96 protein-coding genes and 2 rRNA genes (2 of these 98 only partly in view) are annotated in these 112,601 nt (G+C 37.1%); 68 read left to right on the top strand and 30 right to left on the bottom strand.

Features of this window, described 5'->3' with window-relative positions:
- Positions 1-3,132: ribosomal RNA gene (locus AACL18_RS04195) — 23S ribosomal RNA — on the top strand; it begins 81 nt to the left of the window's first position.
- Positions 3,133-3,444: 312 nt separating this feature from the next.
- Positions 3,445-3,560: ribosomal RNA gene (gene rrf / locus AACL18_RS04190) — 5S ribosomal RNA — on the top strand.
- 130 nt (positions 3,561-3,690) lie between these two features.
- On the opposite strand, the gene AACL18_RS04185 is transcribed toward rrf, so the two are convergent.
- Positions 3,691-5,166 (bottom strand): hypothetical protein, encoded by a 1,476-nt coding sequence (locus tag AACL18_RS04185; RefSeq protein WP_339049515.1) that lies wholly within the window; start codon positions 5,164-5,166, stop codon positions 3,691-3,693.
- A 269-nt stretch (positions 5,167-5,435) separates the two neighbouring features.
- Between AACL18_RS04185 and AACL18_RS04180 the strand changes: the two genes are divergently transcribed.
- A complete protein-coding gene (locus AACL18_RS04180) occupies positions 5,436-6,536 on the top strand; it encodes a D-alanine--D-alanine ligase family protein (protein WP_339049514.1) in 1,101 nt (366 codons plus the stop codon).
- Positions 6,537-6,569: 33 nt separating this feature from the next.
- Here AACL18_RS04180 and AACL18_RS04175 read toward each other — a convergent pair whose 3' ends face one another.
- Both AACL18_RS04175 and AACL18_RS04170 read right to left on the bottom strand, forming a co-directional pair.
- On the bottom strand, positions 6,570-7,310 hold the full coding sequence (locus AACL18_RS04175; RefSeq protein WP_339049513.1) for a hypothetical protein: 741 nt from the start codon (positions 7,308-7,310) through the stop codon (positions 6,570-6,572).
- Positions 7,311-7,416: 106 nt separating this feature from the next.
- Positions 7,417-8,085 carry a hypothetical protein gene (locus tag AACL18_RS04170; protein ID WP_339049512.1) on the bottom strand — a complete coding sequence of 223 codons (669 nt, stop codon included), beginning with the start codon at positions 8,083-8,085 and terminating at the stop codon, positions 7,417-7,419.
- Positions 8,086-8,664: 579 nt separating this feature from the next.
- Between AACL18_RS04170 and AACL18_RS04165 the strand changes: the two genes are divergently transcribed.
- The 9 genes from AACL18_RS04165 (at position 8,665) to nuoI (ending at position 17,232) form a co-directional block, all read left to right on the top strand.
- Positions 8,665-9,021, top strand: coding sequence for an NADH-quinone oxidoreductase subunit A (locus tag AACL18_RS04165; RefSeq protein ID WP_339049511.1), 357 nt, complete (start codon positions 8,665-8,667; stop codon positions 9,019-9,021).
- Positions 9,012-9,494 carry a NuoB/complex I 20 kDa subunit family protein gene (locus tag AACL18_RS04160; RefSeq protein WP_422395876.1) on the top strand — a complete coding sequence of 161 codons (483 nt, stop codon included), beginning with the start codon at positions 9,012-9,014 and terminating at the stop codon, positions 9,492-9,494. The genes AACL18_RS04165 and AACL18_RS04160 overlap by 10 nt, the downstream gene beginning before the upstream one ends.
- Before the next feature lie 3 nt (positions 9,495-9,497).
- Positions 9,498-10,190 (top strand): NADH-quinone oxidoreductase subunit C, encoded by a 693-nt coding sequence (locus AACL18_RS04155; RefSeq protein WP_339049509.1) that lies wholly within the window; start codon positions 9,498-9,500, stop codon positions 10,188-10,190.
- A gap of 7 nt (positions 10,191-10,197) precedes the next feature.
- Entirely contained in the window at positions 10,198-11,451 is a 1,254-nt protein-coding gene (locus AACL18_RS04150; protein ID WP_339049507.1) for an NADH-quinone oxidoreductase subunit D, read from the top strand.
- Positions 11,448-11,954, top strand: a complete 507-nt coding sequence (gene nuoE / locus AACL18_RS04145; RefSeq protein WP_339049506.1) for an NAD(P)H-dependent oxidoreductase subunit E — start codon at positions 11,448-11,450, stop codon at positions 11,952-11,954. The genes AACL18_RS04150 and nuoE overlap by 4 nt, the downstream gene beginning before the upstream one ends.
- Positions 11,944-13,227: an NADH-quinone oxidoreductase subunit NuoF gene (gene nuoF, locus AACL18_RS04140; RefSeq protein WP_339049505.1), complete on the top strand. Its 1,284-nt coding sequence runs from the start codon at positions 11,944-11,946 to the stop codon at positions 13,225-13,227. The genes nuoE and nuoF overlap by 11 nt, the downstream gene beginning before the upstream one ends.
- Before the next feature lie 105 nt (positions 13,228-13,332).
- Entirely contained in the window at positions 13,333-15,720 is a 2,388-nt protein-coding gene (nuoG, locus tag AACL18_RS04135) for an NADH-quinone oxidoreductase subunit NuoG (RefSeq protein ID WP_339049504.1), read from the top strand.
- Positions 15,710-16,738, top strand: coding sequence for an NADH-quinone oxidoreductase subunit NuoH (gene nuoH, locus AACL18_RS04130; protein WP_339049502.1), 1,029 nt, complete (start codon positions 15,710-15,712; stop codon positions 16,736-16,738). Before nuoG ends, nuoH begins: the two co-directional genes overlap by 11 nt.
- Positions 16,735-17,232 carry an NADH-quinone oxidoreductase subunit NuoI gene (gene nuoI, locus AACL18_RS04125; protein ID WP_339049501.1) on the top strand — a complete coding sequence of 166 codons (498 nt, stop codon included), beginning with the start codon at positions 16,735-16,737 and terminating at the stop codon, positions 17,230-17,232. Before nuoH ends, nuoI begins: the two co-directional genes overlap by 4 nt.
- Positions 17,233-17,309: 77 nt before the next feature.
- Here nuoI and AACL18_RS04120 read toward each other — a convergent pair whose 3' ends face one another.
- Positions 17,310-18,581, bottom strand: coding sequence for a hypothetical protein (locus tag AACL18_RS04120; RefSeq protein WP_339049500.1), 1,272 nt, complete (start codon positions 18,579-18,581; stop codon positions 17,310-17,312).
- A 522-nt stretch (positions 18,582-19,103) separates the two neighbouring features.
- On the opposite strand from AACL18_RS04120, the gene AACL18_RS04115 reads away from it, so the two are divergent.
- From AACL18_RS04115 to lysS, 9 genes are all read left to right on the top strand, one after another.
- Positions 19,104-19,697 carry an NADH-quinone oxidoreductase subunit J gene (locus AACL18_RS04115; RefSeq protein WP_339049499.1) on the top strand — a complete coding sequence of 198 codons (594 nt, stop codon included), beginning with the start codon at positions 19,104-19,106 and terminating at the stop codon, positions 19,695-19,697.
- Entirely contained in the window at positions 19,694-19,999 is a 306-nt protein-coding gene (gene nuoK / locus AACL18_RS04110) for an NADH-quinone oxidoreductase subunit NuoK (protein ID WP_339049498.1), read from the top strand. Before AACL18_RS04115 ends, nuoK begins: the two co-directional genes overlap by 4 nt.
- 6 nt (positions 20,000-20,005) lie before the next feature.
- Positions 20,006-21,916, top strand: a complete 1,911-nt coding sequence (gene nuoL, locus AACL18_RS04105) for an NADH-quinone oxidoreductase subunit L (RefSeq protein ID WP_339049496.1) — start codon at positions 20,006-20,008, stop codon at positions 21,914-21,916.
- Between the two features lie 18 nt (positions 21,917-21,934).
- Positions 21,935-23,488 (top strand): NADH-quinone oxidoreductase subunit M, encoded by a 1,554-nt coding sequence (locus tag AACL18_RS04100; protein ID WP_339049495.1) that lies wholly within the window; start codon positions 21,935-21,937, stop codon positions 23,486-23,488.
- Complete coding sequence (gene nuoN / locus AACL18_RS04095; RefSeq protein ID WP_339049494.1) at positions 23,485-24,945, top strand: NADH-quinone oxidoreductase subunit NuoN; 1,461 nt, start codon at positions 23,485-23,487, stop codon at positions 24,943-24,945. Before AACL18_RS04100 ends, nuoN begins: the two co-directional genes overlap by 4 nt.
- Before the next feature lie 14 nt (positions 24,946-24,959).
- Positions 24,960-25,532 (top strand): BON domain-containing protein, encoded by a 573-nt coding sequence (locus AACL18_RS04090; protein ID WP_339049493.1) that lies wholly within the window; start codon positions 24,960-24,962, stop codon positions 25,530-25,532.
- A gap of 191 nt (positions 25,533-25,723) precedes the next feature.
- The gene (locus tag AACL18_RS04085) at positions 25,724-26,905 is read left to right on the top strand and encodes a DesA family fatty acid desaturase (protein WP_339051607.1); all 1,182 of its coding nucleotides are present in this window, start codon (positions 25,724-25,726) and stop codon (positions 26,903-26,905) included.
- Positions 26,906-27,086: 181 nt separating this feature from the next.
- Positions 27,087-28,185, top strand: a protein-coding gene (gene prfB, locus AACL18_RS04080; RefSeq protein ID WP_339049492.1) for a peptide chain release factor 2 whose coding sequence is annotated in 2 segments (ribosomal slippage) — positions 27,087-27,161 and positions 27,163-28,185 — 1,098 coding nt in all. Because the reading frame shifts where the segments join, the coding sequence is not laid out codon by codon here.
- Positions 28,186-28,384: 199 nt separating this feature from the next.
- On the top strand, positions 28,385-29,899 hold the full coding sequence (gene lysS, locus AACL18_RS04075) for a lysine--tRNA ligase (RefSeq protein ID WP_339049491.1): 1,515 nt from the start codon (positions 28,385-28,387) through the stop codon (positions 29,897-29,899).
- A gap of 84 nt (positions 29,900-29,983) precedes the next feature.
- Here lysS and rpmG read toward each other — a convergent pair whose 3' ends face one another.
- The 5 genes from rpmG to AACL18_RS04050 all read right to left on the bottom strand — a co-directional run bounded on the left by rpmG (position 29,984) and on the right by AACL18_RS04050 (position 33,652).
- Positions 29,984-30,136, bottom strand: coding sequence for a 50S ribosomal protein L33 (rpmG, locus tag AACL18_RS04070; protein WP_339049490.1), 153 nt, complete (start codon positions 30,134-30,136; stop codon positions 29,984-29,986).
- A gap of 17 nt (positions 30,137-30,153) precedes the next feature.
- The gene (rpmB, locus tag AACL18_RS04065; protein ID WP_339049489.1) at positions 30,154-30,390 is read right to left on the bottom strand and encodes a 50S ribosomal protein L28; all 237 of its coding nucleotides are present in this window, start codon (positions 30,388-30,390) and stop codon (positions 30,154-30,156) included.
- A gap of 77 nt (positions 30,391-30,467) precedes the next feature.
- Positions 30,468-31,142, bottom strand: coding sequence for a RadC family protein (radC, locus tag AACL18_RS04060; protein ID WP_339049487.1), 675 nt, complete (start codon positions 31,140-31,142; stop codon positions 30,468-30,470).
- Positions 31,143-31,405: 263 nt separating this feature from the next.
- A complete protein-coding gene (locus tag AACL18_RS04055) occupies positions 31,406-31,870 on the bottom strand; it encodes an EVE domain-containing protein (protein ID WP_339049486.1) in 465 nt (154 codons plus the stop codon).
- 60 nt (positions 31,871-31,930) lie between these two features.
- Complete coding sequence (locus tag AACL18_RS04050; RefSeq protein WP_339049485.1) at positions 31,931-33,652, bottom strand: proline--tRNA ligase; 1,722 nt, start codon at positions 33,650-33,652, stop codon at positions 31,931-31,933.
- 197 nt (positions 33,653-33,849) lie between these two features.
- On the opposite strand from AACL18_RS04050, the gene AACL18_RS04045 reads away from it, so the two are divergent.
- From AACL18_RS04045 to aspS, 4 genes are all read left to right on the top strand, one after another.
- The gene (locus tag AACL18_RS04045; RefSeq protein ID WP_339049484.1) at positions 33,850-34,809 is read left to right on the top strand and encodes a hypothetical protein; all 960 of its coding nucleotides are present in this window, start codon (positions 33,850-33,852) and stop codon (positions 34,807-34,809) included.
- A gap of 379 nt (positions 34,810-35,188) precedes the next feature.
- Positions 35,189-35,731: a hypothetical protein gene (locus AACL18_RS04040; RefSeq protein ID WP_339049483.1), complete on the top strand. Its 543-nt coding sequence runs from the start codon at positions 35,189-35,191 to the stop codon at positions 35,729-35,731.
- A 171-nt stretch (positions 35,732-35,902) separates the two neighbouring features.
- On the top strand, positions 35,903-36,256 hold the full coding sequence (locus AACL18_RS04035; RefSeq protein WP_339049482.1) for a zinc ribbon domain-containing protein: 354 nt from the start codon (positions 35,903-35,905) through the stop codon (positions 36,254-36,256).
- Positions 36,257-36,268: 12 nt separating this feature from the next.
- A complete protein-coding gene (gene aspS, locus AACL18_RS04030; RefSeq protein ID WP_339051574.1) occupies positions 36,269-38,044 on the top strand; it encodes an aspartate--tRNA ligase in 1,776 nt (591 codons plus the stop codon).
- A 132-nt stretch (positions 38,045-38,176) separates the two neighbouring features.
- Here aspS and AACL18_RS04025 read toward each other — a convergent pair whose 3' ends face one another.
- The gene (locus tag AACL18_RS04025; protein WP_339051573.1) at positions 38,177-38,470 is read right to left on the bottom strand and encodes a hypothetical protein; all 294 of its coding nucleotides are present in this window, start codon (positions 38,468-38,470) and stop codon (positions 38,177-38,179) included.
- 583 nt (positions 38,471-39,053) lie between these two features.
- Between AACL18_RS04025 and AACL18_RS04020 the strand changes: the two genes are divergently transcribed.
- From AACL18_RS04020 to AACL18_RS03990, 7 genes are all read left to right on the top strand, one after another.
- The gene (locus AACL18_RS04020) at positions 39,054-39,878 is read left to right on the top strand and encodes a hypothetical protein (RefSeq protein ID WP_339051572.1); all 825 of its coding nucleotides are present in this window, start codon (positions 39,054-39,056) and stop codon (positions 39,876-39,878) included.
- A 48-nt stretch (positions 39,879-39,926) separates the two neighbouring features.
- On the top strand, positions 39,927-40,643 hold the full coding sequence (locus AACL18_RS04015) for a YebC/PmpR family DNA-binding transcriptional regulator (RefSeq protein ID WP_339051570.1): 717 nt from the start codon (positions 39,927-39,929) through the stop codon (positions 40,641-40,643).
- Complete coding sequence (ruvC, locus tag AACL18_RS04010) at positions 40,643-41,191, top strand: crossover junction endodeoxyribonuclease RuvC (protein ID WP_339051568.1); 549 nt, start codon at positions 40,643-40,645, stop codon at positions 41,189-41,191. The genes AACL18_RS04015 and ruvC overlap by 1 nt, the downstream gene beginning before the upstream one ends.
- Positions 41,188-41,787, top strand: coding sequence for a Holliday junction branch migration protein RuvA (gene ruvA, locus AACL18_RS04005; RefSeq protein ID WP_339051567.1), 600 nt, complete (start codon positions 41,188-41,190; stop codon positions 41,785-41,787). The genes ruvC and ruvA overlap by 4 nt, the downstream gene beginning before the upstream one ends.
- Positions 41,788-42,170: 383 nt before the next feature.
- Entirely contained in the window at positions 42,171-43,085 is a 915-nt protein-coding gene (locus AACL18_RS04000) for a hypothetical protein (protein ID WP_339051566.1), read from the top strand.
- A 16-nt stretch (positions 43,086-43,101) separates the two neighbouring features.
- Positions 43,102-44,493 carry an HBL/NHE enterotoxin family protein gene (locus AACL18_RS03995; protein WP_339051565.1) on the top strand — a complete coding sequence of 464 codons (1,392 nt, stop codon included), beginning with the start codon at positions 43,102-43,104 and terminating at the stop codon, positions 44,491-44,493.
- A gap of 949 nt (positions 44,494-45,442) precedes the next feature.
- Positions 45,443-45,580 carry a hypothetical protein gene (locus AACL18_RS03990; protein WP_339051563.1) on the top strand — a complete coding sequence of 46 codons (138 nt, stop codon included), beginning with the start codon at positions 45,443-45,445 and terminating at the stop codon, positions 45,578-45,580.
- A 413-nt stretch (positions 45,581-45,993) separates the two neighbouring features.
- On the opposite strand, the gene AACL18_RS03985 is transcribed toward AACL18_RS03990, so the two are convergent.
- Both AACL18_RS03985 and AACL18_RS03980 read right to left on the bottom strand, forming a co-directional pair.
- The gene (locus AACL18_RS03985; RefSeq protein WP_339051562.1) at positions 45,994-46,596 is read right to left on the bottom strand and encodes an exopolysaccharide biosynthesis protein; all 603 of its coding nucleotides are present in this window, start codon (positions 46,594-46,596) and stop codon (positions 45,994-45,996) included.
- 290 nt (positions 46,597-46,886) lie between these two features.
- Entirely contained in the window at positions 46,887-47,582 is a 696-nt protein-coding gene (locus AACL18_RS03980; protein WP_339051561.1) for a hypothetical protein, read from the bottom strand.
- 230 nt (positions 47,583-47,812) lie between these two features.
- Between AACL18_RS03980 and ruvB the strand changes: the two genes are divergently transcribed.
- The 5 genes from ruvB (at position 47,813) to AACL18_RS03955 (ending at position 52,728) form a co-directional block, all read left to right on the top strand.
- A complete protein-coding gene (gene ruvB / locus AACL18_RS03975; RefSeq protein WP_339051560.1) occupies positions 47,813-48,868 on the top strand; it encodes a Holliday junction branch migration DNA helicase RuvB in 1,056 nt (351 codons plus the stop codon).
- 150 nt (positions 48,869-49,018) lie between these two features.
- Complete coding sequence (tolQ, locus tag AACL18_RS03970; RefSeq protein WP_339051559.1) at positions 49,019-49,720, top strand: protein TolQ; 702 nt, start codon at positions 49,019-49,021, stop codon at positions 49,718-49,720.
- Complete coding sequence (gene tolR, locus AACL18_RS03965) at positions 49,710-50,165, top strand: protein TolR (RefSeq protein ID WP_339051558.1); 456 nt, start codon at positions 49,710-49,712, stop codon at positions 50,163-50,165. The genes tolQ and tolR overlap by 11 nt, the downstream gene beginning before the upstream one ends.
- 49 nt (positions 50,166-50,214) lie before the next feature.
- On the top strand, positions 50,215-51,060 hold the full coding sequence (gene tolA, locus AACL18_RS03960; protein WP_339051556.1) for a cell envelope integrity protein TolA: 846 nt from the start codon (positions 50,215-50,217) through the stop codon (positions 51,058-51,060).
- A 120-nt stretch (positions 51,061-51,180) separates the two neighbouring features.
- On the top strand, positions 51,181-52,728 hold the full coding sequence (locus AACL18_RS03955; RefSeq protein ID WP_339051555.1) for a hypothetical protein: 1,548 nt from the start codon (positions 51,181-51,183) through the stop codon (positions 52,726-52,728).
- Positions 52,729-52,823: 95 nt separating this feature from the next.
- Here the strand turns inward: AACL18_RS03955 and AACL18_RS03950 are convergent, their stop codons facing one another.
- Together AACL18_RS03950 and AACL18_RS03945 are read right to left on the bottom strand one after the other, a co-directional pair.
- Positions 52,824-53,759 carry a hypothetical protein gene (locus tag AACL18_RS03950; RefSeq protein ID WP_339051553.1) on the bottom strand — a complete coding sequence of 312 codons (936 nt, stop codon included), beginning with the start codon at positions 53,757-53,759 and terminating at the stop codon, positions 52,824-52,826.
- 315 nt (positions 53,760-54,074) lie between these two features.
- Positions 54,075-55,226 carry a serine hydrolase gene (locus AACL18_RS03945; RefSeq protein ID WP_339051552.1) on the bottom strand — a complete coding sequence of 384 codons (1,152 nt, stop codon included), beginning with the start codon at positions 55,224-55,226 and terminating at the stop codon, positions 54,075-54,077.
- 324 nt (positions 55,227-55,550) lie between these two features.
- On the opposite strand from AACL18_RS03945, the gene AACL18_RS03940 reads away from it, so the two are divergent.
- Positions 55,551-56,831 (top strand): MFS transporter, encoded by a 1,281-nt coding sequence (locus AACL18_RS03940; RefSeq protein ID WP_339051550.1) that lies wholly within the window; start codon positions 55,551-55,553, stop codon positions 56,829-56,831.
- A gap of 78 nt (positions 56,832-56,909) precedes the next feature.
- On the opposite strand, the gene AACL18_RS03935 is transcribed toward AACL18_RS03940, so the two are convergent.
- The gene (locus AACL18_RS03935; protein WP_339051549.1) at positions 56,910-57,650 is read right to left on the bottom strand and encodes a DUF5662 family protein; all 741 of its coding nucleotides are present in this window, start codon (positions 57,648-57,650) and stop codon (positions 56,910-56,912) included.
- 252 nt (positions 57,651-57,902) lie between these two features.
- A complete protein-coding gene (locus AACL18_RS03930; protein ID WP_339051547.1) occupies positions 57,903-58,847 on the bottom strand; it encodes a hypothetical protein in 945 nt (314 codons plus the stop codon).
- Positions 58,848-59,147: 300 nt separating this feature from the next.
- Here AACL18_RS03930 and AACL18_RS03925 point away from each other — a divergent pair, with 300 nt between their 5' ends.
- The 12 genes from AACL18_RS03925 (at position 59,148) to AACL18_RS03870 (ending at position 71,166) form a co-directional block, all read left to right on the top strand.
- Positions 59,148-59,690: a cytochrome b gene (locus AACL18_RS03925; protein WP_339051546.1), complete on the top strand. Its 543-nt coding sequence runs from the start codon at positions 59,148-59,150 to the stop codon at positions 59,688-59,690.
- 39 nt (positions 59,691-59,729) lie between these two features.
- Positions 59,730-61,034: a Tol-Pal system beta propeller repeat protein TolB gene (gene tolB / locus AACL18_RS03920; RefSeq protein WP_339051544.1), complete on the top strand. Its 1,305-nt coding sequence runs from the start codon at positions 59,730-59,732 to the stop codon at positions 61,032-61,034.
- 22 nt (positions 61,035-61,056) lie between these two features.
- Positions 61,057-61,602 (top strand): peptidoglycan-associated lipoprotein Pal, encoded by a 546-nt coding sequence (pal, locus tag AACL18_RS03915; protein WP_339051543.1) that lies wholly within the window; start codon positions 61,057-61,059, stop codon positions 61,600-61,602.
- 15 nt (positions 61,603-61,617) lie between these two features.
- Positions 61,618-62,652 (top strand): tol-pal system protein YbgF, encoded by a 1,035-nt coding sequence (gene ybgF / locus AACL18_RS03910; RefSeq protein ID WP_339051542.1) that lies wholly within the window; start codon positions 61,618-61,620, stop codon positions 62,650-62,652.
- A 189-nt stretch (positions 62,653-62,841) separates the two neighbouring features.
- Positions 62,842-63,624 carry a tRNA pseudouridine(38-40) synthase TruA gene (truA, locus tag AACL18_RS03905; RefSeq protein ID WP_339051541.1) on the top strand — a complete coding sequence of 261 codons (783 nt, stop codon included), beginning with the start codon at positions 62,842-62,844 and terminating at the stop codon, positions 63,622-63,624.
- A 150-nt stretch (positions 63,625-63,774) separates the two neighbouring features.
- On the top strand, positions 63,775-64,872 hold the full coding sequence (potA, locus tag AACL18_RS03900) for a spermidine/putrescine ABC transporter ATP-binding protein PotA (protein ID WP_339051540.1): 1,098 nt from the start codon (positions 63,775-63,777) through the stop codon (positions 64,870-64,872).
- Entirely contained in the window at positions 64,862-65,728 is an 867-nt protein-coding gene (gene potB, locus AACL18_RS03895) for a spermidine/putrescine ABC transporter permease PotB (RefSeq protein WP_339051538.1), read from the top strand. Before potA ends, potB begins: the two co-directional genes overlap by 11 nt.
- Entirely contained in the window at positions 65,706-66,479 is a 774-nt protein-coding gene (gene potC, locus AACL18_RS03890; protein WP_339051537.1) for a spermidine/putrescine ABC transporter permease PotC, read from the top strand. The genes potB and potC overlap by 23 nt, the downstream gene beginning before the upstream one ends.
- A 2-nt stretch (positions 66,480-66,481) precedes the next feature.
- Positions 66,482-67,516: a spermidine/putrescine ABC transporter substrate-binding protein gene (locus AACL18_RS03885; RefSeq protein WP_339051536.1), complete on the top strand. Its 1,035-nt coding sequence runs from the start codon at positions 66,482-66,484 to the stop codon at positions 67,514-67,516.
- A gap of 84 nt (positions 67,517-67,600) precedes the next feature.
- Positions 67,601-68,494: an acetyl-CoA carboxylase, carboxyltransferase subunit beta gene (gene accD, locus AACL18_RS03880; RefSeq protein WP_339051534.1), complete on the top strand. Its 894-nt coding sequence runs from the start codon at positions 67,601-67,603 to the stop codon at positions 68,492-68,494.
- Positions 68,481-69,761, top strand: coding sequence for a bifunctional tetrahydrofolate synthase/dihydrofolate synthase (gene folC / locus AACL18_RS03875; protein ID WP_339051533.1), 1,281 nt, complete (start codon positions 68,481-68,483; stop codon positions 69,759-69,761). Before accD ends, folC begins: the two co-directional genes overlap by 14 nt.
- A gap of 64 nt (positions 69,762-69,825) precedes the next feature.
- Complete coding sequence (locus AACL18_RS03870) at positions 69,826-71,166, top strand: NCS2 family permease (protein ID WP_339051532.1); 1,341 nt, start codon at positions 69,826-69,828, stop codon at positions 71,164-71,166.
- Between the two features lie 92 nt (positions 71,167-71,258).
- Here AACL18_RS03870 and AACL18_RS03865 read toward each other — a convergent pair whose 3' ends face one another.
- Positions 71,259-72,482 (bottom strand): HBL/NHE enterotoxin family protein, encoded by a 1,224-nt coding sequence (locus tag AACL18_RS03865; RefSeq protein ID WP_339051531.1) that lies wholly within the window; start codon positions 72,480-72,482, stop codon positions 71,259-71,261.
- Between the two features lie 249 nt (positions 72,483-72,731).
- Positions 72,732-73,958: an HBL/NHE enterotoxin family protein gene (locus tag AACL18_RS03860; RefSeq protein WP_339051530.1), complete on the bottom strand. Its 1,227-nt coding sequence runs from the start codon at positions 73,956-73,958 to the stop codon at positions 72,732-72,734.
- 284 nt (positions 73,959-74,242) lie between these two features.
- Between AACL18_RS03860 and AACL18_RS03855 the strand changes: the two genes are divergently transcribed.
- The 10 genes from AACL18_RS03855 (at position 74,243) to cmk (ending at position 83,161) form a co-directional block, all read left to right on the top strand.
- On the top strand, positions 74,243-74,923 hold the full coding sequence (locus AACL18_RS03855; protein ID WP_339051529.1) for a hypothetical protein: 681 nt from the start codon (positions 74,243-74,245) through the stop codon (positions 74,921-74,923).
- 584 nt (positions 74,924-75,507) lie between these two features.
- Entirely contained in the window at positions 75,508-76,284 is a 777-nt protein-coding gene (locus tag AACL18_RS03850; protein WP_339051605.1) for an SbmA/BacA-like family transporter, read from the top strand.
- Complete coding sequence (locus AACL18_RS03845; RefSeq protein ID WP_339051603.1) at positions 76,251-76,463, top strand: SbmA/BacA-like family transporter; 213 nt, start codon at positions 76,251-76,253, stop codon at positions 76,461-76,463. The genes AACL18_RS03850 and AACL18_RS03845 overlap by 34 nt, the downstream gene beginning before the upstream one ends.
- A 34-nt stretch (positions 76,464-76,497) precedes the next feature.
- A complete protein-coding gene (locus tag AACL18_RS03840; RefSeq protein WP_339051528.1) occupies positions 76,498-77,127 on the top strand; it encodes an ATP-binding cassette domain-containing protein in 630 nt (209 codons plus the stop codon).
- A 123-nt stretch (positions 77,128-77,250) separates the two neighbouring features.
- Complete coding sequence (locus AACL18_RS03835) at positions 77,251-79,614, top strand: multicopper oxidase domain-containing protein (RefSeq protein ID WP_339051526.1); 2,364 nt, start codon at positions 77,251-77,253, stop codon at positions 79,612-79,614.
- 38 nt (positions 79,615-79,652) lie between these two features.
- A complete protein-coding gene (locus AACL18_RS03830; protein WP_339051525.1) occupies positions 79,653-80,087 on the top strand; it encodes a MerR family DNA-binding transcriptional regulator in 435 nt (144 codons plus the stop codon).
- Positions 80,088-80,381: 294 nt separating this feature from the next.
- Positions 80,382-81,029, top strand: a complete 648-nt coding sequence (locus tag AACL18_RS03825) for a lytic polysaccharide monooxygenase auxiliary activity family 9 protein (protein WP_339051524.1) — start codon at positions 80,382-80,384, stop codon at positions 81,027-81,029.
- A gap of 183 nt (positions 81,030-81,212) precedes the next feature.
- Positions 81,213-81,680, top strand: coding sequence for an SPOR domain-containing protein (locus AACL18_RS03820; RefSeq protein WP_339051523.1), 468 nt, complete (start codon positions 81,213-81,215; stop codon positions 81,678-81,680).
- A complete protein-coding gene (gene pyrF / locus AACL18_RS03815; protein WP_339051522.1) occupies positions 81,681-82,466 on the top strand; it encodes an orotidine-5'-phosphate decarboxylase in 786 nt (261 codons plus the stop codon). It begins immediately after the preceding gene.
- Entirely contained in the window at positions 82,457-83,161 is a 705-nt protein-coding gene (cmk, locus tag AACL18_RS03810) for a (d)CMP kinase (protein ID WP_339051521.1), read from the top strand. Before pyrF ends, cmk begins: the two co-directional genes overlap by 10 nt.
- A gap of 31 nt (positions 83,162-83,192) precedes the next feature.
- On the opposite strand, the gene AACL18_RS03805 is transcribed toward cmk, so the two are convergent.
- Positions 83,193-83,321, bottom strand: coding sequence for a hypothetical protein (locus AACL18_RS03805; protein ID WP_339051519.1), 129 nt, complete (start codon positions 83,319-83,321; stop codon positions 83,193-83,195).
- A 91-nt stretch (positions 83,322-83,412) separates the two neighbouring features.
- On the opposite strand from AACL18_RS03805, the gene rpsA reads away from it, so the two are divergent.
- From rpsA to lapB, 3 genes are all read left to right on the top strand, one after another.
- Entirely contained in the window at positions 83,413-84,984 is a 1,572-nt protein-coding gene (gene rpsA / locus AACL18_RS03800) for a 30S ribosomal protein S1 (protein WP_339051518.1), read from the top strand.
- 144 nt (positions 84,985-85,128) lie between these two features.
- Positions 85,129-85,419: a LapA family protein gene (locus tag AACL18_RS03795; RefSeq protein WP_339051517.1), complete on the top strand. Its 291-nt coding sequence runs from the start codon at positions 85,129-85,131 to the stop codon at positions 85,417-85,419.
- Between the two features lie 38 nt (positions 85,420-85,457).
- Complete coding sequence (lapB, locus tag AACL18_RS03790; RefSeq protein WP_339051516.1) at positions 85,458-86,618, top strand: lipopolysaccharide assembly protein LapB; 1,161 nt, start codon at positions 85,458-85,460, stop codon at positions 86,616-86,618.
- Between the two features lie 53 nt (positions 86,619-86,671).
- Here lapB and AACL18_RS03785 read toward each other — a convergent pair whose 3' ends face one another.
- A complete protein-coding gene (locus tag AACL18_RS03785; protein WP_339051515.1) occupies positions 86,672-88,252 on the bottom strand; it encodes an ABC-F family ATP-binding cassette domain-containing protein in 1,581 nt (526 codons plus the stop codon).
- Between the two features lie 483 nt (positions 88,253-88,735).
- Between AACL18_RS03785 and AACL18_RS03780 the strand changes: the two genes are divergently transcribed.
- Entirely contained in the window at positions 88,736-90,877 is a 2,142-nt protein-coding gene (locus tag AACL18_RS03780) for a hypothetical protein (RefSeq protein WP_339051514.1), read from the top strand.
- 622 nt (positions 90,878-91,499) lie between these two features.
- Positions 91,500-94,595: a M66 family metalloprotease gene (locus AACL18_RS03775; protein ID WP_339051513.1), complete on the top strand. Its 3,096-nt coding sequence runs from the start codon at positions 91,500-91,502 to the stop codon at positions 94,593-94,595.
- Positions 94,596-94,876: 281 nt separating this feature from the next.
- On the opposite strand, the gene AACL18_RS03770 is transcribed toward AACL18_RS03775, so the two are convergent.
- Together AACL18_RS03770 and AACL18_RS03765 are read right to left on the bottom strand one after the other, a co-directional pair.
- Positions 94,877-96,358: an aldehyde dehydrogenase family protein gene (locus tag AACL18_RS03770; protein ID WP_339051512.1), complete on the bottom strand. Its 1,482-nt coding sequence runs from the start codon at positions 96,356-96,358 to the stop codon at positions 94,877-94,879.
- 190 nt (positions 96,359-96,548) lie between these two features.
- Complete coding sequence (locus tag AACL18_RS03765) at positions 96,549-103,733, bottom strand: NB-ARC domain-containing protein (protein WP_339051511.1); 7,185 nt, start codon at positions 103,731-103,733, stop codon at positions 96,549-96,551.
- Positions 103,734-104,004: 271 nt separating this feature from the next.
- On the opposite strand from AACL18_RS03765, the gene AACL18_RS03760 reads away from it, so the two are divergent.
- Positions 104,005-104,271, top strand: a complete 267-nt coding sequence (locus AACL18_RS03760; protein ID WP_339051510.1) for a hypothetical protein — start codon at positions 104,005-104,007, stop codon at positions 104,269-104,271.
- Positions 104,272-104,380: 109 nt separating this feature from the next.
- On the opposite strand, the gene AACL18_RS03755 is transcribed toward AACL18_RS03760, so the two are convergent.
- On the bottom strand, positions 104,381-104,800 hold the full coding sequence (locus AACL18_RS03755; RefSeq protein ID WP_339051508.1) for a hypothetical protein: 420 nt from the start codon (positions 104,798-104,800) through the stop codon (positions 104,381-104,383).
- Positions 104,801-105,096: 296 nt separating this feature from the next.
- Here AACL18_RS03755 and mutM point away from each other — a divergent pair, with 296 nt between their 5' ends.
- Positions 105,097-105,912, top strand: a complete 816-nt coding sequence (mutM, locus tag AACL18_RS03750; RefSeq protein ID WP_339051507.1) for a bifunctional DNA-formamidopyrimidine glycosylase/DNA-(apurinic or apyrimidinic site) lyase — start codon at positions 105,097-105,099, stop codon at positions 105,910-105,912.
- Between the two features lie 12 nt (positions 105,913-105,924).
- Here the strand turns inward: mutM and AACL18_RS03745 are convergent, their stop codons facing one another.
- The 7 genes from AACL18_RS03745 to AACL18_RS03715 form a co-directional block, all read right to left on the bottom strand.
- Positions 105,925-106,098 carry a hypothetical protein gene (locus tag AACL18_RS03745; protein ID WP_339051506.1) on the bottom strand — a complete coding sequence of 58 codons (174 nt, stop codon included), beginning with the start codon at positions 106,096-106,098 and terminating at the stop codon, positions 105,925-105,927.
- 43 nt (positions 106,099-106,141) lie between these two features.
- Positions 106,142-106,282 (bottom strand): hypothetical protein, encoded by a 141-nt coding sequence (locus AACL18_RS03740; protein WP_339051505.1) that lies wholly within the window; start codon positions 106,280-106,282, stop codon positions 106,142-106,144.
- A gap of 64 nt (positions 106,283-106,346) precedes the next feature.
- Positions 106,347-106,787, bottom strand: a complete 441-nt coding sequence (locus AACL18_RS03735) for a hypothetical protein (RefSeq protein ID WP_339051503.1) — start codon at positions 106,785-106,787, stop codon at positions 106,347-106,349.
- A 61-nt stretch (positions 106,788-106,848) separates the two neighbouring features.
- Complete coding sequence (locus AACL18_RS03730; protein WP_339051501.1) at positions 106,849-108,867, bottom strand: hypothetical protein; 2,019 nt, start codon at positions 108,865-108,867, stop codon at positions 106,849-106,851.
- Between the two features lie 194 nt (positions 108,868-109,061).
- A complete protein-coding gene (locus AACL18_RS03725) occupies positions 109,062-109,217 on the bottom strand; it encodes a hypothetical protein (RefSeq protein WP_339051500.1) in 156 nt (51 codons plus the stop codon).
- A 567-nt stretch (positions 109,218-109,784) separates the two neighbouring features.
- Positions 109,785-110,624 carry a DNA replication terminus site-binding protein gene (locus AACL18_RS03720; protein WP_339051498.1) on the bottom strand — a complete coding sequence of 280 codons (840 nt, stop codon included), beginning with the start codon at positions 110,622-110,624 and terminating at the stop codon, positions 109,785-109,787.
- Between the two features lie 199 nt (positions 110,625-110,823).
- Positions 110,824-111,246, bottom strand: coding sequence for a response regulator (locus AACL18_RS03715; protein ID WP_339051497.1), 423 nt, complete (start codon positions 111,244-111,246; stop codon positions 110,824-110,826).
- A 491-nt stretch (positions 111,247-111,737) separates the two neighbouring features.
- Here AACL18_RS03715 and AACL18_RS03710 point away from each other — a divergent pair, with 491 nt between their 5' ends.
- Positions 111,738-112,601 carry the 5' portion of a methionine ABC transporter ATP-binding protein gene (locus tag AACL18_RS03710; protein ID WP_339051496.1) on the top strand. The gene runs 183 nt beyond the window's last position, so the window shows 864 of its 1,047 coding nt (coding positions 1-864); the start codon lies at positions 111,738-111,740; its stop codon lies beyond the right edge, outside the window.

Below are 112,601 nucleotides of genomic sequence, written 5' to 3'. Positions count from 1 at the left end.
GGAGCTGGCAAACAAGCTTTGATCCGGAGATATCTGAATGGGGAAACCCGATCTATTTTAGATAGGTCATTGTTAACTGAATACATAGGTTAACAAAGCGAACCGAGGGAACTGAAACATCTAAGTACCTCGAGGAAAAGAAATCAAATGAGATTCTGCAAGTAGCGGCGAGCGAACGTGGAAGAGCCTTCACGAGCTAGTTAATAGGTTAGCCAAAAGGTCTGGAAAGGCCTGCCATAGAGGGTGATAGCCCCGTCGGCGAAAATCTGTTAATGAGACTAAGCGTGAAACCAAGTAGGGCGGGACACGAGAAATCCTGTTTGAAGATGGGGGGACCATCCTCCAAGGCTAAATACTCTCGACTGACCGATAGTGAACCAGTACCGTGAGGGAAAGGCGAAAAGAACCCCGGTGAGGGGAGTGAAATAGAACCTGAAACCGTCTGCGTACAAGCAGTAGGAGCTCCGCACTTAAATTACTTTGTAGAGCAGTTTAATCAAACTGAAAAATAAAGAAGACTATTAAAATTAGTTAAGCTCACAGCCATAGAATTTTTGACAAGGCGCCGTGAAGATGAGCAACCGGAGTGTATAGTTATACATGAGGATTGCGAGTTGAGCGGTAACGTAGACAAAAATTCAAGTGCGAAGAGTGTTATTTAGATAGTACACAGAGTAATTAAAGTGCGGAGTGACTGCGTACCTTTTGTATAATGGGTCAGCGAGTGACTTTTAGTGGCAAGCTTAACCGAATAGGGTAGGCGAAGGGAAACCGAGTCTGATAAGGGCGTTTGAGTCGCTAGGAGTCGACCCGAAACCGAGCGAGCTAGCCATGTCCAGGGTGAAGCTTGGGTAACACTAAGTGGAGGCCCGAACCCACATCTGTTGCAAAAGATGGGGATGAGGTGTGGCTAGGAGTGAAAGGCTAAACAAGCTCGGAGATAGCTGGTTCTCCTCGAAAGCTATTGAGGTAGCGCCTCGTGTTAACGACTAGGGGGTAGAGCACTGTTTCGGTAAGGGGGTCATCCCGACTTACTGAGCCGATGCAAACTTCGAATACCTAGGACGTGATGCACGGGAGACACACGGCGGGTGCTAACGTCCGTCGTGAAAAGGGAAACAACCCAGATCACCTGCTAAAGTCCCAAAAGTTAGGTTAAGTGTGAAACGTAGTGGAAAGGTTTAAACAGCCAGGAGGTTGGCTTAGAAGCAGCCATCCTTTAAAGAAAGCGTAATAGCTCACTGGTCGAATCGGTCTGCGCGGAAGAATGAACGGGGCTCAAACCTAATACTGAAGCAGTGAATGTCATTGGTTTACGAATCAATGATGTGGTAGAGGAGCGTTCGGTAAGCCGTTGAAGGTGACCTGTAAAGGTTGCTGGAGGTATCCGAAGTGCGAATGCTGACATGAGTAACGATAAGGCGAGTGAAAACCTCGCCCGCCGAAAGTCCCAGGATTCCTGCGCAACGGTAATCGACGCAGGGTGAGTCGGCCCCTAAGGCGAGGCGGAAACGCGTAGTCGATGGGAAACAGGTTAAAATTCCTGTACTTTTATAGGCTGTGATGGGAGGACGAAGAAGGCTAGATTAGCCGGAGACTGGTAGTTCCGGTTTAAACGTGTAGAGAGAATCTCTAGGAAAATCCGGAGGTTCGTTAATCTCGAGACGTGACGACGAGTTGTTAACTTCGGTTAACGACGAAGTAATTGATGCCCTGCTTCCAGGAAAACTCTCTAAACTTCAGGTCTATAGGAACCGTACCGCAAACCGACACAGGTGGACAGGTAGAGAATACTAAGGCGATGAGACAACTTGGGTGAAGGAACTAGGCAAATTGGCACCGTAACTTCGGGAGAAGGTGCACCTTTTTTGGTGAGTGGGTTTACCCCATAAGCTGAGGGAGGTTGAAATAATCAGGTGGTTGCGACTGTTTACCAAAAACACAGCACTCTGCAAACTCGAAAGAGGAAGTATAGGGTGTGACGCCTGCCCGGTGCCGGAAGGTTAATTGAAGTGGTTAACTTGCGCTGAGATGGCTTTTGACAATGAATTAGAGAGAAGAATAATTCGAAGAGAAAGATCAAAAGTCATGTCAGCGCAGGTGAAGCTGCGGATCGAAGCCCCGGTAAACGGCGGCCGTAACTATAACGGTCCTAAGGTAGCGAAATTCCTTGTCGGGTAAGTTCCGACCTGCACGAATGGCGTAACGACAGCCACACTGTCTCCACCCAAGGCTCAGTGAAATTGAAATCGCTGTGAAGATGCAGCGTACCCGCGGCAAGACGGAAAGACCCCGTGCACCTTTACTACAGCTTTACACTGGACTTTGAATTTAACTGTGTAGAATAGGTGGGAGGCGTTGAAGCGAGTTCGCTAGAATTCGTGGAGCCGACCGGTGAAATACCACCCTGTTAAAGTTGAAGTTCTAACCTAGGGCCCTGAACGGGCTTGGGGACAGTGTATGGTGGGTAGTTTGACTGGGGCGGTCTCCTCCTAAAGAGTAACGGAGGAGCACGAAGGTACCCTCAGCGCGGTCGGACATCGCGCATTGCGTGTAATGGCACAAGGGTGCTTGACTGCGAGACAAACACGTCGAGCAGGTGCGAAAGCAGGTCATAGTGATCCGGTGGTTCCGAATGGAAGGGCCATCGCTTAACGAATAAAAGGTACGCCGGGGATAACAGGCTGATACCGCCCAAGAGTTCATATCGACGGCGGTGTTTGGCACCTCGATGTCGGCTCATCACATCCTGGGGCTGAAGCAGGTCCCAAGGGTATGGCTGTTCGCCATTTAAAGTGGTACGCGAGCTGGGTTCAGAACGTCGTGAGACAGTTCGGTCCCTATCTGCCGTGGGCGCTGGAGATTTGAGAGGAGCTACGCCTAGTACGAGAGGACCGGCGTGGAGGTACCGCTGGTGGTCCGGTTGTTTCGCCAGAAGCATAGCCGGGTAGCTACGTACCGACAGGATAACCGCTGAAAGCATCTAAGCGGGAAGCCTCCCTCAAGATAAGATCTCCCGAGGATTTATTCCTCCTAAAGGTCCGTTGAAGACGACGACGTAGATAGGTGGGGTGTGTAAGTGCAGCAATGTATTGAGCTAACCCATACTAATTGACCGTGTGGCTTGATTTGAGAATCCTACTGGTTATTCTTTAGTGAATACTAGATAGGCTGAATAAAGCATATCCACATAAACACTTTTTACAGATTTTTTGTTTTGATATTTAAAGTAAATTTACTTTAATAAAGGTTTTGCTAAGTTTTAAAGAGATTTAGCGAAAGTAAAATAGGATTCGCGCTGTTGATAAGGAGCGATGAATTTTATTTGAGATCAAGGCGGGTTAACTTTGAGTAGCGGAGTGTACTGGAAAGTACATGAGCACCGAAAAGTTAAGCCAACGAAGAGATCGAATAAAAGACAAGCGACTTAGCGCAAAATGAATGCCTGGCGACCTTAGCGAATAGGCACCACCTGATCCCATTCCGAACTCAGACGTGAAACTATTCTGCGCCAATGATACTTTGGGGTTCCCCCATGGGAAAGTAGGGCATCGCCAGGCTACTGTTACACATAAAAACCCGCTTTTCGCGGGTTTTTTCTTTTAATCGGCCGGCTTTTGCTTTATTTCTTTGTTAAATCGTTTTTTTCCGATGCTCATGTGCTCATTTGAATTAAAATTTTAAACAGGGTTAGTTATAATGTAGCTTTCCCAGATTTTTTTCAGTTTTTATTGTTTCATTATCATATAAATGAGTTAGGGTAAACGCATTGGCTTCGTTTTCAGCCAATCGAATTCCATACGGACGTTGACAATAAAATAATGGATACCAGTTTTTAGGATGCGCCAACTCAACGCGTTTATTATAAATAGCCTGCGTTAAGGATACCATTACAAGTGACTGTTGGGTTTTGCAAATATCAGAAATTTCGCGTTGATTAGCATGTGATTTTTCCATGATATATTCTAGATATACCTCTCTTGCAGCTTTGATTTCGCTAGCTGTAATCGATGTAAATCGCGGTATTTTTTTAATGAGCGCATGCCAATGGCTTACAATTTCATTAATTTTAGGATCGCTAGTTTGATCGAATTGAGGATAGGCCTTCATGAAAAAATTGGATTTTGAAGCAAGGAAGCTGCTGCTATCGGCAAAAAATTTGTAATCCATTATCTGAGCTAAATCTAAAAAGTCTTGTACTGTTTTCTTATCGCCAATATAGCAGGAAGGTACGCCTAATTCATGGGCTATAGTGGGCGCATGAGCTAATCCTACTAACAATAGAAATTTAGGATGTTTTTTCTGAAATTGTAGTGCCTCGATGCTTCTTATCATACAAGCATTTCCTACATTGAGCCGATGGTTTTCATCTAATATCGGTTCGGATTGATTGATAAAATTTAACGAATTAACATCACAAGCTTGAAGTTTAATCTGCTGCTCTCTTGCCGCTATTAACAATTTTCCAAATTTATTCAGAAAAGATTTATCTTGATAAAGCTTACTCGCTCCTTTTTTTAATTCACGGATGATAAGTCTATGATCAGATTTTTTCTTATTAAAATCTTCAAATAAAGGTGAAAAAATAAGGTAAGGTAGCTCTAGATAAAGAATTTTTATTTCTTGAGATTTACAGGTGGGAAGCAAACTAATGAGCTTAGCATAAGAGGAGGTATCATTATGGGCATGTCCGAGTACCAAGCCCGAATTACACATTAAAATTTGTTGCATCGCAAAGTTTGAGCTTACAGTGCCATTGAATGAAGGAAGATTTTTACTATTTTTACTTTTATAAATCCTTGAGCTTTGGGAGAATAAAAGTCCATTATCACTTAACATCAACGCTTCTGCTGCAGAGCTAGCAAATTTTAAATTTTTAAAAAAATCAATACAAAGCTGATCAAGACCAATTCTTTTGCCAATTGTTACCAAAGCAGCTTGACAGTGTTTAACACATTCTGTTTCCAATAACCGCGTGCTTTCATTATAATGAAAAAATAATTTTTCTTGTTGGCAAATTTTTTCATTAGTATTATCGATAAAGATAGTTTTTGATTTTTTTTGATTGGCTTTTAAGTAGATACACAATTGTTTAAATAAAATGCAAGTTAATTTTTTTTCTTGTGATGGTGTTAGACCTTCTAAAAAAGCAGAATAATATTTCATAAATTATCTCCTGATCATGAAATATTTCATCAACATGATCGTTAATCCGACTATGAATAACAGGCTCAAAAAATATGACCTATTTTGTTATTTTAAACAATTGTTAAGATTATTTTATTTATTGTATAAATGGTTTTTTTTGCAAATAATAGAAATTAGACTTATTTTTGGATGTGATCGTTATAAGGGTAAGCGTCAACATTTGCGGATGACTTTAATTACCGTTTATTAGGCTCTATAATCAACTTTTTATTATCGCGTACGCTTTTATGAACTTAAAAGAAAATTCGAAGATTAAAGTGGCGGTTCTGTATGGCGGTCGATCGGCCGAACATGAAGTTTCGCTATTATCTGCGGCTTCAGTGATTAAAAATTTAGATAAAAATAAATTTACAGTTATTCCTATCGGTATTGATAAACAAGGACGTTGTTTTATCAATGAGTTGCAGCATTTGTATGTTAATGATGAGATAGTACTAAAGACTAAAAATGCCAAATGTTTGCAAAGCTTAGCTGAGTTAAACCAAGCGACTCAACAGGGTCCTGATGTCGTTTTTCCCGTGTTACATGGTAGCTTTGGCGAAGATGGCACGATACAAGGTTTATTAGAAATTTTAGATTTGGCTTATGTTGGGGCCGATGTATTAGGTTCGGCTGTTGGTATGGACAAAGAGCTGGCTAAACGTTTAGCCGCTGCTGCTGAGATTCCCGTCGTGCCTTTTTTAAGCGTAAACTCAGGTCGCTGGTCTACTAAGAAAGATGAACTTATGCAAAGCATTGAGCGAAAGATAGGCTATCCGCTTTTTGTTAAACCGGCGAACGCAGGCTCAAGTTTGGGCGTAACTAAAGTAAAAAAATTAGATGAGTTGGCAGATGCCATTGAATTGGCTTTTACTTATAGTACTAAGATATTGCTTGAGCAAGCATTTGAAGTCCGTGAAATTGAAATGGCAGTATTGGAAAATCTGCAATGGGGTGCTGATCCTTTGGTAAGCGGCGTCGGTGAAATTATACCTAGTCATGAATTTTATTCATATGAAGCTAAATATTTGGACCCAAAAGGCGCTGAATTAATTATTCCGGCTAGCTTACAAGAAGGGCAATTGCAACAATTAAAACATCTAGGCAAAAAAATATTTAACTGCTTAGATTGTTCAGGTATGGCTAGAATTGACTTTTTTATCGAAAAACAATCGCAAAAAATCTATTTTAATGAGCTAAATACCATTCCTGGATTCACCTCCAAGATTAGTATGTATCCTAAATTATGGGAGGTCTCCGGTCTTGCCTATCAACAGTTGTTAACGCAGCTTATTGAATTAGCTTTAGTGCGTTATCAGCGTCTTTCTTTACTAAAACGATCGATTTAAGGTTTAAAAATTTATATTCAATTCACAGCTTGCTTAAGCAGCATAGGATTCTAATTTTATTTGCTGAAAAAATTGTGGTATTTGTTGTTGCAGCAACTTATCGATCATTAATGCTCGAGGTTGATATAGGCTAGGTCGGCGTGGATAGATTCTATCGTTAACCCAATTCAATGACCAATCGCTAGTGGTGTTGACACACGCAGCAGCAAAGTTTTTTAAATGATATTTTTCTTCAATCTCAAAACAGCCCGCTAAAAAAATATCGACGTAAGATTCGACAATCGGATACCGAGCAGAGGGTGGAGCGAGTAAATCGGGTTTCAATTCATAGATCCAAAACTGCCCTAGTGGTAATTTTTTCCCAGTTAATAAGTGAATATCATGCGGCGTAACCAAGACACGACAATAATATTTTTCTCGCGCGTCGTAATTTTTGAATGAATTTGCTGGTAAATTAAAAATTGTGCCATTAAAGCGAGCATGTTTACTTTTAATCACACCAAGATAAGTGGTACTAAATCCATCGGATAAACCTTTAGAGAACCAACCGCGTTGATAATGGTCTACCCAAACGGGTTTATTGATGCCGCTATGAGGATCGGTTGCATTTTTTGATGTAGTTTCTATGAGCGATCCATAACCTATTATGTACTGTTGACTATGTGGATTGACGAAAGGATGACATGCACAATCATCATTAGCGAATGCCGATTGAAATACAATTAAGAATAAAAATAAGATCAAACTTAAGCTAGCGATCCATTTCTGCAGCATGTCATTACCCAATTTTTTCATAGTTAAGAAATAAGATTGAACTTTATTTTAAGCTATCTTTATTGATTGTAAAGAGCATGTTTATTAATATAAAAAATATTTTCTTTTATAAAGTATTAGAAAGCAAATGGCTGGAATCGTTAGATTCAATTAAACTTTCATAGGAGTTTTCATCGATAGGAGACAAACGATTTTCATCATTATTTAATGAATTTTTATCTGTATTTTGTGTGAATTCAGCATTTTGTGGAATCTTTCGAGCGGGAAATAGACATGGAGTAGAGGTAGGGCAAGAAATTTGTTGTCGTAGGTTAGTTGAGCTTAACGTAAAAAATTTTGAGTTTAATTTCTTCTGGTAATGTGAGTTGCATTTTTGCAGCTCGTCCTTAACGATTTTTTGTTCGTATCCCTCCATCTGCTTATATAAGGTAAAAAAGTTAACCGAAAATAATATCAACGATTCAAAGCAAATTAAGCTAATAGTGAGAATACTCACAGGCGTGATTACCAGCAAAAAAATTATTGAAGCAAGCAAGCTCGTTAGTATACATATGAGTAAAAAGTGTCGGATATTTTCACTGGCTAAAAAAACATTATTACATTCTTCGAAATAGCTTTTAAGGGCCAGTTTTATTTGTATTAACTCTGCAGGAGGATTTGACTGTCCATCAATAATGAGATTTAAAGCGTTTTCAAATGACTCGATATCGAAATCTTCTAGGAAGGGTTGGATAATGAGAGGATCACCATAGTAAAAATCCATTTCAGGGCACATTTTATTTTCCTTTAAAATTTTTTAATATTTTTTATCCTAGCATTTATTAAATCACAGCTCAATCTTTAAGAACTTTTTGAAAATTTAATGAAAAGATTTATATACGCTCTCAAAATAGGTTTTTATGTAGCGAGCCCACCAATTTGTTTGCATCATGAGATTATCGTTACGCCAAGCTTCCTGATTCCGCACATTCACTCTTCAAAGGGAAGAATGTGCGGAAGATCATTATGACGCGATGAATTTTCAGCATCTTAAATTTTTGGACAAGAAAATAAAATTATAGGAATAAAATCAACGAATTAAAAAGTATTTTAGGTGAAAGTTTTATGTGGGGCAAGGCCCGATTTTTTTACCTAAAAGAGGTCCCTTATCTTAAGCAAGAAATTAATTTCCAACTAGTGAAAGCAAAAGGAAGTCAAGCATTTAAACTCCTAAAATGTGTCTAAGCTTCCAGGCATTATTCAGAACTGAGGATGTCAATTTAGATTCAATTGAGTAGAAATAATATGCATGTAGAATTTTAGTCACCGAAGGTTGTATACTAGCGACAAATTTGCTCGGGGTAACGAAAAAACCATGCTACAGAATTATTTTCCCATACTCATTTTTATTGCTTTTGGCTTATTTATTGGTGTGGCGGCCTTATCCATCGGGCGCTTAACGGGCTTGCAACGTCCGGATCCAGCAAAGTTATCTTCCTATGAATGCGGTTTTCCAGGTATTAGCGATGCTCGTTTGCCTTTCGATATTCGTTATTATCTCGTAGCGATTTTATTCATTATTTTTGATTTAGAGACCGCTTTCTTATTTCCCTGGGCGGTTTCTTTAAGACGCATCGGCTTTCCTGGGTTACTAGCGATGGGGATCTTTTTGGGTTTATTATTGATAGGTTTTATCTACGAGTGGAAAAAAGGGGCCTTACAATGGGAATAGAACCATTATTACAACAACAAGGGTTTGTCACTACATCCTTAGATAAGCTGCTCGGCTGGGCGCGCAGTGGATCTTTATGGCCGATGTCGTTTGGTTTAGCGTGTTGTGCAGTAGAAATGATGCATTCGGCCGCAGCACGCTATGATCTGGATAGATTTGGCGTGGTATTTCGACCCAGTCCCCGACAATCCGATGTAATGATTGTAGCAGGGACCTTATGTAACAAAATGGCTCCTGCTTTACGTAAGGTTTACGATCAAATGGCAGAACCTAGATGGGTGATATCGATGGGATCCTGTGCAAATGGTGGAGGTTATTACCATTACTCCTATTCGGTAGTACGCGGTTGCGATAGAATTGTACCGGTGGATGTGTATGTGCCGGGTTGTCCGCCAACCGCAGAAGCATTAGTGTATGGTGTTATACAATTGCAAAATAAAATAAAAAAAACTCACTTTATTGAGCGTACGTAAACTATGTCAGACGTTGTTCTGCAACTGCAAAAAATAAACCAACGCTTTGATTCTGTTATTCGAGAAATAACCGTTGAGCGTGATGAAATCAGTTTAGAGATTTCTGCTGAGGAGTTACATGCCGTTTGTTTAGCATTACGTGATGAAGCGGATTTTAGATTTGAATTATTAGTGGATATTTGTGTCGTGGACTATGCTGAGTATGGCATCAGCGAATGGACGACTGAACGTTCCACGCTAACTGGTTTTGAACGTGGCGTTGATAATACCGGTGATCTACACCCCGTCGCTTGGACAAAGCCACGGTTTGCAGTGGTCTATCATTTTTTATCTCTCACGCACAATCAGCGTTTACGTTTGCGTGTTTTTGCTAGCGGCGAACCACCGCAAGTGCCGTCTGTCATTAAACTATGGCCAGCTGCAGATTGGTATGAAAGAGAAGCGTTTGATTTGTATGGTGTTTTTTTTAACGGACATCCAGATTTGCGACGTTTGTTAACCGATTATGGTTTTGTTGGCCATCCTTTTCGTAAAGATTTTCCGTTAACGGGACATGTTGAGGTCCGTTATGATGCAACCGAGGGACGAGTTATTTATCAACCGGTCACGGTGACGCCACGTACTTTAGTGCCAAAAACCATTCGCAAAACAACGAATGAAGATATCCTAACCTGTTTCCATCAAAAACCAGAGTGAATGTTGCATGCCTGAAATTCGTAATTACACATTAAACTTTGGTCCACAACATCCTGCTGCACATGGCGTATTGCGCTTGATCTTAGAACTAGATGGAGAGGTTATCCAATCGGCGGATGCACACATTGGTTTATTGCATCGGGCGACCGAAAAATTAGCTGAATCTAAACCCTATAATCAAAGTATTGGTTATATGGATCGCTTAGATTATGTTTCGATGATGTGTAATGAGCATGCGTATGTGTTGGCGATAGAAAAATTGTTAGGCGTGACGCCTCCGAAACGCGCTCAATATATTCGCGTTATGTTTGATGAAATTACACGAATTTTGAATCATTTATTGTGGTTAGGTGCACATGCCTTAGATATCGGTGCGATGACGGTTTTTTTATATTGCTTTCGAGAACGCGAAGATTTAATCGACTGCTATGAGGCGGTGTCAGGTTCGCGTATGCACGCAACTTATTATAGACCGGGTGGTGTATATCGTGACTTACCGGATAAAATGCCACAGTATAAACCCTCACAATGGCATAATGAAAAAGAAACACGTGAGATGAATGCCAATCGAGAGGGTAGTTTATTAGATTTTATTGAAAGTTTTATTACACGGTTTCCTAAATTAATTGACGATTATGAAACGTTGTTGACCGATAATCGCATATGGAAACAACGAACCGTAGGCATTGGTGTTTTAACGGCGGAACGTGCTTTACAATTAGGGTGTACCGGTCCAATTTTACGCGCTTCAGGTGTTGCTTGGGATCTACGTAAGAAGCAACCGTATGAAGTGTATGATGAATTAGATTTTGATATACCGATAGGCAGCAAAGGCGATTGTTATGATCGTTATCTGGTGCGCGTCGAAGAAATGCGCCAATCAAACGCATTAATAAAACAATGTGTGAGTTGGTTACGCGCTAATCCAGGCCCTGTCACATTGACCGAGCATAAAGTGGTGCCGCCGACGCGTTTGCAAATGAAAGAGGATATGGAATCACTTATTCATCATTTTAAATTATTTAGTGAGGGTTATTGCGTACCGCCCGGTGAAGCGTATGCCGCGATAGAACATCCTAAAGGTGAATTTGGAATTTATATGGTTTCGGATGGCGCAAATAAGCCTTATCGGGTTAAAATACGCGCAGCTGGGTTTCCGCACTTGGCGGCTTTAAATGAATTGGTTTCCGGGCATATGATTGCTGATTTAGTCGCCATACTGTCCAGCCTTGATATCGTATTTGGTGAAATCGATCGATGAAGAAAGTGACGAATAACAACAGCGTACTGTCTGAAGATTTAAAAATTGCTATTGAGAAATGGGCCAAGAAATATCCGCCGCATCGTAGGCAATCGGCCGTGTTACCTGGCTTGATGCTGGCGCAGGAGTATAATGGTGGTTATTTATCCCAAGATTTAATTGATGCAGTGGCCGATTATTTAGAAATGTCACGTGTGACTGCTTATGAAGTAGCCACGTTCTATACGCTGTATGAGCTCAAACCGATAGGTCGACATAAGATTGGGGTTTGTACCAATGTATCTTGTATGCTGAGCGGTTGCGATAAAATCGTCGCGCATTTGCAAAATCGTTTGCAAATTAAATTCGGTGAAACCACAGCGGATGAAAAGTTTACCCTACGTGAAGTCGAATGCTTAGGTGCCTGTGCAAACGCCCCAGTAGTCCATATCGGACATCGTTATTATGAAGATTTAACACCCGAAAAATTAGATAAAATCTTGGATAACTTAGATGGCGAATGAAATTTGTTTCCGTACTTTACAGTTTGACCAGCCATGGAGCCTAGCAAATTATCGGCGTGTGGGTGGTTATCAAGTTTGGGAAAAGATCCTAAAGGAAAAAACCCCGCCAGAACAAATTATTGCTGAATTGAAACTCTCGTGTTTACGCGGACGTGGCGGCGCAGGATTTCCCACTGGCTTAAAGTGGAGCTTTATTACGCGCGGTGCTCCGGGTCAAAAATATGTTCTTTGTAATTCCGATGAAGGGGAACCTGGAACCTGCAAAGATCGAGATATTTTACGTTTTAATCCGCATCAATTGATTGAAGGGATGGCGATTGCTGCTTATGTGATGGGCGCTAGTGTGGGTTATAATTACATACGCGGTGAATATTATGAGCCTTTTGAGCGTTGTGAAACCGCTATCGCAGAGGCTATTGCTGCAGGCTATTTGGGCACAAATATTTTAGATTCCGGATTTGATTTTCAACTGTATAACCATTTGGGCGCTGGTGCTTATATTTGTGGTGAAGAAACCGCTTTAATGGAATCCTTAGAAGGAAAAAAAGGTTTTCCACGTTTTAAACCCCCTTTTCCTGCGAATTATGGTTTATATGGCCGTCCCACAACGATAAACAATACTGAAACCTTAGCTTCCGTTCCGGTGATCTTGCAAAAAGGTGGGAAGTGGTTTTTAGAATTAGGAAAACCGAACAATGGAGGTTGTAAATTATTTAGTGTGACTGGGCATGTTAATAAACCGGGTAATTTTGAAGTGCCTTTAGGTATTTCATTTAAAGAATTATTAGCACTTGCCGGTGGAATGAAAGAAGGCAGGAACTTGAAAGCAGTGATTCCAGGTGGATCATCTATGCCGGTGCTAACAGCAGAAGCAATGTGGAATACGACGATGGACTATGATTCGATTGCTAAAGCGGGTTCGATGTTAGGTTCAGGAGCAGTGATCATCATGGACGAAACGACTTGCATGGTAAAAATTTTAACGCGTATTGCGCATTTTTATAAAGAAGAATCCTGTGGTCAATGTACTCCCTGTCGTGAAGGAACCGGCTGGATGTGGCGTGTGTTGCACCGTATAGAACACGGGCAAGGGCGGATGAGTGATCTGGATTTATTAGATAGTGTGGCAGGGAAGATTATGGGGCATACCATTTGTGCCTTAGGCGATGCGGCGGCGATGCCGGTACAAAGTTTCATTAAACATTTTCGGAATGATTTTATTGAGCATATTGAACATAAGCGTTGTCCGGTAGGTGATGCCCATGAGAATTAGTTTTCTTTCAAACACAGAAATTTGTTTGTGTTCGCGGCGAACGACTGGCGAGGACCGGAGCCAGGTGTTCAACAATGAAATCAAGCAAATTTGTCGAGAAGAAATATGATAGATATTGAAATAGATGGTCGTACACTACACGTCGAACAAAATGCAACCATAATAGAAGCGGCTGATAAAGCCGGCATTTATATTCCACGTTTTTGCTATCATAAAAAACTTTCTATCGTTGCTAATTGTCGTATGTGTTTGGTCGAAGTTGAAAAATCTGGAAAACCCTTACCCGCTTGTGCGACTCCAGTAACAGCGGGGATGAAAGTTTATACTACCTCAGCAAAAACTAAAGAAGCGCAACGTTCGGTGATGGAATTTTTATTGATTAACCATCCTTTGGATTGTCCTATTTGTGATCAAGGTGGCGAATGCGAACTGCAAGATCTTTCTTTAGGATATGGTGCCTCGCTATCACGTTTTACTGAAGGTAAACGTTCTGTCAAAGATGACAATTTAGGACCTTTAATCTCCACTGAAATGACACGTTGCATACAATGTACGCGCTGTGTGCGTTTTGGTCAGGAGATTGCTGGAATTAAAGAATTAGGTACACTCAATCGCGGCGAAGATTTACAAATCAGTACCTACATCAAACATAGTTTGGAATCCGAATTATCGGGAAATATTATTGATCTTTGTCCGGTGGGTGCGCTGACGTCGAAACCGTTTCGTTTTACCGCGCGTGCTTGGGAATTACAACAATCCGCTTCGATAGCACCACATGATTGTTTGGGTTCGAATATTTATTTACATACTCGTCGCGAACAAGTGATGCGCGCAGTACCACGAGAAAATGAAGCGATCAATGAAACCTGGTTATCGGACCGGGATCGATATAGTTATCTCGGTATTCATAGTAAAGAACGCTTGACCAAACCGCATATTAAAGAAAATGGACAATGGTTTATTGTCGATTGGGAAACTGCACTAGAGAAAGTGATGCTGGAATTTAAAAAAATTCTGAAACAACAGGGTGCGCAAGCCATTGGGGGCTTAGCTTCACCTTCGAATACCACCGAAGAATTTTATTTTTTCCAAAAATTATTGCGTAGTTTGGGTACTCAGCATATTGATCATCGCTTACATCAAACCGATGTATCGGATCAAATGCAAGCACCACTATGTCCGCCTGGTTTAACTTTGTCAGCATTAGAAAAAGCATCTTTCGTTTGGTTGGTTGGCTCCAATATTCGGCGCGAACAACCGATTGCAGCACAGCGTTTACGTAAAGCGAATTTAGTCGGTACAAAAATTGCTAGCCTACATTGTGTGGATATGCATGTTCCTTTTGCATTGCATGAAAATCGATGTGTGAGTCCGGAAGAATTCGTACCAACTTTATTAGGTATTGCTAAAGCCTTGGATGACAATCAATCTTTGGCAGCATTTGCAGAGATTACATCCAACACTCGTCAAAGTGATTTAGTTGCACAATTAAAAGCTTCAGAAAATACAGTGATTGTTTTAGGTGCCTTAGCGCAGAATCATCCACAAGCCAGTTTAATTAGAACATTAACAGATTTTATAGCGCGTCAAACTGGCGCGCGCTGTGTGACTTTTACCGAAGGTGCGAATAGTGTGGGTGCTTGGTTAGCCGGTGCTATACCACATCGTGCTCCGTGCGGTGTATCCGTCGCTGAACCCGGTTTATCCGCAGCTGAGATGATCAATGCGGATTTACGTGCGTTTATTTTACTGAATGTCGAACCAACTCTAGATTGCGCTAATCCGCAGGGTGTTAGTAAGGCATTAAAGCAAGCCGATTTTGTACTGGCTTTATCAGCTTTTAAAGCGCAATCCCTACTCGATCATGCGCACGTTATTTTACCGATGGCAACATTTGCTGAAATTCAAGGTAGTTTTATCAATACGGCGGGTTGTTGGCAAACCTTCTCAGCAGCAATACCGCCGCTAGGCTTAGCACGTTCTGCATGGGAAATCTTACAGACATTAGGTAATAGTTTGGAACTAGCCGATTTTAATCGCTCGGATCATGCTTTTATTCGTGAAGAATTAGAACCGGTATTATTAGAATATCTCGCAGTGCCTAATGTAGTTCAGCTGGATAAACAAGTAACACAAAAACACATGTCCTGTGGGCAACAGGGTAGAAATAAAAGTCACTCCAGTGCGAAAAATCTAACGCGTATCAGTGAATGGCCTATCTATAGTGTTGATAGTTTGGTACGTCGGTCTTTAGCATTACAACATTCAGCCAGCAACGCGCCGGTTACTGTTGCCATGAATGCCGCATTAGCCAATGAATTAAATTTTATTTCCGGTCAACTCATTCGTATTGAACAAGGAGCAGGGCAGGCTTTATTACCTTTATCGATACAAGCGGGTATTCCTGATAATTGCGTTTATATTGCCGCAGGTTGTGAAGAAACCACTGCCTTGGGTGAATCATTTGGAGTAGTTAATCTCTATGCTGAATGATTTACTCTTATTAATTTGGATCCTAATTAAAATTATTGTCATTACTATTCCTTTATTACTGATGGTTGCGTATTTAACCTTTATTGAACGTAAAGGGATTGGTTATATGCAAACCCGTATTGGACCGAATCGGGTGGGACCCTTAGGGTTTTTACAACCGATTGCCGATGTTATTAAGTTAATTACCAAAGAAATTATTGTTCCAACTGCTTCGAATCGTTATCTATTTATTTTAGCTCCCATTATTACCATCGCGCCGGCGTTAGCCGCCTGGGCTGTTATACCGTTTGGCGAAGGTCTTGCGTTAACGCAAATTAATGCGGGTGTGCTGTATTTGTTTGCGATTACTTCGTTGGGTGTGTATGGGATTTTAATCGCCGGTTGGGCAACGAATTCGAAATACGCTTTATTAGGCTCATTACGTGCGGCTGCGCAAACAATCTCTTATGAAATTGCCATGGGTTTTGCGTTTGTGGGCGTTTTATTAGCGGCGGGCAGCATGAATCTACATGATATTGTGTTGCGTCAACAAGGGGGAGTTTTACATTGGTTTTGGCTACCTTTATTACCGCTGTTTGTCTGTTATTGGATTTCCGGAATTGCTGAAACCAATCGCGCACCTTTTGATTTAGCTGAAGGCGAATCTGAGATCGTGGCAGGTTTCCATGTTGAATATTCAGGCGTTAGTTTTGCTTTATTCTTTCTCGCTGAATATATGAATATGATTTTAATCTCAGCGATTGCCAGCTTATTATTTTTAGGTGGTTGGTTATCACCTTTTCAAGGTATTGCGGTGTTAAACCAGGCATTGATTTGGGTTCCTAGTATTATTTGGTTTTTTATAAAAATGGCTGGTTTTTTAGGACTTTTTATTTGGTCGCGAGCGACCTTTCCTCGATATCGCTATGACCAATTGATGCGTTTGGGTTGGAAAGTGTTAATTCCAGTTACTTTAGTTTGGATAGGGGTTGTTGCTGTCGCCGTACAATTTAAATGGGGTCCTTGGTTTAGCGCATGAACTTGTTAAGAAAAATAGTACAACTCATTAAAACTTTTACACTCTGGGAACTTTTTAAAGGACTAGGTGTGACTGGCCGACATTTTTTTAAGAAAAAGGTCACCATACAATTTCCCGAAGAAGAAACACCCCGTTCAGTGCGGTTTCGCGGGTTACATGCTTTACGTCGTTATCCTAATGGCGAGGAACGCTGTATCGCCTGTAAATTATGTGAAGCCGTTTGTCCCGCGTTGGCGATTACCATCGAAGCAGAGCCACGCGATGATGGTTCACGACGTACGACCTTATATGAGATCGATTTGTTTAAATGTATCTATTGTGGATTTTGTGAAGAATCCTGTCCAGTCGATGCTATCGTCGAGACCAATATTCCACATTATCATTTTGAAAATCGTGGCGAGGAAATTATGACCAAAGAAAAATTGTTGGCTATTGGTGATAAGTATGAGAAGCAGATAGCGGAAGAAAGGAAAGAAGATGCTCCTTATCGGTAAGAAGGCTGATTAGTTTTTAGAGATTATTTTCAACGATGTTTTTACATGTGCATCCTTGCACACTCTGATGTTAAAAATTACCTGGCCTTAAAACTTACTGTAGTTGTCTTATCATCATTTGGCTTCGGATTGTTGTCTGCCTTTGCGTCATGAGAAGGGCCAGCAGGATAAGTGGCATCGATGTTACCTATTACTTTACCTTGCAGATATTTGGAGTTGAACTTTGGTCGTTGTTGAGATAAAGAATTGTCGACAGAGACAACTTCTGTCTTTTTACAAACTTTATATAAACCTAAGCTGCTAATCCCAAGTACAGGGATTAACGCTAATACAATAAAAGGAGAGAATAAAACAGTCGCGGCGGCAATGAAAGCGCCAATGAGACCGGCAGTGACAAGAATACTGACCACAATCAAAGCTTTTTTGAATAATTGGATATTGTTTTCCCTGTGATTTCTTGTCAGAGTATTTTGATTTTTAATTAAGGAATCATGAGGATTCTGGTTTTGTATAGCCAAGCTTTGTGGGTTCATCAATGCAATTAAACTATCACAGGCAGTTAGGTAATTATCATCTCCTTGGTAAATACAGTAAAATTTTTCTTTATAAAAATAATAAATCATTCCTTTTTGTATGTCGTTTTTATTAAATATCTCGCAAGCGGAATTGAATACTTTTAATTCATCATAGGTTTTACAAAATTTTCGTTTTCTAAACTGTTTTTGCGGTTCTTTATTTGGTTGAGAATTAATTTTATCGTGTAGGTTTTGCAATAGGTCTTCTGTTTCAGTTTTCAAATTTTTTTTGAACGTTTTTCCTGCTTGTTCTAAATGTATTCCTACTTTATCAACTGACTTTTCTGCAATAAAGAGCGCCCATTTTGTTTTTAATTTATTAAGTTCTTCTTTTAAGTCATTGAATTCTTCTTTAATTTCATTTTCAATCTCTGTAAACTCAGTTAAAAGAGCATAATAAAAATTTTCTTTGGATTGTTTTATTTTATCAATAAAATCTTCCATTTTATCAGTATAATCTTCTTTATAATTGATCAAGCATACAGAATGATCTTGCAAATCTTTTAATTCAACATTTGCACCTTTTTTGGAGCAAGTCTTTTTAAAAAACTTTCTCTTTGGGTTTATAAAATATTTATTTAACCTTTTTTTATCACTACATATGACTCTAAGATGATGATTATCGTCTTTAACAGAAGGCGTTAAAAAGTGAACTGTATTTCCTACTTTATAAGGAATACACATAGGCTGATTTTTTATTTTACTGGTTAACTTCTTAGCTTCCTCCTCGTTTAGGGGAAAAATTTCTTGAATATTAGGTTTTAAATTAGGCATAAAGTTTTTTACTTATGTATTAGATTATTGTTGTAATACTAACAGTTTTTTTATTAAATTTTGCTTATCTAACATTGCAGAATGTAAGCTAGGCAACAGGTAAAAAGTTAAAAAAAACCTAAGCCAGCATTAAAATAGACAAAATGATCCTATTCTAATGACGCTGAAGTGTACGTATTATTGAAGCTCGGATAATAGCTTTTTTGGCGAGAGGACAGAGCGGGCTTAGTTTCAGCGAGCGTCGATGGCTTTGAAGTCAAAATTTTTAATAGGAAGTTGCTATGCATAGAGTGGTCATTTAGAATGCTAGCATTTAACCTATGACTCGCAGAGTTAGGTTTGCAGAAATAGGATAGGTAAGGCAATGCCTCACGCTAGGAGCCCTAAAACTGCCATTTTGCAAGTGAAGTATCTCTAAAGTAGGTGACAGCCTAAAACGGGGAGGGCTAAGCCTTATGAGAATAGTCAGCCGGAACCACGAGTTTCGGAAGAATTATAAAATGTAAAAAATATAGGGTAATAATGCTTCTACAACAATTTGCTTTTTTTGGTTTTGCTATATTGCTTATTGCTGCTGCATTGATGACGATCATTTCTCGTAATCCGGTGCGCTGCGCGTTATTTTTGGTATTGGCCTTTTTTTCTGCTGCTGCTTTATGGATATTATTAGAAGCTGAATTTTTAGGTTTAATCTTGGTTTTAGTGTATGTCGGAGCGGTCATGACGCTATTTTTATTTGTCATTATGACCTTGAATATTGATAACGCTGAAAAACAATACGGATTCGTGCGTTACTGGTTCCCTGCTGTAGTCAGTGTGCTGATTTTATTGGCATTACTTATTTATGCGGTATATCCACTTTCCGGCTCAACAGGACTCGTAGCGTTGTCTGCACAAGCAAGTAATACACAAGCTTTAGGCGATATACTCTATACGCAATATGCTTATCCGTTTGAAATTACCGGGGTTTTATTACTGGTGGGAATTATTGCCACGATTGCATTAAGTTTCCGAGAAAAACGTTTGAATAAAGCGATCGCACCTGAATTGCAATTGAAGGTTAAAGCTTCGGATCGATTACAAATTATAAAAATGCCAGCCGAGAAAAAAAAATGATTCCATTAAATTATTACTTAATACTCGCCGCTACGGTATTTAGCTTGGGTTTACTAGGCGTGATGATCAATCGGAAAAATATTATTATTTTACTGATGTGTGTCGAGTTACTATTATTAGCCGTGAATATGAATTTTATCGCCTTTTCACATTTTTTTGCTGATTTATCCGGTCAAGTGTTTGTCTTTTTTGTGTTGGCAGTAGCGGCCGTGGAAGCGGCGATCGGTTTAGCCATCCTGATTGTATTATTCCGTACCCGACATAGCATTCAAGTCGATGATTTAAATCGTTTAAAGGGGTAGTTGGTAATGAGTCATTATCAGTTAATCAACCTTGCATTAGTCTTATTCCCTTTAGCAGGCGCATTAATTGCTGGCTTAGGTGGTCGACGTATCAGTAATCGCTTAGCGCATACGGTGACCATTTTAGGCGTAGCCATATCGTTGATTTTATCGCTGTATTTTGCCTATCAACTCTTTTTTCAACACGGCGGCGCTTATGACGGAAATCTTTATTTATGGGACTTAACGGGAAAGTTTCGCTTTAATATCGGTTTTTTAATTGATCCATTAACGGTGGTGATGTTTCTCATCGTAACGTTTATCTCTTTGATCGTGCATATTTATAGCGTCACTTACATGGCAGGCGATCCGGGTTATAAGCGTTTTTTTAGCTATATGTCGGCATTTACCTTTGCAATGCTCATGTTAGTGAGTGCGAATAATTTTCTGCAATTATTTTTTGGCTGGGAAGCAGTAGGATTAGTTTCTTATTTGTTGATTGGTTTTTGGTTTAAACGCGAAGCGGCGAGTGTGGGAAGTCTAAAAGCATTTTTGGTTAATCGCGTCGGTGACTTCGGTTTCTTTTTAGGTATTGCCTTATTATTTAATTATTTTGGTAGTTTAGATTATTACCAAGTTTTCCATGCCGCGCCTGCACTCAAAAACGCCACTATCAGTATTTTTCCACATACTTCGTATTCGTTGATCGCTGTTATTTGTTTCCTGTTATTTATTGGCGCGATGGGGAAATCTGCACAGATACCTTTACATGTTTGGCTACCCGAATCTATGGAAGGTCCTACACCTATTTCAGCGTTAATTCATGCGGCAACGATGGTCACAGCGGGTGTTTATTTAGTGGCACGGCTTTCACCTTTATATGAATACGCACCGAGTGTGTTAAATCTTATTTTAATTTTAGGTGCGACTACAGCTTTATTTATGGGCTTTGTTGCGATCGTTCAGAATGATATTAAGCGCATTATCGCTTATTCTACGCTTTCGCAACTGGGCTATATGATGGTCGGCTTAGGCGCTTCAGCGTATGCGGCAGGTATTTTTCACTTAGTGACGCATGCTTTTTTCAAAGCTTTATTATTTTTAGCCGCAGGTTCAGTCATCTTAACTATGCATCATGAGCAAGATATTCGTAAAATGGGTGGCTTAGCAAAAGTCATGCCGATGACGTATGCTTGTTTTTTAGTCGGTGCATTAGCCTTGGCTGCTTTACCGCCTTTTTCAGGTTTTTATTCAAAAGATGCCATTATTGATGCCGTTCATGTATCCACTTTACCCGCAGCATCTTATGCGTATTATTGTGTGTTAATCGGTGCAATGGTGACGGCTTTTTATATTTTCCGTGCTTTTTTCTTAGTGTTTCATACCCAAGCACGCCAGCCGGTAAAACATTATCAAAAAACTACGACGATCGTTAAATTGAGCTTAATTGTGTTAGCTATCCCGTCTGCTATTGCAGGAATTCTTTTAGTACCGTCTTTTTTAAATGTTCCGGGTTTACTCGCGAGTAGTCTTAGTGTGCTACCCCACCATAAACTAATGGCCACTGAGCATTTGTTAAGTACAGCGACTATTTTTTCGGGTATTGGTATTGTATTGGCATGGTTTTGTTATCTACAATTTCCTGCTATTCCAGCTTGGGCGCAAAAACATTTTTCGTGTCTGTATCAAATTTTAATGAACAAATATGGCTTTGACGCTTTTAATCAAGCGGTATTTGCGAATGGAGGTCGACGTTTGGCGAAATTATTTTTTAATCTGGATGCGAAGGTACTCGACGAGAAATTGATTGATGGCTCAGGAAGACGTATCAGTTGGCTTTCCAATGTATTGCGTCGTTTACAGTCTGGGTATATTTACCAGTATGCATTCATTATGGTGCTTGGAATCATTATTTTTTTATTGGCTTATTCCCTATAAACTCATTGTAATATAAGAATGTTGTTAACTTTAGGCTCTCAATTCGGTTCGTTCCTACACAGCCATTTATTAAGTTTACTTATTTGGTTGCCAGTGCTTGGCGGTGTGTTGGCGATTGCATTTAATGGTGATCGTTATCCGCAACGTGCGCGCGTTATTGCTTTAATGACTTCACTGATTACTCTGCTGTTGTGCATACCGCTGTATTTGGATTTCAATCCTGCTTTAAGCAGTATGCAATTTCAAGAGAATATCCCTTGGATTACTGTCTACAATATTAATTACAGCTTAGGGGTAGATGGTATTTCTTTACCACTTATTATATTAACGGTGTTTACTACTTTGCTGGTTATTTTAGCGGCCTGGCGGAGTGTTAATCTGCGCGTTGCGCAATATATGGCAGCATTTTTACTTATGCAAGGCATGATGGTAGGGACGTTTGCTGCAACCGATTCGATCTTATTTTATGTATTTTGGGAAGCGATATTGATTCCTATGTATTTGAGTATTGGTGTATGGGGTAGTGACAATCGTTCGTATGCGTCGATAAAATTTTTCTTATATACCTTTTTCGGTTCAGCACTCATGTTGATTGCTTTACTGTATCTCGGTGTGCATAGCCCAAAGCATGACTTTTTGATTGCGCATTTTTATCCAATACCCCTCAGCATGCCTGTGCAAATATGGATCTTTGTCGCCTTTTTAATTGCGTTTGCGGTAAAGATTCCGATGTGGCCTTTACATACGTGGTTACCTGATGCGCATACAGAAGCACCCGCCGGTGGTTCTGTGGTATTGGCAGCATTAATGTTGAAACTCGGTGGTTATGGTTTTCTGCGTTTTACATTGCCGATAGTTCCAGATGCGAGCCGTTTATTAGATGGTTTTATGATAGCGCTGGCTTTGATCGCTATCGTTTATATTGGTTTGGTGGCATTGGCACAGGTGGATATGAAACGCCTGATTGCTTATTCTTCAATCGCGCATATGGGCTTTGTAGTACTGGGTTGCTTTATGTTATTTGCCATCATGAAACAGAGTCATAATACGTTAATGGCCTATATGAGTTTAGAAGGGGCGATGGTACAGATGATTTCCCATGCTTTTAGCTCAGGAGCGATGTTTTTAGCCGTGGGGATGTTGGCCTATCGATTTCGCAGTCGCCAGATCAAAGATTATGGTGGTCTTGCCACCAGCATGCCTTTATTGGCGTCTTTTTTCATGTTATTTGCCATGTCGAACGTCGGTTTGCCAGGCACATCGGGTTTTGTCGGTGAATTTATGATCATCCTCAGTGCGATGCAAGCCAGTTTTTGGATTACCACGATTGCGGCTACCACAATGATATTGAGTGCCGCTTATACGCTTTATATGTACAAGCGCGTATTTTTTGGTGAAATTACTAATCCTTTGCTTGCTCAAAGTAGTGATATACATGGTTTTGAAAAATTGGTGTTTGTTTTATTAACATTCGCCATTCTTATAATCGGTATTTATCCAGCGCCTTTATTGACGATCATGCATGCTTCGATAGACTCGGTTTTACATTGGAGTTTGCAAACTAAATTATGATGATATTACAACAACTACTTCAATTTCCTGCGCTTCCTGAAATCGCTTTACTGCTGATGACCTGTGTAATTCTGCTAATTGATTTATTTGTACAACAGAAATCCAGTTTGCTTACCTATATAGCAACGCAAATGAGTCTAGTTATTACGCTGGCGTTAGTTATACATTTGCACCGCATACCGGCGCAATTATTGTTTTATCAACATTTTACTTGGGATTTAGTTGCTTATTTTATTAAGTTATGCATTTTAGTATTCAGCTTATTTGCTTTTGTCTACGCGCGCGATGCGATTAAAAGACTGCAAATCCATTCAGGTGAATATTATTTATTAGGTCTATTTTCTATTTTAGGTATGTTGGTATTGACGTCGGCGAATAGTTTATTAAGCCTTTATCTGGGCCTCGAACTATTATCCTTTCCGCTGTATGCGATGGTGGCTTTACAACGTCAATCCAGCCAGGGCTCCGAAGCAGCGATGAAGTATTTTATTTTAGGTGCATTGGCTTCCGGTTTGTTCTTGTATGGTCTTTCGTTATTTTATGGCGCTACGCATTCTTTAATTTTGCCTACGATACATCAGGCTTTACTGGTAGGAGGACAATCCAATGTATTGCTTAGCACGGGACTTGTTTTTATATTGGCAGGTATTGCATTTAAAATCGGGGCCGCACCTTTCCAACTTTGGGTTCCAGATGTCTATCAAGGTGCACCCACGCCAGTCACGCTGTTTATCAGTGCAGCTCCTAAAATAGCCGGTTTAGCGCTGGCAATCCGTTTGTTAGTGGACACAATGCCTAGCTTAATTAGCTATTGGCAGCCCTTATTAGCCGTTATCGCTATTTTATCCTTTAGTTTAGGTAATTTGGTGGCTATCGTGCAAAGCAATTTAAAGCGTATGCTGGCTTACTCGGCTATAGCTCATATGGGGTATGGCTTGCTCGGCTTAGTCGCGGGTACGGCGATGGGTTATGCGATGAGCCTCTTCTATATGTTGGCGTATGGCCTGATGGCCTTAGCTGCATTTGGTTTAATAGTGGTTATGAGCAAATCAGGTCAGATTGAGCATATTAGCGATTTAAGGGGATTGAATGCACGTAACCCTTGGTTAGCATTGATGATGCTGCTGGCGATGTTTTCTATGGCAGGAATTCCACCTACAATAGGCTTTTTTGCTAAATTAGGTATCTTGGAAGCCCTAATTTCAGTAAACTTACTATGGATAGCCACATTAGCGATTATTTTTGCTATTATTGGGGCTTATTATTACATTAATGTGATAAAAGTGATGTATTTTGAAGAGCCTGAACCCACTATATCGCCTTTATTAATAGCGCCGGATGCCTACCTTGCATTGAGTATTAATGCTATACTACTCCTCGTTCTAGGTTTATTTCCCAGTCAATTAATATGGCTGGCCAAGGCGGTTTTTTTTACTATTAAGCATCCTGTTTATTGAGGCTAGGAAACGAAATGAGAAAAATCTTTGTTATTTTAATCCTATCATTGGGGTTACAAGGTTGTCTGGCGGGTGCTTTTGTGGCCGGTAGCGCAACGACAGGTGGTTTAGTGACGGATCCACGTCCTATTAATACGATTAAATCTGATGAGGAAATTAACTTTAGGATCAACAGAAAATTGGCTAATGATCCGGTACTCAATGCAGAAACACATATTGCTGCGGTGAGTTACAATCAGGTGATATTGTTAACCGGCCAGGCCTATGATGAGGAATTAAAGGCTAGGGCAGAACACTATGCCAAAAGCATCCCACAAGTGCGACGGGTATTTAATGAAATTGTGCTAGGCATCCCGACGACGGTGTATCGACGCGCTCAAGATGTGGGCATTACTTCCGCCGTTAAAACCAAAATGTTTGCTAATAGAGAACTTAAATCCAATAATTTTAAGATAGTTACTGAAGACGGCGTGGTGTATATATTGGGGATAGCGACAGCTAGGCAAGCAGATTTAGCGGTATCGATAGCGAGAGACTCTTCGGGCGTGAAAAAAGTGGTTAAGTTAATAGAATACAAAGAAGGATAAGAATAAAATTAAATTTTATAAAAAAGTTTTTGATTATACTCACAGCAATTAAATTTTTTTGAGAGTGGACCGTGTAGTGAGCAACCGGAATGTATTCAAGATATATGAGGATTGCGAATTAAACGGCAACACAGACAAAAAATTTACGTGCGAAGAGTAATAGCATTAAAATACAAGAGGTTACTGTGGAAATACTATACGGCGTATTGAATTTATCATTCTGGGGTTATGTTGTTGCTTTATTGATTTTGACGCATATCACTATCGTGGGCGTCACGGTGTATTTACACCGATCTCAGGCACATCGTGCGCTGGAATTGCATCCAGCCATCTGTCATTTTTTCCGTTTTTGGATTTGGTTAACCACAGGAATGGAAACCAAAAAGTGGGTCTCTATCCATCGTAAACATCATGCTAAATGTGAAACGGATGAAGATCCGCATAGTCCGCAAACCCGAGGTATTAAAAAAGTATTTTTTGAAGGAGCTGAACTATATCGTGCCGAAGCGAAAAATCAGGATACGATGGATCGTTATGGTCAAGGAACACCCGATGACTGGTTAGAGCGACATGTTTATACCAAACATAGTGCGGCAGGTATTGCGCTAATGTTTGTCATTGATCTGGTTCTATTTGGTATTCCTGGGATTAGCATTTGGGCCTTACAAATGGCCTGGATTCCATTCTTTGCTGCCGGTGTGGTGAATGGTATTGGTCACTATTGGGGTTATCGAAACTTTGAATGCCCTGATGCGGCGCGTAACATCATTCCATTAGGCGCCTTTATTGGTGGTGAAGAATTACATAATAATCATCATACCTTTCCAACCTCCGCTAAATTTTCGGTGAAATGGTGGGAGTTTGATTTGGGTTGGGTTTATATTCGCTTATTACAATTTTTAGGTTTATCTAAGGTTAAACGGGTATCACCAAAACTTGAGAATATTCCCGGTAAATCATTGGTTGATTCGGATACCTTAGCTGCATTAATTACCAATCGCTTTCAAGTATTGGCGCGTTATAGTCGCGAAGTGTTATTACCCGTGTTACAGGAAGAAAAATTAAAAGCAAATACGAGCAGTAAAGCTTTATTAAAGCGCGCTAAGGTTGCATTAATTCGTACCGAGTCTTTGTTAAACGATGAAGGTAAACAGCAGATTGCTGAAGTGATGGATAATCATCATATGTTAGCCTTAGTGTATCAATATCGTCTAAAACTCCAGGCGATTTGGGGTCGTACGACGGCGACGCAGCGCGAGCTATTAGAAGCCTTACAGGATTGGTGCAAGCAAGCCGAGGCAACCCGCGTGCATGCGTTACGGAAATTTGCGATTAGTTTAGCTGGGTTTTCGACACAAAAAAAATTAAGTTAAGTTGTAATAAAATAAGTTTATAAAACAATAACAACTGGATAGTATTATGGGTTCCATCATTTAAAGATCTAACACATAAGGTTTAGGTAGTATGATGGTGGTTGACGTGAGTATACTGACTCCGCTCTTAAATCGGGTACATTAAAAATAATTTTTTTTAGTTCATATTATTTTATCAGTTATGTTTGAATCGGCGCCTATCATTCAAAAAATCAAAGAACTTGAAAACCGTAGCATGGAATTACGGAGGTACCTTTGACTATCCCACCAAACTTGAAAAACTTCAAGAGTTAGATCACGAATTACAGGATCCAAACATTTGGAATCATCCTGAAAAAGCTCAACAATTAGGCAAAGAACGCGCGCAATTGCAGCAGATAGTTGATACCTTTCAACAATTAGCCAAAGGACTAAATGATATTAACGATCTCTATGAGTTAGCTTTAACTGAAAATGCTCAAGATCTTTTAGCGACCTTACCTCAAGAATTGCAAACACTGGAAGCGCGTTTAGCACAACTCGAATTCAGGCGGATGTTTCCGCGCGAATTAGATAAAAATTCTGCGTATTTGGAAATACAGTCCGGTTCGGGTGGCACTGAAGCACAGGATTGGGCAGAAATGTTATTACGTTTGTACCTGCGTTGGGGAGAGCAAAATCATTTTAAGGTCGATTTAATTGAAGTCTCTGCCGGCGACGTAGCTGGAATAAAAAGTGCTACGATTAAATTTGAAGGTGAATATGCTTATGGTTGGTTACGTACCGAAACGGGTGTACATCGCTTAGTGCGTTTATCACCTTTCGATGCCAATAAACGCCGACATACTTCCTTTGCAGCGGTGTTTGTATCGCCAGAAGTAGATGAATCTATCGATATACAGATTAATCCAGCCGATTTGCGTGTTGATACCTATCGGGCCAGTGGTGCAGGCGGACAACATGTAAATCGTACTGATTCGGCAGTGCGTATCACGCATATCCCTAGTGGTGTGGTGGTGCAATCACAAAGTGATCGTTCACAGCATAAAAACCGCGATCAAGCGATGAAACAATTACGTGCAAAATTATATGAGTTGGAAATGCGTAAGCGCGCTGAAGAGAAACAAAGTCAAGAGTCTTTGAAACGAGATATCGGTTGGGGCAGCCAGATACGTTCTTATGTTTTAGATGATGCGCGCATCAAGGATTTACGCACGGGTGTCGAAACACACAATGTTCAAGCGGTACTTGATGGAGGAATAAATCTCTTTTTATTGGCGAGTTTAAAAGAAGGCTTATAATACTCTTCGCAATGGGATTTTTGACTATGTTGCGCTTAATTTGCAATGGTTATTGCATATAATGTGATTAAACATGGACGCGACACTTGCCAAAAATCCAATTGCTGTGAATATGAATCTCTGGGAATAATTGCTTTTTCCTTACCATCATCTGCTAAACTAGAATGCTTAAAAATCTGTAAGTTTGGAAACATTTATCATGAGCCACGAAAAAGTAACGATAACGAATAATGCTGAAGATTTATTTTCGCAACGTTTGGCAAAATTAAACGAATTACGCAACGGCAAAGAGGCTTACCCGAATCATTTTCGTCGGGATAGTTTAGCAGCTGATTTATATGGCCAATATGAACAGGCTGATACTGAACTATTACAGCAAAAAAATCAGACTGTGCGTCTTGCTGGTCGGATTATGTTAAAGCGCGATATGGGTAAAAGTTTATTTCTAGATATGCAAGATATGTCTGGCAAAATACAAGTCTATGTCAAACAAGATGCTATCGGATTAGAAGATTTTGAAGCTGTTAAACGTTTGGATTTGGGAGATATTGTTGGCATCATCGGCGTATTATTTCGTACTAAAACCAAGCAACTTTCCATTAAGGCTGAAAAGATTTATTTATTAAGTAAATCTTTACGTCCTTTACCGGATAAATTTCATGGACTTTCAGAATCGGATAAGGAACAACGTTATCGACAACGTTATTTAGATTTGATTACCAATGAAAAAACTCGAAAAACTTTTCAAATACGTTCTCAACTGATCAGCGGGATTCGTCAGTTTTTAAACCAACGGGGTTTTGTTGAAGTAGAAACGCCAATGATGCATGTTTTACCTGGTGGTGCAGTGGCAAGACCGTTTATCACGCATCATAACGCTTTAGATATGGAGTTATTTCTGCGTGTAGCGCCAGAATTACATTTAAAACGTTTAGTTGTGGGTGGAATGGAAAAAGTTTTTGAGATAAACCGTAATTTCCGTAACGAGGGCCTTTCGACTCGACATAATCCTGAGTTTACAATGCTGGAATTTTATCAAGCTTATGCCGATTATCACGATTTAATGGATTTAACCGAACAATTAATTCGCGAGTTAGCGCAAACTATTTTGGATACCGAACAATTGACTTATCAGGGTGAAACCTATGATTTGACCAAGCCGTTTAAACGTTTAAGCGTGGTTAAAGCCATACTTGAATATAATCCGCAGTGGCAGCTGCAAGATATTACACTATTAGCATCCTTGCAAAAAATTGCCTCTGATTTGGAGATTCCAGCAAGTGATTCTATCGGACAATTACAGTTTGCTGTGTTTGAAGAAACAGTGGAACAAAAATTAAAGCAACCTACGTTTATTACTGAGTATCCTATTGATGTTTCGCCTTTGGCTAGACGTAATAATGAAAATCCACAATTAGCGGATCGTTTTGAACTCTATATCGGTGGTCGAGAATTAGCGAATGGATTTTCTGAGTTAAATGATCCAGAAGATCAAGCAGCGCGGTTCAAACAACAAAGTTTAGCGAAATCTGCGGGTGATCTAGAAGCAATGCCTTATGATGAAGACTATATTCAAGCATTGGAATATGGCCTACCTCCTACTGCCGGGGAGGGAATTGGTATTGATCGATTAGCGATGTTATTTACCGATTCAGCTTCGATTCGAGACGTTATTTTGTTTCCATTGATGCGTCCGGAAACTAAGCATGAATAAGCGTGAATTTTCAGGAAATGGGTTTTAAAATAAGCCTGCTAAATAGACGGATTCCTTTCGCAGGCTTAAAATGGATGGAGATAACTATTTAATCTTATCTTCTTCAAACATTTCATGTTTGCGGGTAATTGGATCGTATTTTTTAAATTTTAATTTATTCGGTGTGGCTTTCTTATTTTTACTGGTTGTATAGTAATAAGCGCTGGCCGTAGATTTTAATTTAATTTTATCACGCATGATGTGCTTTTTCCCGTTTAAACTTTCTCGCCACGCTGACGTAGCGTAGCCAGTACTTTATCAATGCCTTGCTTCTGAATAGTACGCAGACCATCTGCCGTTATTCTTAATTTAACAAAGCGTTTTTCTGTAGCCACCCAAAGGCGACGAACGTGTAGGTTAATCTGAAAACGACGTTTAGTTTTTCGGTTAGAGTGAGATACATTGTGTCCCACCATGGGTTTTTTACCCGTTACCTGACAGACCCTAGCCATATAATAGTCCCCAATGCAGATTATCTTTAATAGAATGCCCGCTTTTATACCAAAAATGCAGCAAACTGTCAAAAGATTTACAACAAACCTTGTGTGGCAAAAGAGGTTATGGAGCCTTCTCCGATAATGATATGGTCTAAAAGGCGTACATCAATCGGCGCTAAAATAGATTTAATTTCTTGTGTAATCCTTTTATCTGCTTCACTGGGTTTTGCAATACCGGATGGGTGATTGTGTGCCAAAATGACCGCTGCGGCATTATGTTGATATACCTGCCTGACGAGTTCGCGAGGGTATACGGCGGCTTCATTAATACTACCATGAAAAAGTTCTTTAAAATGAATAAAGCGATGAGCATTATCCAAAAATAAACAGCTAAAGACTTCATAAGGGTAAGCTCTCAGCTTGTGCGTTAAATAGTGATAGACATCATGTGGATTTTCAAAGGTGCTACGTTGCTCGAGATTTTCTTGCAAACAGCGAGTTGCTAATTCTTTAGCGGCTTGAATCTGGACATATTTCGCCAGACCTAAACCGAGTGTCTTTGAGAATTGTTCCAAACTGGCCGCAACGATGTAACGTAAACCTCCAAATTGCAATAGGAGATCGCGACTAATGTCTAAGGCAGTTTTTCCGCGGACACCGGTACGAACGAATAACGCTAATAGTTCAGCATCAGATAAGAAGGCGGCACCCTGAGAGATTAATTTTTCACGTGGACGTTCCTTTGCAGGCCAATTAGTAATGGACATATTTACTTTTCCCTAAGTTAATTATTATTTTTACGTTTACTCTTCGAACTTGACATTGTCTGTGTATCGCGCAGATCGCAATCCTTATGTACACAATACATTCCGATTGCTAATTATCACGACGCCTTGCTAAAAATCCCATTGCTATGAGTAACTATTTTTCGAACTTGAATCTTTGATTGTGTTATCACTCAACTTGCACTTGGAGTAGAGATCATTATATTAAATAGCGATGATTTTAAATAGAGCTCGAATGCTTAAATTTATAGATTATGTTCTCGAGCCAGAATATGTTGCCATTCGAAGGGTGTTAGCGGCATAACCGATAATCGGTTTCCTTTTTGTAATAAACGCATTCCTTTTAGTGCAGTTTGAGTTTTTAAATCTTCTAAAGAAATAATCGATTTAAAAATTCGTATTAATTTTACATCAACGCTAACCCATCGCGGCTTACTGACTGAACTTTTAGGATCATAATGATGATCATCTACCTGCAAAGCAGTTTTATCCGGATAAGCGGTATTCACTATTTTTATCATGCCAACAATACCTGGCGTGGGACAACTTGAATGATAAAAAAAAGCCAGATCGCCTTTTTGCATCGCTTGCAAAAAATTTCGTGCTTGATAATTTCGTACACCATCCCATGGTTCAGTTTGTTGAGGACGCTTGGCTAGATCCTTTATGCTAAAACACGTGGGTTCAGATTTCATTAACCAATAGTTCACTTACTTTTCCCCGCTTTAATTAAATAAAAAAATGTAGTAGATTTTACTGCTGATTGATCTCTATGGAACAATTTTTATAAAGTTAACTTTTTTTTGCAAAAAACTTAAGATGTCATGAATGGGCAGCATTCGTTCATTTTTTTCAGTTCGGGCTTTGTAGGCAACGATTTTATCTTGTAAAGTTTTTTCACTGACGACTAAACGATGCGGAATGCCGATCAGATCATTATCAGCAAATAGCAAACCGGGACGTTCTGCGCGATCATCTAATAGAACATCCATGCCTGCCTCGCTAAGCTGTTGGTAAAGTGCATCGGCGGCTTGTTTTACCAATTCAGATCGGTGATAAGCAATCGGTACTATCACCACTTGAAACGGAGCCATGGCGTCGGGCCAAATGATACCTTGTTCATCATGATTTTGTTCGATAGCGGCGCCGACGATGCGTGATACACCAATACCATAGCAGCCCATTTCCATGGGGAGTTGGTTACCATCTTCGGCCGTAAAGTTAGCATCCATGGCGCGAGAGTATTTATTACCTAACTGGAAAATATGGCCGACTTCGATACCGCGTTCCATTTTTAAATGTCCTTTTCCATCAGGACTCGGATCACCGACTTGCACTTGGCGTAAATCTGCTATTGAGGGAAGTGGACAATCACGTTCCCAATTAACGTTGGTGTAATGAAATCCTTCTTCATTAGCGCCACAGACAAAGTTGGCAAGTACCGCTGCTGATCGATCCACAAATAACGGTATCGATAAACCGACTGGACCTAAATAACCAACAGGGACGCCAGTTAAAGCTAAGATATCAGTTTCTTCAGCAAATGTGAGTGGATGTGCGATCTCTACTATTTTCGCCAGCTTAGTGGGATTTAATTCGTGATCACCGCGGAGTATAAGACCAATTAAAGGATGTTTCTTTCCTTTTACCATTAGTAACTTGACGCAATGTTGCGGGTCTATTTTTAAAAACTCACACACTTTGGCAATTGTTTTTGTACTGGGTGTTTTTACTTTCTCGAGTGCTGCGCTAGGAGCAGGGCGTTGATCAGTGACTAAACTTTCTGCGAGTTCAGCATTCGCGGCATAATCACTGTTATCGCTATAAAAAATTTGATCTTCGCCGGTTTGTGCCAATACTTGAAATTCTTGAGATTGACTGCCACCGATGTTACCGGTATCGGCTAACACGGCACGAAATTTTAGTCCTAAACGCGTGAAAATTCGACAATAACTATCATGCATGACCTGATAAGTTTCAGCCAATGAAGCTTTATCGCGATGAAACGAATAAGCGTCCTTCATAATAAATTCTCGTGCGCGCATGACTCCAAAACGTGGACGAATTTCATCACGAAACTTAGTTTGTATTTGATAAAAAATGAGGGGAAGTTGTTTATAGCTACGTACTTCGTTACGTACTAACGTGGTAATGACTTCTTCATGTGTAGGCCCAAAACAAAACCAACGTTGATGCCTGTCAGTAAAACGCAATAATTCCGGCCCATACGCATCCCAGCGTTCCGATTCTTGCCAAAGCTCAGCCGGTTGCAGATTGGGCATCAGTACCTCTTGGCCATTGATGCGATTCATTTCTTCGCGCACGATGCTTTCGACTTTGCGTAATACGCGTAAACCCAATGGCAGCCAGGTATAAATCCCAGAAGCTAATTTACGGATCATACCCGCGCGCAGCATCAGTTGATGGCTTTTGACTTCGGCATCGGCCGGTGCTTCTTTGAGCGTGGGTAAATACAAATGACTGCTGCGCATAACATTAACCTAAAAATGATCGTAAAAGTGGTTTAGAGCTTACTATAGAATGGACTTTATGCAAAACTGCTGGTTGAGAATTACTAATTCACTTATAGGGCTTATACAGCCTAATTTAATTCGTTACTGTGTGTAGACAAAATTGACATTTAATGCATAATATTACAAAAATACAAACTTTATAAGGATTTAATAAAATGTTTAAACCTGCTGCTAACAAAACCCAGCAATTAAAAAGAATAGGCGCAGGTCAACCTAATAATAATGAAGATACTCTATTTTCAGCGGTCAAATTGAATGATCTTAAAAAAATCAGTTATTTTATAGATCAAGATGTTGATGTTAATGCGCATGATAGATTCGGTTTGGCTCCATTGCACTATGTTACTAGTAAACAAGCCTTAGATTTATTAGTAGAAAAACAAGCGGATGTGCATATAGAAAGTTTAAATATAAATAATATTTCAGGATTTGTTTCTTATACCCCTCTGAGTTCGGCATGTACTTATGGAAAGTATCACCTTGTCGATCCTATTTTACAATATTATTCATTGTCGAATCTTAAAGAAAAACCTCAGTATATTAAAAATAATAAAATTTTATTACTCATTTGGAATTCTATTGATCAAGGAAAAAAAGATCTTAAGGCATTACCTTCATCAACACCTAAACAACTTGAACAACAAACTCAAGTGTCTGAAGCAAGTGAATTAGTGGCGAATGAAATAAAAAGTGAGGATCTATTTTCAGCTATCTCCGCTAATGATTTAGAAAAGTTTAAACAATTGATTGCGCAAGTAGCTAACATTCATATATATCAACGTAAAAAAGATACACTATTGAGTTTTGCTATGTCTAGACATGGTTATGGGTTTTTAACGCCTATTTTTCTACATTCTTCAAGCGATCTAAATGAAGAAGCACCTGATTATATTAAAAAAAATAAATTGGCTGTTTCTTTATGGCAATCCTGCAGACAAAGTAAATTATCATCTCAATTAATTACGAGTTCAGCAACTTCAACGCTAACAAGCCAATTTTATAGAAAAAAAAATCAATTTGTTACTAGCTTATGGGAGAAATGCAAGCAAAATTATCAGTCATCAGTTGAGGATTCAACAAAAATGGATACGTTAATTCAAGATTTTCATCTTTAAGCATTATATAGTTTTTATAAAACTAGTAACGACACTGGCCAAACTGTAAACACTGGATTAAAAAGCCGATTAATGACGCGACGTCGTTGGGTGCTTCTTCGAGTGTTGAGTAAATAGATATGACTGTTGCGCATAATATCTAGCCTTTATTAAAATGAGTATACTTTTGCTAAAGCTTACACGAGAATAATATGACTGCAAAATCAGAGTCGCTTTTATCTTAAATAAAGAATAAAGTGAATTTTTTCAACGAGTAATTAGATTGATCGATTTGTTGCAGCCATGTACCCTTAATTTTGTTATACTTATTATGGTTGTTACGAGGAGTTAGTCTTTTTAAGGATAGATTTTAACTTACTAGCTAAAAAGGTAGGTCGCTATGTCAAAAGAAAAAAATGTCGCTGTTCAAACCTCATTCTGTGAGAGCTCTGAGAAGCGGAATAAAAAAGAATTCTTAGAAAAAATAATTACTGGTATAGAAAATATAAATCAATCTCTTGATAAGATTTTTGATGATCTATCTATTCAAACTCTATCTATTCAAACTCTATTATTAATTTCAAGTATAAATACTATTAAATTGGAACTTAATCAGCTAATCAATGATAAAGAATTCTATACTCCAGCTGAAAAAGAAATTCTTCGCGAACTCCAAGAATGTCTAGAAAAATTACGACTCCAATTAATGCAGTTACCTTATTCTAACCGGCCAATTATTGATAAGCTATGTAAAGCGATTAATACATTACTCGAAAAATTAGCTGATTTTTTTATGAATGGACCGCTTGTTAGTGAAAGTGTTTATATTGCGAATCCATCATCGCAGCCACATCGTTGTGATTTCTTTCATCCTTTTAGGCCCATAAATACTTCAGTAGAAGATTTATCAAAGAGTTTAAACTCTTTCTCTACAAGTCCTTAAAAATAAGCAAAGAAAAGCACGGATGCTTTTCTCAAGCTTACACTCTGGCTAAAGTCTACACACTAGATTAAAATGCGCCTTGGATATCCTGACAGCGTGTAAGGGGTAACCGTATTTAGCTGCTGTCTTTACATTACCAATACCACCGCTGAAAAAATAATTGAGGTACCTATGCCAATTTATGAATATCAATGTAAGGCCTGCGGGCATACTTTTGATACGATACAAACCTTTAGTGAAGAACCTTTGACCGATTGTCCGGTCTGTAAAGAACCTGCACTGAAGAAATTGGTTTCAGCAGCGGCTTTCCATTTAAAGGGCAGTGGATGGTATGTGACGGACTTTAAAAATCCACCGGCTAAAAAAGTGGATAACGCAGAGAAAGCTAAAACTGAGGACGCGAGTAAACCTGCGGAAACGAGTAAGGAAAGTAACACCACTGAAAAGAAAAACAAAGACACTATCGCTGCAAAACCCACGGAAAAAACTAGCAAAACTGATAAATCGGGTGAAAAATCCTCTTAGATTAAAAATATTATGCAAAGAACACACTATAACCAGCAAATAAACCAAAACTTAGTCAATGAAACCATACAAGTCTGCGGTTGGGTACACCATCGTCGTGATCATGGTGGCATCATTTTCATCGATTGTCGCGATCGTAGCGGCTTACTGCAAGTAGTATTTAACCCAGATCAACCTGCTGAGTTGTTTAAAAAAGCGGAAACGCTACGGAACGAATATGTGGTGCAAATTAGCGGAAAGCTACGTTTGCGTCCGAAAGGCACCGAAAATGCCAATTTAAAATCTGGAGCGGTTGAATTACAAGCGACCCAACTCATTATTTTAAATACTTCAGCAGCATTACCGATTTCTATCGATGCTTATACACCGGTGAGTGAAGAAGTCGCCTTGCGCTATCGCTATCTGGATTTACGACGACCAGAAGTCCAAGAACGTTTTCGCTTGCGGACACACGTCGTGCAATTGATGCGACGTTTTTTTGAAGAAAAAGGATTTTTAGATATAGAGACACCGATGCTTACTAAAGCGACGCCCGAAGGAGCGCGTGATTACTTGGTGCCAAGTCGCGTTCATCCCGGTGAATTTTATGCGTTACCACAATCACCGCAATTATTTAAGCAATTATTGATGATGTCCGGATTTGATCGTTACTACCAAATCGTACGTTGTTTTCGCGATGAGGATCTACGCGCCGATCGACAACCTGAATTTACGCAGCTGGATATGGAAATGTCCTTTTGTAATGAAGAGGATATCCAAACACTCAATGAAGCATTGATTCGTCACTTATTCAAAGAATTATTAAATGTGAATTTACCCAATCCTTTTCCGCGCATGACTTATGCAACAGCGATGCAACGTTATGGTAGTGATAAACCCGATTTACGTATTCCGTTTGAATTAGTCGACATTGCTGATTTGGTTAAAGACATCGAATTTAAAGTTTTTTCAGGACCGGCGAATGATGCACAAGGACGAGTGACAGCATTGCGTATTCCCAAAGGCGGCGATTTAAGTCGTAAAGCCATTGAAGAGTATACGCAATACGTTGCTATCTTTGGCGCAAAAGGTTTGGCTTATATAAAAGTTGTCGATCGCGCATTGGGACTGGAAGGTCTGCAGTCGCCGATCTTAAAATTTATTCCAGAGGCGACAGTCGAGGCCATATTACAACGTGTCACAGCAGAAAGTGGCGATATTATTTTCTTTGGGGCTGGCACAGCAAAAATGGTCAGTGAATCCTTGGGTGCTTTACGTGTCAAATTGGGTCACGAATTTAACTGTGTTAAGGATGAATGGTCGCCTTTATGGGTAGTGGACTTTCCCTTATTTGAATATGATGCACAAGAAAAACGTTGGCAAGCCTTACATCATCCTTTTACTGCGCCTAAAGTTAACGATGCTGCTGAGTTACAAGCCAATCCTGGATCATGCTTATCAAGAGCTTACGATATGGTATTAAATGGCTATGAAATTGGAGGCGGTTCAATACGTATTCATGATACGCATTTGCAGTCGACGATATTTGATTTATTAAATATTAATGAAACCGAACAAAAAGAAAAATTTGGTTTTTTACTCGAAGCACTTAAATTTGGTTGTCCACCGCATGGTGGTATGGCTTTTGGTTTGGATCGCTTGGTAATGTTGATGACCGGAGCGAAATCCATACGGGATGTTATCGCTTTTCCAAAAACCCAGACGGCGAGTTGTCCATTAACGCGTGCGCCAAGTCCAGTTTCCGAGCAACAATTAAAAGAGTTATCACTACAGATTCGTAAAAAATAAAAACGCTAGGGCGCTATTATGTCTAATTGCCATCCGCAGTTGTAAAAGCAACGCGGGTGTGCCACTTATTGGCTGAAATTGCCACTAAAAAATGTTGGGTTATTTATTGAATGCGCCTGTATCTCTGTAAAATCATATCCCATAATAAGTTTTTTTATTGGATATAAGCATTGAGTTCACTTGCTCCTGTCCTTGCTTGGAATAAGATCTTTTCAATGAGATTTTTGCCTTTTTGCTTATTTTTTTTTCACTAGATGCAATCCCCGCTGATTTTTTCCACATTTGCGTATTGAATGTATTATTCTCAAGCGATAATTTTTTAAAGTTCTTGGAAGATTCACCCTTTAACTGAATTAAGTTTGAATTATCTTCAAGCAAAATTCCACATTCTTTTAATCCGTGATCAAGTTCTCCAGTTACTAGCATTTGTACGGCTTCTCGAGCTGTTGCCCCCCCCCAGAGGGTTTTAAAACAACCACATTCAGATTATGTAATCAGTAATGTTTTTTTCATTTATTAACTTCGTCTTCGAATTTTTAAATTTTCTATATAGAGGACAGATTCTCTAAACAGGACGCTTGTTTTTTAAGCAATGCATTTATCATGGCTTCCATGTGACGTGTATAGGGCATTGTCAGATACCTCTAATTTTTTTCACATAGTTTTACACAAACTATTAACGATAGTTGCTTTTCTGGCGAGTTTACCTGTTTTAGTGCAAAATTTGACACTTAGAGCGAGTTTAGCTTGCGCTTTTAAAGCCATTAATAATAATATGAGTACATTTGTGTCGATTGAATCTGCTAATTATTTGATTTATGTTTTTTTGTCGTAGGTCGTTAGAGCTGATTTCAATCATAGCTAATAAAAAGATAATACTCACGCAAAGCGCGCAAAGCCAATCGTGTATTAAAAATTTGGTTTTTGGCGTCTTTGTTGCTTATAGTCATCGCAGTTGCATTGCATGCTATCCTGGGTAAGCACATTTTTTCGGATAATTATTAAGTTTATGCCAAATTCTACTACTGTAAATTTTAGCAAAGCGATTAGCGGTGATTACCGTATTCCAATTAAAGCCATCTTTTTGGAGGCTTGGTACCGGGTAAAGGGAATGAAAGCCGCTTTTTGGCTAGGTTTTCTTTACTTCATACTGGTGATGGCGGCAGCTTGCCTAGTACTAGGTTTAGTATTGGCCTTATATGATGTGTTTATATTGTCATTGGCAAGTGCCCATAATGCAGGCTTTTTGTATAACTTAAAGCTAGGGCTTAAATTTATTGTTGTTGCTATCGTTGAAGTATTACGTTTTTTATTAACCGCTTCGTTAGCCTATATGGCTTTACAGCATTTACGTAAGCAAGCTATTCATGGGAATATGGTATTTGAATTCCGTCACGCTTGGCGGCCGTTGTTAATTATTGCATTGTTACTCTATCTATTTAATAGCTTTATCCTCTCTGGCACGAATATTTTTTTACATAGCGCGTTATTTAAACAACCGATTGTTTTCCTAGGATCAGGTTTCGGCAGCATTTTTTTATTGCTTATTTTTTTTATCTGTTTCTTTCTATATTTCTACTTTTCGATCCTCGTCTATATGACTGTGTTACTGATCTTAGATCAAAAACTAACCTGGAAAGAAAGTTTAAGTTTGGCGTTTCAGTCAGTAAACCAGCATTTTTTTAAAAATGTTGGTTTGATTATTGTAACCAGTTTAGTATTTGGACTTTTAGCGTTGATGACCTTAGGTATCGGTTTAATTTGGTTATTACCCATGACGTCCTTAGTGACGGCGATCCAATATAATCAAATTTTTTGTGAAGGCAATTTATAATACCCGATGGATATAGTTTAAGTAAGGTATAATTATAAGAGAGTTGTTATGGCAGGACATAGTAAATGGGCAAATATCCAGCATCGAAAAAATAAACAAGATGCGAAACGCGGTAAATTATTTACCAAATTGATCCGTGAAATTACAGTGGCTGCTAGAATGGGAGGCGCTGATTTAAATAGTAATCCACGTTTGCGTTTGGCCGTTGATAAAGCCTTATCGGCTAATATGACCCGAGATACCATTGATCGTGCCACCAAGCGCGGTGCTGGCGGCTTAGATGGTGCGCAAATGGAAGAAATTCGTTATGAAGGTTATGGACCTAAAGGCGTTGCTGTTTTAGTTGATACCTTAACCGATAATCGCAATCGCACCGTCGCTGAAGTCCGTCACGCATTTAGCAAATCTGGCGGTAATTTAGGCACGACAGGATCGGTTGCTTATTTATTTAGTAAAAAAGGTGTGATTACTTTCCCACCCGGTTCCGATGAAGAGCGAATTTTGGAGATTGCTTTAGAGGCAGGCGCCGAAGATGCCATTACTTATCCTGATAATAGTATTGATATTTGGGTTGAAGAAAGTCAATTAGCCGTCTTAACTAAACTTTTTCAAGAAAAAAAATTAAATTTGGCAAATAGCGAAGTGACTTGGTTGGCGAGTACGAAAGTTGATCTGAATGCTGAGGATCAAGAAAAACTGGAACATTTAATTGATATGCTAGAAGATTTAGACGATGTGCAAAATGTCTATACTAATCAAGCTTAATGTTGAATCAACAAAGCCATAACTTAGCTAAAAACATAATTATTTTAGGTATTGATCCGGGTTCGTGTATTACTGGTTATGGCGTTATTCAAATTGCAGGTTCACAATTAAACTATCTCGATAGCGGTTGCATTAAAATCGCAAGTATTGGCTTTTCTGAAAGACTGGAAAAAATATTTACCGGTTTACAAAATATCGTTGCTCAATATAAACCGAATGAAGTGGCCATAGAACAAGTGTTTATGCATATTAACCCGAATGCCGCATTAAAATTAGGTCAAGCCAGAGGCGCTGCGTTAACGGCAGCAGCAATGGCTAAATTAATGGTCAGCGAGTATTCTGCGCGGCAAGTCAAACAATCAGTGGTGGGTTACGGAGCCGCGAGTAAACAACAGGTACAACATATGGTACGCTTGTTATTAAATCTCGATCGCTCACCACAAGCCGATGCCGCCGATGCATTGGCGATCGCGATTTGCCATGCGCAAGCGCGGCAAACGGGAAAGCGAGGACTTAAACAAGGATTTCGCCGAGGAAGAAGACGATGATCAATCGATTGCGCGGCATACTGATTGAAAAACAGCCACCGTATTTATTAGTTGAAGTGGCCGATGCGTTTACCTACGAAGTGCAAGCTTCGATGCATACTTTTTATCAATTGCCGGAATGTGGAGAAAAAGTTTTTTTATACACACAGTTTATTGTGCGTGAAGACGGCCATTTTTTGTATGGATTTAGCACAGCCGATGAGCGGGCATTATTTACGCAATTATTAAAAGTAAATGGTGTAGGACCCAAAGTTGCTCTAGGTATTTTATCAAAAATAGAAACTTCAGAATTTATTCGTTGTGTCCAGCAACAAAATGTGAGTGCTTTGCAGGCAGTTCCGGGTATTGGAAAAAAAACTGCTGAACGCTTAATCATCGAAATGCGGGATCGTTTAAAAAGTTTATCCCATAACCAATCTATAGAATCCGATAAAAATATTATTCGATCATTACAACATGTCCAGCAGGACGCAATTTCTGCGTTAGTTGCCTTAGGCTATAAGGCTCAAGAGGCAAGTCGGGCGGTATTGCAGATTAAAGACACTAACTTATCCTTAGAATCGTTGATTCGACACGCTTTGAATAGTGTGGGCTAGGGTTTTGAGATGCTGTATTAGTTATCAAACACCTAAGCATCCAATATTTTCTTTCGAGTTTACAACTTCTCAAAGCTTCTAAGTTCTTAACCCAAAAAAACTTAAAGGCATTAAATTGCTGACTTAAAATATTCGACACCAAATTTTTTCAACGAACGCTGCCTTTTGGCTCAGCGCAAATTAGCTTGGGGATCAACAGTTTAAGGATTTAAAACAAACACCAAGTTCTTATCCCGTGTATTTATAACTTAATTTTATACCGTATTATGCAGTTGTAGATATAATTTCTTTGATTTAAATTGCTATTAGATAAACGATAAAAAACTATTAATTTGAGAGTTTTTTTAAGTTATCTCGCATTCAAACTTATTCGGAAATAAACAATGTCATGTGATTGTAAAGAATTAAAAGTGCATCAAAACCATACAAAAATTTATGAAAAATTAGCGAGACAAAATATTCAAACGAAAGCATCTGTATTCATTACTCATGAAAACATCTTACAACTTGCTAAGATAACAAATTCAAAAGGTGGAGAAGCAGAAGTTATTATTCAACCACTAGTAGATAAAGTTAAGAGCTATGATAGTCAATTTAATAAAAATTGTAATCAGTTATTCGAACTCATAGAGTTAGTCGGTGATGGTAATGCGTCAGCAATTAATCAATTTAAAAACTTACTTGACGATATTTCTATCAATGTGCAAGACATTCAAATCTTAGCACAGTCCAGCCAAAACGAATTAAACAGTTTACGTGAAAAAATTTCAAAAAGGATAAGCAATTTAGCGACAGAAATTAATCAATTAGAAATAGAACAAGGGCAACTTTCTAGAGAAGTAAGCCTATTAGTAGATGAAATTCATGTATTACAGCAAGAACTAGATAATTTAAGATGGTGGTGGTTCCTATGTCTTATACCTATTTTTTGTGGTTGGCTTCCTATCTTAATCCAGGAAGTGGCCTATAAGAAAACCCAAAAACAGGAAGAATTAAATCGTAAAACTGCAGAATTAAATTCAAATTACTACAGATTAGATTTTCAAAAGAAACAACAGCAAAGTCTAATCATTGAGCGCAATGAATGTAATACACTATTAGCCAGTGTTTCCACGTCTAATAGCACATGTGTCTTTATTGTAAATAATATTTCAGGAATTGCTGAAATATTAGACAATATTGATTCTGAGAATACACCCCGCTTATTGCGGCGTCAGCTAATGATCCTACAAAAAAACTGGGAGGATCTCGTAAATGGGCTAGGATTCGTTGCCCTTAGTTTAAGTATGCATAATTAATTTAAAAGGAAAAAATATGTTAAATTTAGTAAAATCGGATACAGAGTATTGTACCCAAGTACCAAAAAACAAATTAGATAGCATTACTACTTTGTCAACTGTACTAGAAAATGCAAAGAGTATAGACACCTATAAACTAATAAGGGAAAGTACTATAGATTTTTCGTTTTTATCGCTTAGGGCGCAAGATGATTATTTCCAGCAATTAAGTGAACAACCTATCATTCCTGAGGATACGGAATGTTTTTCATCTGCTAATTTTTCGCAAGGTGCTATCGTACAAAATTACTGTGTTCAAACAACGACTCAGGCGATTGTGATGCCGCCTGATCCCGAATTTCAAAATGTTTCTAAAATTCAAGAAGACGCACAAGAACATGCTAACCTTTGGTTGAGTAACCTAAATGAAAAAGTAGTCGGGATTAATTCAAATGGAAAACAATATTGTAATCTTATTATTACTTATGAAAATGATATTGATAATCTTGTCGATGATGTGGTCAATAATATTTCAGGGGCTAAAGATAACTTTGTATCAGAAATAGGTCTCTTAAAAGATGAGGCAGTATCCCGAAGTAAAAAAATAACTGAGGTTACTAATGGATTAAAGGATTTTCGAGTACTCATTAGTGAAGATGGTGTAGCGTTTCAATCAATAAAACAGCAAGCCGATATAAAATATAATTCGAATACGGGTGAAATGAAGCAATTGAAAGATGCAATGGACGCTTTAGAAGCAGCTATAAGCAGTTACAACGCGATTATTGCCGGTGGAGCTATCATGACAGTTGTTGGTGCTTTAGTTATTGTAGTGGGTGTTTTGTTAGAGCTTCCTTCAGGCGGGGCATCTACTGCTATTGTTGGCGCAGGCACCCTCATCACTACAGGAGGAGGAACGGCTATTGGGATTGCCAAAAAAAACAGAGATGAAGCCAGTCAGGAATTAAAGGAAACGGCACTTCGGTATAACGTATTACAACAAACTTGCGCCTTATTACAAACTGTCAATGGCCAATTAGATACTTTAATCATTGGAAATAGCGAATCAGTCAATGCTGTACAAGCGATGGCAGTGGCCTATCAGATTATTGCAACCAATCTGGAAGGTATTATAGAAAATGTCGATACTCTGGTTGGAAATACTGATTCTGGAGCGATGCTTAAACGCATGTTAAAGTTGTTTGTACAAAATGGAAAAGATCTGAAGGAGTTATATGTAAAATATGAAGCTAATGGAATATTACCCGTACAGCCTAGCCGGTCCGTATGGAATTCATTACATTCCTTTAGCCGTAAAATTCCACCTTTACCACAAAAACCTATTTCAATGCAAGAGTATTTAATAGCAATCCAACGGAAAATTGCTTGGCAGCGTCGTCATAGTAGAAGGGTGCGTCAGTTTGCTTAATGTTTACGCAGAATAAGATTATTATTAATAAAAAGTTGTCCTTGATGCGACAGATACGAATTGAATAGGGTTACCGCTTTGAGAAGTCGAGAAACTTTAATCAAGACATATTCGTAAACCAATCAAACTTCCGATAAGTTTTTTATCGGAAGTAATTTTTAGTCCTTAATGCGGATCCAAAGCATAAGTGCAATGCCTTTTCTTAACTTTCTATTAATTTGAGTTTGCATAAAATCCCTTCTTTTTAAATTCGCAGGAAAATAAAATTTCTACTCTTTCCTGTATTTAGTACTTTTAGGGAACGATTAAGCTATTTATAAATAGTCATTTTATGAAAAGTCGACCCCAAAGCTTATTATGTATTTGTAAATCCTTTAATAGTTTAGGTAAAATTATAATAAAATATTTTTAATTAACGGAGTAAAATTATGAATAGAGAAAAAATATGTTGTTGTTTTCCGACTTGTATAAAAATACCTTTACATATTGAACTCGATGTTACCTATCATAAAAAATGCAATGAAAAACCTCACCCCTCTCATGATTCTGAGCCCCAAAATTCAAATGTAAATACGTTTATAAAAGGTTAAAAACACGCCTAAGAGGAGTAAAGTTACCCTCTTAGGCATTTAATGAAATAAGAAAATATTTATTTTATAAAAATTATTTATGCAACTTTGTAGAGTGTAATAAATTTTTATTCAAGTCCTGAAAAAATGTCATTTATGAATATTATAATACAGGGCACCTAGACTTTATAATCGCTAACAATTTTCAGTTTGCACCTTTCGAATAGATCAGCTTCTTCATATTAAATAATAAAAAAATAGTTAATAGTATTAAAAAATAGCTAATTATTAAGTGTATTTTTAGCCTTGTTACTGTAAGTCGAGGCTTTACTTATATTCCTGCTAATAAACTTGTTATTGGACTTCCTGCCAATGTCGAAGTGGCTGCAACAGCTTATGTCATTAATCCACAAGATTTAGGACGTACATTTAATTGTCTTGAAGAAGCAGGCTTTCCAATTAAAGGATTAATGACGTGGGCGATTAATTGGATGATGGTAAAAATAAAAATGGCGTAATTTACAATTGGAAATTTATTAAATGTTACGCACATAACGCAGGTTGGACTCCGGATGTTGCCTTTACACTTCGGGTAGAAGTGGTATAAAGCTAGTAAAATAAATTAATTTATTAAAAGATGCCTAATAATAAAATTAGGCTTCTTTTTTCCTTTTACGGTACCAAGCGATTGGCAATGAATTCAGATTGTTTTACTTATTTTAATCGGTTCATCTCTGTTTATTATTATTATTATTTGTGCAAATCTCATCGCCTTGGCTACAAAAAACCAAAAAGCGAGTCGAGCATTTTACAGATTAAAAACACATCACTATCTTTAGAATCTTTAATCCCATGAGTATTAAATAGTGTCGATTAATTTTTTGCTAGCGAAGGTGAGTATTTAAAATGAATTTACGATTTAAATTTTTTATCAGAAAATAATTTTAATAGCCGATAAAATAAATGTTGAAACAAAGGCAAGGTAACTTAGCGTACTAACATAAGCCAAGGTAATAAAAATACCATCTTTTTCTATGATTCCAAGACTAAAGATAATAATCAATAATGCAAATATAAAATTACTCAGCGGAATGGGTAAAATTAATAACAAGGCTAAACAAAAAATGGTAATGCCGTTGCTAACCTCCATGGCTCGAGAAGTCATAAATGGCCAACGTGGCTTTAGAAATCGTTCTATCTTTCTCAAATAAGGAACCGTTGCATGAATAATTTTGCTTAAATTTTTATGGTTTATAGTACGATTAGCAATGATTTTTGGTAACCATAACGTAGTTTTTTCATACATCATTTGCAGTGAAAATAATACAATAGGTAGGCTGAAAACAAACGCAACACCCGGAATAGTGGAGAAGGGTAATGCGCTGGGTAAGGAAAATAGTAATAAACCCATTCCAAACGCACGCTTCCCCATTAACTGTAAAAGATAAGCAAAGCTTAAATCTTTATTTTTTAAGTGTTTGTTCCGAGCAATTTCAATAAGGATTTGAGAAGAATGTTTGTAAGTTTTATGCATAAAAAATCAACCCACCCCAGAGGAGCACCAAGTGGCTGAACATAAATTATCCCTTGCTAAATCCTGACTATAATAATAGTGCATAAAAAACTAAACTAATATTTTTTATGCGCTGAATAAAGTCTGTAAGTAATCGCTGCCCCTAAACTTTATCCCATAACTAATTAAGCCGATAATCAGATTTTATTTTGAAATACTAAGCAGAGCCATGTTTAACTATTGGTTTTAAGGGTATTAATATTTTGCTCACAAAATTGTTTGCAGTCTATATTGAACTGCCATTTAAAGCATTACAAATTTGGAGTAAAACTAGTGGATGGAGAATTCATGTTACTATTGTGCGGGTTGTCCTTAATAATACTGTTATACATTCTCGGTGAATGACTGGTGCCGGCAGTAATCGTTATCGGTGAGGAAGAGTGCGTTTGAACTGCAGTTGGAGTGGGTTGTACTTTAATTTTTAAAATTTTATTTGCGGAATCAATTGTTCTGAGATCATCTTCAAATATATACAATGTTGCTTGCAGGTTTTTAGCAGCTTCTCGATTATTAAAAAATAAATCCATCAACACCCAAGAAAAAATAAATAGAGGAATGGCCCCTAAAGGGGGACATGCAATTGATGCGAGCGCGCCGGCAATTATCGTAAAACCAACTATTCCGCTAGTGTTATCTGGAATGATATTTAAAAACTCCTTGAAGCGTGGATAGCGCTCACAACTGATTTTATATTGCTTAAGTTTTTCTATAAGTACTTTAATACTTTCTGAAGCAAAAGTCTTTTCATTAACGTTAGCTGTTGCTATAGCATCTAATTTTTTAATAAATTTGAGGCAATCCCACACTAATGTTGTACGACAACCTTTTAGCTGTTTAATACTCGTTAAATCTAATGTAGTTTCAGTTTCATCCGACCAATTCAATTCATTGAGAAAAGCTAAGGTTTTTAATAATCTGGCAGTAGAGTCGGAAAATTTAATAAGCATGCATAATTCCTTTTTTATTGTATTGAAAAAATTATAGAATAGGCTATTTTTTTTATCACAGCAATGATTCAATAAATTATTTTCAGACAATAAAAAAACATCAACTTAGTTCAAATAAACTTTTTTCAAGCTGCGGATGCTTGCTAAAAAATCAGTAATTAGCTAATAATAGAACGATTCACCCTACTTTACTTATATTTTTTGTCGGTTCATCTCCGGTTATTATTATTATGCAAATCTCAGATCGCTTAACTTCGGCTAAAAAACAATCTGATGATGAAAAAAATCTTCCTCGCATCCGTCCCTTAGCCTTAGCTGATTATTTGGGGCAAGCCTCAGTGTGTGAGCAAATGGGCCTATTTATTCATGCGGCCCGTGCTAGAAATGAAGCTTTAGATCATGTGTTAATCGTCGGACCCCCGGGTTTAGGTAAAACCACATTGGCGCATATTATTGCGCATGAAATGGGCGTTGCACTCAAACAAACCTCAGGGCCTATTTTAGAAAGAGCAGGCGATCTGGCCGCGTTGTTGACACATCTTGAAGCCAAAGAAGTATTGTTTATTGATGAAATACATCGCTTGAGTCCGGTGATTGAAGAAATATTGTATCCGGCTTTAGAAGATTATCAGTTGGATATTATGATAGGCGAGGGGCCGGCGGCGCGTTCAATTAAATTGGATTTACCGCCCTTTACATTAATTGGCGCTACGACACGCGCCGGTTTGCTAACATCACCTTTGCGAGATCGTTTTGGAATTGTACAACGTTTAGAATTTTATAGTGTCGCGGATCTTTGCCGTATTGTGTCGCGCTCGGCAGGAATTTTAAGTGTGGTGATCGATCCTCTGGGTGCCAATGAAATTGCCAAGCGTGCTCGCGGTACACCGCGAATTGCGAATCGTCTGTTACGCAGAGTCAGAGATTTTGCTGAAGTGAAAGCCGATGGCAAAATAGATCAATGTTTGGCCGCACAAGCTTTAGATCTATTAGAAGTGGATAAAGAAGGTTTCGATCAACAAGATCGAAAATTATTATTAACACTTATTGATAAATTTGACGGTGGACCGGTGGGTTTAGATAGCTTAGCAGCAGCCATTGGTGAAGAACGTGATACGATAGAAGAAGTGATCGAGCCGTATTTAATTCAGCAAGCATTTATCATGCGTACACCACGCGGTCGAATTGCGACGAAAAAAACCTATATTCATTTTGGATTGACCATGCCGGGTCATCTTAACGGACAAAAACAACTCAACTATGCTTTTTCTGATAAAATAAACTAAATTTAAATGTATACTCACAGCAATCGGATTTTTGTCAAGGGGTCGAGAAAATGAGCAACCGGAATGTATACAAATATACATGAAGATTGCGAATTGAGCGATAACACAGACAAGAATTCGAGTGCGAAGCGTATAAATGAGGATAGGTAAATGCCAACGGTTGATCCATCATTGTGGGGTTATTTTTCCGCTGCCAGCGGAATAGTCAAATTGGTCATGCTCATCTTGCTCGTTGCATCGATTGCATCCTGGTCGATGATTTTGCAACGGGGATTTATGTTGAGACGTTCAAGAAAATTACTGGCGCAATTTGAAGACAAATTTTGGTCAGGTATTGATCTCAGTAAACTCTATGCCGATTTAAACCGTGAGCAGGATCAACACAGTGGTTTAGCCAGCATCTTTCATGCCGGATTTCGTGAGTTTCTACGTTTACATCAACACGTGGGTGATGCACCGGTTATTATTATGGAAGGCGTGCAACGCTCAATGCGTATTGCTTATTCCGAACAGCACCAGCAACTCGAAAAACATCTGGATTTTTTAGCGACCTTGGGTTCCACGAGTCCATATATTGGATTGTTTGGAACAGTATGGGGCATCATGACTTCTTTCCAAGCCTTGTCGTCTTCGCAACAGACTGCAACAATCGCTATGGTGGCGCCGGGTATTTCGGAAGCTTTAGTCGCTACGGCCATGGGTTTATTTGTCGCTATCCCTGCAGTGATTTTTTATAATCGTTATGCACATCAAATTCAACATTTATTACATAATTATCACCGCTTTCAAGAAGAATTCTCGAATATTTTGTATCGACAAGTTCATGGTAATACGGGTAGTTATGTTGCATAACCCCTACCCATTTCAACATCAACGACGCAAAGGGCCAATGTCTGAAATTAATGTCGTTCCCTACATTGATGTCATGTTAGTGTTATTAGTCATCTTTATGGTCACAACGCCGTTATTATCGCAAGGTATTAAAGTGAATTTGCCGCAAGCGCAAGCGCAAACGATTGCACCCGCGCAAGAACCACTTATTGTATCGATTGATGAAAAAGGACTTTATTATTTAAATACTGCGATACATCCGGAAGTCGCTTTAAATGCTCATCAGTTAAGCTTGGAAGTGAGTGAGCAACTACGCAGTGCGGAACAAAAAAAAGTGCCGCGTCAAGTGTTTGTAAAAGGGGATAAAAAAGTCGATTACGGTAAGGTAGTGACTGCGATGGTTTTATTACAACAAGCTGGCGCCATCAATATTGGTTTATTAACCGAATCCCCACCAACGGTTTAAAATCGTGTTGAGCAGCAACACAGACAAAAATTTCAAGCGCGAAAAGTGTATGTTAAGCCGAGCCAAGCAAGAGGACTTTCGTTATTCGCTAGTCGTGGCGGTAGTGTTACATATTGTTCTATTTTTAGCGTTATTCTTGACCTTGCGTCATAACACAAAATTATTATTTTTAGCGCCGCCGCCTTTACAAGTGATCCATGCAACTGCAATATCGATGGATGCATTAGTGCAAAAGCCTACGCCTGAGACAGAGAAAATAAAACAGCTACCGACCGCTATGGCAAAAATCTTAGCGAAACCGATATTACTTAAAAAAAGTCCGGTGCTACTAGCGATCAAGGAAAAAAAAGTTTCTAAAGCTGAGCAAAATAAGATTATTCCACTGAAAGTACCGAATAAACAGCCGTCTTTAGTTAAAAAGGTGCTGCCTGTTAAAACGTCACCCACCAAAGTCGTCGCGATTAAACCCAAAAAAATTGTTGTTAAACATCAAAAACCATCTAAAGAATCGTTAAAGTTAGTTGAAAAAAATGTTCAGCAATTACTGGATCAAGAAATGCAATCGCTGGCCAAGCAACAGATTAATGCGGCGCGCAATGCCGCGACCACGGACAAATATCGACATCTGATTTTACAAGCTATTGCCCAACAATGGATCATTCCTCCCGAAATGAATAAACATCTGGAAACTAAATTAGTCGTGCATTTGGCACCAGGTGGCATGGTATTAGAAGTGATTATTGTTAAGAGTAGCGGAAATTCGGTATTGGATCGTTCGGCACAAACGGCAGTGTACAAAGCATCGCCTTTACCCGTGCCAAAAAATAATGGTTTGTTTCATACGTTTCGGCAAATCAATCTTACGGTACGCCCCGAAGGCGTTATTACGCAGTAATCATTTTTTTTAATAAATAATATATCTATTATTTAAAATATAAATACATAAGTGATATTAATCTTTTCTTAAGAATCAAAAATTACACTCGATCGTTCTTAAACTTAGTTAGGTTCGATCATGTTAAAACACACCGTGCAATTTCAACGTCCAATAAAACAACAAGAAGAAATAAATAAAATTGTCCAAGAAGTTTCTGATATTGAAAGAAAATATGCCCTTGAGTTCGTCATAAAAAAGCTTTCTGAAAAGAGGATATTAACGAAAGAAGAAAGTGAAATTTTAGATGAAATGCTTGCTAAGATACAAAAAAAAAGAGAAGAAATAAGTGAAATTGTCCAAGAAGTTTCTGATATTGAAAGAAAATATGCCCTTAAGTTCGCCATATTTAAGCTTTCTAAAAAGGAGAAATTAACGAAAGAAGAAAGTGAAATTTTAGATGAAATGCTTGCTAAGTATAGAGCAGAACAAAATGATTTGAAGCCTGCTTTAGTTCCTGCTAGACTGAATCAAGCTAAAAAGCAAGAAAATCGTCAAGAAATTGTTGCTAAAAATAATGAAAATATCGCTAAAGATAAAGCAAACCTTGAGCCAGTAAAAAATCCTGTCCCTACAATATCACCAGCAACTAAACAGAAAAAAGAGGAAGTTTTACAGCATAAGCAAACGGCTAAACAGGAAAATATTCAACCCTTTTTGGTTATTAATAAAGACGATCTCAATAAAGATAGGCTTAAGTCCCCGAAGGTAAATTCAGTAACTTTAAATAATAATCAAGCATCTTCAGAATTAGAGCAAAAATTCGCTAAATTAGCTATAGCAGGAGGAATCTTTAAAACAAAAAATAATGATACAACAGAAAAAGACGACGTAATTAGCGCTACTAAAAATGTTAGCCCTGATGAACAAAGTAAATTATCCAAGCGAGCAGCTGTCGAAGTGCAGTTAGAACAAAAAAATATGGATAACATTGCAGCCTCAGAGCAAACTCAAAATTCTCAGGACAATTTTTCTTTATTACAAAATTTGCAAATCGCTATAAAGAATCTAAAGAAAAGGGAAGCGATTAAAGAGACAAATAATTTACCTACTTGGGTTAAAATCGATTTCTTATTAGAAAGATTAGCGTATTCTACTAATGAAAAAAAAGATGAAGATTTAGAGTTTAGGCTGGACGAAAATATTTCACATCAGTTCAATGATCAATCCGATGAAGAATTTATTAAGCAAGCAGCATCAATAAAAAATAGTTTTTTTTACAATAAGATAGTTCCTATTCTCAAAACCTTGAAAAGGCATTTACCTCCAGAGAAATTTGATCTTCTAAGAAATGAAATATTAGTAAAGAATTCTGAAAAACAGTTAGACAAGAAAACTTTTCAAGAATTAGGTTTACAGGCCAATTCCTTTGATCGCTGCTTATCAATAATATGCGAGAAAAACCCAAGCATGGAAGGATTTGATGAAATAGAAATACAGATCCAGAAAGCAGTGCTGCAATTGGAAGCAATTGGTCAAAAGCAGCATGAAAATCAAGCGTCAAAGGTTTTGAATAATAAAAATGTAAAATCTTTCGAAAATAAAAACCCTACCGCGGGTTATTTTAAAAAATTATCTCCAATAGATAATATCGATCCTGTGGTGTTAAGCGCGACTCTTAAATCTTGATTTAATTTGAATTACAGAAAGCATACTGTGTTAAACAGTATGCTTTTCTATAAGGTTATTGGCAATGTTTTGCATTAATAATGGCTTTCCAGGATTCATAGCGTTCCGTGTTGCGGTCTTAATGTAACCAGATCCTGGAGACTACTTCTGCTTTTTGATCGTCGCGGAGGTGCTGTAAAACATTTAACCGTAGATTTGTTTTTGACAGATTCAGTGCCTTCTGAATTTAATGTGTGGATAAAATTTTTGATTTTTTGCTCTGGATTTTTCTCTTTCATTAAACAAATTAATTGATCAAACCTCCATTGTTTTTCCTTAAGATCTGAAAGTGTGGATAAATAAGTATTAAGCGGCAGCCATACTGAATTATAGGCTTTATCGATACGCAGGTATTGATTACCATCATTAAAAATTTCGCAACAATTATTTGAGGTGAGTAGATCGTTTGCTTTTAATATCGTTAAAATATTTACTAGTGCAGGGTTTGAAAGTAAAAGATTAAAGTTTTCTTGGGTTAAGAGCATGTCGAGTATCTCTACCGCTTTAACAAGGTCGTTAAACTTCTTCGAAATATGCTCATTAGTCGTTTCGAAGTATTTAGCGGTATTATCAAAGTTTGTTTGCGATAATAAATTCTTTTTTTTCAACTGGGAAAGTAGTTTTGCAAGCAGAGAAAATTCATCATCTTTCAAATGAATTAATTTATCAAGATTGTCTGTTAAGAGTTTGCTAGCATGTAATTGCTGCACAGGCTCAAAGCTACTACTTTTGCCGATAGTGTTTAAATAATCTAATAATGCTTGATAAACCTTGAAAGATTCTTGTGTGCAATTGGGTTCGTTTTCAATAAAACACTGATTAAATTTTAAAAAATTGGTTTGATCCGCCTCGCTGAGTCTACGTAATGCGCGTATGGCTGCTTGATATTGATGGCCTGTGCTAGGGAATAGGGTGCCGATTAAACGTCGCCAGGGACCTTTTTTTTTATCGTAGTTCTCTAAGGCTTCATTGATTGGTGGGGGGAATGGCATAATAGCTCCTTATTATTACTTGCCGGGTTTGCAAAAATTGTTGCAAATTAAAATGAGCTAACATTATAGTGTATTCTATTTAAATAGGCATGTTCTTTTTTGACAAAAAATAGTTTTTAATTTCTACATTTTATTTTTATCTATTAAAATTTTATTGGACTATATATGTATAAAATTTTTTTATCTTTTAGCAAAATCCTTGCTATTTGGGGATTGCAGCCGGGTAAGTCGTTTAAGGTTCTCGTACAATAAAATTAATTACTTTGAAAAATTAAGCGCTGGTATTAGCGGAAGCGCTTAACATAGGATAGAATTTTATAGGTTTTGTAAAATATCGCGTCCCAGTTTGATTCTTTCGTCACCTAAAAATTTATTAGTTAGAATAATAACACCTATTTTTTGCTCAGGAATATACGCCATATAGCTGGACATCCCATAACCGGAACCGGTTTTATCAATAAAAATTTTACCGTCGGCTAAAGGATTGGCGTTAATTATTTTTTTATTATGAAAGAGCGGAAACCCATTTTGGTCAAAAGTAATAAAGTAAGTGTCACCGATAGAATTTTTTAAGACTGATAAATGATGTGCTTGCCAAGCCAGTTGTTCACAAGAAAGCTTATCCGCAAAACAAACTCTATTTTGATGGACCAACAGGATTGCTTTACTCAGATTATTATAATGCAGTGTTTTCGCATTGATTTGCGCATATAAATAGTTGCCGAGATCGGAAATGTCTGATTTTAACGAAGCGGCGGCAAACCATGTTTCAAGGTTTTTATTGTAAGCTACAATGTTATTTTGCGGATCATGACCGACAGCAAGATATTTTTCCTTGAGCGCGGGTACTTGAAAATACGTTGAATGCATCTGCAAAGGGGTTAAAACTTTAGTCGTTAAAAGCGTTTGATAATTCTGATGATAAATATTCTGTAACACATAGCCGACGATACCGATACCGGCGTTCGAATAACTATATTCTTTACCAGGTATTTTTGAAGCTGGGTATTGTTGTAAAGCTTGTGTAAGTTCAGCATAGTTTTTAGGTCGGGGTTTGAAATCAAAAGGAAAGCCTGAAGTGTGGGTTAGTAATTCATTCAGTGTGATCGATTTTAAGCGGGAATTTTGTTTTAATGCTGGAAAATAATTAATAAAAGGATCATTTAAATTTAATTTTTTTTCCACTATCGCGCGAGCGGCGAGTGTTGCTGTAAAGGTTTTAGTGAACGAACCTATCGTATAAAGCGTGTGGTTGCTGGTAGGAATTTTTTTTAACGGATCGGCCCAGCCTAGATTATAAAAATGAATTTTATTTTGATCGATAATCGCTATAGACATTCCAGGAACTTGATTTTGTTGCATAAAGCTCTGCGCTAATGCGCGTATTTTTTCTTCGTTATAGGCATACGCTGGAATCTGTAGACAGAGAGTGAATAAAAGCAAGCCATATTTGAATTTTTTTTTCATAAATTAGAATAAATCCTGGAATAAACAAAATATTATTATGATTACTGGCTAAATAATAGTTGATAAAATGCAGTAAAGCTTATCCTATCAGGATATCGTGTAGACGAAATAAGCAAGTCGTTTCCGCATTGACATAGACAAAATTTTTTGCACTGTTTACTATACTCCTACTTGAAAATGCGAAAGGTGTAAATAAAGCGGATTTAAAAAATCCAAAGTAAGGAATACGGGTACTTAAAAGTAGCCTGCATAGGGATGTGTGTTTGCATAGCAAGAAACTGACTTAGTCTATATCACACACTTAAGTTTTGGGATTACACAAAAATGTCGAATAATCGTTTTATCAATAGATGTTTGCAACATCCTTATTACCCTTGGTTAATTTGGGGTTTGGCGGCGAGTGCTTTTTTTATTGAGTATTTTGCCAGAGTGGCGCCGAGTGTGATGGTCGATTCGTTGATGCATGATTTTAAAGTGCAAGCCTTAGCTTTAGGTAGTTTATCGGCTTTTTTCTACTATACCTATGTCGGTATGCAAATTCCGGTCGGTATTTTAGTCGATCGGTTTAGTTTACGCTGGTTATTGACCAGCATGATCTTTCTTTGTGGTGTGTCTTGTCTTATTTTTGCGAGCACTACACATTTAGAAATTGCTGCGTTTGCGCGCTTGATGATGGGTTTTGGTGCAGCATTCGCTTTTGTCAGTGCATTGAAAGTAGCGGCGGTGTGGTTTCCGGCACATAAGTTTGGCTTGTTAGCGGGTTTGACGCAGGCCTTAGGTATGCTAGGTGCTGCAGTAGGTCAAATGCCAATGGCTTATTTAGTAGAAAACCTGGGTTGGCGTAGGGCTTTATCCTTTATTGCGGGCTTAATGATTTTATTGTCGATGCTGGTGGCACTCTTAGTACGTGATCCGAAATTTCCGGCGGCTCAAACCAAAGTTAAAAAAACTTTAACACAGTCACCTTGGTCAGGTTTGATGCGCGTACTGCGAAATCCACAGAGTTGGTGGAACGCTTTATTAGCTGGTTTACTGTTTGCACCCACTGCCGCTTTGGCAGAATTATGGGGGGTTAAATTTTTTCGTCAAACCCATGATTTAACGAATGAAGTGGCTGCGATGGGAATCAGTTTAATCTTTGTTGGTTGGACGATCGGGGGTCCTTTAGTCGGTTGGATTTCAGATAAAATTCAACGACGCAAAATTATACTCATTTTATCGGCAAGTTTCAGTTTATTATTCGCCAGTCTGGTTATTTTATTGCCCGGGTTACCTTTGGGTATCTTATTTAGTTTGTTATTTTTATATGGATTTGCCAATACCGGTGTGGCAACCGCTTATGCAGTGGCTTCGGAAATTAACCCACAAACTGTTGCTGGGACGTCAGTGGCATTCGCGAATATGGCTTCGGTAATTATTGGTGCAGGATTTCAACCACTTATTGGTTGGATGTTACAGAAAAATTGGGATGGTGCGATGGAGCACGGTTTACCTTTGTATTCTAATAGTGATTTTCGTACGGCTTTATTGCTTTTGCTCGCTAGTTTATTGCTGGCAATTTTCGTCGCTTGTGGTATTAAAGAAACCTATTGTCGTCGTATTTAAAATACTGAGTGTTTAAATTAGTATTAATAGTAAGTTAAACCCCCTATTAATACTAAAAAATCTAATTACCGACTACTTTTATCGAGAAAGACTCGATTTTTGTTGATAAGATGACTCATTATTTGCATGAAGTGCTTGTTCTAAGGTATCCACAATTCTGTGTATTTTTGTTTTTTGTTCTTCAGAAAAAGGCCATCTTTTGTCATCTCCAATATTGTTTTTTACAAACTCTTTACAATCAGTTTTATACTCTTGACTAACTGCCACCCAATCGGCAAGCATTTCAAGAAGGTCGAGATTGCTCATTTTTTCTAAGGAATGTTGAATTTTTTCTTTATTATCTTCTAGGGTATTATCGTCTTTGAAATAATGAAATTCAGGATGATGTGAGTTTACTTTCCAATGGTGGTGAATAGCTTCACCTATTTTTTCTGGAATTTCATCGGAATAAGCATAGTCTTTTTTAAGATCTTTTTCCATATGATGTTTCCAATTAATATACACGTAAGCTTCTCGTTCTGGATCTAAAAATTTACTTTTATCATGATTTTGTCCTCGTTTTATGAGTTCATCTTTTATTTTTTCAAGTTCTTTTTCACAATCTAAGGACAAACATTCCTTTAAGTTTTGTTGTAAGAGTATTTTTAAATTATTAAAAACATGAGTTTGATGTTTTAGAGTTCTTTCATAAGAAAATTTTACCATTTCTTCTGTTAATGCGGCATTAAAACTGAAGGAAGCCAAATATTGTTGTAATGTGGGAAGAGTATTATCGATGTCGCTGGTATTAGTTGTATTAAAAAAATTGATTTTATGCATAAAATATCTCCTTTTTTTAAAAATTATATATTCGATTTTAATCGTAACATAAAATTATCAAAAAATGATCTATTTTTAATATAATTTCTATATATAAATTAATTTATTTTCTATTTTTTAATTTTAAAAAAATTAGATATCTTTTACAAAGATAATAGAATAAAATATTAGCTATTTATAACATTCTATTGCTTAGATAAAGTTTGCCATCAACCAAAGAAATGGCTGATGACAATAAATAGTTACAATAACCTATCTTATGCTTAACTGAGCGACCTGGGATGTAGTAGCATCAGACGGTGCAATCGGTTTAAATAAGCTACTATTCACTGTGTTGGTTTTAGTATTGATGTGATTTAGAATATAGTCGAGACTTTTCTCGCTTGCTACGCTCCATACGCGAGGGTCTATTACTGTAGAATTGTTATCTGACTTTAGAAGACTAGGATCTGGAACGTAATGCTCATTAAAGCGGATGATCCATTCTTTAGTGGCCTTATCATAAATTCCGCTCTTATCCAAAGGATAACCATAGGTTATTAGTTTATCTTGTAAAATTAAAACTTCAGCTTGGGTGGGGTTATTTCCATTGAAATAGGGGGTTTTCTTTTCTTGTGTAGTGGTTTCTTTAAATAAGCCGATATTATAATCCTTAGCTAACTTTTCCCATACTACCCCAAAATATTTACCAGGGGCTATATGCCGTGGGAATGTTTTACCTTCACCTTCTTCCAAAATTACCTGTTCTCCACCGAGTTCAACTAAATAAACTTGTTGACCATCTTTTGCAACGAGTTGTGCTTCGATTATTGCGACTTCACCTAGACCCACAATATTTTTTCTCATATCCAGATCTGGGAAGTTTGTCCGAATTTTTTGCAATGATGCTGTTAATGCATCTATTTGTTCTGGTTTAAAAGGAGATTCTGCATCATTCATTAACATGAGATTAATACTATATTCATTGACTGAAGGCTCATTTCTAAACCTACTTCGACCACAACAAAAACTGACTTGTGTATTTTGATCTAATTTGTAAGTTTCACGGCCAGTTTCTTCAAATAAATTATGAATACTAGCGCCATTGCTATTAAGTGTGGCTAGCGTAATACCCTTATCCGTTGATACCGAATAGGTTATTACAATTAATCCCACGCCTTGTGTTCTATTTTTGAAATCTCGATTTTCTGTTGGCATATTATTTCCTCACTATTTTTTTGTAATTAAAAAATTATAATGCATCGTAATTGTAACATGAAATTCAAAAAAATTATCATTAATATCCTGATGAAAAATAGTTTTTTAAATAAGTTTTAATCATTTTATTAAATTAATGAGGGAAAAATTAAAAAATAAAATACTACTGAATAAATAATAATTTTTTATAAAAAAACGGTTAATTGGAATTTTAAATAAACTCAGCTAAATTATAGATTACGGACGCGCTAGCTGGGTACGGATTTATATTCTATAAATATTAATTTGAGTTATTTTACGATGTTAAAAAATACGGCAACGCTTTATGGCACTATCGCTAAGTTTTTTCATTGGTTGATGGCAGTGCTGATTATTGGAATGTTTATGGTAGCTTTTACCATGATCAATATTCCTGCTTCTCATTTTAGCGATATTTTATTTAGTTTGCATAAAGCGACGGGTTTGCTTTTATTCGGTTTACTGATCTTAAGATTGGCCTGGCGTTTTATAAATAAGACACCGAAATTACCGCCATCGATTCCATTATGGCAGCGCCAGTTGGCCAAATTTAATATTACCGCACTGTATCTATTGATGTTGACAATGCCGTTAACCGGATTTTTTATGTCAACATTCGGTGATCATGCGGTTAGTTTTTATGGTATTTTTACAGTGCCACCTTTAGCTGATAATCAGCTGGTGTCCAAATTTTTTGCAAAAGCACATGAAATATTGGCTTATTTATTGATTGCGTCATTCACTTTGCATGTCATTGGCGCATTTTTCCATCCTGTTTTGCAAAGAATGTGGATATTACCTAAAAATAGAGTTAATGGAGAATAATAAATGAACGAGCTGTGTTTAGAAAAGTCGTGTCATGCGATGAAAAAATTTATTTTTATACTGATCAATGTCTTGTCCCTCAGTAGTTTATTGCTGAGTTATAACGCTTCGGCAGCGTTAAATCTTGAATTAACACAAGGAGTGGCCAATCAGCTACCGATTGCGATCGTGCCTTTTAGCAGTGATGCAAGATTTGCTCCAGAAAACGATATCACGCACGTCATTCAATCAGATTTAAGTCACAGTGGTCAATTTAAGGTAACGCTGACGAAAAATTTATCGCAAGCTGACAAAGCTACCGTGGGGTATTGGCGGGCGCATCACGTGGATGATGTCCTATCGGGAAAGATAACGGCATTAGGGCAGGAGCAATATCGTGTGCATATTAATTTAATACAGGTTGCGCAGGGCCGTAAGCAGATTTTAGCGCAACGAGAATTTACTGTAAAATATCCACAATTACGGATGCTAGGACATCATATTAGTGATCTGATTTATGAAAAATTAACCGGAGTGAAAGGGATTTTTTCAACACGTATCGCTTATGTGCTGGTTACTCGTGAGAATAATCATCGGGTGTATAGTTTACAAGTAGCGGATATGGATGGTTATAATGCCAAACCTTTATTAACTTCGACACAACCCATCATGTCTCCCGCATGGTCGCACGATGGTAAACGCATTGCGTATGTTTCTTTTGAAAAAATCATGCCGCGTATTTATATTCAAACCATCGCTAATGGGCAGCGCCAATGTGTTAGTGATTATCCGGGTATTAATGGTGCGCCAGCATGGTCTCCGGATGATAAAACCTTGGCTTTAGCCTTATCTAAAAATTCCGTCACGCCGAAAATTTATTTAATGAGTTTAGTCACGAAAGATTTACGTCAAGTGAGCTTTGGTTTTTCTATCGATACCGAACCGACTTGGTCAGCTGATGGTCGATCATTGTTATTTACTTCGGATAGAGGCGGTGGACCACAAATCTATCAAATGGATTTGCAGAATAAACGCTTACAACGCATTACTTTTGATGGCAGTTATAATGCGCGTGCTTCTTTTTCACCCGATGGAAAAATGATAGTGGTACTCAATCGTGAACAAGGAATGTATAATATAGCGGTGCAAGATTTAGACGACGATACTTTACTAAACGTTACCCATTCCGGTTTTGATGCATCTCCCAGTTTTGCACCGAATGGACAAATGGTTTTATTTGAATCAAAACCCGGTGAACATGGCTTATTAGGGATGGCTTCAATCGATGGAAGAATAAATTGTCGCTTACCTACACCAGTAGGTGATGTGCAAGATCCGGTTTGGTCGCCTTTTTTATCGAGTTAACTATTTTAAGTGAGGTTAGCATATGTTAATAAAAAAATTGTTCAAAATGAGTGTTATCGCTGCAGCGTTGTTAAGTTTAGCTGCTTGTTCCACAGCAGACAAAAGTGAATTAGGTGAAACCTCGGCTAATCCGACCTATGCCGATAGCGCACTGACACAAGGAGCGGGAGATATAGGTAGCTTTTATGGCGATGAGAGCACACATCCAATGCAAGTCGGTAATCAGACCTATTATTTTGATTTTGACAAAAGTTTCGTCCGTGATGAAGATAAACCTTCGTTGCAAGTACAGGCACATTACCTAATTAGTCATCCACAAGCTAAAATATTGATAACAGGTAATACCGACGAAAGAGGCAGCCGTGAATATAACATTGCTTTAGGTCGACGCCGTGCCTTAAGTGTTCAACAATTTTTAATCGCAAATGGCGTCAACGCAAGTCAAATCCTAACGGTCAGTTATGGGGCAGAAAAACCGGTAGCTTTTGGTCATAGCGAAGCGGATTATGCAAAAAATCGTCGTGCTGATTTACAGTATCAAACTCCGGTTATTACCGATAAGATGTAATACTAGGAATTATCTATGCTAAGGGTAAATTCGAGGCTCGTTAAGTCAATTAAGCTTTGCTTATGCTGTGTGGGTTTATTACTAAGCGCACACACGTATGCACTGGCGCCCGTCGTTGATGCGTATGACGATGATGATGATGCTCCGGCTACGATGACTAACGCTGCAAATCCTACGGCTCAAGCCAATGAGCCGCCTAATACAACAGGTAATTCACTTCCCAACCTAGCACCGAATCCAGCAGCGCCGAGTGCTCCAACGATACCGCGTAATTCGGCTTCATTTTCGTTGGAGCAACGCGTCACGATTTTAGAACGTCAAATTACTAATCTCAATCCCATGTTGGTGCAGGTTGACGATCTGCAACAACAATTACAAAGCTTACAAGGCAAAATTGATTCACAACAACATGCGATCAAAGTGTTAGAAGAGCAAGTGCGTAATCAATATTTAGCATTAGAAAAACGCTTAGCGCCGCGAAATAATCAAAGCGCCGACTATTCTAGAAAACCAGTCAATGTTTCGAGTCCAGTTAATAGCGCATTGGGTCCACGTCCATTAGTTGATCTGAGTAGGAGTAAAAACCAAATTTCTAAGGACAGAAAGTCGATGATGCCGAATGCGGCGCCTACGGCGGCGGGAGAGCGTGCTTATCAGGTAGCCTTTCAGCTATTAAAAACTAAACAATACAACGAAGCGATAGAAGCCTTTGAGACATTCAATAAAAAGTTTCCGAATGATTTAAATGTTGCGAATGCAGACTATTTTTTAGGTCAGTTGTATTTGTTACAAGGAAAAGCTGATCCAGCGATTAACTTTTTTAAACGTTTTATTAGTCATTCTAGCCAAGACGCACGCGTTCCCGATGCGATGTTGCAGTGTGGTTTAGCTTATTTTGCTAAAGGTGATAAACCAATGGCGATGGAATTGTTTGAAAAAATAATCCAACAATACCCAGATTCAAAAGCAGCACAGGCGGCTCAAGCTCGTTTACAGCAATTTAAAGCAATGATTTCTGCTGCAAGTATTCCGTCCAAGAATAAGGTGTAAATCGCTACACTGATTTAATTTATCCGTTATTGCGAACATCGAAGTACGCGGTAATCTAGGAAATATACTCACAGCAGTGGGATTTTTGGCAAGTACCACGTCTATGCCAGTGATCATGGTATAACCAAAGCCATGAAGATTTCGAATTGAGCGGCAATACAGACAAATTCAAGTGCGAACAGTATAAGTATGAGAATTGCATTGGGTATCTCTTATCAAGGTAGCGCTTACCATGGGTGGCAGTCACAAAAAGGATTAGCGTGTATACAAACCTGTTTAGAACAGGCGATTAGTCAAGTTGCGGATCATCCAATAAGCTTAAGCTGTGCCGGACGTACCGATAAAGGTGTGCATGCCTTAGGTCAAGTGGCGCACTTTGATAGCAGGGTGCAACGATCGCAACGTGCTTGGTTGTTAGGCTGTAATAGTCTTTTACCTCCAGATATACGTGTTAACTGGGTGCAAGTTGTGGATAGTACTTTTCATGCGCGATTTTCTGCCACAGCACGTCGTTATTATTATATTATTTATAATCACTCTTTAAAAAATGCACTGTGGAATCAATACACAAGTCATAATTACTTTCCTTTAAATGAAAGTGATATGCAGTTTGCTGCGCAGTATCTGATGGGTGAGCATGATTTTAGTTCATTTCGTGCTGCAGGCTGTCAAGCTAAGAGTGCACGACGAGAAGTGCAGCATATTAAGGTGATGCGTGAAGGCTACTATGTAATCATCGATATCCAAGCAAATGCTTTTTTACATCATATGGTACGTAATATTAGTGCGGTATTAATGTCGATAGGCACAGGTAAAAAACCCATTGAGTGGGCTAAAGAAGTTTTATTGGCACGGAATCGAAAAGCCGCTGACATAACGGCTGCACCTAACGGATTGTATTTATGCCAAGTTTTTTATCCAGAAAAATTTGTGTTGCCGAAATTGGAAAATAATTTTTTTAGAATGATTTAAGTGAGGAGTTATTTTAACTCGGTTGTCGCACATCTTCGCGCTCGCCATGGCGATGGATGCTTTTTAATAAACTACTTGGTTTTACTGAAGCTCTATTGCATAATCCCTTGCAATTTTAGTCTCATATCTTGTAGTGAGGTTACTTGTGTAATGAATGGCAATGTCCTTGAACTTAAAGGAGTGACTAAACGCTTCGATGACGAAGACGTATTAGAAGATATTAACTTCGAGGTGAGGCATGGTGAATTTTTGACCTTGCTGGGTCCTAGCGGTTGTGGAAAAACAACGTTATTGCGTTTGATTTCAGGTTTTGAGCAACCCGATGCTGGGGTCATTTGTATTAATGGTATTGATGTCAAAGGATTATCGCCTCAAGCACGTCATGTCAATACCGTTTTTCAAAGCTATGCTTTATTTCCGCATTTAAATGTCTTTGACAATATTGCGTTTGGCTTGCGTTGCAAAGGCGGTTTATCGAAAGCTGAGATTCAACAACAAGTTAACGATGCATTAAATATGGTGAAATTGGCGCACTTAAGTGAGCGTAAACCTTATCAGCTCAGTGGTGGCCAACAGCAGCGTGTGGCGATTGCTCGAGCGGTGGTGAATAAACCGAGTATACTTTTATTGGATGAACCGTTAAGTTCTTTAGATTATCGATTGCGCAAAACCATGCAGCTCGAACTAAAACAACTGCAAACGCAATTAGGTATTACGTTTATTTTTGTGACACATGATCAAGAAGAAGCTTTGTCGATGTCGGATCGGGTTGTGGTGATGCATGAAGGACGTATCGAACAAATCGGCACACCGCGCGAGGTCTATGAAGAACCGCATAGTTTACGTGTTGCCCGTTTTATCGGTGAGGTCAATATTTTCGAAACACAAATTATTTCGGCTGATGAAGATGTGTTTCATGCAATAATCGAAGGTAAAGAATTTACTTTAAAAAATCGCCGTCATTTTTCTAAGAATCAAAAAGTTTATACTTTAGTTAGGCCTGAAGATCTCGAGGTCTGGTCACCCGCTGAAGTGACGGATACCTCGCAAATGTTCCCCGGCGTGGTTGAGCAAGTCATTTACAAGGGTTCAACCGTAGATCTGATGGTGCGTTTGCAAAGTCAAAATTTATTGGCTGCTACTCAATTTTTTAATGAAGATGATGAAAAATTAGATTTCCATAGTGGCGAGTCGGTTTGGGTGCATTGGATACCTGGGTGGGAGGTTATTTTGCCCGATGAAAGTTGATCGTCTGTTTAAAGGAACCACTATCAGTATCGTTTGGCTATGGCTGTCTGTATTTGCTTTATTGCCGACGCTATTGGTGTTGATAACCAGTTTCCTGAAAAATGATCCAGTAAATCTTTTTCGTTGGCAATTTTCATTGCAAAATTATCAAGCTTTATTAAATCCTATTTATTTCAGAGTTTTTTGGCATTCTTTTTGCGTAGCTGGACTTTGTAGTGTAATTTGTTTAGTACTCAGTTATCCGTTTGCTTATCTCTTAGCAAGACTAGATTCTAAATACAAAAGTTTATTATTATTTTTAGTGATTATTCCTTTTTGGACCAGTTCATTAATCCGTACCTATGCAATTATCTCCATATTGAAAGCGAAAGGATTATTAAATTCCGTATTATTAACGCTAGGGATTATTCATCATCCATTAACCATTTTGTATACCAGTACGGCGGTCATTATCGGTTTAGTGTATAGCTTACTTCCATTCATGATTTTGCCTTTATATGCCAATATTGAAAAATTAGATACACAATTTATCGATGCAGCGCGCGATTTAGGAGCGAATACCGTAACTACGTTTACACGCGTAATTTTACCGTTAACGTTTCCGGGTATTATGGGAGGAATTATTTTAGTGTTCTTGCCAGCAATGAGTATGTTTTATATTCCAGATATTTTAGGTGGCGCTAAGTCGTTGTTAGTTGGGAATCTTATTCAAAACGAATTTTTATCCGCAAATAATTGGCCATTAGGTTCTGCGGTGAGTATGGTACTTACTTTAGCGATGGGTGTGTTGTTGTTACTGTATCGACGTGCCAACAAACTAGGACAATATCACGATGAACCGATTGGCGAAATTTAGTTATTTGGCAGTGATCTACTGCTTTTTTTACTTTCCTATTATTTTGTTGATTATTTATTCCTTTAATAATTCGACCTATTCATTACTTTGGCATGGATTTACCTTAGATTGGTATAAACAGTTAGGTGATGATAGCGATCTTGCCGTAGTCGCTTTGCATTCATTAGAAGTGGGTGTGTTAGCGGCTAGTTTTGCGACATTGATAGGAACTATTGCCGCAACTTGTCTGTATCGTTATCGTTTTTTTGGTAAGCATTTATTGCATGGTTTATTGTTTGTATTGATAGTCTCGCCCGATATTGTGATGGGAATTTCGTTACTTATTTTATTTTTTTTACTGCATATGCGCTTGGGTTTTTGGACATTGTTATTATCACATATTACTTTTTGTATTCCATTTGTGGCCGTCACGGTTTATAGTCGACTGACCGGTTTAGATAAAAATATTTTTGAAGCTGCGCGTGATTTAGGTGCGACTGACTTTATGAGTTTTCGTCGGATTATTATTCCTATGTTATGGCCGGCCATATTAGCGGGTTGGCTATTAAGTTTTACTTTATCATTAGATGACGTGATCATTAGTTTTTTTGTTACCGGTCCTGATTTTCAAATTTTACCCTTATATATCTATTCGTTAGTGCGTATTGGATTAAAACCTGAATTAAATGCCCTATGTTCAGTGATGTTTGCTATTACGCTATTTATCGTAGTTGCCTTCCAACTCGCATTACCTAAAAAGGTTAATCAATAATTATGCGTCGCGTTTGTTTCTTTATCTTATGGTTTTGCTTGTATGCTAGCCCTGCCTATACGACAGAAAATATTGTTAATATTTATAATTGGTCGAACTATATTTCTAACGATGTATTAAAAGAATTTACGCAAGAAACCGGGATCAAAGTCAATTATACTACTTATGATAGTAATGAAACCTTGTATGCGAAACTTAAAGCCAATCCGCGTACCGGATACGATGTTATTGTACCTTCCACTTACTATGTGGATCGGATGCGTCAACAAGGCATGTTGCAGGCTTTAGATAAATCCCGTTTACCTAATTTTAAACATCTAAATCCAGCGTTACTCAATAAATCGTATGATCCGGGTAATCATTATAGTATCCCCTATTTTTGGAGCTCAACGGGAATTGTTGTTAATAGCAAATACCATGCAGCACAGCAATTACAAGCTTGGTCAACTCTTTGGAATCCGGTTTATCTAAATCAATTATTGTTATTAGATGATGTCCATGAAGTTTTTTCAATGGCATTGATGGTGTTAGGTTTTTTGCCAAATGACACCCATCCTGAACATATTCGTTTAGCTTATTTAAAATTAAAACAATTAATGCCCAATGTACGTTTGTTTAATAATGATGGTGTAAAGTCACTTTTTATAGATGAAGATTTGACGCTTGGCATGGCTTGGAATGGTGATGTCTATCAAGCCGCACAAGAAAATCCTGCTTTACGTTTTATTTATCCTAAAGAAGGCTTTGTGATTTCTATCGATAGTATGGCGATTCCGATAGGCGCCTCACATCTAAATAATGCCTATACTTTTATCAATTTCATACTGAGGCCGGATATTGCTAAAAAAATAAGTTTAGCGACGGGTTTTGCGACTCCTAATCTTACTGCGTACAAAATGATGCCTAAAGCCACTTTAAATAATTCGATGATCTATCCCGATAAAAAAACCTTGCAGCGGGGTAGGGTTCAAGATGATGTGGGTCCAGCAGAAAGTATTTATCAACATTATTGGGAATTGTTGAAAATTGGTGGTTAATTTACGCATATCTTGCTGAAGAGGGTATATACTTAAGGATTGAGAAAAATTTTTATTTAGTGGGCGAGAGGTTATAGGAAGCTTATGAGTTGGTTAAAAAAAGTCATAAAAGGAATTCGAACCGTGGTTCGAAACACCACGAAAGTTCCTGAAAATAGTTGGATTAAATGTGAGTCCTGTGGCGCGGTATTATATCGTGCAGAATTTGAACGTAATCTGATGGTTTGTCCTACGTGTAACCATCATCATCGCGTTAAGGCGCGTAAACGTTTATCACAACTTTTAGATCCTGAAACCGGTCAAGAAATAGCAAATCAAATAGAAGCAGTGGATAGACTTAAATTTAAAGATCAATTTAAATATAAAGATCGTTTGCATTCAGCAATGAAAAAAACTGGCGAAAAAGAAGCCTTGTTAGTCATGCAAGGAAAACTACATGATAGAGCAGTCGTTTGCGCAGCATTTGAGTTTGATTTTATGGGTGGATCGATGGGCGCTGCGGTAGGTGAACGTTTTGTACAAGGTGTGTTAAGGGCGATAGAAGAGGATATTCCTTTTATCTGTATTTCTGCAAGTGGCGGAGCACGGATGCAAGAAGGTTTATTCTCATTAATGCAAATGGCAAAGACCAGTGCTGTCTTGGGCAAACTGAAGCAAAAAGGACTTCCTTTTATTTCGGTACTAACCGATCCAACCATGGGTGGTGTATCGGCAAGTTTTGCTAATCTTGGGGATATTATTATTGTCGAACCCAAAGCGTTAATAGGTTTTGCCGGTCCGCGTGTCATTGAACAAACGGTACGTCAAGTTTTACCGGAAGGATTCCAACGCAGTGAATTTTTGTTAACACATGGCGCCATCGATATGATTGTCGACAGAAGGGAATTAAAGGATAAAATTGCTTCGCTATTAAATAAACTCATGGCCGCAAACCAAGGACGTTATACACTTACCGCCATTGCTAATGATGATATCTAATGAATTAAGTTTGAGTGCTTGTACATTATCTGATTGGTTAACTTATATTGATAAGTGTCATCCAAATAGCATCGATTTAGGTCTAGAACGCATTTCACAAGTCGCAGAGCGCTTAGCGTTAGTCAATTTTAATTGTCCGGTTGTGACGGTTGCTGGAACGAATGGCAAAGGTTCTAATGTTGCTTTGACCGCTGCTATTTTAAGTGCTGCGGGTTACCGAGTGGGTACATACACTTCACCGCATCTTATTCGTTATCAGGAACGTATTCAAATAGCTGGACATTCCATTAGTGATGACGATTTGTGCCAAGCTTTTCTTCATATTGAAAAAAATCGCGCTGATATTCCATTGACTTATTTTGAATTTGGTACCTTAGCGGCTTTATGGACTTTTAAACAAGCCGCATTAGATGCGATTATTCTAGAAATAGGTTTAGGTGGGCGTTTGGATGCCGTCAATTGTGTCGACTCGGATTTGGCTATTATCAGCATGATAGATTTCGATCATGTGGATTGGTTGGGAGATACACGAGAAAAAATCGGTTTCGAAAAAGCCGGTATTATGCGTCCGAATCGACCGTGTGTTTGTGGCGACTTTGCACCGCCGCAATCGATACTCAACGCAGCTCAATCTTTAGCGTGTCCCTTATATCGCCAAGGCATAGAATTTGATTATAAAATACAGGCTCAATCCTGGTCATGGATGAGCCAACATCTTACTCTGCGTGATTTACCTTTACCTAACATAGATTGTCAGAATGCGGCGACAGTTTTGCAAGCGGTCGAATTACTCGGTGAACATTTTATTATTACTCCGCTTGCCATTCAAGAAGGTTTGAAGCGCGTTTTCGTGCCAGGTCGATTCCATATCATTGAAAAAAATGCATGTCAAATTATTATCGATGTCGCACATAATCCTGCAGGCGGAGAATGTTTATCAAAACGTTTAGCAAATACTCCTTGTTTAGGAAATACGCATGCGATAGCGGGTATGTTGGTCAATAAAGATATTAGCAATACTTTGCGTCCTTTAAAGCACCATGTTGATCATTGGTATGTCTGTGATTTAATTGAAGAAAGCGGCGCGAAGGCTGAAAATTTAAAACAATCATTATTAGATCTTGAAATCAATCAAACAATTTTAGAGTTCTCTTCACCCGATTTAGCATTTCAACAGGCTTATCGTCAGTTACAAAAAAATGATCGCTTGCTGGTTTTTGGTTCTTTTCATACTGCTGCAGCTATCTACCGTTATTTAGATAGTTAATTATACGCTGCCAAAAATCCTATTGTTGTGAGTATAGATTTGATCAATACTTTCTGAGGTAAACATGATCCAGCAAAAGAAAAATTTATTAGAATTCTATTTTAAAATCCATGTACGGGGTAGTACGTTACAGCGTGAGGTGATGGCTGGCATCACTATTTTTTTAGCCATGCTATATTCCGTGGTGGTTATACCGAATATGTTAAAGCTGGCCGGTTTTCCGCCGTTAGCAACTTTTATTACCACGTGTTTGGTGGCGGCGTTTGGTTCTTTGTTGATGGGATTATGGGCCAATTTGCCAATGGCAATAGGTTGTGCAGTTTCGCTCACTGCATTTACAACTTTCAGTATCGTCTTAACGCAACATCTCAGTATTCCTATTGCCTTGGGTGCGGTGTTCTGGTTAGGAATTTTGTTTACACTCATTTCGGTAACCGGGGTACGTGCTTGGATACTACGTAATTTACCGCAGGGTGTGGCGTGTGGTATTGGGATAGGGATAGGTTTGTTTTTGTTATTGATTGCCGCAAGCAGCATCGGTTTAATCATTAAAAATACGCAGCAAGGATTACCACTGCATTTGGGTGTGTTTACTTCTTTTCCAGCACTGATGACGTTGTTAGGCTTGGCGATGATTTTTGGTTTGGAAAGAAGGGGTATTCCTGGAGCCGTGCTATGGGTGATTATATTTATTTCGATGTTGGGTTTATGTTTCGATCCGCAGGTTAAATTTCAAGGATTGTTTGCTGTACCGCATTTATTTAATGCAAAAGCAGACGCATTATTTTTGCATTTGGATATTATCGGAGCATTACATCCTAGCGTATTACCGAGTGTTTTAGCTTTAGTCATGACAGCGGTATTCGATGCAACCGGTACGATTCATGCTGTAGCCAGTCAAGCAAAATTGTTGCACACCAATCAACCGATGAAAAACGAATCGAAAGCTTTAACGGCAGATTCTGTGAGTAGTATTTTTGCAGGTTTAATCGGTGCTTCACCCGCGGCGGTTTATATTGAATCCGCCGCAGGAACAGCAGTGGGAGGAAAAACCGGCTTAACAGCCGTGATAGTAGGACTGTTATTCTTGCTTACACTATTTATTTCACCGCTGACTTATTTAGTGCCCGCCTATGCCACGGCGCCCGCTTTAATGTATGTTGGCTTATTGATGTTAAGTAATGTATCAAAACTAAATTTTGCTGATTTGGTCGATGCCTTGTCAGGATTGTTCTGTGCTGCCTTTATTGTACTAACCTGTAATATCGTCACCGGTATTATGCTGGGTTTCAGTTCTTTGGTAATAGGACGCCTCTTTGCCGGTGAATGGCGACAATTAACCTGGGGAACGGTGTTCATTGCTGTCGCATTAGTTTTATTTTATGCGGGTGGGGGATCTATTTAGAATTAGATAAAATCTCGTTTCGAACCAAGATAAAATTGCAAAGTTTAAACAACAAACACCCCACAAGGTGTGCTTGTTGTTTATTAAGTTGATTATTTTTTGTTAGTATATAAAAATTCAAAAAAAACATCTGAGTCGATATAATTATTCGCCCATGAACGAGGTAATAATAAAGTGTCAGCTAAATTGTTCGAAACTGAAATAGGCAATAATTGATTTTTTTGACATTGTTTAAATATGGGTAAAAGCTCTTTAGCCGTTTTATAAGCCGTTTTAAGCCGTAATTTGAGTAAAAGCGCTAAATTACTATTCATTCCGTCCCTTATATTTCGTTCAATTTCAGCATATTTAGTTGATATCGTATTCCAGCTACTACTTAAGTATCTAATTTGTGGTGTTATTTTTCCGTTTAAATTGATACTTTGTTCTAAATTTTCATTTAAAAGTTTAGCAATAGCGCACTGTGTATTGATGTAATTAAGCTCTTGACTCGTTTGATGATAAATAACATATTGTTCGTCGCGACGCTGTACAAGTTCTTTCAAAAGGCCTGCAGCGCCGCCTACAAATCCAATGGTCCCAGCTATAATTTTAAAACTGGGTACTCTAATCACTGTAAATAATACGGAACCTAATACTGCTAAGGCCAAGCTAGCAGACGTGATGCCAATACTGACATTATAATAAACAATTAAATCATGACATTCTTTTAATTTTTTCTCCAGCGTCGCTCTTTTTCCCGATGAACTATTGAAAATCTTGTCTATCTGATTATATAACTCTTGGAATGCTTTACCATCTTCCAGAAATAGCACATAAAAATCGTTAATTTTACTTGAGGTTTGTTGCGCAGATTGACTGCACTTATTGGCATCGTTAGCATACAATTTCATTAAAGCTAATAAATTTTCTTTTCCAGCTGGTGTGGCTAATGCTTCATCGATAGTTTGATTAATATCATTTTCCCCCCATACGATGATTAAATTCGCCAGCGATAATGAAATCGTGTATTGATTAGAAATTTCTGGATTAATTTTATTTCTCCAATATTCAGCATTTTTTTTTGCTTGGGTTTGTATGGGAATAATATCGGGTAAACCGTAACCTTCTAATCGAATAAGTGGCTGTGCTTCGAGGGAATTAGTGTAATTTTGCATATCACTATTTAAACCGAGTACTTGAGTAATTTGATCTTCGACTTCTTTTTTGTTAATAATCGGATCGTTCTCTGCTAAAAGATATATTTTTTCCTCCGACAAATCACTTAGTTGCGCATACATGGATGTTTTTTCATTGGCATCTAAAATTTGATTCATACTATATTTCCTTACTTCATTAACCTGAGTAAACAACAAAATAATAAGCTTAACAATAAATAAACTATATAAAGTATTTAGTAACACTATCCTTTGATTTTTAATTAAAATTAAATATTAATTAATTTAAAGGAGTTAAATGAAAATGTTAATGAAAAAGCAAGGTAATCGACTTATTCTGTGTGAATTGTTAGATATACTTAAAAAACTCACAAGAAACGTATCTTGTGAGTTAAAATCACTATCCGTTTATTTTTTTAAGTCATAAAGGTATTTGAAAAATATTTCGGAAGGAATAAATTTGTTAGCAAATGAAGGAGGTAATGCTCGCGTTCTAACTAATTCGTCAGAAACTTGTACCGGTAGCAATTGATTGATTTCACATTGTTGAATAATCGGTTTCAATTCTAAAGCGGTGCTATAAGCATTTTTTAAGCGTATTTTAAGCAGAATAGCCGAATTACTCGTTAATTTAATATTAGCAATTTCTGAATATTTATTGGATACGGTATTCCAACTGCGACTCAAGTAACCAACTTGTGGGGTTATTTTTTTATTTAGGTCTAACGAAAAACCTATATTTTTGTTAAGCGTTGTTGCAATAGCACACTGTTCCTCGATATATTTAATTTGATTTGCCGTAGAGAAATATTTTTCTTGTGCTACCTGTCTTTGTTCCATAAGCTCCGATATAATACCCGTAACACTTCCAATTGCACTCAATGTTCCACCTGCAATTTTTGCCACTTTTTTACCCGGTAAATTAGCCTTAAGAGCTACAAATAGCACCGATCCTAACGTCGCTCCCACGATAGCGGCTGAAGCAAAACCTATACCTACGTTATAACCAACAATTTGTTTTTGATAAGCTTCTAAATCAGCATCAAGTTGTTTTCTTTTCTCTGAAGATTTGCCATAGACTTTATCTATTTGATTATATAAATCTTGAAAAGCTTTACCATCTTCTATAAAAATTGAATAAAAATCATTTAACTTATCTGCTGTGTTTTTAGCATTTGTGCTGCATAGGTTTGCTTCATCTGCATACATTAATACCACATCTTTTAATGCTTGGGTTCCTTGCTCATTGATTGCCTCATCGATGGTTTGATCAATATCATTTTCTCCCCAAGCCAGTATAAGATTAGTCAGCGCTAATGATTTTGTGTAGTTTTTAGAAATTTGCGGATTAATTTCAATTCGCCAAGTTTTTGCATTGTTTTGAGCTTGTAACTGCGTAGGTTTAATATCTGGAAGACCCGCTCCCTCTAAGGTGATAGGCAATTGTACTTCTAATGAATTGGTATAGTTTTGCATATCACTATTTAAACCCAACACATTGCTTACCTCTTGTTTAGTTTCTTCTCCATTAATAATAGGGTCGTTATCAGCTAAAAGGATTAAATTATCCTCACTTAAATTGTCAATTTGAGCATACATCGAAGCTATTTCATGTGAATCTAATTTTTTAGTCATAGGTTTTCCTTAATTTCAATGGGGTCTAAAAAATCCCATTAAAAAGCATAAAAAATAAAACTTCAATAAATGCACTAAATAAAGTAAGTGTTAAGAATTTTGGCTTAATTTATTCAAACACTTTTTAAATAAAGTTTTAATTAAGCGCTTGCAAGTCTGACTAAAAAAATATTAGGATTAAATTTTACCTACAAAATAGCGTTATTTAATGAATTTTTAACAAAAAAACAAAAAACACAGTACACTCATTTATCTATTACATATACCTACAAGGAGGTAAAAAAATGAATAGTACTCAAGATGTTATAAAAAAACCCCTATTAAACTCATTAAAATCTATAAAAGATTTAAGTATTAATTCTAATAAATATTCTGATAAACTAGGTAAGTTATTATATCAAATGTTTGCTGATATAGATTATTTGACCGTGGTGTTAAACATGGAAATACCTTTTTTAAGCTCAATAGCTGATAAATTACCTGAAAAAAAACCTGCATTCGTTGTGACAGTGGAAACTTTGACAGAGAGGATCGACCGGATTAATCGTAATAATGAAAAAAATAAAATTGAGGTAAAAAAAATATCCGATGAAATAAAATTACTTTTAGAAGCGTATCAAAATAATGGTATGGATGTTGAGGTTTTTAAAAATTCAGTGCGTGAAGCGATGAAACTTGATGATTGGTTAGCTTATAAAAGACTTTGGTGTGATCATCTCGTCATGAGAGATTTTGTTAATGAAGTGGCAGCAGAAAATGCTTTGGAACTTTGTAACTATTTAGTTAATCAAATTGATGTGGTTAAAAATAATCTAAATTTAATCAAAGATATCATCAATCAACTTGAAGACAATATTAGTATTATCATTAAACTTAGGTTACAGCAAATAGAAGCTAATTGGTCAGAGATAACCGAAAACGTGACACTATTCAAACAACAACCCAAATATTGGGAAGGCTGTTAAAAAGATTTGCGGCTGTCTTACAGAGACAGTCGCATGCCAGCATACGTTTGCATGTCCAAGTGGACAACAGTTTTACTCGAAACAGTATATGTGAACTAAAATTGGTTTCCTTCAGGGCTTAGGATTAAGCTTGATTTATCTGTGATACTTTGGAAAGTAGTCAATACTTATAGTGAAGAAATAAAAAATTTTGATTTTTGTAAAAATAGATTATTCAAAATTCAAAAAATGGAAAAACGTGTGTATCCGTATCGCTGGTTGAGTGGTTTAATGCTCGTCCCAATTAATTATTTAAATGGATAATTTATTATCTTTTATGATTTATACGTCCTTTTTTATGCATTTTTAAAACTAGCACTGAATACTGCTTTCCCGTAAGCTCTTACTGCGCTCAGATCCGCCTTGAAAGTGCGTAGAATGAAAGAGAAAAAAGGCAGTAGTCAAATAAAATGAAAAAATAAAATCAACATTTTACCTTTAATAGGAATTTCTGGCTAAGTTTTTGGCGTTTACTAAAGCCTTATTGGCAATCCGAAGAAAAAAAACTTGCTTATACCTTACTTTTTTTAAATTTATTTTTTACGATCGCTGCAGTAGAAGGAAATGTATGGTACAGCTACGTTAATAAGAATTTTTTTAATGCCTTACAAAATTTTAATAAGCCATTAATGTTGCAGAATTTATTATTAATGGTTATGTCCATTACACTGATATTTTTAGCTTATGGTTTTGCGTTTTATGTGAATGGCTTACTCGCTTTACGTTGGCGACAATGGTTGACTAAAAATACTTTGGCTAATTGGTTAGCCAATAAAAATTATTATCGTTTTCAGTTTTTAACAAAAAAAATAGACAATCCCGATCAGCGTATTAGTGAAGATATGGATCAATTCACACAATTGACTTTAGGAATAACGTTTCAAGTTTTGCAATCAATAATGCTGTTTGTTTCATTTGGCACGATACTTTGGCGAATTGGTGGTCATTTTACCTTTCCGCTTGGGCATCATATCGTTATTCCAATACCCGGTTATTTATTCTGGGCCGCTTGTTTATTCGGTGGTGTAGGTATCTGGTTAACCAATCGAATCGGCAAGAAATTAATCAGCTATAATTATCATCAACAGCGTTATAATGCTAATTTCCGCTTTGCGTTAATAAAATTTCGTGAGTCCAGAGATGAGATTGCTTTACAACACGGAGAGCCGTCAGAAGCTAGTCAATTTAATAATTTATTTAATAAAATTTATCATAATTTTATTGATGTCATTCAAATAAAAAAACGTTTAACCTTTTTATCTATGGGTTTTGGTGAGCGAGTGTTCCCATCGCAACGCTGTTTGCTATCCCACTTTTTTTAAGCAAAAAAATACAGCTGGGTGGATTAGTACAAATTACCAATGCTTTTGGTAGTGTGGCCTCTTCATTTACTACGTTGATGCAGGTTTATACTTCATTGGCTGATTGGAATTCGGTTATTGTGCGTCTAACTGAGTTAAATAAAGCCATCGAACAAGTGCATTATTACCTAGCAAATTAATGTACGAAAAAATAATCTAAGCGATCGTATTATATTGAATAACGTAAATTTATTTTTACCTGATGGAGAATTATTACTAGGACCCCTTAATTTGTCTTTGGATTTAAGCGAGAATTATTTAATAAAAGGCTGCTCAGGTCTCGGTAAAAGTTCATTGATGCGTACTCTGGCCGGAGTTTGGCCGTTTGCTGTAGGGACTATTTATTTCCCAAAAGATAAAACCTCTTTTTTTCTGTCGCAAAAAACATTTTTCCCGATAGGAACATTAAAAGAGATTCTTTTATATCCTACTCAACTTGCAATGATGGATGATGAGTTAAGGGAACTCCTGAGACGTTTTGGTTTAGCAAAATTTCAACATGAACTAAATGAGATTAAGCCTTGGCAGCAAGTATGTTCGCCTGGCGAGCAGCAATTAATGGCATTGATTAGGAGCGTTTTAAATAAACCGGACATATTATTTCTTGATGAAGCGACTTCAGCCTTAGATGATGCGTCACAGATTAACGCCTATCAAAATTTACGTTTACTGCTACCTAATACGAGTTTGATTAGTATTGGCCATCGGGCCGATTTAGAACAGTTTCATAGCAAAATATTACTTTTTTCTCGAAAAGAACCCGCAAGTGTTGTAAGTAGCACACGGCCACTTGCAGTCATTTGACACGAAAACAGTAGCGTTTTAATGGTATATTTTTGATATCAATGTATAATCTCTAGCGCTATTGACTTTAACCTTAAGGTTAATCTTATTATTTATTTAATCTCATTAATCCTAAAGCTTTACATGAAACCTATTGTTGCCCTGGCTTACAGTTTTACTCTCAGTTTTGCGTTGTTATTTGTGAATTCCGCTGAAGCCAAAACTCAGATTATTAATTTGACTGTGGCGTATAAACAGGTCAATTTTACTGGAACACCGACGCAAGCGATTAGCGTCAACAATCAAATTCCTGGTCCCATTTTACACCTAAAAGAAGGCCAACCGGTCCTTATTAATGTGTATAACCATCTTAATGTCGGCACTACTATTCATTGGCATGGTTTGTTGGTTCCTTGGCAAATGGATGGGGTAAGTGGTGTGAGTCAACAACCCATACCCGCCGGGGGTTTTTTCCAGTATCGTTTTACACCGCACCAATCCGGGAGTTATTGGTATCATGCCCATGATGGTTTTCAAGAACAACAAGGTTTGTATGGTGGTATTATTATCGATGCTAAAACCCCCGTTGCTCATCACTATAATAAAGATTTTGTCGTCGTATTGTCTGACTGGAGCAACACACGTCCGCAGCAAATATATGCCAATCTTAAAAAAGTCGATGGCTATTATGATTCACGTTTTCCTTTACAAGCTTCCTTATTCAAGTTTATTCACGATTATAGAAACGCTACGCCTTTAAAACGCCATCAATTGTTGCGTAGTTATAAAATGATGCAAAAAAGTCGTATGAATATTTATGATTTTAGTGATATTGCTTACGATGCGTATTTACTGAATGGACAGGTAAGTCAACGACCTTGGACACGCAAGGTGAAATTAGGTGATACCGTTCGTCTCCGTTTTATTGGGGCAGGGGCGAGCACTAATTATAATGTCAAGTTGGATCGCGGCAGGATGAAAATTGTTCAAATCGATGGTAATAACATCAAACCTTACACAGTCGAACACTTCAAGATTGAGCCAGGTGAAACCTATGATGTTTTAGTATCCATTAAGCATTTAGGTGCTACGATTATTTATGCTGAATCAATGGATACCTTAGGCAGTGCCATGGGTGTACTTACCACCACGCCGAATGTAGCGGTTAATATTCAAGACGTTAAACCTTTTCCTGAACCTGCCCCAATTATAATGGGTAACATGGCAATGGAAATGCATTCCAACTCTTTGCCTACCATGAGTTCCTCGGCTATGCCGGGTATGAGCATGCACAACACACCCATGTCGAACATGAAAAGTTTAACAGGTTTAACAGTAGGTGCGCCCTATCAAAAAATAATTGCAGCCGTTAAGACCAATAATCCTAATAAACCGATAGAAAAAACCATACACATGGATTTAACCGGTTATATGAATCGTTATATTTGGTTCATTAATGGCGTGACCATGAATAATGCAAAACCAATTTTATTAAAACCCGGAAAGCGTTATCGAATAATATTTACTAATCATTCGATGATGGATCACCCCATGCACATTCATGGTCATTGGTTTATTTTACGTAATGGGCATGGTGCTTACGATCCTTTGTTACACACGGTTGTTGTGCCACCGATGGCGACAGTGGTCGTCGATCTAGATGCCGATGCAAGTGGACAATGGTTTTTTCATTGTCACCAGCTTTATCACATGGCAGCCGGAATGGCACGGGTATTCCAATACACTACATTGATCGATGTGACACCTGCAAAGCAGACGGCGCAAAATATCGTTAAACCTTTAACTTATGTAAATCAAGCGATAGTTCGTGTTCAGCATTTACCTATCGATCAAAGCTTAGTCGATCATCCTGCGGATCATGTGCCGCGATTTTTTAGTGCAAATTTATTGGATGTTAATCAAAATTTAATTAATAACGATCAAGAAATTACTTATAAATGGATGTTTGGCGGTGATCATAACAAGCTGCAATTATATTTGGAAAAAGCCGAAATCAGGCAGGGCGTTATTGAAAATGCGAATCTGGATATGTTTTATTGGCATGCTATTAGTCAGTTCTGGGCAATTAAAGGGGGTGTGAATTATGTGTATCGTCCGGCGCTGACGCCTTATTTTCAACCGGGCATGGGTATTGAAGGCTTAGCCCCTTATTTTATCCAAACCGATATTCGAGCCTACTATCATAACGGCAGTAGTAAACTGGATCTAGACTTTAGTCGCGATACACAAATAGCGCATAATTTTTTTATCCGAACCGAAGTAGAAGGTTTATTTGCAAGTAAAACGGTTGCGCGTGATTTAGTCGGTAGTGGATTCAACGAATTGCAGTTAACGTTAAGACCGTATTATCAAATCAATCCAACACTTGCTGTGTATGTACAATACCAACACACCGGTAATTATGGTAACACGCAAACGTTATTTCAAGAAAATAATCTTTCTACTAATGATAATACTTACAGCGTGGGATTGTCGTTATTGTTTTAACTAAATAATCATTAATTTTTGAAAAGATAGGGCTTAATATGAAATATTACACCATTGGAAAGTTGGCTAAATTAGTTCAGCAAACCCCAGTAACGATACGTTATTATGAAAAAATTGGTTTAATTCCTATGTCAAAACGCAGTGTAGGGAATTTTCGTCTCTATCCAGAAAGTCTCGTACGCTATTTTTATTTTATTCAAAACGCGAAGTTGGTTGGTTTCGATTTAAATGAAATTAAATGTTTGCTTGATATAGAAACTAATCAATTACCCAGTCTGCAGATAAAGTTACGCATGCAACAAAAAATTTCTTACATTGAAACTAAAATAAAGGGTTTGCAGCGTATAAAACAGGCTTTAATGGATTGGGAAAAGGTTTGTGATGGTAGTGTTTCAATCACCGAATGTCCCATCCTTAAAACGCTCTATCTGCCCCCAGAGGATATTCGTGACTATTTACAACAGCAGCAATGATTGGGCAGTTTGAATTTATTAAAATCATGGATAATTCAAAAAAATAAAAATATTTTTTGTTAAATTCGTTAAATTTCTTATTTCTTATCTATATTTTCTGTATTTTAGGTGTAATGAGAAGATAGTGGCTTATTATGTATTTTTAAATTTTTGAATAATTAGGTAAAATTAAAAATAAAAAAAAACGTTATTATTCAACGAATACTTCACTTTAAGTATTTATTTTACTAATGAGTTAAGTAATCTCATGGATAAATTTTTTAAACAAAACCACATCATTACAGGAGTAATATTATGGTAGAACATATTCATCAAATAAATAATTATGAACCCACCCAAAATAGAAATGGAGTCGTCGGAGGCGTAGAAACTCAAGCAAATCCACAACCACGACATGGTAGGATAACAATCCCCCAATCGCGAGCAGATATTTACTTAGCAGATTGGAGAGCTAACGGCTTAGAATCTGGTAAATTCTTTCCGGCACGCGTAAGCGGTCTTACCGATCCTGTTGTTCCATCGGATGTTCCAAACGTGACTCCTCCTGAGGACGGCAGAATTGCCAGTGCAGGTCAGAGTAATGCGTTTATTCTTGATGAAGTCAGAGACTGGTACAAACACCCTGTTAGATCGGGTCAAACTGTCGAGTTTCGATGGGTTTATACTGCACCACACGGAACTCGCCGTCATAATTATTTTATAACTCGAGTAGGTTGGCATTCGAATCAAGTGCTAACACGTGAACAGTTCGATTCTAACCCAATTGCTGTATTTGAAAATCCATGTCAGCCTTTTTGGAGTTGTCCAGCACCTACAGAAGGACCTACACATCACTTTACGCTACCTGTGCGTACGGGTTATCATGTGATTCTAGCTGTCTGGGAAATTTCGGATACAGGAAATGCTTTTTATCAAGTAATTGACTTTAATTTTACAAATTAAAAAAATAAAAGTAGATGCCATGATTTAGGTTGAGATAAGGGATAATTTTTTTGACTCAAATCATGGTATCCTTAAATAGAATTTTTAATTACTGATTTTAACATCAAACCATCTTAAAAAAATTCTTGTTTCTATCCAAAAATTCTTGTGTAATAGCATATTATCAAAATGCGGAGATAGCCTGTGGCTTTTCCAATTAAACGTGTTAGTTTTATTAGTATTCTTGTCATTATCGCTTTATTGGTTATTTTTGTGCCTTTAATGATGAAAGATTATCGTGCTGACAATTTACTTTCGTTTACTATTCCCAGCCCACCGGTTCCACCGAGCGCTGCATTATTACCTATGATTTCAGATAAGCCGAGTATCAAAAATTTGCTAAACTATCCTTTGACACCAGCAAAAGCGTGGGTAGTTGAATTACCCGATATTAAAGATCCTGCACAAGCTGAAAATTTGGTCCAGACCTTAAGGCGTAAAGGTTTTAATGCTTATAGTCGTCAATACAAAAGTTTGTTAGGTGTGTTGACGCGTGTTTTTGTGGGTCCGGAAATTAAACCAGAGAAAATGAAACAAGTAGCCGAACAACTTAATACCGAGATGCATCTTACGACACAGGTGGTTGCATTTGATTCCTTACTAAGTCAATAAATGTCAAAAAAAAATAAAAAATTAAGTTTTGCCGAACGAGCAACGGTTTGTTTAAACGCAAGTGCGCAACGTTTATGTCAACTGATAGCAGAAAAACAAACTAATCTTTGTTTATCTGCTGATGTTAGTCATGCTGCTGAATTACTAAGTTTACTTGATAAAGTAGGCGAGGAAATTTGCCTATTAAAAACCCATGTCGATATATTGTCTGATTTCACACCTAATTTTATTAAGCAACTGAAACATTTAGCTGAAAAGCATCAGTTTTTAATCTTTGAAGATCGTAAATTTGCTGATATTGGTTATACCGTTAAACAACAATATGCGGGAGGGGTCTACCAGATCGCCGATTGGGCAGATTTCGTTAATGCCCACACGGTTCCTGGTCCAGGCGTAATCCAAGGTTTACAAGAAGTCGGCCTCCCGAGAGGACGCGGGTTATTGTTACTTGCGGAAATGAGTTCCACGGGTTCTTTAGCCACAGGCGCTTATACCGAAGCGAGTATTAGCATGGCTAAACACTATCCCGATTTTGTCATGGGGTTTATTGCTCAGCATCAATTAACCGAAAACCCAGGTCTCATCCACATGACCCCTGGCGTTCAATCCGATGCTAAAGCTGCCGATGGTCTTGGTCAACACTATATCTCTCCCGAACAGGCGATTACACAAAATGGCACGGATATCATTATAGTCGGTCGGGGTATTTATCAAGCAAAGGATCCTGCGGCGAAAGCCCAGCACTACCGAAAATTGGCTTGGAAGGCTTATTTAGCATGTTGTTAACACCCGAAAAAAAATTGCCTATTCCGGTGATTACCATAGACGGCCCAAGTGGTTCAGGTAAGGGTACGATTAGCCACTTATTAGCCCAAGAACTAGGTTGGCATTTTCTCGATAGCGGGGCTATTTATCGCGCCGCCGCCTGGATTGCGATAGCCACACAAACGCCTATTGAAGAAGATAGCTTGATTCCTTTAGCGACAAACTTAGCGCTAAATTTTAGCGTTCATTCTTCTGAACAGTTGCTTAGAATTTTTTGGCGACAGCAGGATATTACTGATGACATTCGTACCGAAGAAATAGGTCAATTAGCCTCGAAATTAGGGGGCTATCCTAAGGTTCGGCAGGCATTATTAGCCTATCAACGAGCATTTCGTCGTGCTCCCGGTTTGGTAGCAGACGGTCGGGATATGGGCAGTATTGTTTTTCCTGACGCACAACTTAAAATTTTCCTTGAAGCGAGTCTCGAAGAACGTGCTAAACGGCGTTATTTACAGTTGAAGGCAAGGGGGAAGCATGTTAGCCTTAACGCTGTGCGAGTAGAGCTTGAGCAACGTGATCGTCAAGATAGGCGGCGCCCAGTAGCGCCACTCATAGCGCCTAAGGAAGCTATTACTATCGATACGACGCACTTAAGCATTCAAGAGGTGTTACAACTTATCAAAAGTAAGTTACCACAGGCTCAAGCGAAAACGTAACAGGGGCATTAGGCTAGAGATTTCCTAAAAATTAGCTTAATGCAGGTGTGTCGTCATTCAGCGAAGATGAGTCAGAAAGTGTGGTTTTTCGAGTATTGTAACGGAGCATACACGTAGTATGTGAGTAACGAAACGCAGAAATACCGCGATTTATGACCATTATCGTGCCAAATGACCCTATACCTAAATATTAACCGCGCATATTGCGCCTTAACCGTGGTTCTCTAAAAAAGAACAAGTGATATAACTATATGAGTGAGAGTTTTGCACAGTTACTCGAGGAGAATTTCTCCGAACGTATTTTTTACACCGGGATGATTATTACCGGGACCGTTGTCCGCATCGAAAAAGACCGAGTTGTTGTCAATGCGAATTTAAAATCCGAAGGTTTGATTCCCATTGAGCAATTTTATAATGAAGCCGGCGAGTTAGAAGTCCAAGTTGGCGACCAAATTGATGTCAGCATAGAATCTTTAGAAGATGGTTTTGGTGAAACACGTTTATCGCGTGAAAAAGCCAAACGTGCAGAAATGTGGACGGCGTTACAGCGTGCACACGATGCCGATACAGTGGTGACGGGGAAGGTCACTGGAAAAGTAAAAGGTGGTTTTACAGTAGAAATCGGTAATCTGCGCGCTTTCTTACCGGGTTCATTAGTGGATGTACGTCCGGTACGTGATTCTAGCATTATCGAAGGTAAAGACCTGGAATTTAAGGTCATTAAGCTCGATCCTAAGCGTAACAATATTGTTTTATCACGACGCGCGGTACTGGAATCCGAAGGTCAAGCCGGACGCGAACAGTTATTAACTGAATTAGAAGAAGGTCAAGTCATTAAGGGTATCGTAAAAAACTTAGCCGATTACGGTGCATTTATCGATTTAGGTGGCATTGATGGTTTATTACACGTCACCGATATTTCCTGGAAGCGTGTCAAACAACCGAGTGAAGTATTAACCATAGGCGATGAAATTGAAGTCGTGGTGCTCAAGATCGAAAGAGATAGAGGTCGAGTGTCATTAGGGCTGAAACAATTAGTCGGCGATCCTTGGGAAGACTTAGTTAAACGTTATCCTGTCGGTACACGTTTGAAAGGTAAAGTGACTAATGTGACCGATTATGGTTGCTTTGTCGAAATAGAAGAAGGTGTTGAAGGTTTAGTCCACGTTTCAGAAATGGATTGGACCAATAAAAACATTAATCCGAATAAAATTGTTCAAGCAGGTATGGAAATTGAGGTCGTCGTATTAGATATTGATTCGGATCGACGTCGTATTTCTTTAGGTATTAAACAGTGTAAATCTAATCCTTGGGAAGATTTCGCGAATACGCATGCTAAAGGCGAACGCATTACCGGTAAAATCAAATCGATTACTGATTTCGGTCTCTTCATCGGTTTACCCGGTAACATCGATGGCTTAGTCCATTTATCGGATATCGCATGGAATATATCCGGCGAAGATGCGGTACGTAAGTACAAAAAAGGTGATGAATTAGAAACGATTATCTTATCGATAGATCCTGAGCGTGAACGTATTTCGCTAGGTATCAAACAATTGGATACCGAATCATCGCATCCTTTTGATAAATACAGTAAAGACCAAATGGTCAAAGGAAAAATAACTGAAGTCAACGACGAAGGGGTGAAAGTTGATTTAGGTAATAATATCGAAGCTCAGCTTAAACTAGCTGAGTATGGCGAAGAAGGAAAAAATTTTGAAGTGGGACAAGAAATAGATGCAAGAATTTTAAATCTTGATCGAAAAAATCGTCACATTTCACTTTCTCTCCTTCCTTTAGAAGAAAAAGCAGTCACTAAATAATTGCTGTTTTCTTATTGTTTAAGGAAATAGCATGGGCTTAAATGAAGGATGATTTTGCAGTAAAGCTAGAGTTCTGGTTGTCACTAGAACTTTAGCTTAATGTAAAACTAATTTAGTATAAGTTCCCATTGAGTAGGTAAGTCTATGCGATGCATTACATATTTGTTCCTGATGGTATTATTTATATTGGGACTTATTTTTGCTGGTCTGAATGCCGATCTGGTCAGTGTAAATTATTATTGGGACACTAAACGATTACCGCTTTCTTTATTAACCATACTTAGTTTTATTTTAGGTGGTTTATTAGGTTTATTAACTGCTTTAATTACCTATATAAAACTCAAGTATGTTAATCGGCGTTTGCGACATCGATTGATCTTAGTTGAAAAAGAACTGAGCAACTTAAGAGCTTTGCCATTTAAAGATCAGCATTAACAGGCTACAGTGTTAACCACTTTCTAATGAGCGTGACTATGCTGGAGTTACTGTTTCTATTGCTTCCGATTGCCGCCGCTTCTGGTTGGTATATCGCTTATTTTCAATTTTCTAATTCAAGTTCGAGTAAGAAACATGAATGCAATCGTGAGTATTTACGTGGTTTAAATTATTTACTCAATGAGCAGTCCGATAAAGCGGTTGATACCTTTATTAAGATACTCGAGGTTGACATTGAAACAGTGGAAACTCACTTAGCCTTAGGTGTGTTATTCCGTCGGCGAGGTGAAATTGATCGTGCTATTAGGCTGCACCAAAATTTGATTGCTAGGCCTAATCTTGCCCATGCACAAAAATTGCAGGCGTTGTTAGCCTTAGGAAGAGATTATTATTGCGCAGGTTTATTAGATAGGGCAGAGCGTTTATTTTTCGAAGTGATCAACCATGATGATAGCGAATATGCCCGTATCGCCGTACGCTATCTATTAGAAATTTACCAACAACAAAAACGTTGGGAAATTGCCATTAAGCAGGCGAAAAAAATTTCAAAATGGGATAGCAAGATTTTTAAAAATATTGCTCACTATCATTGTGAATTAGCACAAAATTTATTAAACACTCAAGCGAACCAAAAAGAAGTCATTAAACTTTTAGAGCTTGCTTTAAAGTATGATGCACATTGTGTTCGCGCTAATCTGATTAAAGGAAAATTGGCTATTACCGCGGAAAAATGGGAAGAAGCGATCACTATCTATCAAGCGATAAAAAAACAAGACCCCGATTATATTACTGAAACCTTAGAGCCACTTAATCAATGTTACTTACAACATCAATCGGGATTGATAGGACTACTCAGTTATTTACATGAAACGCTTGCCGAGCATGCGCAGACGCCGCTTTCATTGGCTATTGTTAAATTGATTCAAGAAAAAGATAACGATAAAGCACTACAGTTTCTGACTCAGCAATTACAAGCAAAGCCTTCGCTACCTGGTCTCTATCAATTAGTTGACTTGCATTTAGCACAAGAAAGTTGTTCTCTGACCGATAAAAGTAATTTAAATAGTTTAAAAGGTCTTATCAAAAAATTAATGGAAAATAAACCGGTCTATCGATGCTTAAGCTGTGGTTTTAATAGCAAAATTCTCGATTGGTTATGCCCAGCTTGTCGTAATTGGAGTACGATTAAACCATTATAATAATAGAGGAGTTGCTTGATTAGCACAGAAGTATCAAGTAGTGATGCTGCCCATTAATCTATGTTAATCTCATCTAAATGCTTCACATCCTGCAGCTTTTTTTCGTGAGAAATAAATAAGATCCGGTTCGCTATTTTGTTGATGAAATGCCGATCGTGACTCACAAAGAGTAAGGTGCCAGGATAATTTCGTAAAGCCGTCGCCAAGGCTTCAGTGGCTTCGATATCTAAATGGTTAGTAGGTTCATCCAGAATCAAGACATTCGCGGGTTCTAATACCATTTTCGCGAGTAATAAGCGTGCTGCTTCACCGCCGCTTAGGGCTAAAATATCTTTAAGGACATCTTCTTTATTAAATAAAACTTGTGCCAAGGTTTTACGTATCGATTGTTCACTGATGCCAGCAGCATACTGTTCTAACCAGGCTAAAACAGTAGCATGTTTATTTAGTAAGTCATGATGGTCTTGCGAAAAGTAACTCACATGGGTTTCATAGCCCCACTCAACACTGCCTTGATCAGATTGAATCGTATCAAGTAATATTTTAATGAGTGTTGATTTACCAATCCCGTTTTCACCCATAATCGCAACTTTTTCACCGCGCTTAATTTCGAAGTTTAACTGCTGAAAAAGTTTTTTCTCGTTAAAATTTTTGGTTAATCCGTTAACACGCACTACCCATTTTCCAGAAGGGCGTAGCGCTACGAATTGAAACGTAGGGGATAATCGCGAAGATTGTTTAATATCAGGAATTTCCATTTTTGCTATCATTTTCACACGAGATTGGGCCATTTTCGCTCGGTTGGCACTGGCACGAAATCTATCCACAAAACTTTGCATGCTGGCAATTTTAAGTTCCACGCTGCGTTTTTCTTGCAGTTTTTGTTCAATAATTAATTGTTTTTCAGCAAGAAATTTTTCATAGTTACCACTGTAGGCGCGTATTTCGCCATAATCGACATCGAGTATTTGGTCGGCCAAACGATTAATGAATTCCACATCATGAGAAATAAACAGTAGTAAACCAGAAAATTCATTTTTTAAATATTTTTCTAACCAGACGATAGAGATAAAATCCAAATGATTGGTCGGTTCATCTAATAATAAAATATCCGGCTCTTGAAATAAGGCTTGAGCCAGTAAAACACGTAGTTTAAAGCCACCAGAGAGTGTACTTAATGGTTTTTCATGATATTCAAGCTGTATTCCTAAACCCATTAAAAGCTTGGCCGCTAAAGCATTGGCGCTATAGCCATTCAGACGTGCAATTTCTTCTTCAAGTTTACCTAAACGATTGAGGTTTTTTTCGTTATGTAAATCACTTTGTAATAATTTATCTTTTTCTTGTAGCGCTTGCCATAAGCCAGGTTTACCTTGCAAGACAATATCGCTAATCAGCGTATTTTCATAGCGAAATTGATCCTGTTTCAACCATCCAACGCTAGCGATTTTAGGAATTGACAGCGTGCCGTCGATGGGTTGTTCTACGCCGGTGAGTAATTTTAAAAAAGTAGACTTACCAGCGCCATTCGCACCGACTAAGGCATAACGGCTGTGTGTAGATAGAATAAGATTAACGTCATAAAATAACAGCTTTTCGCCATACGCCATGCTAAGTTGATTAATCGATATCATACTTTTTTGCTCGAAAATTTAATTTTTTTTTGGCGATAGTATACCCGTCTATATAAAAAAGGCGAATTTTCTATGTAATCCATTCAATATAGTAAAAATGAAGATATGATTTTAACGATTCTGTATCACTAAAAGTTCGCAGATAACACCACGATCGTCCTAAATCTTAAATCCTTCAAGATTTATATTTTTTAAAAAACAGATTGGAATCATTAAAAAGTTATGCTAAATTAATTTAAATAATCTTCAATTGTATAAAATCAACTTATATTAAAAATCAGAAAATTTATTATCTGGATAATTTAATCTAAACCTAAATAATATTAATAATATAGGGAAATTATTTCACTCATTAATCCAATTTATTTCATTCAAAAAAATTTACTACTTCAGTATAAGATAAGAACTGAAGTTTATTTTTACAGAGTAAATAAAAAAACCTCTCAATAAAATATAAAAAATAATCCAAAAAAGGAGATGGACATGCCATTATCAAAAGAGACAAACAAAGAAATCAACAATGATTCCGATTACTACACAGAGTTAGATAATTCCGATCTTATACAAATACAAACAGAAGAAAATGAAGAAATTATTCAGATAGAAACGCTTGAGCATAATCAGGTATTAGCCGAAATCTCCCCAAACGCATTAAACGCGGTCATTAAATTTCACTTGGATGGGGAAGGGCGTAGTAGCTTAACCCGAGAAGTATTCAAACAATCCGGTTTATTTACCATAGCCATTTTGGGAGTCATATTCTATTACGTTCCTGCGAAAGCGTATGCTGAATCTATTTGTGCCGATCCATCTTACAAGGATATTTCCTGTGACTTTTTTGTTATAAATCACGTGACAGGCACTATGCTGGTAGCGGGAGGGATTTTAATATCCGCAACTAACGCTTTTTTTGATCAACAAATGGCGGAATATATTCCATTAAAGCTACAGAATTATTTAAAAGATGCTTTAACGCCTAAACAAAAATTAGCAGAAAATGCAGTGACATTTGCAGGTTCGTTTATTGCATCAATACCTTTTATGCTTATTACGGTAGTTAACCCTATACCAGATTTACCCAAAGTAATAATTGTTTTACAATCCGGAATTGTTGGTTTGACAAACACTTTATTACATTTATTACCTTTCAAATTAGCTTTAAAAAATCCCTTATACCGCGCGCCTTTTTTACCAATAGAATTTATATTTCAAACAATATCCAATGCGTTACTTAATGAAGAAAAAAAACAAGAAAAAGAATTACAGCAGCAAATAAATTTAGGTTATCAAATAATCAAGCAACGACTGATTAATCCTTTAGGTCTAGCACAAAGACTTTTAAGCAATAAAGGGTTTAGAATTATAGGGTGTTCTTACACTAATGGAATAGCAAAGGATATTCGCAACATTAAAAAATTAGATGAGTCACCATTAGAATTATTAGTCCGACTATTAAGACTATTAACTGGTTTACGCGAGATGTCTCCTAATCAAACTATTTCACCTCCGGGTAAATTAAATAACTTTTTTAGAAAAGCGGTTTATTTCCCTGGTGCATCCTGGGTGATACTGGCCTGTGCAGGGTTTTGGGGCGGTACGTTTAATGAAATGGTCGAATTAACCGAAAGTCGAGTGTCAGGAGCTTTTGTTTCAGCACCTTCTATTTATTGTTTAGGCGTGTTGCTGGCATTTTTTGGCGGAAATGCACTACAAAATACCTTTGATTATTTTACTGCTTGGAAAGACGATACAGTTAAAATTCCCATGGCTTTTAAACTTTATCCAAAAACATCGGTATTATTGATCATGATCTCGATGTATTTATCTGTGTTTTCTTATGCAGCAGGGGCGCAATTAATTAATGATAATTTTAATGGGAAATTAGAATTTTTACGCCCTTATTTACTCGACCTAGCTAAAACCGGTTTAACTTTCTTAGGCTTTACCGCCATGATAGATTTCTTTAATAATGTATTGAGTAAATTTCAACAATATGGTGGCAATGAAGATACACAAACAGTCGCTAATCTTTTTGAAGCGTTAAATAAAATGAAAGATAGTATACAATTGATGACACCCTGCCTATTGCTACAATCCTTAGCCGAGGCGCATGAAGATCAAATTAAAATTATTTTGCATATTAAGGATGAAAATGATCTACGGAGTTTTAGTCGATCACTTATCCAATTCGCAACTCAATTAAAAACAAAAATATTTAAAGAATTCGAATCAATGCATATGGAAAACATAGATGAAACAAGTTTATTTGAACTATTATCTCAGCTGGATAATGATCAACACTATGCCGTCGAAAAGATTGAAGCGTTGTTAAGTTTTTTTAATCAAGAGCCAGCATTGAACATAAAATTATCTTTAAGCTTAGAGGAAGTGTGTCAAGAATATACAGCCGCTTGTAAAATAATTGACAAGCTAGATAGTGTTTTTCTTGCCAGCATAAATTATGATGATTTGGCAGGACCTTCTTCAGAAACAACACCTTTACTTCGGGGATCAATAGACAACATTTTTTTTAATCCAAGACCCACTTATTCTGGTGATACGGGAAGGACGTCGAGTTTTTCTCCTACTTCATTTTCAGACTCAAATTCCAATTTTAGGGTTTAAAAGATATGTGGACAGGGCATTCACTTGTTCAAAAATGGTGTCCTACTGGTAAAATCGAGTGAATTGTACACACGTTTTTTTACCTAAAAGTTTATATTATAAAGTTATTAAAGCTGACTTAGTTTCTTTATTATTTCATCCCTAAAATCAATATCTATAAACTGACAATCACAGCGGATAATGCAAGTGAATTTGCTAATTAAATACCCTCATTAAAGCCCCTCACTCGAATCGGCTGCAGTAGCTACTGCAGCAGCGGTGGCTACAAACCCAGTTGCTACAGGATGATCCGGAAAAACCAGGATTTCTCTTATTCATTTCTTTAGCTTCTAGGTTGACTGTATTACATTATCGTCAATGATGAATATAAGCGTTTTTCATTGACGATATATATGGAGAACTAAAAATTTAAAAAATTGAAGCTCAAAAATATTTTTATGAACATTTCAAAATAATTTTTTAAGGAAAGTAATATGAGGCCAAAAAATTAAGTAAAATATCTAAAGTATGTAGATTCAGGATTGCTAACACTTACAATGTTTTTGCCCTATATTGCAGTTTTTAATTATTATTCTTAGGATTATAATTAATTAATTTTGAAATTAAATTATAAGGAAATAATATGGAATTTAAACCAGCAACTGAAACTAGTTCTGATGAAATGAGATGCATAAGGAAAGAAGATTATACTAAAGCTTCCTATTTATCAGAAATAAAAAATGAAAATGAACCACCATTATACAATAATCAAATTTCTAACGCTACGCTAAATCAAGTTGTATTTGATGAGCTTCCTATCATTAATGATCTTACCGGCAGCTTTGCGGCTAGAATATGTTACGCTCAAAATATCATAATTTATCAAAGAAGAATTCCAAATGAGAGTCGTCCGACTTTAGTGGCGCAACGAGATACGCTGCTCATGGTGCAACCTTTATCTCCTCCGTCATCAGCAATTTCTGTTACTGGCCGAAGCGCTAACGGCTCTACCCTGGGTATAGTGGTTCTTGAACCTCCAGAAAGTCTTCCTCAAGTAGACTCACCAGGCAACACAAATATTATTTATGCAAGAAATATGTGGACGCGTATCCTGCCTGCTCATTGGATTAATCCCGGCTTAACACTGACTTTTAATGTTAGTGGTCAAACAAGTACTTTAAACAATATTATTATTGGTGCCCCCAATGAAGTTATTTTCCAAACTATTGATATTGGCATGTTAATAGAACCCCGAAATAATTACCCTTTTGCTAACTCACCTGCTCTGCATCTTGATTATTATCAAAAAATTCCAGTTAGTCGTCTTATTGTTGGAGAATATGAATCCGTTCATTTCAATCGAGTAGTGCTCCCGAATGGCACAATTTATACGACCCGATCTGCAACTAATGGCGATTGGCATACTGGAGATATGCGCGAATATATTGCTAAAATCCTTATATCTCAAGGTATAAACTTTGCTAATTATGGCATCAATAGTTCGGATGCAACATCAGAGCTTCCAGGTTATGTTGCATTTATGATCACTGCGCACAATGCACGTGGTGTATATGCAAATGGAGTACAAGTACACGGTGGCAGCGGTGGAAATGGAATGCTCACTATTGATGACTCTTTAGGCAATGAATGGAGCCATGAAGCAGGTCATGCGTACAGCCTTGGACACTTTCCAGGAGAATGGCAAGGTTCATCCCATCAACGTGCCGTTCCTGGAGTTATTAATGCAGGATGGGGATGGGATCGTCATAATAATCGTTTTATTGCTAATTTCTTTTGGGACAGAGGGGGAAATCAAACTTGTTGTGGTGGCAGTATCCCCCCTTTCCAAGGAAACCGTTTTAACACAGATGCGATGGCCAGTGGACACGCAAGCTCACCATTATCTTACTATACCTTGCATACCCCCTATGTGCTTAATATTATCCAGAATTTTGTGGAACAATATGCTGTTTTTTCTAAAGATTCACCGACCGGTTTTAAAATATGGAACTCACAGACTCGGGAATTCATTAATTATACTAACTATGTAAGAGCACCTGCTTATATTATTAGCCGGCAATCTCAGTTCAATATTATTGCTACCGCCAATGATCCTAATGGAAATTATATTCGAACCCAGCTTTTGCGTATGGGGGCAGTGGACATAATACCCAGTAATGGTAATTGGACCCAAAATGTTCGCCTTCCTGCAGCAGAGTTGCAACTTGAGAATAGTATTGTATTTGTAGATAATGGGGCGCAATTAACAATTAATATCCTTGTTAATAATCAAATATTTCCAGTCATGTACCGGCATACCAGTACTTTTGTAGTACAAAATGGGAATTGGATTCAACAAACCAATAATGCAGGCTTGCCTCTGAATATAATTCCACAAAATGATATCGGCGTTGCGGATCCTTGTAATATTCTATATAAAGAAGGTGGAGAGTGTAATTGGCCAATCAATCCTTGTAACCGTGGGCAAAATGAATGCGGCTGGAATAGCATAGATCCTTATAATGCTGATAAAACTGAATATAATTGGAAAGACAATAAAGATCACTACAATCAGAATAGCGGTAGTAAATGCGGTAGCGAAAGGAGAATAGATTCTCACCTTATCCATAATGAATCAGTGGATTTTGAAAACTTCGAATGCGGAGTCCGTACACCTAACGGCTCACCTTATTGCACATTAACGTCTTCACCACCTTCACTTTTTTCCAGTAATGCTGTCTATCGTATTAATACACAAGCGCAATTAGCACTATTAGAAAATGATACAAATGGTACGTATATTAGTGAAAGGTTGCAGAGTTATGAAGAAGTAGAAATTATTACTTCGGACGGCAATTGGATAAGTAGGATTGCTTTCCCTTCGGCTGCCCAAGTTCCTCCTGGTCGGATTATTTCCTTTACAAACCGTGCAACATGGAGTGTAGAATTGATTGTTAATGGACAACAAACCACCTATGCTACGGGGGAAAGTGTGCGTTATGTGTCTGAAAATAACGTCTGGCGCCGTCCATTAGACAATAGTGATCCTATTGGAACACGAATTCCTCGCCATTTTGGTGTACCAGTAACAACCTTAGTGGGATATTATGACCCAGAAAATAGCCTACCCAGTACTATTTATCCTGCATTGCACGGGGGATATGGATTTGTTTATGCGCCCAATACAGATATAAATTCCAATAATTGCTATTTGAGGATACATATTCTGAGTGGGATTGTTCATTATCAATTAGCCAGGGGGCGTATCAATACAAATGCCATGAATAAATTCCATGTTAATATAAGGCAGTCAGACAGACCAACAAGAGCAGAAATAGTAGTACGTGGAAGCGTTGTGACTTCGTTAGCACTCAATCTCCCAAGAAGACCACTTGGATACACGGTCAATGGAATACGTTCTAATTCTGTAAAATATGTAATTGATAAGGCTGATATTATAGAACTGAATACTTCTATGAAAAAAATGATGGACTACTTTAGTGAGTATTTTACTGTTAGTATTTCTCCCACTAAAAACGATCAATTGACCCATATTGAGCTACCTCAATTCGCCTATGAAGGTCAACGATTAGTGATTGCCGAAAAAGTGTGTTCTCCTCTCACCGTCATTTTAGGTGATCAGCGACAATTTATTATCCCGAGAGGTGAAAGGGCAACTTTTGTTTACAGTGAAAATTGTTGGGAAAAAGAGACCGCTAAGATAGAAAAGTGTGCGTAAAATAAAGATAAATAATTATCGATGTATGCAGAAATTATGTTATTGCGTTGTGGAGTATTCAAAATTCTGTTTTTGTGATTAATATAAAGCCAACTGATCTTGGCTATAATTTTCCAGATAAATAAGCCAAGATCGCAGGCTATCTATTAACACTAGAACACGGCGCCCCCTAAAACTAATTTCCTATTTCCGATAAACTTTATTATCGGAAATAGGAAATTAGTTTTAGGGGTACATTCAAGTAATTAGTATAATTCCGCGTTCTAACTTTAACGGTTCGTCTACGATAAAATATAAGGAGAAAACCAAGCTTCTGGAACTTGTGTTTGTATAGTGACGGTTTTAATTTGAGTATACGAATTAAGTGTTTCTCGACAAAACTCTCGGCCGATCCCACTATTTTTATATCCACCAAAAGCAGTACCCTCTGAAATATTGGAATAACGGTTAATCCAAATTGAACCCGCCGCTAATTTATCTGCTGTTTCTAAAGCATTTTTCAAACTACTTGTGTAAATTCCTGCTGCAAGTCCATACTCTACATCGTTAGCTTGATATAGCATTTCTTCATAATTATCCCATTTCATCAGTGTCAACACCGGACCAAAAATCTCTTCTTGACATATGCGCATATCATTCTTTGCTAAAAAAATGGTTGGTTCGATAAAATAACCATGTTCACAGTTTTTTACTATTTTTCTTGAGCCACCGACAAGAAGTTCAGCACCTTCTTTTATCCCAATATCAATATAATTTAGCACTTGTTCTCCCTGCTTTTTTGAAATGAGACAACTTACTCTTGAATTTTCATCTTCAGGAGAACCTTGTTTTACCCTTTTAAAGGATTCAACCATTTTTTCTGTAAAGGCATCAAAAATATCGGCATGAACAAATAATCTTGTACCTGCAAGGCAAGACTGTCCATTATTATGGATTGCCGCGAATGTAACATTATCGACGACTGCATCAATATCTTCAATATCAGGAAAAACGATATTTGGACTTTTTCCGCCGAGTTCCAAAGTTACAGGCACCAACCTCTCACCTGCTACTTTTGCAACTAATTTTCCAACTTCTGTACTGCCAGTAAAAGACAACTTCCTAACCTTTTTGTTGTGAGTCAACGCATTACCGACTATATCACCAAGACCTGTCACTATATTTACTACTCCCGAAGGAAAAATAGCGTTAATATGCTTTCCAAGCTCCAACGTTGAAAGAGAAGCATTTTCATCTGGCTTTAAAACAATGGTATTACCTGTAGCTAGCGCTGGAGCAAGTTTAAAAGAAGCAATAATCGCAGGGGCATTCCAGGGAATAATTTGTCCGCATACTCCCAGAGGTTCTCTCTTAGCTAAGTAATAACCATCAGAAATTTCCTTGCCAAAATCTTCATAGGCCATGATAATCGATGCGAAATAACGATAATGCCGGATCGCTGTTAGATAATCTTTTCTTACTTCACTAATGCAACGTCCAACATCATGCATATCAATTCTAGCCAACCGCTCCATGTCGCCTTCCAACGCGTCCGCCAATTTATTAATTAACTCCGCTCTCTCCTTTTGACCGAATGATCTCCATGCTGGATATGCATTTTCAGCAGCAGAAACAGCACGCGCAACATCGTCGGCAGTACAATAATGTATATTTGCCAAATGCTTACCTGTTGCAGGATCAATGGCTGGGGAGACCTCTTTTCCACTCAGCTCAAAAACACCATTAATTAATGGTCCATATGATAAATCTAATTTAATAGGCATGGCATTTATCCAAAAGATTAATGGTTATTAAATGGAATAATATCATAACTTATCTATAAATATAACAATTTTATTGAAAAATAAAAATCGATTAATTATATCTATAGCTAACATTACTTTACTCTATATGTAATGCTTGTAATCTTTCATCACAGTCCTTAAGTTTGTAAATAAATACGAGCATAGCGGCTCATCTATTAAACTGAGCCGCCAAAAACTCAGATACGATTTTATCTTCTTGTTTTTGGTTTTTATTAAAAATTTTATTTAATTTTGGATTAGAATGATGCGATATCGGGGTTCGTATCTTCCCCATCAATTGAATAAGCAAAAGTGTTGCATTGAAATTAGTTAGGCCATCTATGCGTGAGAGTCGTGTTGTGTATTGATTGGGTTTGTGCTGCGATTTAGATTCACTTTGTTGATAACCTAGTCTCGGTTGAGCTTTTATAGTGTTTTTAAATCCTTTTTTATGATTTAAGGAGTTGCTTGCAGCACTCGCAGCCAAAGAAATTTTTTTATCCTGGAGAAAGGTATTTTTTAAAAATTTATTTTTATTTACCGCTAGATTTCCAGTACGTGATTTTACCGATGATTTTAAGCCATGCTGAGCAAACGGCATCGGACTCTTTTGCTTTTTCAAATTGAAATTAGATTTCTTCTGAATAGATTGCTTATGATAATTTTGCCTATCTTTAGGGTAAATTGTAGGCTTTTTTTCGGAATGAGGTTTGTTAGCAGATATCAAAGGACTCGCCTGCCTTTCATTGTTTTTCTGAACATTTTTTTTAACACGCCATGCTGTGTTTTTTTTCGAGGAAGCATCTTGATATTTTTTTATGTAATCATCGGCAATTCTTAAAATACGATCCTCATCAAACGCCTTACTTAATAGAGAATCTGGTTTATTCTGTGGAAAAAATGTCAGATTGCTTAGTTTATTCTCATTTGTAGGAATTGTTTTATTAGAGTTGATCCCTATATTATTTTCGCGAACGGTTTGACGCTTGCGACGCTGCCATTCTTTTTGTTGCGAGCTTTCCTTATGCTCAGAAGTTATTTTTTCTGGGCTGATTAAGTCTAAAAAACTAGGTGTCACAGTAACATCTTCAGTGCTAACCTTATCAGAAAAATAAGTAGCATGTTCAATTTTATCTTGATAATCTTGTAATTGAAACTCGCGATCGAAAAATTTGAAGGTCGCTGATAATATCTTTTTTTTCATTTCAGGCATTTTAAAATCAGCTAAAATAATAGTGCAGACATCGGAGGCACCGGTTGGAATATTGCTCAGAATAAGATCCGTTTCAGTATGGAGAAAAATAAAATAGCCTATATTTTTTAATATGATAATTTCAGCTTGTTCTCCTATATCCTTATCTGTAATGACTATAATCTGTTTATCATCCGTAAAAACTAAAGGGGTTTCTACTAATTTCCAAATTTCATTCTCTTCATCCTGAAAAATTCTTATGTTTTTAGGGATAAGATTATCAATAAAAATATCGATTTTTTGATACCAATTATCATTATTAAGAACGCCGTCTTTTAATTGAATTGTCACCAAAGAATGGAAACCGTCTAAATTGTGCAAATAGTGAGAGGATGAGTAAATTGCGTTAATCAATGTCAAAAATAAATCGCCTCCTACCCGAAATAGACGAGGAAAAATGATAGCATTGGGATAGATTTGTCGGTATTTTTTAACCAGTTCACGTAAATCCAAAGTATCCCTGAACTCTCTTGACTCTTTATAATCTTCTTTTAAGCTATCATAGAGTGTAATGGGTGCAAGAGGAAATACGGGATCTTTGCAAGGCAATATAACATAGACATTTTCACCGCCATTACCCACTAAATGACTTTCAAATAAGCCATTGATATAAAAAATTTCGTGCGTCGCTCGTCCAATTGAAATCATGCTATTGTTTAGTAAATGCAGTGAAAAAGTTTTTTCTAAACGATTAGCCAATTCTGTAAAAAAACTAATGTTTTCATCAATGGTTTTATTATTAGATATCTTTTCTTGTAGATAGATCTGTTCGTTATTTAAAAATTTCATTTCAATATTTTGAAAAAAATAAGATATATTTTTTGCTCCAATTAGCTCATTTTTTGTTTGATTATTAGCAGTCAAAGAGTCAGAAACAGTAAGATTAAAAGTTTTTGTATCATCAAAATCTAATGGGTTAAGCAAAATATTTATAGTTCTATTTTTTATACTGAGTGCTTGAATATTCTGTATAGCAGTTTGAAAAAAAAATCGATGTTGAATTGTTTCTTCTGAGTGTAATTTGACTTGGGCTACACCGACTTCTTTTAATGGAATTAAATAATCAACAGAATTCACATCCGAATTTAAAAGAAATACAATGATAGTATTATTTCTTAATATAAACTTTGGATGCTTATATGAACGATCATTGAGTAAGAAAATGTCTGGGTATTCATTATTTCTGCCTCCATTACCATCGATTTCACGCATATTCCTATCGAGGTAAAAAATTTCTTGTTGCTTATTTCGACCCGAAATTTGGTTGATCTTTTTTAACTGAATTTTAGTCTCACCAGAAGAACAAAATAATGGAATATAATTTAATAGACTGCTATTTTTTCCACATAAAAATCCGTAAAAATCAAGCAGTAAATAATCACTTTTTTCAGGAAAAAATTTATCTAGTATAAGTATATTCCAACCCTGACCTCCTTGTAGTAGACCTGATGTAGAGTTTCCCTGCAAATTAAACACATTAACTTTATTACCCCCTCTATACAATTTTCTGCCATTCTCTACGAGAAATAATGTGGGAGAATCAACAAAAGCAATAACTTCTTGATTCCCTGGTCCTAAAGCGATAAGTGTTGCGTTACCGGTCCTTTTTGCCGAATATTCTATGCCTATGGCATTTTGGCAGAGATAACTACATCCGCAGTTAGAAGGTATGTTAAAATCGGAAAAAGGCTTCCCTTTAATAGTACCGGATAAACAAAATAAATGTCCTTCATTAGGCTCATTGGGTGTGCTGTCATCAAACTCTAACTGCCTTTTTACATCCAAAAAAACTCTACTATTATTGTATAAAACCTTTTCTGTATAAAAAGTAGGAACAATATACCAGATAATATCTGTATGCACTTTTAAGAATGGAATGGCATGTTTAACTAATTGTTCATTCTTTGCTTTAAGCTGTAAATATTCTGATGGCTCCTTTTGAAAAAAAGCTCGCAAAAACTGAACAACTTGTTCTGTTCTAGAGAGAGAAACATATTTATTGATGCTCGCAACTTGTTGCTCTGAGGAATACATTTCGGATCCAAACCAAGCGAGCAAAGTAATCCCCTCGCCTATAGGGCCTGTAAGTTCAGCGACACCAGCAATAACCCCAATCAATTCAGCTCCCTCAATACCTGCTTCTACGCCATCAACACCCACAATAATGCCATTGGAAATAATATCAGGAATAAGCGCTTTATCGCCCACTTCATAAGCTTGCATTTCTTTTTTAAGATTGTAAACAAAAAAAATAGACGTCGCTCTAGCTACGAACGGTGAAGCGACTTGCATAGTTTTACCTAATAATTGTCTTTTGCCCACCGATAATACTTCTTTATTAAATAGAATGCGCAGTGCACTTTTGCTTTCTAAGCTTAAATCTTTTTCTAATAAACTCGTCTCTGCTGCCAAATTTTTCCCTTGGGAAAATAAGCCACTGGATATTTTTCCAAAGAGTGTATTACTACTTATTAATCCAACATTAATGGCAACTTTGCTAAAATCACCTTGAAGCAAAGCGCTTAAGGTATCTTTAGCCATAAGACCGGAGCTTACAGTCCGCGTTAACGATGCCACTTTTTTTAAATGAGATTTAATTTTTAGATTCTTAATATCTTCAATTTTGTCTTCCGTTTCAAATGAACAAATACTCCTCTTTAAGCTGTGCGCTGGACAGTTATCATATCCGTTAAACAAGTCTCCAAATATTTTTATCTTAAATTCATAAAACAGCTTAATAGACTCTTGTTGCATTTCCTTTTTCAAAGGTAAACTCGATAGTCGCCTTATTTTAAATTTAGGATCTTTTAAACTATTAAAATGCTCGATAATATATTTAATATTTTCTTTAGATAAGCTTCCTGCTAGCCATTTTTTTTCTAAATAGTCTAAAGTTTCAGCCAAGAAAAAAGATAAACCCAATTTTATATAATAGGCAATAGCGTCGCCAATAAACTTAAGATATTTTTGCCTGGGAAATTTAAGAAAGGCTAAATCGATAAAATAAGAACAATATTTTATATGCTGATAACTTAAATTATCAAAAAAAATCTTCTCAGGATGACCATATAAAAAAGTCGATTCAAGATCGGTATGCTCTGACATATAGAGTAAGAAATGTAGATAGTGAAAAATATTTTGTTCATCATCTTTAAAACCAAAATGTACTAATAATTTTTGAGTTTTTTTTATAACTTCTTCAAATTTAGGTCTATCCTGTTCAAGATTAATCCGTATAACCTGTTGCAGTAATCGGTGGATAGTATATTTATTTTCCTGGCCCCGATTAATCATAGAATAACTAGTGAGCATGTGCATAATACCATCTAAATCATAGAGTTTTAAGTTACAATTAATATGATTTAAATAATAAAATTTTGTAATTGAAATATTATCTGGATCTAAATAAGCCATAATATATAAAGTATCTATCGCATCTTGTCCCCCTGAATGAGATTTAATTTTTTCTAAGGTAATAAGCCAGGTGGTATATACAGTCTGGAGGTAGAGATCATTGTTATAATTCGAAAAATCAAAACTTAATAAAAATTGACATTTTTCTTTGTAAAGCTTCGTATAGCTTTCTATAGAAAAATTAACATCGGTATTTTTTTTTAGTTTAATATAAGCGAGCGCTTGTTGTAGTGCTAAAGGTAAACCTTGAAGTAATTGATTCAATTCTTTTATTTTTTCATTTTCAGTATTATCGGTTAAATCTAAGGATTTTTGGATAAGCTCTTCGGTTTCTTGTTGGGTAAAAACGCCCAACGATAACACCGATGCAACATTTTCCCAATTATTATAACGTGAAGTAATCAATAATGTAGGTTTGTTACCCAACATAGTTTTAGGTAAAAAATTTGTTATCGCCCGATAATTCTCAACATTATCAAAAATAAACAAACTTTTTCTGTCGGAAAAATATTCATACACCGCATCGACAATTTCTTCTAGATCTTTTTTTGAACCATAACTATCTGTGATGATAAGCTCCAATTTGTTTGCCAATTTATGAAATGAATAGGCCAAGTTCTCTTTAGTTTCAGCACTAATCCATAAAACGTTATAATCATAGTCTCTGGCATAAAGTTCAGCATAGCGTAAGGCGAGTTGAGTTTTACCTATCCCGCCTAAACCAGTAATAGAAAATGAGGAACCACTTGTTGCTTGAGAGGAACTGCTGGATGGGCTTGCTGAAATATCTAAAACAGATAAACTGGGCACGATGGCTATCGTTCTTTCTGATAGTAAGACTTGGTGCAATGTTTTAAGCAGCTCGACTCTTCCGCTAAAATTGTTTATAGGTTTTCTTAAATCAAACAAAATAGGCATTTTACTTGGGTAGTATTCTTTTTTAAAAGATTGAGGGGAATTTCGATGCTCAATTTTATCTAAAATACGCTGAGCTTCTGCTGTATTCGTATCAGTTTCTAAAATATAATTATATCCTCTGGAAACAAACTGAAAAATACTTTCTGCTTGAGGATAATGTTCTATTGAAAACTGATTTTGCAAACTTTGTTTTAGTTCACCATTGACTTCTTGCTCCCAATTTAAAATTCTTCGGTAACCATAGCGATGGCTCGCGGAATGTTCTTTATTTGCAAAATATTTATTCGGTTGACCATTCTCAAGAATAACTAAACCTACCTTTTCATATAAATTTGCAGTATTAATATTGTTTCCACTTTTATCTTGTACAATATTTCCTGTGATCCTTAGTCTTGCTGACTTTATACTCGGATCAAATAACTTTTCCGATGGACCTTGTAATACACCTTGTACTATAAGTTCCTCGGAAATAACACTATCCATTTCAGTAGATTTTGCTATATAGTTAAATACTCTACCTACGGCATCTTCGGCTAGTTTTTCCATAGCAATTTTATCGCCTGCTTTATCCGTTACGAGCATAAATTGATTTTCATAGCTATAAAAAATATCAACTGCCGCTGCCGATAAAAGCTTACTTAAACTACCTGGATTAGCCTTAGAAAAAATCTTAGTGATTTTTTGCGCTTTATCTTTTGATTCATAATATTTACCACTAATCATTCTTAAAGAAGCCACGAGCGAAGGAATTGAGCCGACTAAACTTTGTGAAATACCTATTCCTAGTAATGCACCTGTTAATCCTGTTTTTAATTCAGTTTTTAATGCGTGTTCGGTTAATAGCTCACCTTTTGCTAATAAATGATATTTACCCAAGTTTTTGCTAAAACTCCTCATAAAAGTTTCAACAAAAGTCTCTAATAAAATTATTATTTGTTCTTTTTCATCTTTAAGGTGCAATTTTAAGCGTTTAGAATCATCTCTACTCAGTGATGTCGAAGCGATACGGCGGAATGAAGATGGAAATGGTTCTCGTTGTGGATTGACTTCCTGAGTAAACATAGGATGTCTTTTACACCATCCGGGATCAGCACGAAGTTTTTCTGAAAGAAACTGCCGTCTGGTCTCAAAAAATTCTTTACTGCGTGACAGTTGCAATTGATTTATTAACCAATACATTGATTGATTTTCAATAATCATCTGATTTATAGTGACTGCATTTTCAAGAGCCCATAAACCACAATTATAATCCTCAGTTTGTTGTAGGAAACCTGGGCTTAAACTCATAGGCTGTATTTTAAACTGATCAAAAAGTAGTCTATAATATTCAGGAGGCATGGGATAATTTTTTGAATCGGTATAATAAGCAATATAATTTCTAGCGTTATATGAGATAACTAAAGTTACCCAATGCAAACTTTCTAACTGCATAATTAAAGTCAATCTGGCCTCAGCGGATTCTTTTGTTTTTAGTAGAAATACTTCTAAATTATTAGTTAAATCTGATAGTGAAGTTAATACTGCAAACTTAGCGTTGCTTCCTACTATTCCTGCATAAGTGTTATATTCTAAGCGAACGATCTCGTTGAGATCGTCTTGATTTAACCAATAATTATATTCGCCTTTTGCTGTTGCCTCGGCCAGTGTTTCAGCATTACCACGTTTAACACGCAATTGATTGGATGTCTTTAAATTCTGAATATTTTCTGAAGATTTTAATATAAATTTAGAATAAATATTCTTATTTTTTTTTTCATTTTTTTTATTCATTTTGCATTCCAATTTTTTATTTTTAATAGTCTATTGAGTATAAACTATGGGTTTTTTAACTTCAATATTATATCCTTATGCATTATTTTTTTAGTTGAAATAAATTAATAATATTTAAAAAATAAATTAAATTTTTATCGTCATTACGATAATTTTTTTTAAGCACCGATAAAATGAAATATTCCGAAATCTAATCCATCTAAAAGCCTTTGATAAAATTACGATTAACCAGACTTTCCATCAAAAATTTTTAGATAGGCAACAAGTTTATTTGGTTAATTATTTGCGTATTTCCAATGCTGAAGGTAGGAAAATCTTAAAAGAAAATCTTTCTCTAGGTGATCTTATCGGTGAAGAATTATCTCAGAATCTTCTCAATCAATTTGTGAATAAAGACACATACGAAGGGAATACTGTTGAAAAAATTATCGAAATTGATAAATCAGAGCAAATTCTTTTAAAAAGAATTGACGATGGACCGAATGATGGTCAATCTTTTGAGGATTTTTACAAGCGTATATTTCTAGACCTGGCCTAAAAAAACAATTTCTCCGTAAAAATATCAAAAAATTAGTTTGTTAGAAGAAATTAAGTCCTTGATAAGCTCAGGCTTGAAATCAGTTATATTATCATCATCCCACATTGATTTATTTAGGGTAATTTATTTTTTGCTCTTCCGATTTTTTTTCTTCAGCAATAAGAGTATCTTTAGAAGTATTATTAGCTTGAAAGAAAGAAGAACTAGGTGGATTGTTTATTTGATTGACAGCATTTTCCGATGGCCTGGTAGGTGTAACCTCGTTGGCAACTGTTGCTTGGTTTGCTAGTGTTCTATACATTAAAAATAAGCCTATCAATATACCAATACTAGCAATACCCAGCCCAAACATCGATCGAGTATTTCTTGACATACCGGGGATAAGAATATTTTCATTAACATTTAATGAATCACTAATTTTAGCTAGTCCCTTTTGTAATTCCCTATCTTCTTGTATACACGAATTTATATATAATCGATTTATAACAAACCAAACAAGACCAAAAAAAATTATTATATTTTCATCCATAGCGACTCCATATTATTATTAATCTTTATCTAAAGTGTAACATAATTTAAAAATTGCATAAAATATCTCTCCGTCTTTTTAGGCTATGTTTTTTTACAACCAGTAAAAAGATATTTCATTTGGGCTGTTTCTAACATTTTACAAACGGTAATCCAGCTAATTTTCATTTAAGTTTCCTAATTACAACTAAACAAAGGACAAGCAGATAAAACAATTTCTCCAACATTTTGTAAATAAAAATAGTTAGCTAGCACTAAATTTGCTATTATTCTTGAAAAGATAAATTATCGCTCTCTATGCCTGAATTGCCTGAAGTTGAAACCACGTTGCGAGGTATACGAGCCCCAATACAAAATCAAATTATACAAAAATTTTTGATTCGTCGACCTAGTTTGCGTTGGCCTATACCTTCTCAGGATTTACAGCAATTAGTCGGTCTCAGAATTACGCAAGTTACCCGCCGTGGTAAATATCTTTGTATGGCTACTGCACAAGGTAACATCATTATCCATCTTGGTATGTCGGGTCGTCTGCGGATCTTGCATGAATGTGTTACTCCGGGTAAACACGATCATGTCGATATTCTTCTGAATAATGGCACCCTACTCCGTTTTACCGATCCGCGTCGGTTTGGCGCATTGCTGTATACCAATGAAGATCCTAAATGGCACCCATTGCTAAAAAATTTGGGTGTTGAACCACTTAGCCGCCAGTTTTCTGCATTCTATTTAAAACAAAAATTGGCCAATAAACAGCTACCAATCAAATCGGCAATTATGGATCAGCGCATTGTGGTAGGTGTGGGTAATATATATGCCAGTGAAGCGTTATTTATGGCTAAAATAAATCCCTTGAAGCCTGCTAGAACATTATTGCTTTGCGATTTAAAGCTATTAGTCAGTGCTATTAAAGCTATTTTACGTTTAGCAATTAAACAAGGGGGTAGTACTTTAAAAGATTTTTTAAATAGTGAAGGGAAACCTGGATATTTTACGCAACACTTAAACGTGTATGGTCGTGCTGGACTTCCCTGTTTACAATGTCAATCTACACTACAACTTGCACGTATTGGCCAACGCAGTAGCGTGTATTGTCAACAATGCCAGCGTTAATGATAAGCAACGTTAAAATTCGGCTAAGGGTTTAAGACTTGCGATATGCTGCGGCAGGCTTAAATTCGCCCTTTCAGCGGATACTGCGGATATCAATGTATAACCATGGAAGGGATAAGGAATTTGTAGTGTTATGTGCGACTGCAATTTTTTTAACACCTGATTTTCTGGTTCAATCAATGCCACCGCTATTTTCGACGCGGAAAACGAAAAATAATTTTTTGATTAACTAAAAAAAAAGCTTATCCCAACCTGCATCAACACAGATTACTTCTTTTAAGGGTAAGAGCTCAGGAAACTGAGCTGCTAAACAGTTTTTTACTTGTACTTCATTAATAAGGATATCTGCGTGCCAGGCTTCATGACTCATTTTTTTTTATTCAGCATAAAAGGGTTTCCGCCGACTATTGAATAAGCGTCGACATCCTTAATGACTAAGGCATTGCTACCAATAAGGGCACCATGACCAATGTTAATATCCCTTGCATGATCGTAGCTGAGTTACCTAGCCATACGTCATGGCCAATGACAGTATCTCCTTTACTGACCACACTCGCAGAACTCCAATCCTTACCAAATACTTTAAAAGGATATGTAGAAATTCCCTCCATGGCATGATTGGAACCATTCATGATAAAACGAACACCGCTAGCAATTTGACAAAACTTGCCAATAATTAACTTATCTTGCATGAAGTCAAATAGATATAAGACATTTTTTTCGAAATGATGAATATCGTCAGGATCATCATAGCTATAATCACCAATGATGATTTGTGGATGCGAAATAATGTTTTTTAGGAAACACGTTCGAGTGACATGTGGGATGGAGTAAATGCTGTTTTTATCTGGATAACGTTGCGTTGACTTAGACATAGATTTTGCTTTTCTCAGCAAAAAATTCTAACACTCAGTCTAAGTCAACGCTAGTTGCTTATCAATGATTAGCTGCGGGAGCTAGTCGAGATTTTGAATTTGAGGAACCATCTGAACTATTACTACTATGCGGAGTTTTAAAAAGCTCAGGGCCGTTTCCACCCATAGAATAACCAATATTACCACTAATCAAGCAACTTCCATTTTCAGATACAACTGGACTAGGAAGACCGGTGGGTTCTTTTAGTTCAAAACCAAAATTTAACTTCCTTTGACTATTCTCAAAATCATCCGTTGACGCAGAGGGCTTTATAACCTTCTTATTCAAATCATTCACTTGGTTAATAAGTAATTGGGTAGCTTGGCTTCTAGCCTGTTGATTTTTAGGCGGTTCAACCAAGTTTCCTGACCAGGAATTAAAGAAACATCCAATTGCTCCAAAAATAGATAAAGCTGAAATACTATCAACGACGACTAATACCGCATTACCAAAAGCATTACCAATAAGACTAATCGACTTATAAGTTTTAGTAATTCTAGATTTTGTACGGGAATAAAGGCTTTGCGGTAACGATGCAGCTTCTTCCTGAGAAATGTTTTCGGATGGGGAAAAAAGCCTGGTAAGTTTTTGTATCGATAGCACGGTAAAGAATCCTTGCGGGATATAAGCGATCGCACCCATAATAGCAGCGATTATTGGCGCAGTTTGAAGTCCAACGATCGGTTGAATGATGTTAGATAAATCGATTCCGGCCACATAACGAAAATAAGCTAAGCCAAGTAAGCCTACTATTACTAACAAGCTCTTAAATAAGTAGCCAATAATTTGTCGGGTTGATAAATTGTTGAGCGTATTTTTAACGTTTTCCCAGCTGAAATTTTGTGAATTTTTTATCGCCTCGATGGTAGCGGTTAATACGGCCACGGTTAAGGTGATACCTACCGCAGCGGCTAAAATACCGGCAATAATCGGAAATAAAGGTGGCCATAACGCAGATATGACGAATAGCTTGCCAGCTAAAGCGATAACAGTCGTATAGGTTATTGCTACAGTTCCTAAACCCACGGTGAACGAAGCCATCGCGGCAAGAGGTATAAGCAGATATTTTTTAAGTGCAGATAATTGTCGACGATTTCCTTTCTCATCTATATATTCACTAATGCCGCCTTTTTTTAAAAAGCTTAGCAAAAAATTAGGGAAATTCTGTGAAAAGAAACCAAAATTAGATGAAAACCCCCATATACCTATCAATCCTCCTAAGATAAAGCCCAATACCGGCAAACTAGGAAAGAGTAAAAAAAAGGCGCCACCGGTTGCAGCTCCACAAGCTATTGATGCAATGAATGCCAATAAGATCCCAGTATATTTGATGATTTTTTTCTTGATATTCGGTGTTTGAAAAGCTGAAATAGCTGCACCAATTTTTTCAATTTCTTGTTGTATGTCTAATGGATCTTCATGACTGACTTCATAGTTTGGATTAGATTCTAATTTATTTAAGTCTAAAATTCGTTTGGAAATAAATTCAGGTAAATCTTCTTTGTCCAATTGTGTAAATTGAGTAATAAAATCGTTTAAATCTTTATCTTGATCTACAATGAGTTCACTTTGCTGACAAAGGATAAAAACCATGCTTTGTAGAGCGATATTGATTGCATAGCGATCGTCTTTATCGAGATTTGATTTAAACTTTATTTCTTGACGTAACTTTTTCTCAGCTGATTCTTGTGAAGAATTCAAGTTGTCTTTCGCTGCTGTGTCTTTCCATACAACAAAAAAAAGGGCTAGATATGATAATTTATTTTTAAGTTGCTGAATATGTTGTACATCGTCTTTAATAGGAGTTTGAAGTTGAGTCGATCTAGAAGAGGTTTTTATGTGGTTACCGTACAAAAATTCTTTAAATTTAGGATCTGAGCTAAATTTATAATTTTTGGGAGTTTTACCAGTTTCTTGTAAAATTTTATCATCCCATAATTTTTTAGCTGAACGACCTATCTGGCGTGAACCTTTCAAGAATTTCTGATAGTTTCTGTCTACTAAATCTTCTGTTACTGATACGACATCGCTTTCTAACATTAAGGACCTCGCTGTAATAATCAATTTAAATTTCTTAGATCAAGATTTATTACTTGGCACTTACTAGTTTAGTCTCCATAGCTTAAGATAAAATTAAACCTTTCTTAGCAAGGCTTAATAATGCATAAAACTTAGGAATTTTGAGTGCTTAAGTAAGAAATAAGTTATTTCGAATAAATTATCTCTGCTGTAAACTATTTAGATAGCATACAAGAGGTAGAAGTTCGACAGGTTTCTGTTATTACTAGGGGGGTATTTACAACTTCATTAGTTGGAATGAATGCGAATATAGGGGTGGCAGGCTTAAGTTGCGCGTAGGCAAGCCTTTCTTTAAAATCTGGGTCTGGCATAATATTTCCCTCACATTTTTGGATCTTTATTCAAAATTCAAATGGCGATTTATTTTTATTATCGATGAAAATAAATTTAAACACGTTAAAAAAAAATCTGCAATAGATAATTTAATTAATCTCTTATGAGTGAAGTCATATTAATTCCCGGATATCGGCATACGCCAGGTATCTATGTATTTGGCGTATTAAATTACTCTCAAGAAATATTATTTTTTTTATTAAAAAAAGATTTATTTAAAAAATATATTTGATAGAATGCTTATTAGTGTAAATGGTAAAGTTTGTTATACGCTTCAATAATATTTTTCTTTTTAGCTGAGAATTATTTCTATGCCTAATCCTGTAAAAAATAGAGAACCTAAACAAGCCTTAGCTTTATTAATAGAACGATTATTCAAGATTTAGATGAATCCTGTAAAGCAATGTATTCTTACTTGCATGAACCAGCTTCAATCACTTAGTACGGGTGTTGCTTTTACTTCCTAAGTATCATTTTAAATGGTAATAAACAATTATGGAGAAGGTTTAAAACGCGTCGATTGATAAAATCAGCTAAAACAGTTTTTAATTAATAGTTTCTTTTTTATATCGATAGACACTGATAGAGGGTAAAAAAGCCATGGATTCAATTTGCTTATCAATACGCATTTTACGATTTTGCATACGGGGTTTACTAAAACAAACCGTAGGATTTGGCAATTGTTGATCGTGCAAATAAAATAAAGGTAACGCGGTTCGGATGTCTTCATAAGCTGAACAATTGTTTTCTTTAAATGAACCGATATTCACTACCCAACCCGGCTTAATATCTCGATGTTTAATCAGTTTAGTCTGATGAGGTAAACCGTTCAATTTTAATTTTTGTATATCAATATGTAAGCCCTGCCCTGCTTTCTCCAACAATTTTTCTGAGGCTTGTTTTGATAATTGTTTACTCGTGGTGTGTTTGCCTTTAGTCCATGCGATACGGCGAGGATGGTAGTTAATACAAATAATATGCCGAAAAACCTGTTTAAGTTTAATTCCTGGATAGCCAGCATACGCCAAGGTATCGCGGACAAATTTGCTCATATCTTGCTGTGTGCTTTGCTGACAGGCACGTACAAGTTCTCTAAAAGTGGTTTTTATCTGATTAAGCTCATTAATAAGCTTTAAGGTAGGTTGCGTCCCAGCTACGACGCCTGGGCATTTGAAAGTTTCTTGTGGAGATAAACCTTGTGTGGGTCCAAAGTTTCCTAAAGCAAAGATGACTTTATCGCGATTTGCAACAAAATCTCCGGCACCATTGTCTACCCATAGTGGTAATTCATCGAGCTCGTTTTGAATATGTGCGTTACACTTATCAAGTGTTTGCAATAAAGTCGTAAAGCAGCTAATGAATTTCGGCGCAAAATCTATTAACACACTTCCCTCCTTAAAAGGAAAAATACTTGTAGTTTATCCCATAACCAACTATATAGTTTTACATTACAATATTATATCTAAACTTATCTATTTAACACGTTTTAAATCAAAGTCATTTTTATTTTATTGTTTTTGAAGATTGGTTATGGGATAAACTACAAGTAGTAAATCTCATTAATTAATTTTTAAAAATTAAACACTAATTAAATCGGGATAATTCTTCGATTCGAGAATGACAAAAGTCGATCGCTCTCGCTAAGGTTTGTTTGTTAAACGGTTTAATAAATACCACATCGGCACCCAAATAGAGGCACTTTTGCTGCATAGGACCATCGGCATGAGCTGTAGCGACAATAAGCGGTGTTCGATGGTTGGTCTCAAACTCACGTGTCGCACGAATGACTAACTCACCGGATTGATCGGGCAATCCCAAATCTAACACGATAAGATTATAAACATACTGCTCTATGTGATTAATTGCCGTTTCAGCATCGGACACGACTTCGACGTTATATCCTAACTCACGAAGACAATGACTTTGAACTTTTTGGCAAAAAATATCATCCTCGATCAATAAAGCAGAACGTTCTTTTAAGGCGGGTTGTTTTTCTAGATTGCTCATAAGATCATCCATTAATTTTTATTTTATTTTTTTAATGCAATACAATATTTTCTATCATCAACAAAGAATTAATAATAAAAATTCATTGTAATAAATTTTATAATACCGTTGTTGGTAATAATTATCCACAATTTTTAAGCTAATTTAAAGTAAATTTATCTTACTAGGATAAGATTATGTACTTTAAAGAATAGTGTCAAGTCATTAGAACATTTTTTATAATTTTTTTTCATACAAGTTTTTAAAAAAATTAAATATAAAAATTTTTTTTTATTTAAAAATATGATAGATAGTTTTTAACTTCATTTTGGAGAATCCCTTAAAAATTTTCTGCTTAGATTAATTTAGCTTAGTAGGATTCGAGCAAAGCGTTGATTCAGTTAGGAACTGTAAGACAGCAAGCTAAATTAACAAATCCTCTTGCGTTATTTATCTAAGTATCGATAATACCTTTAAGCCAATGCCTTTCAGCGGAATATGACCTATTAAAGATGATAAAGCTTATTAATATCTCAAAAATTTATAATAGTTTAGTCGCACCTATCTATGCTCTACGCGACATCAACCTGACTATTTGTCCAGGAGAAATATTTGGTATTGTGGGTCAAAGTGGTGCCGGCAAAAGTACGTTAGTACGTTGTATCAATCTGTTAGAACGCCCTAGCTTAGGACAAGTCTGGATAGCTGGGCAAGAATTAACCTCAATGAAAGCGGGTGATTTGCGCTTAGTGCGACGTCACATAGGTATGATATTTCAACAATTTAATTTACTTGCAGCCAAAACAGTGTATGAAAATATTGCCTTACCGTTAAAATTTGCACATTATTCACCATCGAAAATCCAAGCGACGATTGCTCCTTTGTTAGATCTTACTGGCTTAAGTGATAAACAACACGCTTATCCAGCACAACTTAGCGGTGGACAAAAACAGCGTGTGGCTATTGCTCGCGCACTAGCCAGCCAACCTAAGGTATTACTGTGTGATGAAGCGACGTCGGCACTCGATCCACAGACGACACAAACGATTCTCCAATTATTAAAGGATATTAACCAGCGTTTAGGGATTACCATCGTATTAATTACGCATCAAGTGGATGTCGTAAAAAGTATCTGCGATCGTGTTGCATTACTGGATCAAGGATCGATCCTTGAAGTCGCTGATGTCGTCAGTTTTTTTACGGCACCAAAAGCTGACTTAGCCAAGAAATTTGTGAGTTTGTCGTTAAAACATGAACTGCCGCCTTTATTACAAAAACGACTTAGCCCACAAAAAAAACGGGATAGCCATGCAGTTCTTCGGATCATATTTAAGGGACAAGCTGCGGCAGAACCTTTAATAGCCCATGTTATGCGT

This window comes from Rickettsiella endosymbiont of Xylota segnis (genome assembly GCF_964019545.1).
Lineage (GTDB): Bacteria > Pseudomonadota > Gammaproteobacteria > Diplorickettsiales > Diplorickettsiaceae > Aquirickettsiella.
The sequence above is the reverse complement of the archived record's forward strand: the minus strand, read 5'-3'. Positions and strand labels throughout refer to the sequence as shown.

What these genes read in the sequence shown, in the direction of transcription:
- rpmB (WP_339049489.1), bottom strand. Translation starts at nt 30,390, where the DNA reads ATGGCTAGGGTCTGTCAGGTAACGGGTAAAAAACCCATGGTGGGACAC.
- AACL18_RS03925 (WP_339051546.1), top strand. Translation starts at nt 59,148, where the DNA reads ATGTTAAAAAATACGGCAACGCTTTATGGCACTATCGCTAAGTTTTTT.
- AACL18_RS03715 (WP_339051497.1), bottom strand. Translation starts at nt 111,246, where the DNA reads ATGAGCAATCTAGAAAAACAACCCGCCTTAAAAGAACGTTCTGCTTTA.
- AACL18_RS04150 (WP_339049507.1), top strand. Translation starts at nt 10,198, where the DNA reads ATGCCTGAAATTCGTAATTACACATTAAACTTTGGTCCACAACATCCT.
- lapB (WP_339051516.1), top strand. Translation starts at nt 85,458, where the DNA reads ATGCTGGAGTTACTGTTTCTATTGCTTCCGATTGCCGCCGCTTCTGGT.
- AACL18_RS03985 (WP_339051562.1), bottom strand. Translation starts at nt 46,596, where the DNA reads ATGCATAAAACTTACAAACATTCTTCTCAAATCCTTATTGAAATTGCT.
- ruvA (WP_339051567.1), top strand. Translation starts at nt 41,188, where the DNA reads ATGATCAATCGATTGCGCGGCATACTGATTGAAAAACAGCCACCGTAT.
- AACL18_RS03950 (WP_339051553.1), bottom strand. Translation starts at nt 53,759, where the DNA reads ATGCCATTCCCCCCACCAATCAATGAAGCCTTAGAGAACTACGATAAA.
- AACL18_RS03805 (WP_339051519.1), bottom strand. Translation starts at nt 83,321, where the DNA reads ATGGTCATAAATCGCGGTATTTCTGCGTTTCGTTACTCACATACTACG.
- truA (WP_339051541.1), top strand. Translation starts at nt 62,842, where the DNA reads ATGAGAATTGCATTGGGTATCTCTTATCAAGGTAGCGCTTACCATGGG.
- mutM (WP_339051507.1), top strand. Translation starts at nt 105,097, where the DNA reads ATGCCTGAATTGCCTGAAGTTGAAACCACGTTGCGAGGTATACGAGCC.
- AACL18_RS04050 (WP_339049485.1), bottom strand. Translation starts at nt 33,652, where the DNA reads ATGCGCAGCAGTCATTTGTATTTACCCACGCTCAAAGAAGCACCGGCC.
- AACL18_RS03735 (WP_339051503.1), bottom strand. Translation starts at nt 106,787, where the DNA reads ATGTCTAAGTCAACGCAACGTTATCCAGATAAAAACAGCATTTACTCC.
- AACL18_RS03870 (WP_339051532.1), top strand. Translation starts at nt 69,826, where the DNA reads ATGATCCAGCAAAAGAAAAATTTATTAGAATTCTATTTTAAAATCCAT.
- cmk (WP_339051521.1), top strand. Translation starts at nt 82,457, where the DNA reads ATGTTGTTAACACCCGAAAAAAAATTGCCTATTCCGGTGATTACCATA.
- AACL18_RS03935 (WP_339051549.1), bottom strand. Translation starts at nt 57,650, where the DNA reads ATGCATAAAATCAATTTTTTTAATACAACTAATACCAGCGACATCGAT.
- ruvB (WP_339051560.1), top strand. Translation starts at nt 47,813, where the DNA reads ATGCAAATCTCAGATCGCTTAACTTCGGCTAAAAAACAATCTGATGAT.
- nuoI (WP_339049501.1), top strand. Translation starts at nt 16,735, where the DNA reads ATGAACTTGTTAAGAAAAATAGTACAACTCATTAAAACTTTTACACTC.
- nuoK (WP_339049498.1), top strand. Translation starts at nt 19,694, where the DNA reads ATGATTCCATTAAATTATTACTTAATACTCGCCGCTACGGTATTTAGC.
- AACL18_RS04120 (WP_339049500.1), bottom strand. Translation starts at nt 18,581, where the DNA reads ATGCCTAATTTAAAACCTAATATTCAAGAAATTTTTCCCCTAAACGAG.
- AACL18_RS04155 (WP_339049509.1), top strand. Translation starts at nt 9,498, where the DNA reads ATGTCAGACGTTGTTCTGCAACTGCAAAAAATAAACCAACGCTTTGAT.
- nuoH (WP_339049502.1), top strand. Translation starts at nt 15,710, where the DNA reads ATGCTGAATGATTTACTCTTATTAATTTGGATCCTAATTAAAATTATT.
- lysS (WP_339049491.1), top strand. Translation starts at nt 28,385, where the DNA reads ATGAGCCACGAAAAAGTAACGATAACGAATAATGCTGAAGATTTATTT.
- nuoG (WP_339049504.1), top strand. Translation starts at nt 13,333, where the DNA reads ATGATAGATATTGAAATAGATGGTCGTACACTACACGTCGAACAAAAT.
- ybgF (WP_339051542.1), top strand. Translation starts at nt 61,618, where the DNA reads ATGCTAAGGGTAAATTCGAGGCTCGTTAAGTCAATTAAGCTTTGCTTA.
- AACL18_RS03830 (WP_339051525.1), top strand. Translation starts at nt 79,653, where the DNA reads ATGAAATATTACACCATTGGAAAGTTGGCTAAATTAGTTCAGCAAACC.
- AACL18_RS04045 (WP_339049484.1), top strand. Translation starts at nt 33,850, where the DNA reads ATGTTTAAACCTGCTGCTAACAAAACCCAGCAATTAAAAAGAATAGGC.
- pyrF (WP_339051522.1), top strand. Translation starts at nt 81,681, where the DNA reads ATGTCAAAAAAAAATAAAAAATTAAGTTTTGCCGAACGAGCAACGGTT.
- AACL18_RS03835 (WP_339051526.1), top strand. Translation starts at nt 77,251, where the DNA reads ATGAAACCTATTGTTGCCCTGGCTTACAGTTTTACTCTCAGTTTTGCG.
- AACL18_RS04175 (WP_339049513.1), bottom strand. Translation starts at nt 7,310, where the DNA reads ATGCTGCAGAAATGGATCGCTAGCTTAAGTTTGATCTTATTTTTATTC.
- AACL18_RS03955 (WP_339051555.1), top strand. Translation starts at nt 51,181, where the DNA reads ATGTTAAAACACACCGTGCAATTTCAACGTCCAATAAAACAACAAGAA.
- AACL18_RS03780 (WP_339051514.1), top strand. Translation starts at nt 88,736, where the DNA reads ATGCCATTATCAAAAGAGACAAACAAAGAAATCAACAATGATTCCGAT.
- rpmG (WP_339049490.1), bottom strand. Translation starts at nt 30,136, where the DNA reads ATGCGTGATAAAATTAAATTAAAATCTACGGCCAGCGCTTATTACTAT.
- folC (WP_339051533.1), top strand. Translation starts at nt 68,481, where the DNA reads ATGATGATATCTAATGAATTAAGTTTGAGTGCTTGTACATTATCTGAT.
- AACL18_RS03865 (WP_339051531.1), bottom strand. Translation starts at nt 72,482, where the DNA reads ATGAATCAAATTTTAGATGCCAATGAAAAAACATCCATGTATGCGCAA.
- AACL18_RS03775 (WP_339051513.1), top strand. Translation starts at nt 91,500, where the DNA reads ATGGAATTTAAACCAGCAACTGAAACTAGTTCTGATGAAATGAGATGC.
- tolR (WP_339051558.1), top strand. Translation starts at nt 49,710, where the DNA reads ATGTTGCATAACCCCTACCCATTTCAACATCAACGACGCAAAGGGCCA.
- nuoN (WP_339049494.1), top strand. Translation starts at nt 23,485, where the DNA reads ATGATGATATTACAACAACTACTTCAATTTCCTGCGCTTCCTGAAATC.
- tolB (WP_339051544.1), top strand. Translation starts at nt 59,730, where the DNA reads ATGAAAAAATTTATTTTTATACTGATCAATGTCTTGTCCCTCAGTAGT.
- tolQ (WP_339051559.1), top strand. Translation starts at nt 49,019, where the DNA reads ATGCCAACGGTTGATCCATCATTGTGGGGTTATTTTTCCGCTGCCAGC.
- radC (WP_339049487.1), bottom strand. Translation starts at nt 31,142, where the DNA reads ATGTCCATTACTAATTGGCCTGCAAAGGAACGTCCACGTGAAAAATTA.
- nuoE (WP_339049506.1), top strand. Translation starts at nt 11,448, where the DNA reads ATGAAGAAAGTGACGAATAACAACAGCGTACTGTCTGAAGATTTAAAA.
- AACL18_RS04165 (WP_339049511.1), top strand. Translation starts at nt 8,665, where the DNA reads ATGCTACAGAATTATTTTCCCATACTCATTTTTATTGCTTTTGGCTTA.
- AACL18_RS04020 (WP_339051572.1), top strand. Translation starts at nt 39,054, where the DNA reads ATGCCAAATTCTACTACTGTAAATTTTAGCAAAGCGATTAGCGGTGAT.
- AACL18_RS03930 (WP_339051547.1), bottom strand. Translation starts at nt 58,847, where the DNA reads ATGCCAACAGAAAATCGAGATTTCAAAAATAGAACACAAGGCGTGGGA.
- AACL18_RS04090 (WP_339049493.1), top strand. Translation starts at nt 24,960, where the DNA reads ATGAGAAAAATCTTTGTTATTTTAATCCTATCATTGGGGTTACAAGGT.
- rpsA (WP_339051518.1), top strand. Translation starts at nt 83,413, where the DNA reads ATGAGTGAGAGTTTTGCACAGTTACTCGAGGAGAATTTCTCCGAACGT.
- potC (WP_339051537.1), top strand. Translation starts at nt 65,706, where the DNA reads ATGAACCGATTGGCGAAATTTAGTTATTTGGCAGTGATCTACTGCTTT.
- AACL18_RS03785 (WP_339051515.1), bottom strand. Translation starts at nt 88,252, where the DNA reads ATGATATCGATTAATCAACTTAGCATGGCGTATGGCGAAAAGCTGTTA.
- nuoF (WP_339049505.1), top strand. Translation starts at nt 11,944, where the DNA reads ATGGCGAATGAAATTTGTTTCCGTACTTTACAGTTTGACCAGCCATGG.
- nuoL (WP_339049496.1), top strand. Translation starts at nt 20,006, where the DNA reads ATGAGTCATTATCAGTTAATCAACCTTGCATTAGTCTTATTCCCTTTA.
- AACL18_RS04000 (WP_339051566.1), top strand. Translation starts at nt 42,171, where the DNA reads ATGTCATGTGATTGTAAAGAATTAAAAGTGCATCAAAACCATACAAAA.
- ruvC (WP_339051568.1), top strand. Translation starts at nt 40,643, where the DNA reads ATGTTGAATCAACAAAGCCATAACTTAGCTAAAAACATAATTATTTTA.
- AACL18_RS03765 (WP_339051511.1), bottom strand. Translation starts at nt 103,733, where the DNA reads ATGAATAAAAAAAATGAAAAAAAAAATAAGAATATTTATTCTAAATTT.
- AACL18_RS04115 (WP_339049499.1), top strand. Translation starts at nt 19,104, where the DNA reads ATGCTTCTACAACAATTTGCTTTTTTTGGTTTTGCTATATTGCTTATT.
- AACL18_RS03995 (WP_339051565.1), top strand. Translation starts at nt 43,102, where the DNA reads ATGTTAAATTTAGTAAAATCGGATACAGAGTATTGTACCCAAGTACCA.
- AACL18_RS03825 (WP_339051524.1), top strand. Translation starts at nt 80,382, where the DNA reads ATGGTAGAACATATTCATCAAATAAATAATTATGAACCCACCCAAAAT.
- AACL18_RS03940 (WP_339051550.1), top strand. Translation starts at nt 55,551, where the DNA reads ATGTCGAATAATCGTTTTATCAATAGATGTTTGCAACATCCTTATTAC.
- AACL18_RS04180 (WP_339049514.1), top strand. Translation starts at nt 5,436, where the DNA reads ATGAACTTAAAAGAAAATTCGAAGATTAAAGTGGCGGTTCTGTATGGC.
- AACL18_RS03770 (WP_339051512.1), bottom strand. Translation starts at nt 96,358, where the DNA reads ATGCCTATTAAATTAGATTTATCATATGGACCATTAATTAATGGTGTT.
- AACL18_RS03980 (WP_339051561.1), bottom strand. Translation starts at nt 47,582, where the DNA reads ATGCTTATTAAATTTTCCGACTCTACTGCCAGATTATTAAAAACCTTA.
- AACL18_RS04185 (WP_339049515.1), bottom strand. Translation starts at nt 5,166, where the DNA reads ATGAAATATTATTCTGCTTTTTTAGAAGGTCTAACACCATCACAAGAA.
- AACL18_RS04035 (WP_339049482.1), top strand. Translation starts at nt 35,903, where the DNA reads ATGCCAATTTATGAATATCAATGTAAGGCCTGCGGGCATACTTTTGAT.
- accD (WP_339051534.1), top strand. Translation starts at nt 67,601, where the DNA reads ATGAGTTGGTTAAAAAAAGTCATAAAAGGAATTCGAACCGTGGTTCGA.
- AACL18_RS03795 (WP_339051517.1), top strand. Translation starts at nt 85,129, where the DNA reads ATGCGATGCATTACATATTTGTTCCTGATGGTATTATTTATATTGGGA.
- AACL18_RS03855 (WP_339051529.1), top strand. Translation starts at nt 74,243, where the DNA reads ATGAATAGTACTCAAGATGTTATAAAAAAACCCCTATTAAACTCATTA.
- tolA (WP_339051556.1), top strand. Translation starts at nt 50,215, where the DNA reads ATGTTAAGCCGAGCCAAGCAAGAGGACTTTCGTTATTCGCTAGTCGTG.
- potA (WP_339051540.1), top strand. Translation starts at nt 63,775, where the DNA reads ATGAATGGCAATGTCCTTGAACTTAAAGGAGTGACTAAACGCTTCGAT.
- AACL18_RS04025 (WP_339051573.1), bottom strand. Translation starts at nt 38,470, where the DNA reads ATGCTAGTAACTGGAGAACTTGATCACGGATTAAAAGAATGTGGAATT.
- AACL18_RS04100 (WP_339049495.1), top strand. Translation starts at nt 21,935, where the DNA reads ATGTTGTTAACTTTAGGCTCTCAATTCGGTTCGTTCCTACACAGCCAT.
- AACL18_RS04040 (WP_339049483.1), top strand. Translation starts at nt 35,189, where the DNA reads ATGTCAAAAGAAAAAAATGTCGCTGTTCAAACCTCATTCTGTGAGAGC.
- AACL18_RS03755 (WP_339051508.1), bottom strand. Translation starts at nt 104,800, where the DNA reads ATGGATGAAAATATAATAATTTTTTTTGGTCTTGTTTGGTTTGTTATA.
- AACL18_RS03860 (WP_339051530.1), bottom strand. Translation starts at nt 73,958, where the DNA reads ATGACTAAAAAATTAGATTCACATGAAATAGCTTCGATGTATGCTCAA.
- AACL18_RS04160 (WP_422395876.1), top strand. Translation starts at nt 9,012, where the DNA reads ATGGGAATAGAACCATTATTACAACAACAAGGGTTTGTCACTACATCC.
- AACL18_RS03885 (WP_339051536.1), top strand. Translation starts at nt 66,482, where the DNA reads ATGCGTCGCGTTTGTTTCTTTATCTTATGGTTTTGCTTGTATGCTAGC.
- AACL18_RS04015 (WP_339051570.1), top strand. Translation starts at nt 39,927, where the DNA reads ATGGCAGGACATAGTAAATGGGCAAATATCCAGCATCGAAAAAATAAA.
- AACL18_RS03730 (WP_339051501.1), bottom strand. Translation starts at nt 108,867, where the DNA reads ATGTTAGAAAGCGATGTCGTATCAGTAACAGAAGATTTAGTAGACAGA.
- pal (WP_339051543.1), top strand. Translation starts at nt 61,057, where the DNA reads ATGTTAATAAAAAAATTGTTCAAAATGAGTGTTATCGCTGCAGCGTTG.
- AACL18_RS03725 (WP_339051500.1), bottom strand. Translation starts at nt 109,217, where the DNA reads ATGCCAGACCCAGATTTTAAAGAAAGGCTTGCCTACGCGCAACTTAAG.
- aspS (WP_339051574.1), top strand. Translation starts at nt 36,269, where the DNA reads ATGCAAAGAACACACTATAACCAGCAAATAAACCAAAACTTAGTCAAT.
- AACL18_RS03945 (WP_339051552.1), bottom strand. Translation starts at nt 55,226, where the DNA reads ATGAAAAAAAAATTCAAATATGGCTTGCTTTTATTCACTCTCTGTCTA.
- AACL18_RS04170 (WP_339049512.1), bottom strand. Translation starts at nt 8,085, where the DNA reads ATGTGCCCTGAAATGGATTTTTACTATGGTGATCCTCTCATTATCCAA.
- AACL18_RS03740 (WP_339051505.1), bottom strand. Translation starts at nt 106,282, where the DNA reads ATGAGTCATGAAGCCTGGCACGCAGATATCCTTATTAATGAAGTACAA.
- potB (WP_339051538.1), top strand. Translation starts at nt 64,862, where the DNA reads ATGAAAGTTGATCGTCTGTTTAAAGGAACCACTATCAGTATCGTTTGG.